This is a genomic window from Microbispora bryophytorum, from assembly GCF_006874465.1.
GTDB classification, from domain to species: Bacteria; Actinomycetota; Actinomycetes; order Streptosporangiales; family Streptosporangiaceae; genus Microbispora; species Microbispora bryophytorum.
Genome location: NZ_VIRL01000009.1, coordinates 110,563 through 225,905, shown reverse-complemented (window position 1 = coordinate 225,905; position 115,343 = coordinate 110,563). Strand labels below are relative to the sequence as shown.

The 115,343-nt window shown below is 71.1% G+C and carries 94 protein-coding genes, 3 tRNA genes and 3 pseudogenes (1 of these 100 running past the window's edge); 62 read left to right on the top strand and 38 right to left on the bottom strand.

Annotated features, from left to right (window positions below):
• Positions 1–504: the 5' portion of a LysR family transcriptional regulator gene (locus tag FLX07_RS18685; protein ID WP_142572081.1), read on the bottom strand. Its footprint begins 432 nt before the window's first position; the window shows 504 of its 936 coding nt (coding positions 1–504); its start codon is at positions 502–504; its stop codon lies off the left edge, out of view.
• Positions 505–638: 134 nt separating this feature from the next.
• On the opposite strand from FLX07_RS18685, the pseudogene FLX07_RS18680 reads away from it, so the two are divergent.
• A pseudogene (locus FLX07_RS18680) lies at positions 639–1,853 on the top strand (MFS transporter); the annotation flags it as partial.
• A gap of 3 nt (positions 1,854–1,856) precedes the next feature.
• On the opposite strand, the gene FLX07_RS18675 reads toward FLX07_RS18680, so the two are convergent.
• Positions 1,857–2,315 carry a DUF2306 domain-containing protein gene (locus tag FLX07_RS18675; protein WP_244311161.1) on the bottom strand — a complete coding sequence of 153 codons (459 nt, stop codon included), beginning with the start codon at positions 2,313–2,315 and terminating at the stop codon, positions 1,857–1,859.
• A 13-nt stretch (positions 2,316–2,328) separates the two neighbouring features.
• Here FLX07_RS18675 and FLX07_RS37830 point away from each other — a divergent pair, with 13 nt between their 5' ends.
• Together FLX07_RS37830 and FLX07_RS18670 are read left to right on the top strand one after the other, a co-directional pair.
• Positions 2,329–2,607 (top strand): hypothetical protein, encoded by a 279-nt coding sequence (locus FLX07_RS37830; protein WP_229689836.1) that lies wholly within the window; start codon positions 2,329–2,331, stop codon positions 2,605–2,607.
• A 110-nt stretch (positions 2,608–2,717) separates the two neighbouring features.
• On the top strand, positions 2,718–3,701 hold the full coding sequence (locus FLX07_RS18670) for an NAD(P)-dependent alcohol dehydrogenase (protein WP_142572079.1): 984 nt from the start codon (positions 2,718–2,720) through the stop codon (positions 3,699–3,701).
• 100 nt (positions 3,702–3,801) lie between these two features.
• Here FLX07_RS18670 and FLX07_RS18665 read toward each other — a convergent pair whose 3' ends face one another.
• Positions 3,802–4,440, bottom strand: a complete 639-nt coding sequence (locus tag FLX07_RS18665) for a hemerythrin domain-containing protein (RefSeq protein WP_208762268.1) — start codon at positions 4,438–4,440, stop codon at positions 3,802–3,804.
• A gap of 50 nt (positions 4,441–4,490) precedes the next feature.
• On the opposite strand from FLX07_RS18665, the gene FLX07_RS18660 reads away from it, so the two are divergent.
• A complete protein-coding gene (locus FLX07_RS18660; RefSeq protein ID WP_142572078.1) occupies positions 4,491–5,105 on the top strand; it encodes a TetR/AcrR family transcriptional regulator in 615 nt (204 codons plus the stop codon).
• 124 nt (positions 5,106–5,229) lie between these two features.
• On the opposite strand, the gene glgB is transcribed toward FLX07_RS18660, so the two are convergent.
• The 4 genes from glgB to FLX07_RS18640 form a co-directional block, all read right to left on the bottom strand.
• Positions 5,230–7,467, bottom strand: coding sequence for a 1,4-alpha-glucan branching protein GlgB (glgB, locus tag FLX07_RS18655; protein ID WP_142572077.1), 2,238 nt, complete (start codon positions 7,465–7,467; stop codon positions 5,230–5,232).
• Positions 7,468–7,514: 47 nt separating this feature from the next.
• Positions 7,515–8,864: a maltokinase N-terminal cap-like domain-containing protein gene (locus FLX07_RS37060; RefSeq protein WP_142572076.1), complete on the bottom strand. Its 1,350-nt coding sequence runs from the start codon at positions 8,862–8,864 to the stop codon at positions 7,515–7,517.
• On the bottom strand, positions 8,861–10,633 hold the full coding sequence (treS, locus tag FLX07_RS37055; protein ID WP_229689834.1) for a maltose alpha-D-glucosyltransferase: 1,773 nt from the start codon (positions 10,631–10,633) through the stop codon (positions 8,861–8,863). The genes FLX07_RS37060 and treS overlap by 4 nt, the downstream gene beginning before the upstream one ends.
• 100 nt (positions 10,634–10,733) lie before the next feature.
• Complete coding sequence (locus FLX07_RS18640; protein ID WP_142572075.1) at positions 10,734–12,782, bottom strand: alpha-1,4-glucan--maltose-1-phosphate maltosyltransferase; 2,049 nt, start codon at positions 12,780–12,782, stop codon at positions 10,734–10,736.
• Positions 12,783–13,159: 377 nt separating this feature from the next.
• Between FLX07_RS18640 and glgP the strand changes: the two genes are divergently transcribed.
• The 3 genes from glgP to FLX07_RS18625 all read left to right on the top strand — a co-directional run bounded on the left by glgP (position 13,160) and on the right by FLX07_RS18625 (position 17,677).
• Positions 13,160–15,757, top strand: a complete 2,598-nt coding sequence (gene glgP / locus FLX07_RS18635) for an alpha-glucan family phosphorylase (RefSeq protein ID WP_142572074.1) — start codon at positions 13,160–13,162, stop codon at positions 15,755–15,757.
• A gap of 65 nt (positions 15,758–15,822) precedes the next feature.
• Complete coding sequence (locus FLX07_RS18630) at positions 15,823–16,881, top strand: glycosyltransferase family 4 protein (RefSeq protein ID WP_142572073.1); 1,059 nt, start codon at positions 15,823–15,825, stop codon at positions 16,879–16,881.
• Between the two features lie 22 nt (positions 16,882–16,903).
• On the top strand, positions 16,904–17,677 hold the full coding sequence (locus FLX07_RS18625) for an enoyl-CoA hydratase/isomerase family protein (RefSeq protein ID WP_142572072.1): 774 nt from the start codon (positions 16,904–16,906) through the stop codon (positions 17,675–17,677).
• A 244-nt stretch (positions 17,678–17,921) separates the two neighbouring features.
• Here the strand turns inward: FLX07_RS18625 and FLX07_RS18620 are convergent, their stop codons facing one another.
• Positions 17,922–18,791 carry an alpha/beta fold hydrolase gene (locus FLX07_RS18620; protein ID WP_142572071.1) on the bottom strand — a complete coding sequence of 290 codons (870 nt, stop codon included), beginning with the start codon at positions 18,789–18,791 and terminating at the stop codon, positions 17,922–17,924.
• Between the two features lie 3 nt (positions 18,792–18,794).
• The gene (locus tag FLX07_RS18615; protein WP_142572070.1) at positions 18,795–21,494 is read right to left on the bottom strand and encodes a helix-turn-helix transcriptional regulator; all 2,700 of its coding nucleotides are present in this window, start codon (positions 21,492–21,494) and stop codon (positions 18,795–18,797) included.
• Between the two features lie 109 nt (positions 21,495–21,603).
• Between FLX07_RS18615 and FLX07_RS18610 the strand changes: the two genes are divergently transcribed.
• The 8 genes from FLX07_RS18610 (at position 21,604) to FLX07_RS18575 (ending at position 31,968) form a co-directional block, all read left to right on the top strand.
• Entirely contained in the window at positions 21,604–21,972 is a 369-nt protein-coding gene (locus tag FLX07_RS18610; protein ID WP_223853551.1) for a hypothetical protein, read from the top strand.
• 12 nt (positions 21,973–21,984) lie between these two features.
• The gene (locus FLX07_RS18605; protein WP_229689820.1) at positions 21,985–23,205 is read left to right on the top strand and encodes a DUF6395 domain-containing protein; all 1,221 of its coding nucleotides are present in this window, start codon (positions 21,985–21,987) and stop codon (positions 23,203–23,205) included.
• Positions 23,202–24,044, top strand: coding sequence for a M55 family metallopeptidase (locus FLX07_RS18600; protein ID WP_142572068.1), 843 nt, complete (start codon positions 23,202–23,204; stop codon positions 24,042–24,044). The genes FLX07_RS18605 and FLX07_RS18600 overlap by 4 nt, the downstream gene beginning before the upstream one ends.
• Positions 24,045–24,094: 50 nt before the next feature.
• Entirely contained in the window at positions 24,095–25,690 is a 1,596-nt protein-coding gene (locus FLX07_RS18595; RefSeq protein ID WP_308424424.1) for a flavin monoamine oxidase family protein, read from the top strand.
• Complete coding sequence (locus FLX07_RS18590) at positions 25,691–26,206, top strand: YbaK/EbsC family protein (protein WP_142572067.1); 516 nt, start codon at positions 25,691–25,693, stop codon at positions 26,204–26,206. It abuts the gene before it with no gap.
• A 106-nt stretch (positions 26,207–26,312) separates the two neighbouring features.
• Entirely contained in the window at positions 26,313–28,718 is a 2,406-nt protein-coding gene (locus FLX07_RS37050) for a serine/threonine-protein kinase (RefSeq protein ID WP_208762267.1), read from the top strand.
• 11 nt (positions 28,719–28,729) lie between these two features.
• Positions 28,730–30,697 (top strand): protein kinase domain-containing protein, encoded by a 1,968-nt coding sequence (locus FLX07_RS18580; RefSeq protein ID WP_142572066.1) that lies wholly within the window; start codon positions 28,730–28,732, stop codon positions 30,695–30,697.
• Between the two features lie 35 nt (positions 30,698–30,732).
• Positions 30,733–31,968, top strand: coding sequence for a serine/threonine-protein kinase (locus FLX07_RS18575; RefSeq protein ID WP_142572065.1), 1,236 nt, complete (start codon positions 30,733–30,735; stop codon positions 31,966–31,968).
• A 19-nt stretch (positions 31,969–31,987) separates the two neighbouring features.
• On the opposite strand, the gene FLX07_RS18570 is transcribed toward FLX07_RS18575, so the two are convergent.
• Positions 31,988–32,890 carry a hypothetical protein gene (locus FLX07_RS18570; protein WP_142572064.1) on the bottom strand — a complete coding sequence of 301 codons (903 nt, stop codon included), beginning with the start codon at positions 32,888–32,890 and terminating at the stop codon, positions 31,988–31,990.
• A 431-nt stretch (positions 32,891–33,321) separates the two neighbouring features.
• Here FLX07_RS18570 and FLX07_RS18565 point away from each other — a divergent pair, with 431 nt between their 5' ends.
• Together FLX07_RS18565 and FLX07_RS18560 are read left to right on the top strand one after the other, a co-directional pair.
• The gene (locus FLX07_RS18565; RefSeq protein ID WP_142572063.1) at positions 33,322–34,101 is read left to right on the top strand and encodes an electron transfer flavoprotein subunit beta/FixA family protein; all 780 of its coding nucleotides are present in this window, start codon (positions 33,322–33,324) and stop codon (positions 34,099–34,101) included.
• A gap of 11 nt (positions 34,102–34,112) precedes the next feature.
• Positions 34,113–35,066, top strand: coding sequence for an electron transfer flavoprotein subunit alpha/FixB family protein (locus FLX07_RS18560; RefSeq protein WP_142572062.1), 954 nt, complete (start codon positions 34,113–34,115; stop codon positions 35,064–35,066).
• A 149-nt stretch (positions 35,067–35,215) separates the two neighbouring features.
• Here FLX07_RS18560 and FLX07_RS18555 read toward each other — a convergent pair whose 3' ends face one another.
• On the bottom strand, positions 35,216–36,439 hold the full coding sequence (locus tag FLX07_RS18555) for an MFS transporter (RefSeq protein ID WP_142572061.1): 1,224 nt from the start codon (positions 36,437–36,439) through the stop codon (positions 35,216–35,218).
• Between the two features lie 139 nt (positions 36,440–36,578).
• A complete protein-coding gene (locus FLX07_RS18550; protein WP_142572060.1) occupies positions 36,579–37,070 on the bottom strand; it encodes a TetR/AcrR family transcriptional regulator in 492 nt (163 codons plus the stop codon).
• 102 nt (positions 37,071–37,172) lie between these two features.
• Between FLX07_RS18550 and FLX07_RS18545 the strand changes: the two genes are divergently transcribed.
• Entirely contained in the window at positions 37,173–38,327 is a 1,155-nt protein-coding gene (locus tag FLX07_RS18545; protein ID WP_142572059.1) for a cysteine desulfurase family protein, read from the top strand.
• A gap of 69 nt (positions 38,328–38,396) precedes the next feature.
• Here FLX07_RS18545 and FLX07_RS18540 read toward each other — a convergent pair whose 3' ends face one another.
• The 3 genes from FLX07_RS18540 to FLX07_RS18530 form a co-directional block, all read right to left on the bottom strand.
• Entirely contained in the window at positions 38,397–38,951 is a 555-nt protein-coding gene (locus FLX07_RS18540) for a hemerythrin domain-containing protein (RefSeq protein WP_142572058.1), read from the bottom strand.
• On the bottom strand, positions 38,948–39,868 hold the full coding sequence (locus FLX07_RS18535; protein ID WP_142572057.1) for a Rieske (2Fe-2S) protein: 921 nt from the start codon (positions 39,866–39,868) through the stop codon (positions 38,948–38,950). The genes FLX07_RS18540 and FLX07_RS18535 overlap by 4 nt, the downstream gene beginning before the upstream one ends.
• Before the next feature lie 134 nt (positions 39,869–40,002).
• Positions 40,003–41,043, bottom strand: coding sequence for a DUF695 domain-containing protein (locus FLX07_RS18530; protein ID WP_142572056.1), 1,041 nt, complete (start codon positions 41,041–41,043; stop codon positions 40,003–40,005).
• A gap of 76 nt (positions 41,044–41,119) precedes the next feature.
• Here FLX07_RS18530 and mnmA point away from each other — a divergent pair, with 76 nt between their 5' ends.
• A complete protein-coding gene (gene mnmA / locus FLX07_RS18525) occupies positions 41,120–42,205 on the top strand; it encodes a tRNA 2-thiouridine(34) synthase MnmA (protein ID WP_142572055.1) in 1,086 nt (361 codons plus the stop codon).
• 110 nt (positions 42,206–42,315) lie between these two features.
• Here mnmA and FLX07_RS18520 read toward each other — a convergent pair whose 3' ends face one another.
• The gene (locus tag FLX07_RS18520) at positions 42,316–42,948 is read right to left on the bottom strand and encodes an MBL fold metallo-hydrolase (RefSeq protein ID WP_142572054.1); all 633 of its coding nucleotides are present in this window, start codon (positions 42,946–42,948) and stop codon (positions 42,316–42,318) included.
• Positions 42,949–42,961: 13 nt separating this feature from the next.
• Between FLX07_RS18520 and FLX07_RS18515 the strand changes: the two genes are divergently transcribed.
• Both FLX07_RS18515 and ligA read left to right on the top strand, forming a co-directional pair.
• Positions 42,962–43,972: a methionine synthase gene (locus tag FLX07_RS18515; protein WP_142572053.1), complete on the top strand. Its 1,011-nt coding sequence runs from the start codon at positions 42,962–42,964 to the stop codon at positions 43,970–43,972.
• A gap of 643 nt (positions 43,973–44,615) precedes the next feature.
• Complete coding sequence (gene ligA / locus FLX07_RS18510) at positions 44,616–46,787, top strand: NAD-dependent DNA ligase LigA (RefSeq protein ID WP_142572124.1); 2,172 nt, start codon at positions 44,616–44,618, stop codon at positions 46,785–46,787.
• A gap of 90 nt (positions 46,788–46,877) precedes the next feature.
• On the opposite strand, the gene FLX07_RS18505 is transcribed toward ligA, so the two are convergent.
• Positions 46,878–48,194: an ATP-binding protein gene (locus FLX07_RS18505; RefSeq protein ID WP_208762266.1), complete on the bottom strand. Its 1,317-nt coding sequence runs from the start codon at positions 48,192–48,194 to the stop codon at positions 46,878–46,880.
• A 277-nt stretch (positions 48,195–48,471) separates the two neighbouring features.
• Here FLX07_RS18505 and FLX07_RS18500 point away from each other — a divergent pair, with 277 nt between their 5' ends.
• Positions 48,472–49,359, top strand: coding sequence for a PhzF family phenazine biosynthesis protein (locus FLX07_RS18500; protein WP_142572051.1), 888 nt, complete (start codon positions 48,472–48,474; stop codon positions 49,357–49,359).
• A 7-nt stretch (positions 49,360–49,366) separates the two neighbouring features.
• On the opposite strand, the gene FLX07_RS18495 is transcribed toward FLX07_RS18500, so the two are convergent.
• Together FLX07_RS18495 and FLX07_RS18490 are read right to left on the bottom strand one after the other, a co-directional pair.
• On the bottom strand, positions 49,367–50,467 hold the full coding sequence (locus FLX07_RS18495) for a hypothetical protein (RefSeq protein WP_142572050.1): 1,101 nt from the start codon (positions 50,465–50,467) through the stop codon (positions 49,367–49,369).
• Positions 50,468–50,607: 140 nt separating this feature from the next.
• The gene (locus tag FLX07_RS18490; protein WP_142572049.1) at positions 50,608–52,041 is read right to left on the bottom strand and encodes a glycoside hydrolase family 6 protein; all 1,434 of its coding nucleotides are present in this window, start codon (positions 52,039–52,041) and stop codon (positions 50,608–50,610) included.
• 360 nt (positions 52,042–52,401) lie between these two features.
• Here FLX07_RS18490 and FLX07_RS18485 point away from each other — a divergent pair, with 360 nt between their 5' ends.
• The 7 genes from FLX07_RS18485 to FLX07_RS18455 all read left to right on the top strand — a co-directional run bounded on the left by FLX07_RS18485 (position 52,402) and on the right by FLX07_RS18455 (position 61,857).
• Positions 52,402–54,471 (top strand): putative bifunctional diguanylate cyclase/phosphodiesterase, encoded by a 2,070-nt coding sequence (locus tag FLX07_RS18485; RefSeq protein ID WP_142572123.1) that lies wholly within the window; start codon positions 52,402–52,404, stop codon positions 54,469–54,471.
• Positions 54,472–54,595: 124 nt separating this feature from the next.
• The gene (gene gatC, locus FLX07_RS18480; RefSeq protein ID WP_142572048.1) at positions 54,596–54,895 is read left to right on the top strand and encodes an Asp-tRNA(Asn)/Glu-tRNA(Gln) amidotransferase subunit GatC; all 300 of its coding nucleotides are present in this window, start codon (positions 54,596–54,598) and stop codon (positions 54,893–54,895) included.
• Positions 54,892–56,382 (top strand): Asp-tRNA(Asn)/Glu-tRNA(Gln) amidotransferase subunit GatA, encoded by a 1,491-nt coding sequence (gene gatA, locus FLX07_RS18475; protein ID WP_142572047.1) that lies wholly within the window; start codon positions 54,892–54,894, stop codon positions 56,380–56,382. Before gatC ends, gatA begins: the two co-directional genes overlap by 4 nt.
• Positions 56,383–56,407: 25 nt before the next feature.
• Positions 56,408–57,586: an AAA family ATPase gene (locus tag FLX07_RS18470; RefSeq protein WP_142572046.1), complete on the top strand. Its 1,179-nt coding sequence runs from the start codon at positions 56,408–56,410 to the stop codon at positions 57,584–57,586.
• Positions 57,583–58,173, top strand: coding sequence for a DUF4276 family protein (locus FLX07_RS18465; RefSeq protein WP_142572045.1), 591 nt, complete (start codon positions 57,583–57,585; stop codon positions 58,171–58,173). The genes FLX07_RS18470 and FLX07_RS18465 overlap by 4 nt, the downstream gene beginning before the upstream one ends.
• Positions 58,170–59,678, top strand: a complete 1,509-nt coding sequence (gene gatB, locus FLX07_RS18460) for an Asp-tRNA(Asn)/Glu-tRNA(Gln) amidotransferase subunit GatB (RefSeq protein WP_268239513.1) — start codon at positions 58,170–58,172, stop codon at positions 59,676–59,678. The genes FLX07_RS18465 and gatB overlap by 4 nt, the downstream gene beginning before the upstream one ends.
• 193 nt (positions 59,679–59,871) lie before the next feature.
• Positions 59,872–61,857 (top strand): VanW family protein, encoded by a 1,986-nt coding sequence (locus FLX07_RS18455; protein WP_142572044.1) that lies wholly within the window; start codon positions 59,872–59,874, stop codon positions 61,855–61,857.
• Between the two features lie 110 nt (positions 61,858–61,967).
• Here the strand turns inward: FLX07_RS18455 and FLX07_RS18450 are convergent, their stop codons facing one another.
• Complete coding sequence (locus FLX07_RS18450; RefSeq protein WP_142572043.1) at positions 61,968–63,149, bottom strand: PQQ-dependent sugar dehydrogenase; 1,182 nt, start codon at positions 63,147–63,149, stop codon at positions 61,968–61,970.
• A gap of 65 nt (positions 63,150–63,214) precedes the next feature.
• On the opposite strand from FLX07_RS18450, the gene FLX07_RS18445 reads away from it, so the two are divergent.
• From FLX07_RS18445 to ilvC, 5 genes are all read left to right on the top strand, one after another.
• Entirely contained in the window at positions 63,215–64,135 is a 921-nt protein-coding gene (locus FLX07_RS18445; protein WP_142572042.1) for a 2-hydroxyacid dehydrogenase, read from the top strand.
• A 300-nt stretch (positions 64,136–64,435) separates the two neighbouring features.
• The gene (locus FLX07_RS18440) at positions 64,436–67,075 is read left to right on the top strand and encodes a putative bifunctional diguanylate cyclase/phosphodiesterase (RefSeq protein WP_229689821.1); all 2,640 of its coding nucleotides are present in this window, start codon (positions 64,436–64,438) and stop codon (positions 67,073–67,075) included.
• Positions 67,076–67,601: 526 nt separating this feature from the next.
• Complete coding sequence (locus FLX07_RS18435) at positions 67,602–69,407, top strand: acetolactate synthase large subunit (RefSeq protein WP_142572040.1); 1,806 nt, start codon at positions 67,602–67,604, stop codon at positions 69,405–69,407.
• A 132-nt stretch (positions 69,408–69,539) separates the two neighbouring features.
• Complete coding sequence (gene ilvN / locus FLX07_RS18430) at positions 69,540–70,064, top strand: acetolactate synthase small subunit (protein WP_030506098.1); 525 nt, start codon at positions 69,540–69,542, stop codon at positions 70,062–70,064.
• A gap of 57 nt (positions 70,065–70,121) precedes the next feature.
• Positions 70,122–71,114 carry a ketol-acid reductoisomerase gene (gene ilvC / locus FLX07_RS18425; protein WP_142572121.1) on the top strand — a complete coding sequence of 331 codons (993 nt, stop codon included), beginning with the start codon at positions 70,122–70,124 and terminating at the stop codon, positions 71,112–71,114.
• 200 nt (positions 71,115–71,314) lie between these two features.
• On the opposite strand, the gene FLX07_RS18420 is transcribed toward ilvC, so the two are convergent.
• The 4 genes from FLX07_RS18420 to FLX07_RS18405 form a co-directional block, all read right to left on the bottom strand.
• A complete protein-coding gene (locus tag FLX07_RS18420) occupies positions 71,315–71,848 on the bottom strand; it encodes a DUF1707 and FHA domain-containing protein (RefSeq protein ID WP_142572039.1) in 534 nt (177 codons plus the stop codon).
• A gap of 79 nt (positions 71,849–71,927) precedes the next feature.
• Positions 71,928–72,839 (bottom strand): CAP domain-containing protein, encoded by a 912-nt coding sequence (locus tag FLX07_RS18415; RefSeq protein WP_167748298.1) that lies wholly within the window; start codon positions 72,837–72,839, stop codon positions 71,928–71,930.
• A 391-nt stretch (positions 72,840–73,230) separates the two neighbouring features.
• Positions 73,231–74,676, bottom strand: coding sequence for an MFS transporter (locus FLX07_RS18410; protein WP_142572037.1), 1,446 nt, complete (start codon positions 74,674–74,676; stop codon positions 73,231–73,233).
• 124 nt (positions 74,677–74,800) lie between these two features.
• Positions 74,801–75,763, bottom strand: a complete 963-nt coding sequence (locus FLX07_RS18405) for a hypothetical protein (RefSeq protein ID WP_142572036.1) — start codon at positions 75,761–75,763, stop codon at positions 74,801–74,803.
• Between the two features lie 360 nt (positions 75,764–76,123).
• On the opposite strand from FLX07_RS18405, the gene serA reads away from it, so the two are divergent.
• The 3 genes from serA (at position 76,124) to FLX07_RS18390 (ending at position 80,665) form a co-directional block, all read left to right on the top strand.
• A complete protein-coding gene (gene serA / locus FLX07_RS18400; protein WP_142572035.1) occupies positions 76,124–77,713 on the top strand; it encodes a phosphoglycerate dehydrogenase in 1,590 nt (529 codons plus the stop codon).
• A 670-nt stretch (positions 77,714–78,383) separates the two neighbouring features.
• Positions 78,384–79,430 carry a 3-isopropylmalate dehydrogenase gene (locus FLX07_RS18395; RefSeq protein WP_142572034.1) on the top strand — a complete coding sequence of 349 codons (1,047 nt, stop codon included), beginning with the start codon at positions 78,384–78,386 and terminating at the stop codon, positions 79,428–79,430.
• A gap of 143 nt (positions 79,431–79,573) precedes the next feature.
• Positions 79,574–80,665 carry a branched-chain amino acid aminotransferase gene (locus tag FLX07_RS18390; protein ID WP_142572033.1) on the top strand — a complete coding sequence of 364 codons (1,092 nt, stop codon included), beginning with the start codon at positions 79,574–79,576 and terminating at the stop codon, positions 80,663–80,665.
• Between the two features lie 21 nt (positions 80,666–80,686).
• Here FLX07_RS18390 and FLX07_RS18385 read toward each other — a convergent pair whose 3' ends face one another.
• On the bottom strand, positions 80,687–81,331 hold the full coding sequence (locus tag FLX07_RS18385) for a hypothetical protein (RefSeq protein ID WP_142572032.1): 645 nt from the start codon (positions 81,329–81,331) through the stop codon (positions 80,687–80,689).
• 501 nt (positions 81,332–81,832) lie between these two features.
• Here FLX07_RS18385 and cimA point away from each other — a divergent pair.
• From cimA to FLX07_RS18365, 4 genes are all read left to right on the top strand, one after another.
• Positions 81,833–83,407 carry a citramalate synthase gene (cimA, locus tag FLX07_RS18380; protein ID WP_142572031.1) on the top strand — a complete coding sequence of 525 codons (1,575 nt, stop codon included), beginning with the start codon at positions 81,833–81,835 and terminating at the stop codon, positions 83,405–83,407.
• 389 nt (positions 83,408–83,796) lie between these two features.
• Positions 83,797–84,180, top strand: coding sequence for a group I truncated hemoglobin (locus tag FLX07_RS18375; RefSeq protein ID WP_142572030.1), 384 nt, complete (start codon positions 83,797–83,799; stop codon positions 84,178–84,180).
• Complete coding sequence (locus FLX07_RS18370) at positions 84,181–85,302, top strand: globin domain-containing protein (RefSeq protein WP_208762265.1); 1,122 nt, start codon at positions 84,181–84,183, stop codon at positions 85,300–85,302. It abuts the gene before it with no gap.
• On the top strand, positions 85,299–85,961 hold the full coding sequence (locus FLX07_RS18365; protein ID WP_142572029.1) for a DivIVA domain-containing protein: 663 nt from the start codon (positions 85,299–85,301) through the stop codon (positions 85,959–85,961). The genes FLX07_RS18370 and FLX07_RS18365 overlap by 4 nt, the downstream gene beginning before the upstream one ends.
• A 33-nt stretch (positions 85,962–85,994) precedes the next feature.
• On the opposite strand, the gene FLX07_RS18360 is transcribed toward FLX07_RS18365, so the two are convergent.
• Both FLX07_RS18360 and FLX07_RS18355 read right to left on the bottom strand, forming a co-directional pair.
• The gene (locus tag FLX07_RS18360) at positions 85,995–87,665 is read right to left on the bottom strand and encodes a heparinase II/III family protein (protein ID WP_142572028.1); all 1,671 of its coding nucleotides are present in this window, start codon (positions 87,663–87,665) and stop codon (positions 85,995–85,997) included.
• A 131-nt stretch (positions 87,666–87,796) separates the two neighbouring features.
• The gene (locus FLX07_RS18355; RefSeq protein ID WP_268239515.1) at positions 87,797–88,273 is read right to left on the bottom strand and encodes a nuclear transport factor 2 family protein; all 477 of its coding nucleotides are present in this window, start codon (positions 88,271–88,273) and stop codon (positions 87,797–87,799) included.
• Here FLX07_RS18355 and FLX07_RS18350 point away from each other — a divergent pair.
• Both FLX07_RS18350 and FLX07_RS18345 read left to right on the top strand, forming a co-directional pair.
• Positions 88,164–88,517, top strand: a complete 354-nt coding sequence (locus tag FLX07_RS18350; RefSeq protein ID WP_341874013.1) for an SbtR family transcriptional regulator — start codon at positions 88,164–88,166, stop codon at positions 88,515–88,517. The genes FLX07_RS18355 and FLX07_RS18350 overlap by 110 nt on opposite strands.
• A 75-nt stretch (positions 88,518–88,592) precedes the next feature.
• Positions 88,593–89,192 carry an HD domain-containing protein gene (locus tag FLX07_RS18345; protein ID WP_142572025.1) on the top strand — a complete coding sequence of 200 codons (600 nt, stop codon included), beginning with the start codon at positions 88,593–88,595 and terminating at the stop codon, positions 89,190–89,192.
• A gap of 157 nt (positions 89,193–89,349) precedes the next feature.
• Here the strand turns inward: FLX07_RS18345 and FLX07_RS18340 are convergent, their stop codons facing one another.
• Positions 89,350–89,766: an antibiotic biosynthesis monooxygenase family protein gene (locus FLX07_RS18340; RefSeq protein WP_208762276.1), complete on the bottom strand. Its 417-nt coding sequence runs from the start codon at positions 89,764–89,766 to the stop codon at positions 89,350–89,352.
• Between the two features lie 84 nt (positions 89,767–89,850).
• On the opposite strand from FLX07_RS18340, the gene FLX07_RS18335 reads away from it, so the two are divergent.
• Both FLX07_RS18335 and gltX read left to right on the top strand, forming a co-directional pair.
• Positions 89,851–90,621, top strand: coding sequence for a fumarylacetoacetate hydrolase family protein (locus tag FLX07_RS18335; RefSeq protein WP_142572024.1), 771 nt, complete (start codon positions 89,851–89,853; stop codon positions 90,619–90,621).
• A complete protein-coding gene (gltX, locus tag FLX07_RS18330) occupies positions 90,614–91,978 on the top strand; it encodes a glutamate--tRNA ligase (protein ID WP_142572023.1) in 1,365 nt (454 codons plus the stop codon). The genes FLX07_RS18335 and gltX overlap by 8 nt, the downstream gene beginning before the upstream one ends.
• A 179-nt stretch (positions 91,979–92,157) precedes the next feature.
• Here gltX and FLX07_RS18325 read toward each other — a convergent pair whose 3' ends face one another.
• Entirely contained in the window at positions 92,158–94,152 is a 1,995-nt protein-coding gene (locus FLX07_RS18325) for a M3 family metallopeptidase (RefSeq protein WP_142572022.1), read from the bottom strand.
• Positions 94,153–94,403: 251 nt separating this feature from the next.
• Between FLX07_RS18325 and FLX07_RS18320 the strand changes: the two genes are divergently transcribed.
• From FLX07_RS18320 to FLX07_RS37825, 5 genes and pseudogenes are all read left to right on the top strand, one after another.
• Positions 94,404–94,475, top strand: a tRNA-Gln gene (locus FLX07_RS18320).
• Between the two features lie 44 nt (positions 94,476–94,519).
• A tRNA-Glu gene (locus tag FLX07_RS18315) sits at positions 94,520–94,592 on the top strand.
• A gap of 13 nt (positions 94,593–94,605) precedes the next feature.
• Positions 94,606–94,678, top strand: a tRNA-Glu gene (locus FLX07_RS18310).
• Positions 94,679–94,872: 194 nt separating this feature from the next.
• Positions 94,873–95,310: a MerR family transcriptional regulator gene (locus tag FLX07_RS18305; RefSeq protein ID WP_142572021.1), complete on the top strand. Its 438-nt coding sequence runs from the start codon at positions 94,873–94,875 to the stop codon at positions 95,308–95,310.
• Positions 95,307–96,047: pseudogene (locus FLX07_RS37825) on the top strand (NAD-dependent epimerase/dehydratase family protein); the annotation flags it as partial. The gene FLX07_RS18305 and the pseudogene FLX07_RS37825, both read left to right, overlap by 4 nt.
• Positions 96,048–96,191: 144 nt before the next feature.
• Here FLX07_RS37825 and FLX07_RS18295 read toward each other — a convergent pair.
• The 4 genes and pseudogenes from FLX07_RS18295 to FLX07_RS18280 all read right to left on the bottom strand — a co-directional run.
• Positions 96,192–96,611 (bottom strand): annotated as a pseudogene (locus FLX07_RS18295) (RNA-guided endonuclease InsQ/TnpB family protein); the annotation flags it as partial.
• 187 nt (positions 96,612–96,798) lie between these two features.
• On the bottom strand, positions 96,799–97,521 hold the full coding sequence (locus FLX07_RS18290; RefSeq protein WP_373292586.1) for an MgtC/SapB family protein: 723 nt from the start codon (positions 97,519–97,521) through the stop codon (positions 96,799–96,801).
• A 156-nt stretch (positions 97,522–97,677) separates the two neighbouring features.
• Positions 97,678–99,381, bottom strand: coding sequence for a hypothetical protein (locus FLX07_RS18285; protein ID WP_142572020.1), 1,704 nt, complete (start codon positions 99,379–99,381; stop codon positions 97,678–97,680).
• 134 nt (positions 99,382–99,515) lie between these two features.
• The gene (locus tag FLX07_RS18280; RefSeq protein WP_142572019.1) at positions 99,516–100,232 is read right to left on the bottom strand and encodes an IclR family transcriptional regulator; all 717 of its coding nucleotides are present in this window, start codon (positions 100,230–100,232) and stop codon (positions 99,516–99,518) included.
• Between the two features lie 140 nt (positions 100,233–100,372).
• On the opposite strand from FLX07_RS18280, the gene leuC reads away from it, so the two are divergent.
• The 7 genes from leuC to FLX07_RS18245 all read left to right on the top strand — a co-directional run bounded on the left by leuC (position 100,373) and on the right by FLX07_RS18245 (position 106,941).
• A complete protein-coding gene (leuC, locus tag FLX07_RS18275) occupies positions 100,373–101,758 on the top strand; it encodes a 3-isopropylmalate dehydratase large subunit (RefSeq protein WP_142572018.1) in 1,386 nt (461 codons plus the stop codon).
• A 32-nt stretch (positions 101,759–101,790) separates the two neighbouring features.
• Positions 101,791–102,378: a 3-isopropylmalate dehydratase small subunit gene (leuD, locus tag FLX07_RS18270; protein WP_142572017.1), complete on the top strand. Its 588-nt coding sequence runs from the start codon at positions 101,791–101,793 to the stop codon at positions 102,376–102,378.
• On the top strand, positions 102,357–102,617 hold the full coding sequence (locus tag FLX07_RS18265) for an SCO5555 family protein (protein ID WP_142572016.1): 261 nt from the start codon (positions 102,357–102,359) through the stop codon (positions 102,615–102,617). The genes leuD and FLX07_RS18265 overlap by 22 nt, the downstream gene beginning before the upstream one ends.
• Before the next feature lie 53 nt (positions 102,618–102,670).
• Positions 102,671–102,967 carry an HU family DNA-binding protein gene (locus FLX07_RS18260; RefSeq protein ID WP_142572015.1) on the top strand — a complete coding sequence of 99 codons (297 nt, stop codon included), beginning with the start codon at positions 102,671–102,673 and terminating at the stop codon, positions 102,965–102,967.
• A gap of 165 nt (positions 102,968–103,132) precedes the next feature.
• The gene (locus FLX07_RS18255) at positions 103,133–105,220 is read left to right on the top strand and encodes a SpoIIE family protein phosphatase (protein ID WP_167748296.1); all 2,088 of its coding nucleotides are present in this window, start codon (positions 103,133–103,135) and stop codon (positions 105,218–105,220) included.
• A gap of 138 nt (positions 105,221–105,358) precedes the next feature.
• Positions 105,359–105,730 (top strand): YciI family protein, encoded by a 372-nt coding sequence (locus tag FLX07_RS18250; protein WP_142572013.1) that lies wholly within the window; start codon positions 105,359–105,361, stop codon positions 105,728–105,730.
• Positions 105,727–106,941, top strand: coding sequence for an RNA polymerase sigma factor (locus FLX07_RS18245; RefSeq protein ID WP_142572012.1), 1,215 nt, complete (start codon positions 105,727–105,729; stop codon positions 106,939–106,941). Before FLX07_RS18250 ends, FLX07_RS18245 begins: the two co-directional genes overlap by 4 nt.
• A gap of 16 nt (positions 106,942–106,957) precedes the next feature.
• Here the strand turns inward: FLX07_RS18245 and FLX07_RS18240 are convergent, their stop codons facing one another.
• On the bottom strand, positions 106,958–107,140 hold the full coding sequence (locus FLX07_RS18240) for a hypothetical protein (RefSeq protein ID WP_142572011.1): 183 nt from the start codon (positions 107,138–107,140) through the stop codon (positions 106,958–106,960).
• Positions 107,141–107,426: 286 nt separating this feature from the next.
• On the bottom strand, positions 107,427–108,041 hold the full coding sequence (locus tag FLX07_RS18235; protein ID WP_142572010.1) for a TetR/AcrR family transcriptional regulator: 615 nt from the start codon (positions 108,039–108,041) through the stop codon (positions 107,427–107,429).
• 110 nt (positions 108,042–108,151) lie between these two features.
• Between FLX07_RS18235 and FLX07_RS18230 the strand changes: the two genes are divergently transcribed.
• Positions 108,152–108,943, top strand: a complete 792-nt coding sequence (locus FLX07_RS18230) for an SDR family NAD(P)-dependent oxidoreductase (protein WP_142572009.1) — start codon at positions 108,152–108,154, stop codon at positions 108,941–108,943.
• 84 nt (positions 108,944–109,027) lie between these two features.
• Here FLX07_RS18230 and FLX07_RS18225 read toward each other — a convergent pair whose 3' ends face one another.
• Positions 109,028–109,228, bottom strand: coding sequence for a hypothetical protein (locus tag FLX07_RS18225; protein WP_142572008.1), 201 nt, complete (start codon positions 109,226–109,228; stop codon positions 109,028–109,030).
• 71 nt (positions 109,229–109,299) lie between these two features.
• Between FLX07_RS18225 and FLX07_RS18220 the strand changes: the two genes are divergently transcribed.
• Positions 109,300–110,196 carry an MFS transporter gene (locus FLX07_RS18220; RefSeq protein WP_142572007.1) on the top strand — a complete coding sequence of 299 codons (897 nt, stop codon included), beginning with the start codon at positions 109,300–109,302 and terminating at the stop codon, positions 110,194–110,196.
• Here the strand turns inward: FLX07_RS18220 and FLX07_RS18215 are convergent.
• Positions 110,193–110,954, bottom strand: a complete 762-nt coding sequence (locus tag FLX07_RS18215) for a TetR/AcrR family transcriptional regulator (RefSeq protein ID WP_142572006.1) — start codon at positions 110,952–110,954, stop codon at positions 110,193–110,195. The two genes, FLX07_RS18220 and FLX07_RS18215, sit on opposite strands and share 4 nt — an antisense overlap.
• Positions 110,955–111,155: 201 nt before the next feature.
• Between FLX07_RS18215 and FLX07_RS18210 the strand changes: the two genes are divergently transcribed.
• Positions 111,156–112,619: an MFS transporter gene (locus FLX07_RS18210; protein ID WP_142572005.1), complete on the top strand. Its 1,464-nt coding sequence runs from the start codon at positions 111,156–111,158 to the stop codon at positions 112,617–112,619.
• A 117-nt stretch (positions 112,620–112,736) separates the two neighbouring features.
• On the opposite strand, the gene cofC is transcribed toward FLX07_RS18210, so the two are convergent.
• A complete protein-coding gene (gene cofC / locus FLX07_RS18205; protein WP_142572004.1) occupies positions 112,737–113,387 on the bottom strand; it encodes a 2-phospho-L-lactate guanylyltransferase in 651 nt (216 codons plus the stop codon).
• A gap of 77 nt (positions 113,388–113,464) precedes the next feature.
• Between cofC and FLX07_RS18200 the strand changes: the two genes are divergently transcribed.
• Positions 113,465–114,274: a lysophospholipid acyltransferase family protein gene (locus FLX07_RS18200; protein WP_229689824.1), complete on the top strand. Its 810-nt coding sequence runs from the start codon at positions 113,465–113,467 to the stop codon at positions 114,272–114,274.
• Positions 114,275–114,327: 53 nt separating this feature from the next.
• Positions 114,328–115,335: an NAD(P)H-dependent glycerol-3-phosphate dehydrogenase gene (locus FLX07_RS18195; RefSeq protein ID WP_142572003.1), complete on the top strand. Its 1,008-nt coding sequence runs from the start codon at positions 114,328–114,330 to the stop codon at positions 115,333–115,335.
• Positions 115,336–115,343 lie beyond the last annotated feature (8 nt).

Sequence of the window (115,343 nt, the reverse complement as noted above, 5' to 3'; positions counted from 1 at the left end):
GGTGAGGAGCTGGAGCGGCTCGTCGAGCACCCGGACGGCCTCGATGTCCTCGGGCAGGGGCCGGCCGGGCATGGCGACGGCGCGGAAGGACGCGTCGATCGCGCCGGACCGGATGGCGGCGACGGCCTTCTCGATATCGAACAGCATCACCACGTCGAGGTCGATGTCGGGGTGCGCGCGGTGGAAGCCGCGCATCAGGCCCGAGGCCGCGCTGCGCGAGGCGATCATGTCGACGCGCAGCGGGCGGCGGCCGGCGCGCACGGACGCGACCGCGCGCTCCGCGCCGCGTAGCAGCTCACGGGCGTGGGGCAGGAACGCCTGCCCGTCGATGGTGAGCTCGGCGCCGCGCGGCGTGCGGGTGAACAGCCGCACGCCGAGGTCGCGCTCCAGCGCGGCGATGCGCTTGGAGACGGCCTGCTGGGTGACCGCCAGATCGGCGGCGGCCTCCTGGAACTGCCCCGCGTCGGCGGCGGCGACGAAGGTCCGGACGGTCTCGATGTCCATGCGGACACCCTATGGATACAACCATCGGTTGTGGCGCGGTGGCTTTGCCGTTGTTTGATCCCCGGCCATGGTGCTCGATTTGATGCTTCCGGTCGCGAATCGGTTGTGCGGGTGAGTGACGGGGGGCGTCGGACATGCGGAACGGGCACTGGTTGGGGCGGCGGTTCGGGTGGCTCTGGGCAGCGTACGGGACCAGCGCGCTCGGCACGTGGCTCGCCTTCGGCGCGTTCCCGCTGATCGCGGTCCAGGTGCTGCACGCCGGGCCGGCGGAGGTCGCGGCGCTGGCCTCGGTGGGGGCCGCGGTGGGCGCGGCCGTGGCGGTGCCGCTGGGCCCGTGGGTGGAGTTCCGCCGCAAGCGGCCGGTGCTGATCGGGACGGACCTGGTGCGGTTCGCGGCGCTGCTGACGATCCCCGCCGCGTTCGCGCTCGGCGTGCTCTCTCTCGTCCAGCTCCTGCTGGTCTCGGTCGTCGTCGCGGCGGCCGACATCACCTTCCGCGCGGCCTCCGGCGCGTACCTGAAGTCGCTGGTGCCGGCCGAGCACCTGCTGGTCGCCAACGCCCGATTCGAGTCCACGGCCTGGACGACCACGATCGTCGGACCGCCGCTGGGCGGCGCCGCGATCGGGCTCCTCGGTCCGGTCGCGACGGTGGTGGCCGACGCGGTCAGCTACCTGCTGTCGGCCGTGGGCATCCGCGCGACGGGCGGCCGGGAGCCGCGGCCCGAGCGCGGGGAGGCCGCGCGCCCGCGGGCCGGGGACCTGTTCGACGGCTGGCGGTACATCCTCGCCGACGCGACGCTGCGTCCGCTGTTCTTCAACACCGCCGTGTTCAACGGCCTGGTGATGGCCGCCGACGCGCTGCTGGCCGTCCTGATGCTCGGCCGGCTCGGGTTCGAACCGTGGCAGTACGGCCTCGCCTTCGCCGCGCCCTCCATCGGCGGGCTGCTGGGCTCGCGGCTGGCCCGGCCGCTCGTCACCCGGTTCGGGCAGCACCGGGTCCTGGTCGTTTCCGGGGCGCTGCGCGCGCTCTGGCTCGTCGGCCTGGCCTTCGTGGGGCCGGGCACCGGAGGGCTGCTGCTGGTGATGGGCGTCGAGCTCGGGCTCATCTTCTGCTGCGGGGTCTTCAACCCCGTCTGCGCGACCTACCGCCTCGAACGCACCGCGACCGGCCGGATCGCCCGCACACTGTCCGCCTGGACGGTGACGACCAAGGCCTCGACCGCGCTCCTGACGGCCGTCTGGGGCGTGCTGGGCGGCCTGCTCGGCCCGCGTACGGCCATCGGCCTGGCCGGCGTGCTCCTGCTGGCGACCCCGCTGCTGCTTCCCCGGCGTGCCGCGGCGAGTATGAGCCGCTTACCTCGCCCCCCGGGACAGAGCCGGAAGCGTGGGGCCTCTACGGACGGCCCACTCCGCGACGACGAGGTTGATCACCCACCCGGCGCCCATCAGCAGCGCCCGGGGGAGCGGGCCGGGCTCGCCGGCCAGCGCCATCCAGGGACCGACGGTCAGCAACTGGGTGCCCGCGCCCATGCCGATCGCGTAGCCCCGCGTCATCCACGCGCGGTGACGGGCGACGTCCCGGCGCCGGATCGCCGCGAAGCCGAGGACGAGAGACACGATCATGAGGGTGCCGAACACCAGCCGCAGGCCCACGAGGAGGGCGCTGTCGTTCTGCAACGGGGGATAGAACAGCGTCATCCACAGACCTGAGAACGCGCTGACGAGCCCGGACGGAACCACGAGCCGCCCGGCGGCGCGATGCCAGGCGGGCCTGCGGCGGCGTAGTCCGTGGGCGAACTGGAGGGCCCCCAGGACGCTGAAGAGGGTGACGGAGACGATGTGCGCGACGACGGGCGCGGGCGTCGCGAAATACCTGGCGCTGTCCTGGGTGATCGGCCCGCCGCCGGCCAGTTGCCCCAGCCGGGTGGAGCCGGCGATCGCCGGGACGGCGCTGAGCGCGATCAGCGCGGTGGGCACGAGCCACCCCGCCCTGCGGTTGCGGCCCGACGCGCCGCTCCGCGCGAGCGTGGGCCGTTGTGTCGATTCGGTCATGCGCCGATCGTGGCCCCCGAGGGGGCGGCGGTTCATCGGCGGAACGGCCTGATCCGCCCCGCCCGATCGGCTGCCGATCGGGCGTACTTTCGGCTGATACGCCCTGCGCGCGGCGCTTCTTACGCTGGCACTCCCCACCGCCGAGGTGACGAGGAGAATCCCATGAAGGCCTACGTCCTGCGCTCGTACGGTCCGCCCGACGTCCTGGAGCTCACCGACGTCGGCACCCCCGTGCCCGGCCCCGGCGAGGTGCTGGTCCGGGTGCGCGCCACCTCCGTCCAGCCGTACGACTGGCACCACATGCGAGGCGAGCCGTACGCCGCGCGGCTGATGGGCGGCACGCTCGGCCCGCGCGGGCCGCGAATCGGCATCCTGGGCGCCGACGTGGCGGGACAGGTCGAGGCGGTCGGCGCGGGCGTCACGGGGTTCCGCCCGGGCGACGAGGTGTTCGCGCTGCTCACCCAGGGCGGCTTCGCCGAGTACGTGTGCGTGCCGGAGAGCGCGCTGGCCCGCAAGCCGGAGAACCTGTCGTTCGAGCAGGCGGCCGCGGTGCCGCTGGCGGCCGTCACCGCGCTGATGGCGCTCGACCAGGGAGGGGTCCAGGCGGGCCACGCCGTTCTCGTGAACGGGGCCTCGGGTGGTGTGGGGACGTTCGCCGTGCAGCTCGCCAAGGCGTTCGGCGCCGAGGTCACCGGTGTGTGCAGCGGGCGGAACGCCGACCTGGTGCGGTCGATCGGCGCGGACGAGGTCGTCGACTACACGAAGGAGGACTTCACCCGGCGCGGGCCGCGCCATGACCTGCTGCTCGACATCGCGGGCACCCGCTCGCTGCGGGCCTGCGCGCGGGTGCTGAAGCCCCGGGGGACGCACGTCGTCGTCGGCGGGCCGGCCGGACGGTGGCTGCAACCCGTCGGCCACACTCTCGCGACGCTCGCGGTGTCGCCGTTCGTGTCCCAGCGCGTGGTCATGACCCAGGTGGTCGGCGCCGGGAACATCCGGGGCGACCTGATGCGGCTGACCGAACTCATCGAGGACGGCAAGGTCACCCCGGTGGTCCACCGCAGTTATTCGTTCGGCGAGATCCCGGCGGCCATCGCGTACGTGGAGCAGGGGCACGCCCCCGGAAAGGTCGTCGTCACGGTATGAGCCGCCCGTCGGGCTCTCCACCGGCCGCAGCCAGACGACGCCGAGCGGCGGCACGCACCCGATACTGCCGCCGCGTCATCACACAGGGGAGAGGCGCCCGTCACTTCCCGGGGGCGAGGGCGGCGAAGGTCTCCTTCGCCTGAAGGCGCATCTGCGGCACGAACTGCTGGAGCGGCCCGGGCAGCCGGGACAACAGGATCTCGACCTCCTCCGCGGTGCCGACCTGGTCAAGGAAGCCGACCATGAGGTGGGCGCCGACGGGCGGGGTGGTGGCGATCACCTGCTCGGAGAACGCGTCCCACGTCTCGGGGGACATCTCGCGCAGCGCAGGGAACAGGAGGGGCTCCTCATGGGCGAGGTGGCGATCAACGATGTCACGCACCGCGCTCGCGGCCTTCGCCAGGGCGTCCCGGCCGGCGCCGTCCTCGACCGGCATGGAACCGAGGGCGTCGAGGGCCGCGTCGAGCTCCTCGTGCTCGGTGCTGAGCGCGGCCAGTCCCCCGGCGCGCTCCGAGGAGGCGGCGATGACCAGGGGCCACAGCTCCCGGTCTTCGCTCTCGTGGTGGTGGTGCAGGTTGGCCACCAGGAAGTCGCGCAGCTCGGTGAGGGCCGCGCCGGGGACCGAGGGCCGCTCGGCGGCGTCGGCCAGCAGTGCCGAGGCGGCGCGGTGGGTGTCGTGGGCGAGGCGGGTTTCGATGACCGCTACGGGCTCAGTAGTTGAATTTTGCACGAGCGGCACACTATTGATTAGAGGAAGCTTCAGTCAACAGACACTTCTACTATTGCGGGGTGAACAGGTATCACTCTCCGCGTCGCGCCGACGCCGCCGCCGACACCCGCCGTGCCATCATCGGCGCCGCCCGGGACCTCTTCACCGCGCACGGGTACACCGCCGTGACGGTGTCGCAGATCGCCAAAGCGGCGCAGGTGGCGGTGCAGACGGTGTACAGCAGCGCGGGCGGCAAGGCAGCCATCCTGGCGGAGATCCTGGCCCCGGCGGTGCACGACCGGCGCGTTACCGACACCCTCAAGGCGGCGGTCGCGGCGACGGATCCCCGTGAGATCGTCGACATCACCGCGGCCGGCACCCGCGCCACCCACGAACGGCACTGGGACGTCCTGTTCGGGCTGCTCCACGGCGGTCTGGGAGAGGCGTCCGGCGTCGAGGTGACCGAGAAGGCCAACGGCGAATATCTCAACGCGCTCGCCGTGGTGGCCGACCGGCTGGTGAAGCTGGACGCTCTCCGTCCTGAACTGGACCGCGCCTCGGCCCTCGACGTCCTCTGGTTCTACCTGGGGCAGCGCTCCTGGTTCCTTCTCGTCGGCGAACGCGGCTGGGACTTCGAACGCGCGGAGAGATGGCTCGCCGCCTCGGCCAAGGAGGCGCTGCTGAAAGAGCCGTGAGCCTCACCTTCGGCCGCGCGAACGGCCGCTCGGCCCGCGCGGGCCGAGCGGGCCGCGAATCGGCGGTGGTCGGCACGGTCTGACCGGCCTTTCCCGGGCCCGCCTCGTCCACTTCGGCCGTGCGTCAGAGCTCGGCGACCAGGCCCTCGGGTTCGGGCTCGGTGCCCGCCGCGGCCTCCGGCTTCTCCGCCGTCTCGTCCATCTCGGGGCTCACGGCCGTGGGGCTCTCCACCGGCCGCAGCCAGACGACGCCGAGCGGCGGCACGCGCAGCCGGGCCGAGCAGGGCAGCCCGTGCCGCGGCTCCTCGACCGACTCGACCGCGCCCATGTTGCCGACGCCGCTCCCGGCGTACTCGTACGCGTCGGTGTTGAGGATCTCCTCCCAGCGCCCGGGGGTGGGCAGGCCGAGGTGGTAGTCGTCGTGCGGGGCGCCGGAGAAGTTGGCGACGCAGGCCAGCACCGAGCCGTCCGCGCCGTAGCGCAGGAACGACAGCACGTTGCCCGGGGCGTCGTCGGCGTCGATCCAGCGGAAGCCCTCGTGGGTGTTGTCGCGCGAGTACAGCGCGGGCGAGTCACGGTAGACGCGGTTCAGGTCCTTCACCAGGCGGCGTACGCCCTGGTGGTAGTCGAAGTCCAGCACCCACCAGTCGAGGCCGTTCGCCTCCGACCACTCGGCCCCCTGGCCGAACTCGCCGCCCATGAACAGCAGCTGCTTGCCGGGGTGGGCCCACATGAAGCCGTACAGCGCGCGCAGGTTGGCGAAGCGCTGCCACTCGTCGCCCGGCATCTTGCCCAGCAGCGACCCCTTGAGGTGGACGACCTCGTCGTGCGACAGCGGCAGCACGAAGTTCTCCGAGAAGGCGTACATCAGGGAGAACGTCACCTGGTGGTGGTGATACTGCCGGTAGACCGGCTCACGGGACATGTAGCTGAGCGAGTCGTGCATCCAGCCCATGTTCCATTTGAAGCCGAAGCCGAGCCCGCCGAGGTGGACGGGCCGCGACACGCCGGGCCAGGCGGTCGACTCCTCCGCGATCGTCACGATGCCCGGCTCCTCGCGGTAGACGACGGAGTTCATCTCCTTGAGGAACTCGATCGCGTCGAGGTTCTCCCTGCCGCCGTGCACGTTGGTGGTCCACTCGCCCTCACGCCGTGAGTAGTCGAGGTAGAGCATCGAGGCCACGGCGTCCACCCGCAGGCCGTCGACGTGGAACTCCTTGAGCCAGTAGAGCGCGTTGGCCACGAGGAAGTTGCGCACCTCGTTGCGGCCGAAGTCGAAGACGTAGGTGCCCCAGTCGGGGTGGGTGCCGCGGGCGGGGTCGGCGTGCTCGTAGAGCGGCGTGCCGTCGAAGCGGGCCAGCGCCCACTCGTCCATCGGGAAGTGCGCCGGCACCCAGTCCACGACGACGCCGACGCCGGCGCGGTGCAGCTCGTCAACGAGGTGGCGGAAGTCGTCGGGGGAGCCGAATCGCGAGGTCGGGGCGTAGTAGGAGGTCACCTGGTAGCCCCACGAGCCGCCGAAGGGGTGCTCGGCGACCGGCATGAACTCCACGTGGGTGAACCCCATGTCCGTGACATAGCCGACCAGCTCGCGGGCGAGGTCGCGGTAGGACAGGCCGGGCCGCCACGAGCCCAGGTGCACCTCGTAGGTGCTCATCGGCTCGGCGAGGGCGTCGCGGGACGGCCGGGCGGCCATCCACTCCTCGTCGCGCCACTCGTACGCGGACCTCTCGACGATGCTGGCGGTCGCCGGGGGCACCTCGGTGCGGCGGGCCATCGGGTCGGCCTTCTCCCGCCAGATCCCGTCGAGGCCGAGGATCTGGAACTTGTACCGCGTGCCCTCGCCGATCTCCGGGAGGAACAGCTCCCACACGCCCGTCCGGCCGAGCGAGCGCATGGGGTGGGCGGCCCCGTTCCAGTGGTTGAAGTCGCCGATCACCCGCACGCCCTGCGCGTTCGGCGCCCAGACCGAGAAGGCCGTCCCGTCCACGTCCTCGTGACGTGTCACCCGCGCCCCGAGCACCTCCCACAGCCGCTCGTGCCGGCCCTCACCGATCAGGTGGAGGTCCAGCTCGCCCAGGGTCGGCCAGTGCCGGTACGGATCGTCCGTCTCGTACGACGGCGCGTCGGGATAGGTGATGCGCAGGCGATAGTCGGGGACCTTGTCGACGCCGGGCAGCGTCACCTCGAACACCCCGAACGCGAGATGGCTCATCTCGTGCGCCGACCCGTCGGCCAGCACCTCGACCTTCTCGGCGAAAGGGCGCAGGGCCCTGATCGTCACGCCGTCGGGCCCGGGATGGGCCCCCAATATGGAGTGGGGGTCGTGGTGAGCGCCCCCCGCCAGCCGGTCCAAGTCCATGTCGCCCAACCTGCCCTAGATGTACCCCTCCGAACACCCCGATCTTGTCAGCGAAAAGCCGCGAGCGGGATGGGCAGCCACGAGGGGCGGTTGCGTGCCTCGTAGACGACCTCGTACACGGCCTTGCTCAGTTCGAGCGCGCGCAGCAGCACGGCGTCGTCGCCGCGGATGCGCCCGCCGCCCTCCGAGTAGCCGGCCAGGAACGCGGCCCGGTTGCGCTCCGCCCACTCCCCGGCCCGGTTCTCCAGGTTCTCGGCGTCGGGGCGGCCGGCCAGCAGGTGCCGTGCGGCGTATTCGAACGAGCGCAGCATGCCCGCCACGTCGCGCAGCGGCGAGTCGGGCGCCCGCCGCTCGGCCAGCGGCTGGCCCGGCTCGCCCTCGAAGTCGAGCACCACCCAGTCGGTCATGGTCCGCATGACCTGGCCGAGGTGGTAGTCGCCGTGCACCCGTTGCACCGGGATGTCGTGACCGAGATCGGCCAGCCGGTCGAACGCCTCGGCGGCCACGGCGGCGTGCTCGCCGAGGTCCGGCACCTCGCTGACCGCCCTGTCCAGGCGGCGGCGGAACCGCTCGGTCATCCGTTTGATCTCGGGCGGCTCGATCGTCCCCGTGGGGAAGGCCCGCGCGAGCTCGCGGTGCACCTGTGCGGTGGCCAGCCCGAGCCGCCGCGCCTCGGCGGCGAAGTCGCCTCCGGCGTCCTGCGCCGGCATGCCCTCGGGGCACGCGTAGAGGTCGCGCACGCTCGTCAGCGCCATCGACCAGCCCTCGTTGGCGTTCTGCAGGTACTCCTGCATGATCGCCAAGGTGGTCGGCTCGCCCTGGAGCTCGGTCTCGATCCAGCCGTACGGCTTGGCCACATGGGCCGAGCCCGCGTCCGCGAGCGCCGTGATGATCTCCAGCTCGGGGTTGACCCCCGGGTTCAGCTGGCGGAACAGCTTGAATATGTACGCGTCGCCGTACACCAGCGAGGTGTTCGACTGCTCGGCGGTCAGCACGAGGCTGCGTTGCGAGGTGTCGATCTGCGCCCCGTGCGCGAGGTGGAAGCCCAGGCCGTCGAACCGGCGGCCGGCGGCCATCCCCTCCAGCAGGTGCCCCGTCAGGGTGGAGTCGTGCAGCGCGTCGTACACCTCGACCTCACGGCCGGCCCGGCGGCAGGTGCCGATCCGGACGTGACCGAGCCGGTCGGGCAGGTGCTCGCGCAGCCCGACCGGGATCTGGTAACGCGTGCGGCGCTCCCCCTGCCGCACGCACACGATCAGATGGAGCAGCGCCGGCTCACCGGAGGCGATCTCGATCTCGGAGTCGATGGACAGGTCGTCGATGGCGCGCCCCTTGCCGGCGAACCACCGTTGTCCGGTGATCCAGCCGGCCAGGAGTCCCTGAAGTGAAGTCGTCACTCCTCCTTCGTGCCGGCCGTCCGTTGCGTGTCCGGCCGTTGGGTGTCGGTCCGTTGGGTGTCGGTCCGTTGCGTGTCGGTCCGTTGCGTGTCCGGCCGATGCGTGACGGGCAGTGTGAACCAATAGAACCCATGCCCAGGGAGCGTCAAAAGATACGGAAGCTCACCGATCGGCGGGAAAGGAACTCCGCCCATGCACTCGACCGGCGTGGACCCCTCGAACCTGCGCAGGTCGAGCTCGACCGGCTGGGGGAAGCGCGACAGGTTGTTGACGCACAGGACCCGGTCGTCGCCCAGCTCGCGCACGAACGCGAGCACACTCGGGTTGGACGAGTTCAGCTCGGTGAACTCACCGAGGCCGAACACCGGGTGACGCTTGCGGATCTCGATCATCCGCTTGGTGAAGTGGAGCAGCGAGCTGGCGCTCTTCTGCTGCGCCTCGACGTTGATCGCCTGGTAGCCGTAGATCGGGTCCATGATCACCGGCAGGTAGAGCCGGCCGGGGTCGCAGCTGGAGAAGCCCGCGTTGCGGTCGGGCGTCCACTGCATCGGCGTGCGGACGCCGTCCCGGTCACCGAGCCAGATATTGTCGCCCATGCCGATCTCGTCGCCGTAGTACATCACCGGTGAGCCCGGCAGGCTGAGCAGCAGCGCGGTGAACAGCTCGATCTGGTTGCGGTCGTTGTCCAGGAGCGTCGCCAGCCGGCGGCGGATGCCGACGTTGGCCCGCATGCGCGGGTCCTTGGCGTACTCGGAGTACATGTAGTCGCGCTCTTCGTCGGTCACCATCTCGAGCGTGAGCTCGTCGTGGTTGCGCAGGAAGATGCCCCACTGGCAGTTCTCGGGGATCTTCGGCGTCTGGGCCAGGATCTCCGAGATCGGGTAGCGCGACTCCCGCCGCACCGCCATGAAGATGCGCGGCATCAGTGGGAAGTGGAAGGCCATGTGGCACTCGTCGCCGCCGGTGACCGGGTCGCCGAAGTACTCCACCACGTCGGCCGGCCACTGGTTGGCCTCGGCCAGCAGCACCCGGTCGGGGTAGATCCGGTCGACATCGGCCCGCACCCGCTGCAGGTACGCGTGGGTCGCCGGCAGGTTCTCGCAGTTGGTGTCCTCCTGCTCGAACAGGTAGGGGATCGCGTCGAGCCGGAACCCGTCGATGCCGAGGTCGAGCCAGAAGCGGATGACCTCCATCATCGCGTCCTGCACCGCCGGGTTTTCGAAGTTGAGGTCCGGCTGGTGGTGGAAGAACCGGTGCCAGTAGTACTGCCCGCGGACCGGGTCGTAGGTCCAGTTGGACGCCTCGGTGTCGATGAAGATGATCCGGGCGTCCTTGTACTGCTCGTCGGTGTCGCTCCAGACGTAGAAGTCGCCGTACGGGCCCTCGGGGTCGTGGCGGGACGCCTGGAACCACGGGTGCTGGTCGCTGGTGTGGTTCATGACCAGGTCGGCGATGACACGGATGCCCCGCTTGTGCGCCTCGTCGACCAGCCTGATGAAGTCCCCCAGATCACCGAAATCCGGAAGGATCTTCATGTAGTCGGAGATGTCGTACCCGCCGTCCTTGAGGGGGGACTCGTACAGCGGGAGCAGCCAGAGGCAGTCGATGCCGAGCCACTGGAGGTAGTCCAGCTTGCCGATGAGGCCGCGGATGTCGCCGGTGCCGTCCCCGTTCGAGTCGGCGAAGCCCCGGATCAGCACCTCGTAGAAGACGGCCCGCTTGTACCAGTACTTGTCCCGTGGTTCCTCTTCGGTGAAGGTGTTCGGGATGGGCTGGGTATGGCTGGGCTGCGTGTGGCTGGGCTGGGCATGGCTGGGCTGAGGTGTCGTCGAGCTCACCTTTTGACTCCCCGGATGTGCCGAGCTGCGCTCACGGGCGGTGCGCTGACCCGTGGCGGAGCGTGAGGATGTGTGCGGGATGGACGTGCGGGTCGAGGCGCACGTAGTTCGCCTGCCCCCAGCGGTACGACTCGCCCGACAGTTGGTCGTCCACGACGAACTCGGCATGCCAGTCGAGACCGAGGGCGGGCATGTCGAGCCGAACCGTCGCCTCATGTGTGTTGTGTGGGTCCAGATTGACGACGGCCAGCACGACATCGCCTAGTCCGTGCCGTCGTGAGGCCGTGTCATAGGCGCCGGGCAGCCGCTTGGAGAAGCAGATCACGTTCGGCTGGTCGACGTTGTGAAACCGTAGGTTACGCAATTCCTGGAGCGCCGGGTGTGCTCTTCTCAACAAATTGAGCTGGGTAATGAACGGGGCAAGGCTGCGGCCCTCACGCTCCGCGCCGGCCCAGTCGCGCGGTCTGTACTGGTACTTCTCGCTGTCGAGATACTCCTCGCTGCCTGGGCGAACGGGGACGTTCTCGGCCAGCTCATACCCAGAGTAGACCCCCCAGGTGGGTGCCATCAGCGCGGCCAGGACCGCCCGGATCTTGAACGCCGGCACGCCCCCGTGCTGGAGGTACTCGTGCAGGATGTCGGGCGTGTTGACGAACAGGTTGGGCCGCAGGTAGTGCGAGGTCTCGTGGGACAGCTCCCGCAGATACTCCTCCACCTCGGGCTTGGAGTTGCGCCAGGTGAAGTACGTGTACGACTGGTGGAACCCCACCTTGGCGAGCGCGCGCAGCATGGGCGGGCGGGTGAACGCCTCGGCGAGGAACAGCACGTCGGGGTCGGTCGCCCCGATGTCGGACAGCAGCCGCTCCCAGAACCGGACCGGCTTGGTGTGCGGGTTGTCCACCCGGAAGATCCGCACGCCGTGGTCCATCCAGTGCCGGACCACCCGCTTGATCTCCACGTAGATCCCCTCGGGGTCCTTGTCGAAGTTCAGGGGGTAGATGTCCTGGTATTTCTTCGGCGGGTTCTCTGCGTACGCGATCGAGCCGTCGGCCCGGATGTTGAACCACTCCGGGTGTTCCTTGACCCAGGGGTGGTCGGGGGAGCACTGCAGCGCGAGGTCGAGGGCGACCTCCATGCCCAGCTCGCGCGCCTTGACGACGAACTCGTCGAAGTCCTCGATCGTGCCCAGGTCGGGGTGGATCGCGTCGTGCCCGCCCTCCTGCGCGCCGATGGCCCAGGGCGACCCGGGGTCGTACTGGTCGGGGGTCAGGGTGTTGTTGCGGCCCTTGCGGAACTGCGTACCGATCGGGTGGATCGGTGGCAGGTAGACCACGTCGAAGCCCATCTGGGCGATCGCCGGGAGCCGCTTGGCCGACGTCCTGAACGTCCCCGGCTTGGGCGCGACGCCCTCCTGCCCCACCATGGCGCCCTCGGAGCGGGGGAAGAACTCGTACCAGGAGCCGAACAGCGCCCGCCGCCGGTCCACCCGTACGCGGTTGCGGCCCGACCGGGTGAGCAGGTCGCGCAGCGGGTGCGCGGCGATCAGCGCGGCCGTCTCGGGCAGCTGGGTCACCGCGAAGCGCGCCCTGGGGTCCACCGCCTCGTCCCGCAGGCGGGCCGCGAGGGCCAGCAGCGCGGCCCGGTGCCCGCAGGAGCCGCCCGCCTCCGCCGCCGCGCAGTCCGCCGCCCGCACGCCCTTGGCCGCCCGCTCGAACAGCCGGGCGCCCTCCTCGCACATCAGCTCGGCGTCCAGATCGCGCGGGATCTTGATGCCCGCGTCGTGTATCCAGGTGGCGATCGGATCACTCCAGGCCTCCACGCGGAACTGCCAGAGGCCCTCGGCGGGCAGCGTCACCTCCACGCTCCACCGGTCGGTGCCGGGCGCGACCTCGCGCATGGGCAGCATCCGGCCCGGCGTGCCGCCCGGGTCGATCAGCACCACGCCGGCGGCGACCGCGTCGTGCCCTTCGCGGAACACCGTCGCGCCGATCTCGAAGGTCTCTCCCGCGGCGGCCTTTGCGGGCCACTGGCCGCAGTCGACGACGGGCTGGATGTCCTGGATGGGAATGCGTCCGATCATCGTCACTTCGTACTCGGGGGCGGCACACCGGGTGCCGCCGGGGTTTGCGGGGCGGGAACTGCTGTGGTCGGGCGGGCGGCACGAGAGGCCGGATCCGCTGGCGGCGGGCCTTCCTCGTCCCTAGAGGGGTTGCCCTAATAGTCCAGTCTTACCCCTGCCGGACGAAAGACCGCCGCCGTGTTTGGGACGGCGTCTCCGGGAGATCGATCATTGCGTGCCGGTCACCGCTGTCCGGCGCTGACATCACCAGGTCAAGGGTACTTTGGTGAGGTTTGAACCAGTCTGATGGTGGTGAGAGCGTTCGAGAACTGGCATCGCAGTACGACAAGTCTGATTCGGTCGCGCGTCGTGGCGCTGAGTAATTAGGGTCTGGCCCCGTGAGAGCTATCCGCAGGTTCACTGTCCGAACCGTTCTTCCCTCACAGCTCGCACCCCTGAGCGAGTTGGTCGAGAATCTCCGATGGTCGTGGCACCCCGAGACCATGGACCTGTTCGCCGAGGTGGATCCCGAGGTCTGGGACCGTGTCGATCACGACCCCGTCGCGCTGCTCGGCGCGGTCGACGCCGACAGGCTGCGCGAGCTCGCCCAGGACCGGCGCTTCCTGCGCCGCCTGGCCGACGCCGCCGACGACCTGCGTGAGTACATGACCGCCCCCAGGTGGTACCAGTCGCTGGAGGGCGCGCCGAAGGCGATCGGCTACTTCTCGCCCGAGTACGGCATCTCCGCCGCGCTGCCGCAGTATTCCGGCGGCCTCGGCATCCTGGCCGGCGACCACCTGAAGGCCGCCAGCGACCTCGGCGTGCCGATCCTCGGCGTCGGCCTGCTCTACCGGCATGGCTACTTCACCCAGTCGCTGTCCGCCGAGGGCTGGCAGCTTGAGCACTACCCCTCCCTCGACCCCGGCGGCCTGCCGCTCACCCTGCTCAAGGAGGAGGACGGCGCCCCGGCCCGCATCAAGATCGGTTTGCCGGAGGGGCGCACCCTGCACGCCCAGATCTGGGTGGCCCAGGTCGGCCGGGTGCCGCTGCTCCTGCTCGACTCCGACGTCGCGGAGAACGACACGGTCGCCAGGGACGTGACCGACCGCCTGTACGGCGGAGGCGGCGACCACCGCCTGATGCAGGAACTGCTGCTCGGCATCGGCGGCGTGCGGGCCATCCGCGCCTACTGCCGGATCACCGGCCACCCCGACCCCGAGGTGTTCCACACCAACGAGGGCCACGCCGGCTTCCTCGGCCTTGAGCGCATCCGCGAGCTCACCGAGGCCCGGCTGTCGTTCGAGGAGGCCCTGGAGGCCGTACGCGCCGGGACCGTGTTCACCACGCACACGCCGGTCCCCGCGGGCATCGACCGGTTCCCGGCCGAGATGATCGCCCGGCAGTTCGGCGGGTCCAACGCCTGGCCGACGGTGTCGGTGGACCGCATCCTCGAACTCGGCGCCGAGCCGGACGGCCCCGAGGCCGACAGGTCGGTCTTCAACATGGCCGTCATGGGCATGCGGCTGGCCCAGCGGGTCAACGGCGTGTCCGAGCTGCACGGCCACGTCAGCCGGGAGATGTTCCAGGGCCTGTGGCCGGGCTTCGACGTGGAAGAGGTGCCGATCGGCTCGATCACCAACGGCGTCCACGCCCCCACGTGGGTCGGCCGGGAGATGATGGAGCTCGCTGGCAGGGAACTGCCCTCACTGATCGACAAGGCCCAGGGCTGGGAGAGCGTGCACAAGCTCTCCGAGGCCGACATCTGGGGCATCCGCGCCAAGTTGCGCGCCCGCCTGGTCGAGGAGGCGCGGCGGCGGCTGCGCAAGTCGTGGCGGCAGCGCGGCGCCAGCGAGGCCGAGCTGGGCTGGGTGGACGAGGCGCTCGACCCGGACGTGCTGACGATCGGCTTCGCCCGCCGGGTGCCCTCCTACAAGCGGCTGACCCTCATGCTCTGCCACCCCGACCGGCTCCGCAGGCTGCTGCTCGACCCGGACAAGCCGGTGCAGATCGTCATCGCGGGTAAGGCGCACCCGGCCGACGAGGGCGGCAAGAAGCTCATCCAGCAGATCGTCCGCTTCGCCGACTCCGAGGACGTGCGGCACCGCATCGTCTTCCTGCCCGACTACGACATGGCGCTCGGGCAGCTCATGGTGACGGGCTCCGACGTGTGGATGAACAATCCGCTGCGCCCGCTGGAGGCGTGCGGCACGTCCGGCATGAAGGCGGCGCTCAACGGCGGTCTCAACCTGTCCATCCGCGACGGATGGTGGGACGAGTGGTACGACGGCAACAACGGCTGGGCGATCCCCAGCGCCGACGGAGTGGACGACCCCGATCGCCGCGACGAGCTGGAGGCCACGGCGCTGTACGACCTCATCGAGCGTGAGGTCGCCGACCGTTTCTACGACCGGGCCGCCGACGGCCTGCCGCGGCGCTGGCTGGAGATGGTCAAGCACACGCTGAGCTCGCTCGGGCCGAAGGTGCTCGCCGGGCGCATGCTGAACGACTACGTCACCGACCTGTACACCCCGGCGGCGGCCTCCGCCCGGTCGCTCGCGGCCGACGGATACGGCGACGCCCGGCTGTTCGCCGCCTGGAAGCTGCGTGTGGTCAAGGCGTGGCCGGGCGTACGGGTCGAGCACGTCGAGGCGACCGGCGTGGGGGACACCCCCGAGCTGGGGGCCCGGCTGGAGCTGCGGGCCACGATCGCCCTGGGCGAGCTGGCGCCCGAGGACGTCCAGGTCCAGGCCGCCTACGGCCGCGTGGGCGCGCACGACGAGCTGCTGTCCCCCGGCTACGTCACGCTGAAGGTCGACTCGGCGGGCGACGACGGCCGGGCGTACTACACCGGCGTCGTGCCGCTGGACCGCACCGGCGCGTTCGGCTACAGCGTGCGCGTGGTCCCGTTCCACCCGCTGATGGCGTCGGCGGCGGAGCTCGGCCTCATCGCCGTCCCGGAGGAGCCGGTCGGCATGACCAACGGCACCCTGCGCTAGGACTGCCCGGCCCGGTCACCCCTCTCGCCCGCTTCCCTCGCAGGTGAGAGGGGTAGACCAGCACCATGGCACAGGCCCTGCACATCGCGATGGTCGCCCCGCCGTGGTACGACGTGCCGCCCCGCACGTACGGCGGCATCGAGGCGGTGACCGCCGCCCTGGTCCACGGTCTGCGGGCGCGAGGGCACCGGGTCACCGTCATCGGAGCCGGGCGCGAGGTGGATCTGCGGACCTACGACGAGCCGCCCTCCGCGCGGATCGGCGAGCCGTTCCCCGAGGTGGTGCACGCGGCCGAGGCGGCCCGCCTCCTGCGCGGCCTGGACGTGGACGTCGTCCACGACCACTCGCTGGCCGGGCCGCTCACCGCCGCGGGGCGGCTCGTGCCGACGGTCGTCACCTGTCACAACGATGTGAGCGGGGAGCTCGGGGACTACTACCGGAGCCTCGGCGCGGACGTGTCCCTGGTGGCCATCTCCGCGTCCCAGCGCGCCGCCGCGCCCGGCCTGAACTGGGTGGGGCGGGTGCACAACGCGGTGGACGTCGCGGCGTGGCCGTTCCTGGAGCGCAAGGACGACTGGGTGCTGTGGCTGGGACGGCTCAGCCCGGACAAGGGCGCCCACCTCGCGATCGAGGCGGCGCGGGCGGCGGGGCGCCGCATCCTGCTGGTCGGCAGGCGAGCCGAGCGGGCGGAGCACGCCTACTTCCGCGAGCGGGTGGAGCCGCTGCTCGGGCCCGACGCCGAATACCTGGGGGAGGCCGACGGCCCGCTCAAGAACGAGCTGTTCTCCCGGGCCCGGTGCCTGGTGCTCCCGCTGCTGTGGGACGAGCCCTTCGGCATGGTCATGATCGAGGCGATGGCCTGCGGCACGCCGGTGGTGGCGCTGCGGCGGGGCGCGGTGCCCGAGATCGTGGCGGACGGGGTGACCGGCTACGTCCGCGACACGCCCGACGAGCTTCCCGCCGCGATCGAGGCGGTCTCCGCGCTCGACCCGCACGCGGTGCGCGAACGCGTGGCCCGGCACTTCGACGTGCCCGTGATGGTCGAGGGATACGAGCGGGTCTACCACGGCATCGTGGCCGCGACGCCGGCCGCCTCCCGGCGGCCTCTCCCGCTCGGTCGCTGATCTCGCCCTTATCGTGGGGGCCATGGGTGAATTCGTCAGGGTGGAGATCTCCGAGCACATCGCCACGATCCGGCTCGACCGGCCGAAGATGAACGCGCTGAACCGGCAGGTCCAGGAGGAGATCGCGGAGGCCGCGCGACTCGTGGACACCGATCCGGGCACGCACGCGGTCATCGTCTACGGCGGCGAACGCGTCTTCGCGGCCGGCGCCGACGTCAAGGAGATGGCCGTCATGTCCTACGCCGACATGGCCGTGCACTCGCGCACCCTGCAGGACTGCTTCACCGCCGTCGCCCGGATCGGCAAGCCGGTGATCGCGGCGATCACGGGGTACGCCCTGGGCGGCGGCTGCGAGCTCGCGCTGTGCGCCGACTTCCGGGTGGCGGGAAAGAGCGCCAAGCTCGGCCAGCCGGAGATCACCCTCGGGATCATCCCCGGCGCGGGCGGGACCCAGCGCCTGCCCCGGCTCGTCGGGCCCGCGAAAGCCAAGGAGCTGATCTTCACCGGGCGGCACGTGGACGCCGCCGAGGCCCTCGCCATCGGCCTGGTCGACCGCGTGGTGCCCGACGGCGAGGTCTACACCGCGGCGCTCGAACTCGCCGCGACCTTCGCCAAGGGGCCGGTCGCCGCGGTCCGGGCGGCCAAGTTCGCGATCGACCACGGCCTCGAGACCGACCTCGACACCGGCCTGGAGATCGAGCGGCTCCAGTTCTCCGGCCTGTTCGCCACCCAGGATGCCCGGGAGGGCATGACGGCCTTCGCCGAGAAGCGCCGCCCCGATTTCACGGGCCACTAACCCCCCCACCCCCACCCCCCGTGATCTTGTAGTTTGTCGCAGCCGTCCCCGCTGACCTGCGGCGGCCATCTCCGTGATCTTGGAGTGACTTGCCGGACATCCTCGCTGACCTGGGTGGACCACATTCGCGATCATGCAGAGTGCAAGGGCGCCTGTCGTGCCGGAGGTGCGCGGTGGGCAGGTCGTGCCGGAGGCGCGCCATGGGTCGTGCCGGAGGCGCCATGGGCGGGGTCGTGCCGGAGGGTCAGGACGTGTGGGCGAGGATGGCGCCGGCGAGTTCCTCGTGCACCTCGGGCGGCAGGGTGTGACCCATGCCCGCGACCGTCATCAGGCGGGCGCCGGGAATCCCCTCGGCGGTGAGGGCGCCGTGGCCCGGCTTGGCCGGCTCGTGCGTGCCCTCGACGACCAGGGTGGGCGCCGTGATCCGGTGCAGGACGCCCACCGGCTCGAAATCCGGCTTCGCCGCCGCGGCCAGCCGGTGGTTGGCCGCCGCGTCGAGGTCCCGCGCCCGGTCGTACAGGCGTTCGGCGAGCCTGCGCGAGGCGTCCTCGTCGAACGGCAGGCCGGTGCCGTGCAGCACGCGGTCCTCCGCGATCATGCGCTCGATCCGCTCGCGCCGGTCGCGCGGCGGCGGCGCGGCGATCAGCTCGCGGTAGAACGCGACGAATTCCGGCGTCGGCTCGGGCAGGCTGCCCTCGGGCTGCGGCTCGCCCATCAGCGCCCGCATGAGCACCGCGCCCTCACCGCCGCCGAGCGGCGACGAGCCGATGACGGTGAGCGTCCGCACGCGCTCCGGCCCCTCCACCGCGATCAGCTGCCCGAGCAGCCCGCCCGCCGAGTGGCAGACCAGATGCGCGCTGTCCAGCCCGTGCGCGTCCATCACCCGCAGCACGTCGTCCTTGATGTCGTCCCATGTGTACGGATCCTTCTCGAAGTCGACGACGTCGGACATCCCGGTGTCGCGATGGTCGTAGCGGATGACGCGCCGGCCGCCGGCGGCGAGCCGGCCCACGAACTCGTCGGGCCACAGGATCCCCTGCGACATCGAACCCATCACCAGCACGATCGGCGCGTCGGCCGCGGCCCCGAACTCTTCACTCCAGATGTTTGGCATGGACTAAAGCATGCTGTGCTGGGCCACCGGCGCCTTCCGTAGAACTACTAGCCGCGCCAGCTCAGTACGTGAGGTGATGCCGAGCTTCGGATAGATCTTGTACAGGTGGTATTCGACCGTGCGAGGGCTGAGGAACAGCCGGGCGGCGATCTCCTTGCTGGTCGCGCCGTCCGCCACCAGGGTGGCGATGCGCAGCTCCTGCGGGGTGAGCGCGTCCAGCGCCATGCCCCGCACGTCCGGCACCACCTCGGGAGCCGGCGGCGCGTCCTTCCCGGCGTGGACGCTCTCGCCCGCCGCGCGCAGCTCGCCGTACGCGCGCCGTGCCCAGGGCGCTGCGCCCGCGCGCTGGAATGTCTCGAACGCCGCGCGCAGGTGCGCCCTGGCCTCTCCCGGCCGGTGCGTACGGCGCAGCCGCTCGCCCAGCAGCAGCCCCGTTCTGGCCGCCTCGAACGGGTTGACGTGCAGTCGTGAGGCCTCGCCGAGCGCCTCGACCGCCTGGTCGTCCGGCAGGACCAGGCCGCGGCACCTGGCGAGCAGCGCCCTGGACTCGGCCGTCCCCGCGTGGGCCGACCAACGCTCGTACGCCTGCAGGGCCGCCAGGGCGGCGTCGCCGTCGCCCGCGCCGGCGGCGGCCTCGATCCGATCGGGCGTGCTCCGCCAGACCACGGTCGGATGACCGGCTCCCGGGCCGGCGGCGACGATCGCGGTGAACCTGTCGTGCGCGGCGGCGAACCGGCCGAGGCAGAGGTCGAGCATGGCCAGGGCGTACGCCGCGAGCCCGGCGCGCAGGCCAACCCGGTGTGGGACGGCGATGGCCAGCGCCTCCCCGGCATACCGGGCGCAGGCCTCCTCCTCGCCGCGCAGGGCCGCCACGGCCGCGAGGTTGGCCAGGTGCGCGGCCACGGTGTTGGCGTATCCGGCCTCGCGAGCCAGCTCCAGGCCCTCCTCCGAGACGGCCCGGCTCTCGGCGAGGCGCCCGGCGAGCCGTTCCGCGGTGGCGACGAACTCCAGCACCACGGGGAGCTGTCCGGTCATCCCGGAGACCCTGGCCACGCGGCCGGCCCGCTCGGCCAGCTCGGAGGACAGGTCCACCTCGCCCAGGTGGCTGGCCGCCGCCGTCGCCCACAGGAACTCGGCCGCCTCGCGCAGCTCACCCGTACGGCCGAGCGCCCGCCTGAGCAGGTCGTGCCCGCCGCTGCCCGCGAGCGTCGCGCCGATGCCGGCTACCACGTCACGCAGGAACCCTTCGGGGAAGGCCGCCGCCCGCCGCCCGATCTCGATCATGGCCGCCGTGTCGCCCACGTACGACGCCGCCTCCGAGGCGTCGGCCAGCATGTCCAGGGTGCCGCCCGCCGCCAGGATCCGTACGGCCTCGGCGGCGTTGCCCGAGTTCAGCTCGAACCGTCCGCGTAGCCGGGCGATCTCCATGGTCAGCGCGGGGTCCGCCCCGGCGAGCTCGCGCGCCTCGGCCAGCAGGGACTCCGCCTGGCCGGGACGGCCGCCGAGCCATGCGGCCACGGCGGCGTCCTTGAGCCGCCCGGCGCGGACGAGCGGTTCTGGGGTGAGTTCGGCGGCCCTGGTCAGGGCGGTGGCGGCGGCGCCGTACCCGCCTCGGTCGCGGGCCCGTTCGGCGGCCAGCGCGAGCGCGGCGGCGACCGGTTCGTCCTGGCCGAGCGCGGCCCCGGCCAGATGCCAGGCCCGCCGGTCCCCGCCGGACACCTCGGCAAGCACCGCGTGCGCCTCGCGGCGTGCGGCGGGGGAGGCCGCCTCGTACACCGCCGACCGGATCAGCGGATGGCGGAACCGCACGTGCGTCCCGGACACGCCCGCGAGCCCGGCGGACTCGATCTCGGGCAGCGTCGCATCGCCCGCGCCCAGCCGCTCGGCGGCCCGCAGCACCAGGCCGAGATCGCTCTCGACCGCCGCGAGCAGGGCGGTCAGCCGCGCCCCCGGGGACAGCGCGGCCACCCGGTCGCCGAAGAGTCGGCTCCCGCCGGGAAGGGGGTCGGGCAACGGTTCCCGCCCGGCCCGCTGGGCGGCGGTGAGCAGCCGTGCCGTCTCGTGCAGTGCCAGCGGATTGCCCCCGGTCAGCGCCACGAGGTCGCGCCTGACCGGCGGGGCGAGCGCGAAACCGGCGTCGAGCAGTTCGGCGGCCGCCGGTTCGGCCAGCCCGGCGATCTCCAGCGAGGGCAGGCCCTTCACCGGCGCGTCGCCGCGTACGGCCAGCGGCATCGCGATCGGCTCGGTGCGCAGCCGCCTGGCGGCGAACAGCAGGGCGTCGGCCGACGGCCGGTCCACCCACTGGAGGTCGTCGACCACGCAGATCAGCCCGTTCGGCGCGGCGGCCTCGGCCAGCAGCGCCAGCACCCCGGCCGCCAGCAGGAACCGGTCGCCGGAACCGGCGGGGGCCAGCCCGAGCGCACCGCGCACGGCCTCGGCCTGCGGTTCCGGCAGCGCGTCGAGCAGCCCGGCCACCGGCAGCAGCAACTGGTGCAGGGCGGCGAACGCCAGGTCGGCCTCCGCCTCGACCCCCGTGGTCCGCAGCACGCGCATGGGACCGCTGCGGGAGGCCGCCAGGTCGAGTAGCGCCGTCTTGCCGGCACCGGCCTCGCCGCGCAGCACGAGCGCGCCGCCGTGACCTTTCCCGGCCCGATCGATCAGGTCGTCGATCGCGGCCGTTTCCGCCGATCTGCCGTAGAGCACAACCGCAGACTGTATTGGGTGACGGAGAACGGAGGATTCCCAGCCACTTCTGAGCGACTCCACATTTTGCATCAAGAAACGATCCAAAATGCCGCTATCGTGGCGGCTCATGATGCGGTTGCGAGTGCTGGGCCCGTCACGGCTGCGCCGGGCGCTGCTGTCCCGGCTCGACTCTCGGTACGTCACCAAGCCCGGCCACCGGCAGGACCTGAAGGACGCCCTCTGGGAGGTGCAGATGCTGCGCCGGGAGGTCGTGGCGCTGCGCGACGAGGTCGACCGGCTGCGGCGGATCGCCGCGGCGCCCGTGAAGCCGGCCGCGGCGCCCAGGGCGGCCGCCGACCCCAAGGCGGCCGAGGCGCACCGGCTGGCGACCGAGACCGCCGAGGCGGTGGACACGCTGCTGCAGAGCGAGATGCGCATCTGGCAGGCGATCGACGACCTGTCGGCGCGGGTGGGCGCTCCCGGACGGGCGGGGTAGCCGGTCGTGCGGGTGCGGTGGACGCGTGACGCGGAGGTCTGGCGGCTGGTCTTCCTGCTCGACGCGGAGGACGAGACCACGGGAGCCTGCACCGACGGCCATCCGGTCGAGTTGCGGACCAACTCCTGTCACGTGCGCACCGGGGCCGCCGGCACGTCCCCGCATCCCGACCTGCTCGCCGTCGCCGCGTGGACCGTCGTCGCGCCGTGGACCAGGCGGCGGGTGACCTTCGACCGGCCGATCTCCCCGGGGCTCGCCGAGGCGCTGCGTACGGGATGGGGCGTGGACGCCGGGCCGGTCGGGGCGGATCCGCGGACCGGCGCCCGGCTCGCGATCTCCTACAGCGGGGGCGCGGACTCGATGGCGGTGGCCACGATGTTCCCCGACGCGCCGTTCGTGCACTTCCAGCGGGTGAGCCATCCCCGGGTGCCCAACCGGTGGACGCACTACCGCTCCGAGGTGCTGGCACAGCTCGTCCACAAGGCCGGGCGGGAGGCGCACGTCGTCCAGTCGGACCTCGAGTTCGTGCTGAGCCGGCCCCGGCCCGGGTTTCCCGAGCACCACGCGGTGACGGCGGGCGCGCTGCTGCTGGCCGACGACCTCGACCTCGGCGGCGTCGCCTTCGGCCACGAACTGGGGTCGCGCTGGCTGGGCGGTGAGCGGTACACGCACCGCTACAGCCCGGACAACCCCATGTGGGCGGCCGACGGCCCGTGGGGCCGTCTGTACGCCGCGGCCGGGCTCGCGATGGTCCTTCCGGCCGGCGGCCTGAGCGAGCCCGTGACCATGCGGATGGCGATGGAGTCCGACCTCGCGCATCTGGTCCGCTGGTGCCTGCGCGGCAACATGGACGGCCCCTGCGCCGTGTGCTCCAAGTGCCTGCGCAAGGAGTTGATCCTCGCGGCCGTGGAACGGCGGCCGCTCGACACGCCGGTCACCGTCGCGATGGCCGCCGCGCGCAAGTGGCAGGAGCCGCCGCCGTACGGTGGCCAGGAGACCATCGAATACGGATGCGCGCACGTCCCGGGCATCGAGAAGACCCCCTTCGCCAGGGCGGCCGAGTTCCTCGGGGCGACCCCGGAGTCCGTACGGTGGCTGGAGCACTGCTATCCGCCCGCGCTCCGGGAGATCCCGGAGCCCTGGCGCGCCACCGTGGAGGCGTACGCCGGTGAGCACATCGGGCTGATGACGCAGGACGAGGCGCGCCGGGTGGAGACATGGGGGGAGCGATGAGGATCTACCTGTCGATGGACATGGAGGGGGTCACCGGGCTGACCGATCCCGAGGAGATGCACCTCGGAGGCCGGGGGTACGAGCGCGGCTGCGAGCTGATGACCGGGGACGCCAACGCGGTGATCCAGGGCGCCTTCGACGCGGGCGCCGCGTCCGTGCTGGTGAACGACGCCCACGGGTCCACCAAGAACCTCAGGATCGACCTGCTGGACGAGCGGGCGACGCTGATCAGGGGTCCGGGCAAGCCGCACCGCATGGGGCAGGGACTCGTCCCCGGCATGGCCGCCGCCTGCTTCGCGGGATACCACGCACGCGCGGGAGTGCCGCACGGGGTGCTCAACCACACGTGGATGGGCAAGGAGATCCACAACGTCTACCTGAACGGCGAGGTCTGCGGCGAGACCCGGCTCGTGGCGGGCTTCGCGGGCTCGATGGGCGTGCCGGTCGTGCTCGTCACCGGCGATGAGGCGGTGTGCGAGGAGGCCGGGGAGCTGCTCGGCGACGTCGAGACCGTGGCCGTGAAGAAGGGCATCGACAGGTTCTCCGCCGAGCTGCTGCCCCCGGCGGTCGCCTGGCGGCGCATCCGCGAGGCCGCGGCGCGCGCCCTGGGCCGGCTGCCGGAGTTCCGGCCTTACGTGGTCGAGCCGCCGTACACGCTGGGCGTGGAGTGGAACTCCACCGCCATCGCCTCGGCCTGCTCGATCGTGCCCGGCGTGCGGCTCGCCGGGCCCCGGCACACCGAGTTCACCACGGACGACTACCACGAGATCATGGCGTTGTTCGGTATCTTCTCCATGATCGGCGGTCAGGTGGCCTGCGGCAGCGGCCGGTACGGCTGACGCCGGATCCCCCCCCGATCCGGTTTCCCCCCAGAAGAAAGAGCAGCAGAGTGGGCAGCGACGGCGTGACCCGTGACCGTACGGGTGCGCTGACGCGGCGCGCCTTCCTGGTGGGCGTCGGCGCGGCCGGAGGCGCCGGAGCGATGTACGCGGCGATGGGCGCGCTCGGGCTCGCCCCCGAAGACCAGCAGAAGGACTACACGCCGCCGAGCCGCTCCGACTTCGCGCTCAGCGGCAGGGGCGCCGGATCCGTGGTGATCCTCGGCGCGGGGATCGCCGGCCTGGCCACCGCCTACGAACTCGGCAAGGCGGGGTACGACTGCACGATCCTGGAGGCCAGGGACCGCGTCGGCGGGCGCAGCCTCACATTGCGCGGCGGCGACCGGCTGCCCGAGCTGCCCGGCCCTCACCAGGAGGGTGCGACGCAGCAGGCGCGGTTCGGGGAGGGCGTCTACTTCAACGCGGGCCCGGCCCGCATCGCCCAGTGGATGGTCACCCTGGACTACTGCCGTGAGCTGGGCGTTCCCATCGAGCTGTTCGTCAACGAGAACTCCGGCGCGTACGTCTTCAACCAGGGGATGAAGGCCCCGGTGCGGGCCCGGGTCGCGCGCGCCGACACCTACGGCTACATCAGCGAGTTACTGGCCAAGGCCACGAGGACCGGCGCGCTGGACCGGCGGCTGACGGCGGCGGACAAGGACCGCCTGCTCCACTTCCTGTCGGAGTTCGGCGACATCGGCAGGAGCTACGTCTACTCGGGGTCGGAGCGCAGGGGCTTCGCGACCTACCCCGGCACCGGCGCGGGGGTGCCGCTCGGCGGCCCGCCGGCCCTGTCGGAGGTGCTCGGCTACGGGCTCGGCCGGTCGATCGCGTTCCCGTTCGGCTTCGAGCAGGCCATGCCGATGTTCCAGCCGGTCGGCGGCATGGACGCCATCGCGGTCGCGCTGGCCGGCGCCGTCGGCCGCGACCGCATCCACACCTCGGCCGAGGTGAAGAGGATCACGGACCTGCCCGACGGCGTGGAGGTCGAGCACACGGGTGGGCGCACCCGCGCGGACTACTGCGTCGCGGCCCTGCCGCCGCACGTGCTCGCGCGGATCCCCGGCAACCTGGACGCCCGGGTCGTCGCGGCCCTGCGGACGCCCACCCCGGTGTCGGCCGGGAAGATCGGGCTGGAGTACGGCCGCCGCTGGTGGGAGACCGACGAACGCATCTACGGCGGCATCACCGAGACCGACCTGGACATCGCCCACATCTGGTACCCCTCGTACGGTTTCCACGGCACGCGTGGGCTGGTGGTCGGCTACTACAACCTCGACGAGGACGCCGAGGCGTACGCCCGTCTCACCCACGCGGAGCGGCAGCGGCGGGCGCTCACCCAGGGCAAGAAGATCCACGGCGAGAAGTACCGGTCGGAGCTGCTGTCGAGCGTCTCGATCGCCTGGCAGCGGCAGCCGCACATCGAAGGCGCGTGGGTCGCCTGGCCCTCCTACGAGGGCGCCTTCGCGCTCCTGCAGCGGCCGGCCGGCCGGGTGTACTTCGCGGGCGACTGGCTCACGCATCTCATCGCCTGGCAGGCGGGGGCGCTGGAGTCGGCCCGTAAGGTGGTCACCCAACTGCACCAGCGTGCCGTCAAGGAGGGCTGAATGCCGCTCGAATGGAGTCCCGCGTCCGACCGGCCGGACCTGCTCGCCGATCCCGTCGCCAAGGCCGTGGCCGGTCTCGACGTGAAGGTGGAGGTCGCCGAGATCGATCCCGAGCTGTCCGACACCGCCGCGTTCTGCGAGCGGTACGGCGTGGCGATGGAGGACTCGGCCAACTGCGTCGTCGTCGCCGCCAAACGGGGCGGGGAGACGAGGTACGCCGCGGTCATGGTGCTCGCCACCGCACGGGCCGACGTCAACGGAATCGTGCGCCGCCATCTGGACGCGCGGAAGGCGTCCTTCGCGCCGCAGGCGGAGGCCGTCGAACTGACCGGAATGGAGTACGGCGGCATCACTCCGATCGGTCTTCCCGAGGGCTGGCCGGTGCTCGTTGACGAAAACGTGACCCGGCGGCCATTCGTGGTGATCGGCAGCGGCGTACGCCGCTCCAAGCTGGCGCTTTCCGGCGAGGCGCTGGTCGCGGCGACGCGGGGGGAGGTCCTCGCGCTCACCATTTGACCGCTTGCCCGGAAACCGTTCGCGTCTTTCCTCCGTTGTGCTGAGCGGAGATGTGGCGCGATGGTTCACTCATGGGCGTTCTTTTAGTCGGTATGGTGCTTAGGCAATGAATCAGGACGACCGACTGGGGCCGTACCGGCTGCTGAGGCGGCTCGGTGAGGGCGGCATGGGCGTGGTTCACCTCGCCCACGATCCGCAGGGCAGGCAGGTGGCCGTCAAGGTCCTGCGCTCGGAGGTGGCGGGCGACGACGTCGCGCGCAGGCGTCTGTCGCGCGAGGTCGAGACCATGCGGCGGGTGCGCGGGCCGAACATCGCGGAGGTCGTCGACGCCGACGTCACGGGGCGCAGGCCGTACATCGTCACCCGCTACGTGCCGGGGCGGCCGCTCGACGAGATCGTCAAGAACGACGGCCCGCTGCCCCTCGACGCCCTGCTCAAGGTCGCCGTCGGGGTGGCCGAGGCCCTCACCGCCGTGCACGCCGCCGGCGTGATCCATCGCGACCTGAAGCCGGGCAACGTGCTGATGCTGGACGGCCAGCCGGTACTGATCGACTTCGGCATCGCCCAGGCGGTCGACGCCACGAGGCTCACCCAGACCGGCATGTTCATCGGCACCCCCGGCTACCTCGCCCCGGAGATCATCGAGGGCCACGAGGCCGGGCCGCAGGTGGACGTGCACGCTTGGGCCGGCACCGTGCTGTACGCCGCCACCGGCCAGCCGCCGTTCGGCAAGGGCACCCTGGAGATGATCTTCTTCAACATCACCTCCGGCCGGGCCAACGTCGAGGCCGCCCCCACGCCGATCCAGCCGATGCTGCGCGCCGCGTTCAACCGCGACCCGGCCAGGCGGCCGACCGCGGCCGAGCTCGTACGGCAGTTCGCGCGGCTCCTGCCCCAGTCGCCGGGCGGCAGGCGCCGCGTGCCCGACGAGATCACGACGGTGCCCAACGTCGACGACACCGGGAGTCAGCAGGCATCCGGCTTCGGCCCTCAGGGCGGGCCGCGCACCGGCGGCTCACCGGTGGGCGGCCCGCCTGCCCCGGGCCGGCCGGTCGCCGGTGCGCCGTCCACCGGTTCGCCGTCCACCGGTGCGCCGTCCACCGGGCCGCTGGTGCCGCCGGTTACGCCGTCCCAGCCGGGAGGCCGCGCCGGGGAGCCGGACGGCCGCGCCGAGGAGTTCGTCTCACTGCTGCGGGAGACGCCTGCGACGGGCCAGGGCGGCGACCCCTTCCCGACCGTGCGCGTGACCGGAGAGGACCTGCACCGGGCGGGCCTCGGCCCGGCCGCGCCCGCGAACAACCCGGCGAACAACCCGGCGAACAGTCCGGCGAAGGGCCCAGGGAACGGCCCGAACGGCCCGGCGGGCCCAGGGAACGGCCCGGCGGCACGCCCGGCCGAGGGCGACATCCCCACCAGGATGGCTCCGCCCCGCACCCCGCCGTCCGGTCCATCAGGTCCGTCCGGTCAGTCCGGCCCGTCCGCGTTCCCGGGCTCGCCCGCACCCGGGCCGGCTCCCGCGACCGGTGGGTCGCCGGCCCCGCCACGCGGCCGGTCCGACGAGTGGCCCACGCCGATGCTGCGCCAGGAAGGCGACATCCCCACCCGGCGGGTGACCTCCGAGGAGGTGCGTCAGGCCGTCAGCGGCGATCCCACGGGACCACGCGGGGCGTCCCCGGGGTCCCCCCAGCACGGGTCCCCACAGCACGGGTCCCCACAGCACGGGGCCTACGAGCAGGGAGACGTGGCGGCGCGCGACCATGCGCTCTTCGGGCACGCGCCCGAGCTCTACGAGCGGACTCCGCACGTCCACCAGCCGAACCCCGTGCCGTTCATGCCGACGGTGCGGGTGCCGCCGCCGACCGCGCCGCCCATGCCGTTCCCGCCCGGGGGGCTGTTCCAGCGCTCCAAGGCGTACGACGCGGCGAGCGCGCTGCTGCTCGTCGTGATGACGTCGCTCGCGGTCGTGGCGCCGCTGCTGGTGTGCCTGGTGGCCGTGCCGGCCGTGGTGCTGCTGCGCGCGGCGGACCTGGCCCAGCCGCACCTCAACTCCCGGCGTCCCACGGGGGCCGCGGCGGGCGACGTGCTGCGGGTGCTGAGCCGTCCGGCGGAGCTCGCGAAGTCGATCGGCGTCACGATCGCGCTCGTGCCGTACGCGCTGATCCTGGGGCTGCCGGTGACACTGCTGCTCACCGTCCTGTTCGGCGACACTTCCGCGCTCCGGCTCGCGGCGCTGAGCTGGGGGATCGCGACGGCGTTGTGGACGATCTGCGCGGGGCCCGGAGTCGTGGGCCCGGGCAGGCAGATGCGGCGGACGCTGGCCTCGCTGGTGCCGGGCGAGGGAGCGGCGAAGGGGCTCGCCTGGGGGATCGGCGCTTTCGCGGTGCTGACGACGGTGCTCGCGCTCTCCAGTCTTCTGGGTAAACAGACAGCAGGGCACTTCTGGGGCCCAATCGACGTTGTGTCAGTACTGGAACGACTGAAAGACCTGCGTAACCAGGCGGGGAACGGGTGACGGGGGACGAGATGTCGGCTACTGAGGCTCCAGAGAGGATCGGGCCCTACCGGCTGCTCCGGCAGCTCGGCGAGGGCGGCATGGGGGTGGTCCATCTCGGTTTGGACGCGGAGGGGCGCGAGGTCGCGGTCAAGGTTCTGCACCCGCACGTCGCCACCGATCTCAAGGCGCGCGATCGGCTCACCCGCGAGGTCGAGACCATGCGGCGGGTGCGCAGCAAGCGCGTCGCCGAGATCCTCGACGCCGACCTGACCGGCGCCGCGCCCTACATCGTGACGCGGTACGCCCCGGGGCGGACCTTAGAGCAGACGGTGCTGGAGGACGGGCCGCTCACCGACGACGGCGTGATCCGGCTCGCGGCGGGCATGTGCGAGGCCCTGGTCGCCATCCACGCGGCCGACGTCATCCACCGCGACCTCAAGCCGGCCAACGTGATGCTCGTGGACGGCGAGCCGCTCGTGATCGACTTCGGCATCGCCCACCTGGTCAACGCCACCCGGCTGACCCAGACGGGCATGTTCGTCGGCACCCCCGGCTACCTCGCCCCGGAGATCATCCGGGACACCGAGATCACCCAGGCCGCCGACGTGCACGCGCTGGCGGCCACGGTCTTCTTCGCGGCCACCGGGAAGGCGCCGTTCGGCTCGGGCACGTTCGAGTCGATCTGTTACAACATCCTCGAAGGCAAGGCGCAGGTGGAGCTGGCGCCGGCCTGGCTGCGGGGCTGGCTCCGCGCCGCGCTGGCGCCCGAGGCCACGACGCGTCCCACGGCCGGGTCGCTGCTCCGGCTCACCCGTTCGCTCGATCCCTCGGTCACCGTGCTCCAGGAGACCGCTCACGAGCCGCCCCGCGACGGCGGCACCCGGATCCTGGACGGCACGCGCGTGCTCGACGACACGGTGTGGGGGAACGCGGGCGGCCCCGTGACCGGGGCCGGGCCGCTGAACGGCGCCAACGGGAGCCGGACCGGCATGCTGCCGACCGGCGACGACAGCTACTCCGACCTGCTGCCGCCGGTGAACTACGTGGAACCGGAGCGCCCCCGCCGCGAGCCCCGGGCGCCCAGGCAGCGCCGCCCCGTGTCCGCGACGCCTCCGGCACATCCACAGGCCCCGCTCTACGGGCAGGCGGGCCCGCCCCCGCCGACGTACCAGCCGGCCGTGTCTCAACCGCCGATGTCTCAACCGCCGATGTCTCAGCCACCCGTGTACCAGCCGTACACCGACCAGCGGGTGGCGGGCTACCCCGAGCCCCGGGTCGCGCCGCCGGCTCCCGCCGCGCCGTACGAGCCCAAGCCGAGGCGGGCCCCCTACCGGGCCCCGCACCCGGTGCTCGCCGCCCTGCTGCTGGCCACGCTCGTGGCGCTGGCCTGCCTGCTGCCGGTCGTGGTGAGCCTGTTCGCCGTCGTGGCGGCGCTGTGCCTGCGGGTGGGGCAGTACCTGCTCGGCGACCTCGCCGACCGCCGGGCCGCGCGCGGCAGCAGCGGGGCCGACCCGCTCCTCGCGGTGCTCGGCACGCCGTGGGCGCTGATCAAGGCCGGGCTGGCGACGGTGGTGCAGGTGCCGCTGGCCGTGATGTTCGCGATGTGCGTGTGGGGCGGGTTCCACTACCTCGGCGGGGTCAGGCCCGATCCCGCCGCGGCGTACGCCGCGGCAGCCTTCGTGGCCGGGCTGTTCCTCCTCCCGGGCGGGAAGGCCCCGCGCAAGGCGGTGTCGCGGACGCTGAGCACGGTGATCCGGAGCCCCGGAGCGGGAATGATCGTGACGATCACGGTCGGCACGGTCGCGCTGTTCGCGATCATGACGGCGCTGTCCGCGGACGCCTCGTGGGTCCCCTGGCGGCCGCCGTCGGTGGCGGTGGACCACATCGTCGCGGAACTCAAACAGAAGGGTCAGGACACGGTCGTCAACCTGATCGGCGGCGTGATCGGGGACATCATGGACAGGATCGGCCTGGGCTTCCTGACCTTCTGGACCTGACCGCCCCGGTCCCACGGTGAACCGGGAGGCACCTATTGGGAACGCCGGAACAGCTTGGTCCCTACCGTCTGGTCTCCGCTCTCGGCTCCGGGGGGTTCGGCGAGGTCCACCTCGCGCTCGATCCCGCCGGGCGCACGGTGGCGGTGAAGGTCCTGCATCCCCACGTCGCCTCCGACGGGTTCGCCATCACCCGCCTCGTCCGCGAGGTGGAGACCATGCGCCGGGTTCGCGGGGCTCACGTCGCCGAGGTGCTGGACGCCTCCCTGTCGGGGGATCGGCCCTACATCGTCACGCGGTACGTCCAGGGCAGGCCGCTGAGCGCGGTCGTGGCCGACGGCGGGCCGGTCGCGGGGGCCGACCTGCTACGGCTCGCCCTGGGGCTGGCGGAGGCGCTGGAGTCGGTCCACGCGGCCGAGGTCGTCCACCGCGACCTCAAGCCGGCCAATGTGATCGTCTCCGAGCGCGAGCCGTACGTGATCGACTTCGGCATCGCCTGCGCGCTGGAGTCGGCCTCGGTCACCGCCTCGGGCGCGGTCGTCGGCACGCCGGGCTACCTGGCCCCCGAGGTGCTGGAAGGCCGGGAGGCCGGGCCGGAGGCCGACGTGTTCGCCTGGGGGGCGACGCTGGCCTACGCCGCGTCGGGGCGGCAGCCGTACGGGACCGGGCCGGCCGCGGCGATCGCCTACCGGGTCGTCCACCGTGAGCCCGACCTGTCGGGCGTGCCGTCCTGGCTCGTCCCGATCGTGGAGCGGTGTCTGAGCGCCGATCCGGCGGACCGCCCGGCGACGGCCGAGCTGGCCGGGCTCCTCAAGGAGGCCGCGCCGGTGCTGGACGGCATCGAGCCGTCGCGGCCCGCGCTGTCGGAGGCGCCCACCCAGCAGTGGCGGGCCGGCGATCGGCGGCAGAGCCGGCCCTCGCGCAGGACCCGGCGGGGAGAGGTGGACGACCCGCGTGCCGCGCACCGGGAGAAGCTGCACCGCCGCTGGGTGGTCGGCTCGGCGGTGGTCGTCGGCCTGTTCGCCGCCGCGGCGCGCGCCAACCTGCCCGAGGTGTCGCTTCTCCTGCTGGTGCTCTACGGCATCGCCCTGCTCGTGGACGCGGGGTTCGGGCTGCTGGGGAAGTCGAGGCGGCGGCTCGTGGTGGACCTCGCGGGCGGCGTCGGGGCCGTCGCGGTGTGGGCGCTGCTCAGCTCGCTGTTCAGCACGGCGACGCTCCTCATGGCTGTCGGCACCGTCCTGTTCCTGCTCGTCATGCTCGTGTTCGCGAGCTGATCTTCGGCGGGAAGGCGATCTAGGAGAACCAGTCGGCGCCGAGCTCCTGGACGGTCCTGCTGCCCTGAGGCACCAGCAGCGCCTCGCTCAGCACCTGGTTGACGTGCTTGGGGTCGTTGACCATGCCGAACAGGAAGAACGAGCCGCCGTCCGCGGTGCGGAAGCCGAAGATCGAACCGTGGCCGGCGAACGCGACGTACGCCCCCTTGTGCACGGCGGGGAACGCCTTGCGGCTGTAGCTGTCCTTGGCCAGGCGGTAGCCGGAGGCGCCCTCCTTCTTCTCGTTGTTCCAGAAGTTCTGGTACTCGTGGGCCACGGCGCCCGCCGCGAGGGTGTCCATGCCGGTGATGTAGCCGTCGGCGTCGAACCGCGGCTTCGGCATTCGCCGGCCCCGGTGCATCGGGGCCGCGACGGCCAGCTTGAACGACTGCCCGGGGGCGCGGATGAACGCGAGTACGTGCGGGCGGGCATGGCCTTCGGTGTCCTTGTAGGTCGCCTGCGCGATGAACCATTCGCCGATCGGCCGCTGCCGCTCCGGCCGGAGCAGGTAGATGGTCGGGGTGCCGGTCACCTTGATGGGCTGGTGCCCCGGCCTCGACCCGAAGATCTCATGGTTGCGTTCGATCACGCCCTCGTGCAGCGCCGCCTCGACGAACAGCGCGTCGAGCAGGCCGTTCTGATTCCACCACTTGCGCTTTCGCAGCGTCGCGTTATATCTGCCCACCCACTCCCGCAGGGCCTGCCTCGCCTGGGCGATGGTCGGCCCCATCTCGGCCGCGGGGGAAGTGGGCGCGGCGCTCGACGTCGGCCGTGGCGATGCGACCGGGCTCGGCGCGTCGGCGCGGTGGGCGACCCTGTCGATGACCACACCACAGCCGGACAGGCTCACGACTAGAACCCCGATCAGCCACGTCCCACGCACCGGCGAAATCCCCCAAGATCGACCGTAGAAATGCCAACATATCGGGATATTGGAGCAGGGTGAGTGCCATACGGCTCCAGCCCGCCAGCTGTCACGGAGTGGTCGCCGTGGGCGGCGACGGCCGTAGCGGATTCCGGCCACGGGGGCCTCCGCGATGCTTCCGGAACATAGTTCGGTAGGGTGGCAGTGGGCGCGGCCGGGTTGTGGGTGATTCCTCAACCGAAGGACGCGGCCGTTAAAAACCTGGAGGTTTGCACCTAAGCTACCGATGGGTAACATACCCCGGGAGGTCAGGGTCAGCTCGACACCCTGGCCACCCGCGCAGGCGCGCCCGTCAGCACCTGGCAGTCTGCATCACGTGCGCGTACCCCGCGCCACGTACCGAAAACCGCGGCGTCAGCCGTACGGAAAGGGGAGGTCGGCTACCGGCCATGAACATCGTCGTCTGCGTGAAGCAGGTCCCCGACACGGCGACCGAGCGCAAGCTGAGGTCCGATGACAAGACGCTCGACCGCGACGCCGCCGACGGCGTCGTGAACGAGCTCGACGAATACGCGGTCGAGGAGGCGCTGCGGCTCAAAGAGGCCCATGGAGGCGAGGTCACCGTCCTCAGCATGGGTCCCGCCAAGGCGACCGAGACCATCCGCAAGGCCCTGGCGATGGGCGCCGACAAGGCGGTGCACCTGCACGACGACGCGCTGCACGGCTCGGACGCCCTCGGCACCTCCCACGCCATCTCCCAGGCCCTGAAGAAGATCGGTTTCGACCTGGTGATCCTGGGTTCGGAGTCGACCGACGCCCGCACGGGCATGCTCGCCGCGATGCTGGCCGAGCGGCTCGGCGCCCCGCAGCTCACGCTCGCCTCCAAGGTCGAGGTCGAGGGCACGGCCATCCGGGTCGAGCGGATCACCGACTACGGCTACGACAAGGTCGAGGCGTCGCTGCCCGCCGTCGTGTCGGTGGTCGAGAAGATCAACGAGCCGCGCTACCCGTCGTTCAAGGGCATCATGTCCGCCAAGAAGAAGCCGGTCGAGACGCTCGGCGTCGCCGACGCGGACATCGCGGCCGACCAGGTGGGCCTGGCGAACGCCTGGAGCGAGGTCGTCGACTTCGCCACCGCCCCGCCGCGTGCCGCGGGCACCGTGATCAAGGATGAGGGCGACGGCGGAGCCAAGGCCGCCGAGTTCCTCACGTCGAAGAAGTTCATCTGAGGGGCCCCGTGATGAGTGAGATTCTGGTTCTCGTCGAGCACGCCGACGGCGATGTCAAGAAGGTCACCCTCGAACTGCTGACCCTGGCGCGGTCGCTGGGCACGCCGGCCGCGGTGTGGGCCGGTCCCGGCTACTCCGAGGCCGTGAAGGCCAGGCTCGCCGAGTACGGCGCCGAGAAGATCTACGTGGCGGCGGCCGACGAGATCGGCGACTACGTGGTGGCGCCCAAGGCCGAGGTGCTGGCGCAGCTGGTGGCCGAGCGGTCCCCTGCCGCGGTATTCGTCGCCGCGACCGGCGAGGGCAAGGAGATCGCCGGCCGTCTGGCGGTCAAGACGGACTCCGGTGTGATCTCGGACGCGGTGGGCGTCGGCGAGGGCTTCGTCGCCGAGCAGTCGATCTTCGGCGGCGGCGTCAACGTCCACAGCCGCGTGACCAGGGGCACGCCGATCATCACGGTCCGCCCGAACAGCACCACCCCCGTCGCCGCCGCCGCGGCCGGCGCCGAGGAGAAGGTGGAGGTCGCGCTGTCGGACGCCGCCCGCGCGGCCAGGATCGTCGAGCGGGTCGTGCAGGAGAAGGGCGCCCGTCCGGAGCTGACCGAGGCCGCGATCGTGGTCTCCGGCGGCCGGGGCGTGGGCTCGGGTGAGAACTTCTCGATCATCGAGAAGCTCGCCGACGCACTCGGCGCGGCCGTGGGCGCCTCGCGGGCCGCGACCGACGCCGGCTGGTATCCGCACCAGTTCCAGGTCGGGCAGACGGGCAAGACCGTGTCCCCGCAGCTCTACATCGCGGCGGGCATCTCCGGTGCCATCCAGCACCGGGCCGGCATGCAGACCTCCAAGACCATCGTCGTGATCAACAAGGACGCCGAGGCGCCCCTGTTCGAGATCGCCGACTTCGGTGTCGTGGGCGACCTGTTCCAGGTCGTCCCGCAGCTCACGGAGGAGATCGACAAGCGCAGGTGACGGGTCCGGCCCGTGCCGTGTGTCCACACGGCACGGGCCGGACGCCGGCGCCCCGCACATCGGAGGCGGACCTGATCCGGGATCAGGTCCGCCTCTGGCATGCCGGAGGCGGCGACCAGGGCCCGTCGCCAGCGCCGGCCCGGCAGGCGTCAGGCCGCCGTGCGGAGGCGGGCCTCCTCCTCTGCCGGCCGGACCGGCAGCGGGATGATCTCCGCACGGGACGCGGGCAGCAGCCGGGCGGCCACGGTGATGACGACGCCCAGCACGACCGCCACGCCCATCGCGAGCCGCAGCGAGGCCGCGGCGGACAGGAAGCCGATGACCACGGGCCCGAGCAGCAGGCCCGCGTAGCCCATCGTGCTCGCCTGCGCGATCGCCGGGCCGGGCTCGCGCGTCGCGGTTCCGGCCAGCGACAGTGCCATCGGCGAAATCGTCGCCACCGACAGCCCGATGAAGAACAGCCCGGCCACGGCGGCCACGGTCACCGGCGCGGCGATGACCACGAGGAACGCGAGCGCGGTGGCGGCCCCGGAGAACATGATCAGCCCGCGGGCGCCGTAGCGGCCGCGCAGCCGGTCGCCCGCCAGCCGGGCGAGCAGCATGCCCGCCTCGAACACCGGGTAGCCGAGCGCGGCGACCGCCTCGGAGGCGTGCAGCGTGCCGATCAGATACAGGCCGTTCCAGTCGGCGACGACGCCCTCCACCATGAACGCGGCGAAGGTGACCGCGCCGAGCAGGTAGACGACCCCGGGCAGCCTGCGCCGGGCACGCGCCGACGCCCGGCCCGCCTCGTCCGTCTCATCCGTCTCGGGCGCGGGGTCGGGCAGGTGCAGACGGCTGAGGGCCAGCGCCGCCGGCACCGACACCAGGGCGACGACCAGGATGTGGGCGGTGAGGGACAGGCCCAGGGCGATGGCCCCCGTGCCGAGCAGGCCCGCCGAGATCGCGCCGACGCACCATCCCGCGTGCAGGCCGCTCATGATCGGCCGGCCGTACGCGCGCTCGACGGCCGAGCCCTGGGCGTTCATGCCGACGTCGACCGCGCCGAACGCCATGCCGAACAGCGCGGCGGACACGGCCAGCACCGGGAAGGACGGCGCGAACGCGACGAGGACCAGTGACGCCGCGCACAGGGGAGCGGCCGCGCGCAGGACGCCGCGGCTGCCGATCCTCGCCAGGACCACGCGCATGAGCTGCATGGTGAGCAGCGCGCCGATCCCCCAGCTGAGCAGGGTGAGCCCGACCGACGACTCCGGTAGCCGGAGTCGCTCGGCCAGGGCCGGGAGGCGCACGGTGAAGGTTCCACACATCAGGCCGGCCAGGACGAAGGTGAGGACTGCCCCCCGATGGGCCTTCCTCAAAGCGCGGGTCATCACAGCTTCCTTTCCAGGTGAGTCAAGTGGGTTTCCAGGCCCGGATTTACGGGCAGACACGAGCAGGTCGCCCTTCCACGGCAGAGCCGGAAGGAAGGGCGACCACCAGGTGTAGGTCAGGGGTTCACGCAGCGGTGCGCTACAACAGGGCGAGCAGCCTGGCGCGGATCGCGGCGTAGTCGATGATCGCCGCACAGTGGGTGGCGACCTCCCAGACGCCCTCACAGGCCAGCCGTACGACTTGGGAGGTCAGGGGGTCGGGCTCGTCGTCCAGACCCTGCCGCATCCAGCGGTCCATCGCCCCGCGCAGCGGCGCGAGCAGCTCGGGATCGCCGGCCGCACCCGTGACCACGGCCCATCGTCGCAGCCGGCCGGTCTCCACGGCCTCGAACGTCGCGGCGACGTACGCCCGGGTGTAGGTGCTCTCCGCCTGTGCCTCGATGAGCGCGTCGAAGTCGGCGATCAGGCGCTCGATCATGCCTTTGACGAGCGCTTCCTTGTTCGCGAAGTGATAGAGGAGACCGCCCTTGCTGACGCCGGCGCGCTCGGCCACCGCAGCCAGGGTCAGGGCCTGGGTGCCCTGATCCTGCAGCAGGCCCTCGGCCGCGTCCAGCAGTTCGTCCCTCCTCATGCCCCCTACTGTACCGTCTGGACGGTTAAGTTGCGACATGTGCCGCCGCCCTTTGCTCACCCGGATACGCTTGGTGGGCTGAATACCTGTCAGGGAGGGGCCGTGGGAGCTGCATATCTGGACCATGCCTCGACCACGCCGATGCTTCCCGAGGCGATCGAGGCGATGACCGCCCAGCTCAGGGAGGTCGGCAACCCCTCGTCCCTGCATGCGGCGGGCCGCCGTGCCCGCCGGGTCGTCGAGGAGTCGCGCGAGACGATCGCCTGCGCGCTCGGCGCCCGTCCGAGCGAGGTCGTGTTCACGGCCGGCGGCACCGAGGCCGACAACCTCGCCATCAAAGGCCTGTTCTGGGCGAGGAGGCGGCCCAGGATCCTGATCAGCGCGGTCGAGCACCACGCCGCCCTCGACCCCGCCCACTGGCTCGGCGACCACCACGGCGCCCGGGTCGAGCTGCTGGACGTGGACGAGCGGGGCCGGGTGCATCCGGAGACGCTACGCGAGGCCATCGCCCGCGACCCGGACGACGTGGCGCTGGTGAGCGTCATGTGGGCCAACAACGAGGTGGGCACCGTGCAGCCGGTGCGCGTGCTGGCCGCCATCGCGCACGAATACGGCATCCCCTTCCACACCGACGCGGTGCAGGCGGTCGGCCAGCTCCCGGTCTCGTTCGCCGAGTCCGGCGTGGACGCGATGACCGTGTCCGGCCACAAGGTCGGCGGTCCCGTGGGCGTCGGTGCGCTGCTGCTGGCCCGAGGCGTCGATCCGGTGCCCGTCCTGCACGGGGGCGGGCAGGAGCGCGACATCCGCTCCGGCACCCTCGACGCGCCGGCCATCGCCGGGTTCGCGGCGGCGGTCGAGACGGCCGTGGCCCGGCAGCCCGCCACGGCCGGGCGGTTGTCGGCGTTGCGCGACGACCTGATCGAGCGCGTACGGCTGGCCGTGCCCGACGTCGTGCTGAACGGCGACCCGGTGAACCGGCTGCCCGGCAACGCCCACTTCTCGTTCCCGGGGTGCGAGGGGGACGCCCTGCTCATGCTCCTCGACGCCAAGGGCGTGGAGTGCTCCACGGGCTCGGCCTGCTCGGCCGGGGTCGCCCAGCCGTCCCACGTGCTGCTCGCCATGGGCCAGGACGGCGCCCGCGCCCGCGGCTCGCTGCGTTTCTCCCTCGGTCACACCTCCGTGGAAGAGGACGTCGACCGGGTCGCGGAGGTCATCGGGCATGTCGTCGAGCGCGCTCGTCGTGCTGGTCTGTCGTAACTTGCCCCGGTTGTCCCTCTAGAGCGCGGGCATGGGCCCCGCCGGATCCGGTGACGGCCGTCGCCGCGCCTACCGGGCCGTACGGCGCAGCAGCGCGCGCTGCAGGCGATGGACCGTCCGGAGGCGCCGCGACGAGCGCAGCCGCCCGAGGCGGGCCTGGAGCCGGTCGCCCAGCTCGATCAGCTGCTCCTCATCCGCGAAGCGCTCGATCTCGGGGAACATCTGCCGCTCCTCGTCGAGATGGGCGTGCGACTCCAGCGCGTCATGCATCACCCTCAGCTCCCGGTCGAACCGGCCGGTCCGGGGGTCGGCGCGCACCAGCGCCGCGAGCTGGTCGCTGAGCTGGCGGTGCTCGGACCAGGCGGCGCCGACGGCCGGGGTGACGTCCCGCATCGCGGGATAAAAGATCTCCTCCTCGATCAGCTCGTGCATCCGCAGCTCGTCGAACAGCTCGTCGGCGAGCGCGCGCCGTCGTCCGGGCTCCGAGCGCGGCGTCTCCAGCAGGCGCCGTATGAGCCCCCGCAGCACCTCGTGGTGCTCCACGAGCACCCGCGTCGCCCTCTTGCGCTCCTGTCGGGGCGGCGCCTCCCGCACCTCCGTGAGCGCCTGTGGCCTTCTCCTCATGGCCGCACCTCCTGCTGGTGGACCAGCGCGCTGCCGGGAGGCGAGCTCGTCGGCTTCGGCGCCCGGCGCACCTCGATCCACCCGTCGCGTACGCGGGTCTGGAAGCACGGCACGGGGGCGGTGGCCGGGCCGTTCAGACTCTCGCCGCTGCGCAGCTCGAACTGCGAACCGTGCCAGGGGCAGGTGATGGACCCGTCGCGGAGCCAGCCCTGGGACAACGGGCCGCCCAGGTGCGGGCAGGCGTTCTCCAGCGCGTGGATACGGCCGTCCGCGCGGACCAGGACGACGTCCACGTCGCCCGCCCGCACCCGGTGGAGCCGGTCGCCGGTCAGGTCGCGCTCGGCCAGCACAGGGGTGAAGTGGCGGGGATCGAGCTGCCCGCCGGTCTGGTCGACCCCGATCCGGTGGCGGTGGACGAGCGTGCCGCCCAGAAAGCCGCCGGCCATGATCACGGGATAGCCGAGCAGGGCGGCGAGCCGCCCCCGCAGGTGGTGTCCCCGGCCCCGCTGCCACCACGACCAGCCGTACAGGGCGACGGCGAGCGTGTTGAGCGTGCCGTGGACCATGCCGACGCGCCGGGCGTTGTCGTGCGTGTGCTGCCAGTCGTGCAGGCCGGTCACCGCCGCGGCCAGTGCCCCGGCGAGGCCGACTCCCACGGCTGCGCGCGCCGCGCGCTTCTGCCCCGTGAGGTCCAGGACCAGCGCCGTCGTCCAGGAGCCGATCGGGAGGTCGGTGAGCACCGGGTGGAGAGGGTGCCCCAGCCAGACGCCGTGCAGGAAACCGCGGGCGCGGCCTCCGGTGACCCCGAGGAGGTTCTCGGCGAAGGCGAGGCCCTGTTCGAGCCGGTGACCCGGCCGGTCGAGGCGGGCATCGCCTTCGATCGCGTTCAGCAACCGGTCCAGTGCGCGCTGAGCCATGTCCGATCCCAATCCCATCGCCGGATCGGCCCCGCAGCCTGCGGGAGCGGGCGGAACGCGGGCCCCCGCCCGCGCGTTGCGTCTATCGCGACGTGCCCGTGCTCAAATGTGATGAAACGCGCTGAATGGGCGATTCAGGTCAGGAAGGCGGCGACCGCGCTCCATGAGGGGTCCTCGGCCACGTCGACGCGGGCCTGCCCCTCCTTCCACTCGGCCGCGGCCTCCTCGACCACGGGCGGCACGGCCGCCGCGGGGTCGGCGTAGACGTGCAGCACCCGGCTGCGGTCGGCGGTCAGGTGGGCCGTCAGCACGGCGGAGCCGAGCGCGGCCAGGCGCTCCGTCAGCCGCTCCTCGAAGTCGCGCAGCGCGTCCAGGGAGGCCCCGGCGGGCAGCCCGTCGCCGTCGGCCTCCCGGTAGGGCAGCGTGACGGCGATGTGCTGGTCGAACAGCGGGAAGTCGACCGGCCGGAGGGGATAGCGGGCGGCGGCGGTCAGCCGGCCGCCGGTGGCGGTGGTGCCTTCGAGGAGCGCCCACTGCTCCTCCGCGAAACCCTCCGCCACGTCGGCGACGACGGCGGGCAGATGGATCGCGGGGAGGGCGTCGATCGGCTCGAACTCCGCGGCCACGATCTCGCCCACCCAGCGGGCCACCTCGTCCTCGCCCAGCAGCCAGTCGAGCGCGAGGAAGGCCGCCTCCGTCCGCGTGTCGTCGTCGACGTCGGGGAAGATCGGGTGGAATGCGGTGACGTCCACGCGCGGCGCGCCGGGCGGCACGCGCAGCGCCACCACCAGCCGGTCGAGCCCGAACTCGCGACCGCCGACGTCGACCGTCAGATCCGCGGCCTGCGGGTTCGCCTGCCGCGACGGATGGAACTCCCACATCGCGTCCGCCGGCGGCGCCGCCAGGGCCCACCGGTGGGCGAACGGCCGCAGCTCCGGGTCGTTCGACGCGCTGACGACCAGGGCGTTCACGGCCATGCGGCCGGGAGCGATCTCCCAGACGAGGGACGGATGAAGGGCGGTGACGGCGGGGCCGATCAGCTCGAACAGGGCCTCGGGGTCCTCCGCCTCGACGCCCGCGTCGATCTGGGGCCGTGACTGATCCCACCAGGTCCAGAATGCCGCGATGGCCTCGGCGGGGTCGGCGGACTCGCTCTTGCGCCCGAACACTCGCATGACCCCGCATCCTGGCAGCCCGCCCGCCCCGATGCCAACGCGGGCGCGGCTCCGCGGGCGGTAACCTCGAACTGTTATGGGTCCCACACGAAAGCTCCGCGTCCTCGCCGCCATGTCCGGCGGGGTCGACTCCGCGGTGGCCGCCGCCCGGATCGCCGAGGCGGGGCACGACGTCACCGGCGTCCATCTGGCGCTGTCGTCCAATCCGCAGTCCTACCGCACCGGCGCGCGCGGGTGCTGCACCCTGGAGGACGCCCGCGACGCGCGCCGGGCGGCCGACGTCATCGGCATCCCCTTCTACGTGTGGGACATGGCGGAACGGTTCCATCGTGACGTGGTCGAGGACTTCGTCAGCGAGTACGCCGCCGGGCGCACCCCCAATCCCTGCCTGCGCTGCAACGAGAAGATCAAGTTCGAGGCGGTGCTCGACCGGGCGCTCGCGCTCGGCTTCGACGCCGTCGCCACCGGCCACCACGCACGGCTGGAGGACGGCGTGCTGCGGCGCAGCGTCGACGAGGCCAAGGACCAGTCGTACGTGCTGGGCGTGCTCACCCGCGCGCAGCTCGCGCACGCGATCTTCCCGCTGGGTGGTTCGACCAAGGCGCAGGTGCGCGAGGAGGCGGCGCGGCGCGGGCTGACCGTCGCCGACAAGCCCGACAGCCACGACATCTGCTTCATCGCCGACGGCGACACCCGGGCGTTCCTCGCCGACCGGCTCGGCGCGTCCGAGGGGCCGATCGTCGACGCGCTCACCGGCCGGGTGGTCGGCAGCCACCAGGGGGCGTACGGCTTCACGGTCGGGCAGCGCAAGGGCCTGCACATCGACCGGCCTGCCGCCGACGGCAGGCCGCGCTACGTGCTGTCGATCGAGCCGGTGTCCAACACGGTCACGGTCGGTCCCCGCACCTCCCTGGAGGTCCGGAGCATCGTGAGCGAGCGGCCGGTGTGGAACGGCCCGCTGACGGAGCCGTACGAGCCGATCACGTGCACGGTCCAGTTGCGCGCCCACGGCGAGGTGTACGGCTGCCGCGCCCAGGTCTCCGGCGGCGAGCTGCACATCGAGCTCGACCGCCCGGCGACCGGCGTCGCGGCGGGTCAGGGCGCCGTCCTCTACGACGGGGACGTCGTCATCGGCTCCGCCACGATCGCGTCGGCCGTCTGAGATCAGGCTCTGAGATTCCGGCCGTCTGAGATTCCGGCCGTCTGAGATTCCGGCCGTCTGAGATTCCAGCCGGCCGGGATCCCGGCCGCCCGAGATCCCGGCCGTCGACATCAGGAGATGTCGACGGACTCCCCGGCCGGGATGCGGCGGAAGTCGGCCTTCTGCTTGTCGGCCTCCATGCCGAGCCAGTTGTCGATCAGCGTCGCGCCGATCTCGTTGACCAGCCCGTCGTGGGTCGAGTAGGCCCGGGCGGGCCGGACGTAGCGCAGATACATGATCATCTCGGCTCCTTTGAGCCACGGCGCGTTGGTCGGCACGAGCAGCGTGGGCACGTCGCGCCCGGGCGGCGTGAGGGCGTCGCCGGGGTAGAACACCTCGTCGTCCACGAAGAAGCCGACGTTCTGCACGGGCGGGACGTCGGGGAGGTTGAGCGCGTGCCACTCGCCGACCGCCTGCACGTGGAAGCCCGCCGTGTCGAAGGCGTCCCCGTGGTTGACGACCTGGACCTTCGCCGGGATCTGGCCGAGCTGGTCGGCGACCGCCTGGCAGGTGAAGATTTCCAGGTCCGGGCTCGCGTTCTTGAGCAGACTCGCGTCCACGTGGTCGAAGTGCTCATGGGTGACGAGCACCGCGTCCGCGGCGTCGAGGAGTCCCTCGCCGCTGAACGAGCCCGGGTCGATGACGAGCGTCCGGCCGTCCTTCTCCAGCCGCCAGCACGCGTGTCCGAGTTTGGTGAGTTTCATAAACCCTAAGCTAATGAACGTGAGCGACTATCCATGGCCTCGGGCCACGGCCACCGGGGTGGGGTCCTACCCGGGCGAGGACCATCTGGAGGCGGTCAGGACGGCCTTCGGCGAACTGCCCATGCCCTACCTGCCCGAGCTGCCCGGCCGGGGCGTCGGCGCGGACATGATCGGCCGTACGGCGTCTCTCCTGGTCGAGCTGCCGGTGGAGGTGCAGCCGTCCGGCTGGCGGCTCGCCGACCGGCCGGGACGGGACTTCAGGCGGGCCAGGGACCACCTCACCCGTGACCTCGACGGCCTGGAGGAGGTCTCCCAGGGTTACCAGGGGCCGTTCAAGATCCAGGCATGCGGGCCGTGGACGCTCGCCGGAGCGATCGAGCTCAGGTACGGCGACAAGGTGCTCGCCGACACGGGAGCCGTACGCGACCTGACCGAGTCGCTGGCCGAGGGGCTCGCGCGGCACGTGGAGGAGGTCCGGCGCCGGATTCCCGGAGCCGACCTCGTCGTCCAGATCGACGAGCCGGGGCTGCCCGGGGTGCTGGCGGGCACGGTGCCGACCGCGTCCGGCTTCGGGCGGCTGGCCGCCGTCGACTCCCCGATCGCGGCCGAACGGTTGAGGACCGTGCTGTCCGCGCTCGCACCCGCCTTCCCGGTCGTCCACTGCTGCGCGCCGGGCGTGCCGTACGAGGTGATCCGTACGGCGGGCGCGCGGGGCGCGTCGGTGGACGCGGCGCTGCTGCGCCGCCGTGACGAGGACGCCATCGGGGAGACGATCGAGAAGGGGCTCGCGCTGTTCCTCGGCGTCGTGCCGGGGACCGACACCCGGCTGGCGGACGTCGGGGTGGTGGCCAAACCGGCGGTCGAGCTGTGGCGGCGCCTCGGCTTCCCGCCCGCCCGGCTCGCCGAGCAGGTCGTGCTCACCCCCTCCTGCGGCCTGGCCGGGGCCTCGCCCGCGTACGCCAAGGCGGCGCTGGCCCGGTGCAGGGAGGCGGCCCGGGTGCTGAGCGAGGACCCCGGCGAGTAAGGCCGCCGTGGTCCGCGGCCGACCGGCCGATGCGAGCACGGCGAGGGCACGGTGGACGAGGGCACGGTGGACGAGGGCACGGTGGGCGAGGGCGCTGGGAACGGGTCTGGACCCAGGGAGGCTGACCCTCGGGCCGGTTCCCCTCCATCCGCGGCGACCGGCCCGAGTCGCCCGGGCAAAAAGGAATGAAAGTGGGCGACAAGCGGTCTACCGTGATTCTCGATCGCTCCTGAAGCGAGGGGCCGTGCTGGTCTGGAGCGGCCTTCCCGCCGAGTGATCCGGCGGGGGCCGCCCACGTCCTCGGCGCGGCCCCCGCCCCGTCCTTCGCTAACTGTCAGTGGCCGGAGATACGGTTGCCCTGGGTGTCTGACGAGGGGAGACGGGCGACGTGACCGACAGGGCTGACGAGACTGACGGGCTCGACCGCACCGGGCTCGATGACGCTGGGCCTGACGACACCGGGCTGGATGACACCGGGCTGGATGACACCGGGCTGGATGACACGGTGCTCGCCGATGAGGCGAACGGCCACGCGGAGGCCGTGAGCGAGGTCGAAAGCGTGACGGGCGCCGCCGAGACCACCGGGAGCGGCAGCGCAGAAGCACAAAGCGCCAGCGGGGGAGCACAGAGCGCGAGCGGGGAAGTGCAGAGCGCGCCGGGCGAGGCGCGGGAGCGGCACGCCGAGCTTTCGGAACTGCTCGGTGACGCCAACTGGCGTTACTACGTGCTCGACTCACCCACCGTGAGCGACGCCGAGTACGACGGCTGGATGCGGGAGATCCTCGCGCTGGAGGAGGCGCATCCCGACCTGCGTACGCCGGACTCGCCCACCCAGAAGGTGGGGGCGCCGATCTCCACCGAGTTCACCCCCGTCGCCCATCTCCAGCGCCTGGAGAGCCTCGACAACGCCTTCAACGACGCCGACCTCGCCGGCTGGCAGGCCAGGGCCGAGCGGCTGATCGAGGCCGACCCCGGGCCCTACCTGTGCGAGCTGAAGATCGACGGCCTGGCCGTGGCGCTCGTGTACGAGAAGGGCCGCCTGGTGCGGGGCGCGACCCGGGGCGACGGGCGCACCGGCGACGACATCACCCCCAACATCCGCACGCTCGGCGACGTGCCGCATCGGCTCGACGGGGACGACGTGCCCGACCTGCTGGAGGTCCGCGGGGAGGTCTTCCTGCCGGTCGAGGGCTTCAAGAAGCTCAACGAGCAGCTCATGGACGCGGGCAAGACGCCCTTCATGAACCCACGCAACTCGGCCGCCGGCTCGCTGCGGCAGAAGGATCCTCGCGTCACCGCGCAGCGGCCACTGCGGATGATCGTCCACGGCGTCGGCAAGTGGGAGGGCGGCGCCCCGCTGCCCGCCACCCAGTCGGCCGTCTACGAGCGGCTGCGTGACTTCGGACTCCCGGTCAGCGACCGCTACAAGGTGGTCGAGAGCCTCGACGAGATCCGCGAGTTCGTCACCTACTACAACGACCACCGCCACGACCCGGAGTACGAGATCGACGGCGTCGTGGTCAAGATCGACCGGATTCCGGTGCAACGGCAGCTCGGTTCGACCAGCCGGGCCCCCCGCTGGGCCATCGCGTTCAAGTACCCGCCGGAGGAGGTCACCACCAAGCTCCTCGACATCCAGGTCGGCGTGGGCCGGACGGGCCGGGTCACGCCGTTCGGCGTGATGAAGCCCGTGGTGGTGGCGGGGTCCACGGTGGAGCGCGCGACGCTGCACAACGCCTCGGAGGTCGTGCGCAAAGGGGTGCTGATCGGCGACACCGTGGTGCTGCGCAAGGCGGGCGACGTCATCCCCGAGATCGTCGGTCCGGTGGTGGACCTGCGGCAGGGCGGCGAGCGGGAGTTCGTCATGCCCACGCACTGCCCGGAGTGCGGCACCGAGCTGGCCTACGAGCGGGAGGGCGACGCCGACCTGCGCTGCCCGAACGCCCGGTCCTGCCCCGCGCAACTGCGTGAGCGGATCTACTTCGCGGCCGGGCGCAACGCGTTCGACATCGACGGGCTGGGCTATGTCGCGGCGACCGCGCTGACCCAGCCGCTGCCGCCGCAGGAGCCGCCGGTCCGCACGGAGGCCGACCTGTTCGACCTGACCATCGAGAAGCTGCTGCCGATCAGGTCGGTGGTCCGCGACCCCGAGACCGGCCAGCCGAAGACCGATCCGGAGACCGGTGAGCCGAAGGTCGTCTCGTTCTTCGCCAACATCTCGGGTGAGCCGAGCAAGAACGCCGAGCTGATCCTCCAGCAGTTGAAGGAGAAGAAGGACCAGCCGCTGTGGCGGGTGCTCGTGGCGCTGACGATCCGGCACATCGGGCCGCCCACGGCCCGCGCGCTCGCCGCGGAGTTCCGCTCGATCGACGCCATCGCCGAGGCGTCGGAGGAGGAACTGGCGGCCGTGGAGGGCATCGGCCCGAGGGTCGCCACGACGATCAAGGAGTGGTTCGCGGTCGACTGGCACCAGGAGATCATCGAGAGGTGGCGGGCCGCCGGTGTCCGGATGGCCGACGAGTCACCCGCTGACGAGGGGCCGCGTCCGTTGGAAGGGCTCACCTTCGTCGTCACCGGGACGCTGGCCGACTTCAGCCGCGACGAGGCCAGCGAGGCCATCGGATCCAGGGGAGGCAAGGTCACCTCGTCGGTGTCGAAGAAGACGAGCTTCCTGGTGGTGGGAGACAACCCCGGTTCGAAGTACGACAAGGCGGTCAAGGCCGGCGTCCCGATTCTCAACGAGGAAGGCTTCCACACGTTGCTGAGCGAGGGCCCCGACGCCGCCCTCGCCGTCGCCGTTACCCCCGAGGAGTGACCCCGGCCGCTCAGCCGGCTGGTTCACCCCCACGGCGCGCATGATCGCGGCGGCTCCGGTCCCGTAGAAGCGGGGAATACGCCGATGCCGTCAGAGCCAGGCGGCCAGCAGATCTTCGGGACCCCAGTGCGCGGCGAGCGGCAGGCCGTCGTCGACACCGGAGCGGGAAACGGCCACCAGCGGAGTGCCGGTGCCGGCGCCCGGAACGGCGAGCATGTCGCGCACCAGGCTTTCGTACTCATGGCGGCCGAACGACCCGTTCTCCAGCCATTTGATCGAGCCGAGGAAGTGGACGTGCCGCGCGACCGGCTCGCGGTCCGCCCCGACGAGATCGATCTCGGGATTGTTCTGCCGGTTCCACCATCCGCCGATGGCATCGGTCTCGGGCCATCGATCGTCAGGAAGAAGCCGCAACAGTGCCTGACGAACGACAGGCTCGACGGCGCGGCCACGCCAGGAGGTCCAGGAGCGTTCGATGGTGGCCAGGACACGTTCGCCCCGGCCGCGCTCGACCAGCGGAATGCCGCGGTCGAGGAAGGCGAGCCAGAAGCGCAGATACGGATCGGCGATGCGATAGCGCTTGTTCTTCGTGTCCGGCTTGGTCGACAGCGGGGTGTCGACGGCCAGCACCCGCTTGCCGATAAGGGTGGACAGCAGCGGCGAAAGAGTGCCGGAGGCCAGGGGGGAGGCGCCACCCGCCTCGGTGGCGATGGCGGAGAACGTGCGCTCCCCGATCCCCACCGCCGACAGGACCGCACGCGAGTGGGAGGTCTCGGGGAACTCCCCGAGCAATGACAGCTCACCGGCCATCAGCAGCGCGGACAGCGGATTGCTCAACGACTCCCGCAGGTAGTCGACGCGGCTCATGCCCGGCTGCCACGCCTGGACCACCTCGGGAAAACCCCCGGTGATCAGAAAGGCGTCGATGGCGTCGGCGGCGTCCAGCCCGGTCATGACGGCCACATCCGCGGGGTGGAGCGGCTGGACGGTCATCTTCGCGGCGCGGCCGAAGAAGGGGCGGCCATAGGACTGCAACGCCTCCATCACCGACAGGTCACTGCCGACCAGGATGAGCAGCACCGGCTTGGCGGACAGATGCCGATCCCAGACCGTCTGCAACGCCCCTTCGAACTCGCGGTCCTGTTCCACCAACCACGGCACCTCGTCGATGACCGCGATGCTCGGCGTCTGGTCGGGCACGGCCACCGCCAGAGCACGGAGTGCCTGGTTCCAGTCTCCGGCCTGCACCCCGGCGATCAATTCGGCACCCGGCAGCGCGGACTGCGCGAGCATGCCGATGAAGTCGGCACGCTCGGCCACCGGGCTACGGCCCCTGGTGGCCTGGAAGACCACGTACGGCACGCCGGCGCGGTCGCAGAACTCCTGAACCAGTCGCGATTTTCCCACCCGTCGCCGGCCGGTCATGATCATGGCGCGCCCGCGAGTGCCGCCCGATCCCTCCGTCACCTGCCGCAACTGCCGATCAAGTAGCGAGAGATCGGCGGCCCTCCCCTTGAATTCCACAGATCGCCTCGATCATACGTAGAACCAATCTAACGTAGGTGCGATCTTACATTGATGGAGGAGCCTGCAGAGGAAGCGCGGGCCGCCGACAACCCCTGAACCTCGCGACGCGCTCTCGCGCCCGGGGAACAGAGGCATCTGCTCTCCTGTTCCTTCGAACGTGGCGACTTCTGCTGATCCGATAGCCCCCGTCCTGCACTACGCGGCCTTCACCACCGATCCCGCCGGCGGCAACATGGCCGGGGTGGTGCTCGACGCCGCCGGGCTGGACGAGGCGGCCATGCTCGCCGTCGCCGAGGAGGTGGGTCATCCGGAGACGGCATTCCTGAGCGCGGCTCCTGAGCACCCTGCCGAGACCGGCCGGACGTTCACCGTGCGATATTTCAGTCCGAAGATGGAGGTGCCGTTCTGCGGGCACGCCACCGTGGCCTCGGCGGTCGCCCTCGCCGAACGGATCGGTCCGGGTGGCCTGGTCTTCGAGACGCAGGCCGGAACGGTACCGGTCGAGGTGACGGCGGACGACGATGGCGTGCTGTGGGCGACCCTGACCAGCGTCGAGCCGTACGTGGAGCCGGTCGGCGACCTCGACGTGGCGCAGGCGCTCGACGCGCTGAATTGGCGGCTCGACGAGCTTGATCCCGGACTGCCCCCGCGGATCGCCTTCGCGGGATCGCGCCACCTGGTCCTGGCCGCCGCCACCCGTGAGCGCCTGGCCGATCTGGACTACGACTTCTCAGGGCTGGCGCAGTACATGACCGACCGGGATCTGATCACCCTGCAACTGGTGTGGCGAGAGTCGGCGGACGTCTTCCAGGTGCGTGATCCGTTCCCCGTGGGCGGGATCGTGGAGGACCCGGCCACCGGGGCCGCCGCAGCCGCGTTAGGGGCGTATCTGCGGGACCTCGGCGAGGCCGGTCCCGCTGCGGTGCTGACCCTGCACCAGGGTGTCGACATGGGACGGCCCGGTCTGCTGCGAGTGGAACTGCGGGACGGGGATACCCGGGTCCGGGTGTCCGGCGCGGCGGTCCGTGCTCCTGCCGGGGGATGACGCGGTCCTACCGGCCAAGCCAGGAGTCGAGCCGATCCAGCAACGCGGGTTCGGCCTTCAATTCGGCGGCGGTGCCGGTGAACACGGCCTGGCAGGGGGTCCGCCAGATCCGCGTCTCGGCGACGGCACCCGTTGTGTCGGCCGCCCACACGACGTCGAGACGGCTGACCGGCGTCGCGGCCCTCGGCCTGCCGCAGTCGACGCGGTTGACGAAGTCGGTGGTGCCCCGGTCGTCGGTCACGCTCTGTATGGTGGCCGCGCTGTTGAGAAGTGCCCGGACGGGTTCGAGACCGTCTCGGACGACCCGGTGGGCGCGCAGCCGCAGATCGTCTCCGTCCGCGCGATAGCGGCAGGCGGTGACCACGGCGAGCGGGCTGGGCAGGAACCGGTCCGTACGGCCCCGGTTGCGGGCCATGCCGTCCTCCGGGAACTCCGGGTCCGGCCGATTGTCGATCTCCGCCACGGCCACCTTGCCCGGGCACGTGGGCGCCGGGACCGCGTCGGAGTCCCTCGCGATCTGGTCCCGGTAGAAGGAGAGGAAGCGGTCCACGGGTTGTCCGCGCAGAAACCGGGTCCGGCCCGCGCTGTGGACCAGACCGCAGTTGCGGTCGAGCACGAGCAGCACGGGCGGGCGGTCGCGGTAGCGCACCGCGAACGACAACTGTTCGCCGTACCCGACGTCCACACAGACCTCGCCGAGGTGCAGATCATCGGGTGGCGTCCGGCCCTCGGTGGCCATCTCGGCCCGCGCCTCCGCCTCCGCCTCATCTCGTGCGGGCAGCGCGTTGAGGATGGCGATCATCTCGGCCACATGGGTGCTGAGGCTACGGTCTCGCCCCGGCCGTGGTGACGGCAGCGGCCCGGGACCATACCTCAACGGCGTGATCAGCTCGCACAGCGTCACCAAGACGGCGCCCTCGCTGGGCACCAGAGGCCCCGGCCGATCGGCGGTCCCTCGCACATCCATCACTGCGGTCGGGCAGCCGTCCGCCTCCAGGAACCACGCGGCCGGCATCTCGACGGGATACGAGGCGGTTGCGGCGAGAAGCAGAACAATCACGACACCGCCGGCCAGGCCGCGCCCGATCCGTTCCCGCCACAAGATCATGAACCGACTGTACGCCAGCCCTCTCCGGCGGAGCCCGAACCCGAGCAGATGCCGGGACCCGCGGCGAAGGGCGCACCGTATGGCAAAGGGCGTGCCGTACGGCAAAGGCCGTACGGCACGCCTGAACTGTGCGGTGGGGATCAGGAGGTGGTGCAGACCAGCGGAGACGGGGTGGAGGGGGTCCCGCTGGAGTTGCCGAGGAAGCCGAACGAGGTGCTGGAGCCGGGGGCGAGGCTGCCGTTCCAGCTCACGTTCGAGGCGGAGATGCTGCCGCTGCTGCCGGTGAGGTTGGCGTTCCACGACTGGGTGATGGACTGCCCGCTGGGCATCGTCCAGTTCACGGTCCAGTTGTTGATCGCCGAGGTGCCCGCGCCGGTCACGGTGATCTCACCCTGGAAGCCGCCCTGCCACGAGCTGACGACCTTGTAGACCGCCGTGCAGCCGCGGTCGCCGGTGAACGTCGGCGAGGCCGAGGGGGACGGCGAGGGGGACGGCGAGGGGGACGCCGACGGCGAGGCCGAGGGGGACGGCGAAGGCGACCGGGACGGAGAGGGAGACGGCGACGGCGAAGGAGACCGGGTCGGAGACGGGGACGGGGACGGGGACGGCGAGGGGGTGTACGGCGCGGCGATCGCCAGGTCGTAGGCCCGCTGCGGCACGAACTGGCCCGCGGGGGCGATGCAGCCGTCGGACTCGCCCGGAGGCTTGACCCACAGGAAGGCGGCGATCGCCGAGTCACCGGTGTTGGTGGTGCTCCAGGCGCCGGTGGCGCGGCCGGCCGGGTCGCACCACTCGCTGCCCACCGGGCCGTTGCCGTTGCGGCTGGTGTCGATCACGGCCTTCAGCCAGGACAGGCCGGTGGCCGCGATGACGTTCTTGGCGTAGGAGATCGTGGCGGTGGTGAACCGGTAGTTGGAGACGTTGAGCGCGATGCCGTCCGCGCTGTTGGCGATGTCGGCGCCCCGCAGCCGGTTGGCCATGTCGGAGGCGCCCACCCAGGCCTCGTTGCCCGCGTCGAAGAAGACCTTGACGTTCGAGGAGGTGGCCTTGAACTTCTTCCCGGCGTACGCCATGGAGGCCTGGACCTCGGCCTGCTGGGAGGAGTTCATGCAGTTCGGCATGATCGACAGGGCGTCGGGCTCCAGGACGATGTAGGCGGGCCGCCCGCCGAGACCGGCGGCGACCTGGTCGATCCACGCGCGGTAGGAGGAGTGGTCGGGCGCACCGCCGGCGCTCGCTCCGCCGCAGTCGCGGTTCGGCATCTCGTACACGACCATGATCGGGATCTTGCCGGCGGAGGCGGCGGCTCCGACGTACGCGTCGACCTGGCTGCGCACGGTCGAGGGGTTGTAGCTGGCGAACCAGCGGCCCTGCGGGACGGCGGCGATGCGGTCCCTGATCACCGAGGCCTTGCTGTCACCGGGGTTGGCCGCCACCCACTTGGCGGCGTTCGTCGTCGGATCCACGTAGAAGGCGGAGTCGGCGGCCTGCGCGGCGGAGGAGGTGAGTACGGTCGCTCCCACCGCGGCCGTGGCGACCGCTGTGAGCACAGCCGCCGTCAATCTGCGAGACATGGAATACTCCGTCCGATAATGTGGGAGCGCTCCCACAGGTGTCTCGGATGGTAAGGAGCCGACGGCAGTCCAAGAAGGGCCACCTAGGGTTCGTTGGGACGATCAACCTAATAGGTGCAGGCGGGCGGGGGATCGGACCTGTGGAGCAATTGAAACTTTCACCGCAGGTCGGGTCAGACCGTGATATCTCCAGAAATCATGGTGACGGAGTGTGCCCAAGCGGTTTCGCGAAGTGGCCCAGAGGCCGTACCCTCCCATAGTGACCTCTTGGGGGGTTTCTTACCGATGACGCTTTCACGCGGTCTTATGCCGTTCGCCGGGGTGCCACGCGTTCTCCTGCCCGTCGTCGACCTGGGCGAAATGTCCGCGCCCGTCGACACCCGGGACACCGGACCGCGCCCCGGCTCGCCCCTGTGGGCCTACCTCACGGCGGTCACCGCCGTCGGTGTCACCGCGTTGGTGATCACGCAGGTACGGCTCGGCTTCGGCGAGCTGGGCGAGGCGGCCCGCACTCCGCTGTTCTGGATGCTGACCGTCCTGGTGGTGCTGGGCGAGCTGCGCCCGGTCACGTTCAGCTCCTCGACGCTGGTCGGGGGCACGCCGACCTCCACGATGTTCACCTTCGCCGTGCTGATGTACCAGGGCCTGCCGACGGCGGTGCTGATGCAGGCGGTCGCCGTGGTGGTCAGCGGCCTGGTGCATCGCAGGGCCTGGCACCGGGTGCTGTTCAACCTCGCCCAGGTGACCCTGGCCTGCACGGCGGCCGCGGCCGCCTTCGCCGCGTTCGGCGTGCATCCGGCGCCCCGCGTGCCCTGGACACCCGACGGCGCGGACATCCCGGCGATCGTGCTGGCCGCGGCGGCGTACTTCGCGGTCCGCGCGATCCTGGTCTGCCAGGCGGTGGCGCTGCACGAGCGCCGGCCGCTCGCCAGGGTGATGAAGGCGTCGGTCGGCCCGCAGTCCCTCGTCTACGGCGCGCTGCTCGGGCTCGCGCCGCTCGTCGTGGTCGTGATGGCGCACTCCACGGCCCTGGTGCCGCTGTTCGTCGCGCCGCTGACCGCGGTCTACTTCACCGCGACGCTCTCCCTGCGCCGCGACCACCAGGCCACCCACGACGGGCTCACCGGCCTGCCGAACCGCAAGATGCTCATCCTGCGCACCGAGGAGGCCCTGACCGAGGCGCGCGAGCGCGAGCGGGTGGGGCTGCTCCTGCTCGACCTTGACCGCTTCAAAGAGGTCAACGACACGCTCGGCCACCCGGTCGGCGACCGGCTGCTGCAGATCGTGGCCCACCGGCTCACCCACAGCGTGCGGCCCGGTGACGTGGTGGCCCGCCTCGGCGGGGACGAGTTCGCGGTGCTGCTGCCGTCGATCAGGGACGCCCAGGCGGCCAAGGAGGTCGCCTCGCGGCTGCGGGTCGCCGTGACCGAGCCGGTACGCCTCGAAGGCATGACCTTCGACCTCGACGCGTCGATCGGCATCGCGCTCTATCCCGACCACGCGCCGGACTTCGAGCTGCTCATGCAACGCTCCGACGTGGCGATGTATCTGGCCAAGGAGGGCCGCACCGGCGTCGAGTTCTACCTGCCGTGCAAGGACCGCAACTCGCCGGAGCGGCTGAGCCTTCTCGGCGACCTGCGCCGGGCGATCGACGCCGACGAGCTGGAGCTTCACTATCAGCCCAAGGTGAGCCTGGAGGACGGCAGGGTCGAGAGCATCGAGGCGCTGCTGCGCTGGTGGCACCCGGTGCGCGGGCCGATCTCGCCCACCGAGTTCATCCCGCTCGCCGAGCAGTCGTACCTGATGCGCGAGCTCACCCAGCACGTCATCGGCCACGCGCTGCGGCAGGCGGCCCGGTGGTGGCACGCGGGCGTCGAGGTGCCGGTCTCGGTCAACGTGTCGGCCCGCGACCTGCTGGATTCGAGCCTGCCCGAGCAACTGGAGTCCGGGCTGGAGAAGCTGGACCTGCCTCCCGAGGCCATCCGCCTGGAGGTCACCGAGCGCATCCTCATGACCGACCAGGCCTACAGCGCCGAGACGATCCGCACCCTGGCCGGTCTCGGCATCCAGCTGGCCCTCGACGATTTCGGCACCGGCTACTCCTCGCTCGTCCGGCTCCAGCGGCTCCCGGTCTCCGAGGTCAAGATCGACGCGTCGTTCGTCCGGCGGCTCGGGGACTCGCCGGACGACGAGCGGATCGTCCGCTCGATCATCGACCTCGTACGGTCCCTCGGGCTGAGGTCGGTCGCCGAGGGGGTCGAGTCGCCGGAGGTCGCGACGCTGCTGCGCGAGATGGGGTGCCAGGCGGGCCAGGGATGGTGGCTGGCAAAGCCCATGCCCGCGAGCGAGGCGACCACCTGGTTACGCGGCCGGCTCGGCGCGGCCTTCCGGGACCGCGAGAGCGGCGGTGCCCGTCTCGCGCCGCACTGACCCGTCACAAATGGCGGCGGCGCATTAAGACCATGTGACGCGGCCTCGTCGGGTCGGCCGCGCTCGGTGGCGAGCCCTAGGATGGGGAGGTCCAATCTCCATCATGAAACGGGTTCGACGACTCATGTCCGCCATAACCCGCGATCAGGTCGCTCACCTCGCCCGGCTGTCCCGGCTGGCACTGGCCGACGACGAGCTCGACCACTTCGCCGCCCAGCTCGACCAGATCGTCGGCGCCGTCGCCCGCGTCGCGGAGGTGGCGGCCGACGACATTCCGCCGTCCTCGCACGCGCTTCCGCTGACCAACGTGTTCCGGCCCGACGACGTGCGGCCCGGCCTCACGCCCGAGGCCGCGCTGTCCGGCGCGCCCGCGGTGGAGGACGACCGCTTCCGCGTGCCGCGGATCCTCGGGGAGGAAGAATGAGCTTGATTCGCAAGACCGCCGCCGAGCTCGGCGCGCTGGTCGCCTCCCGAGAGGTCAGCGCCGTCGAGGTCGCCCAGGCCCACCTCGACCGGATCGCCGAGGTCGACGGCCGGGTCAACGCCTTCCTGCACGTGGACGCGGAGTCCGCGCTGACGCAGGCCCGCGCGGTCGACGAGCGCATCGCCGCCGGTGAGACGCTCGGCCCGCTCGCCGGGGTGCCGATCGCGCACAAGGACGTGTTCACCACGACCGGCATGCCGACGACCGCCGGCTCGAAGATCCTCGAAGGCTGGCTCCCGCCGTACGACGCGACCGTGACCCGCCGCCTGCGCGAGGCCGGTCTGGTGATCCTCGGCAAGACGAACCTGGACGAGTTCGCCATGGGGTCGTCCACGGAGAACTCGGCGTACGGCGCGACGCACAACCCCTGGGACCTTTCCCGGATTCCCGGTGGTTCCTCCGGCGGCTCGTCGGCCGCGGTGTCCGCCTACGAGGCGCCGCTGTCCACCGGCACCGACACCGGCGGCTCGATCCGCCAGCCCGCCGCGGTGACCGGCATCGTCGGCATGAAGCCGACCTACGGCGGCTCGTCCCGCTACGGGCTGATCGCGTTCGCGTCCTCGCTCGACACGCCCGGCCCGTTCGCCCGCAACGTGCTCGACGCGGCGCTGCTGCACGAGGCGTTCTCCGGGCACGACCCGCTCGACTCGACCTCGATCGACGCGCCGGTCCCGGCGGTCGTCGAGGCCGCGCGGCACGCCGACGTGGCCGGCATGCGGGTCGGCGTGGTCAAGGAGTTCGGCGGGGAGGGCTACCAGCCCGGCGTGCTCGCCCGGTTCAACGAGGCCGTCGAACTGCTGGAGTCGCTCGGGGCCAAGGTCGTCGAGGTCTCCTGCCCGACCTTCTCCTACGCGCTGCCCGCGTACTATCTGATCGCGCCGTCGGAGTGCTCGTCCAACCTGGCCCGCTTCGACGCCATGCGGTACGGCCTGCGCGTCGGCGACGACGGCACCCGCAGCGCCGAGGAGGTCATGGCCCTGACCCGGGCGGCCGGTTTCGGCCCCGAGGTCAAGCGGCGCATCATGCTCGGCACGTACGCCCTGTCGTCCGGCTACTACGACGCCTACTACGGGCAGGCCCAGAAGGTCCGCACGCTGATCATGCGTGACTTCGAGGCGGCCTTCCAGCAGGTGGACGTGCTGGTCTCGCCGACCACGCCGACCACCGCGTTCCCGATCGGGGAGCGGGCCGACGATCCGATGGCGATGTACCTCGCCGACCTGTGCACGATCCCGACCAACCTGGCCGGCAACGCGGCGATCTCGGTGCCGTGCGGCCTCGCCGACGAGGACGGCCTGCCGGTCGGCCTGCAGGTCATGGCCCCGACCCTGGCCGACGACCGCTGTTACCGGGTCGGCGCCGCCGTGGAGAAGGCCTTCGAGAGCCGGTGGGGCGGCCCGCTGCTGTCCCGCGCGCCCGCGCTCTAGTCGCCGAGGGGAGGGGAACGGCGGCATGATCACCCGCATCGAGATCGACGGCTTCAAGTCCTTCCTGGACTTCCAGCTCGACATCCCGCCGTTCCTCGCCCTCGTCGGCCCCAACTCCAGCGGCAAGTCCAACCTCTTCGACGCCCTGGATTACCTGAGCCTTGCCGGCTGGGAATTCAAGGATCCGCTCCTGGCATCCCGCCGTGGACGGCCGCACGAGTTGTTTCACCGGGTCAGCAAAGGGCAACCGGTGGCTCGGTTCGATATCCGGGCTCGCGTTCTGGGACAGTTCGGACACGGCCTCTTCGTAGAAGTATTCGAGAGCGGCGCTGAACTAGACGACGAGGGCGTACCGGAAGCGCGCGGGATTCTTGCGACCCCCGGAGGTGCTTCTGCCGGGCTGCCGGGCTGGGTGAACAACCAGCTGACCAAGGGGCGAGAAGCGAGGGACCAGGCGTTGCAGGCCCTCGCGGGGGAGAAGGCCGACGCTCCGCGCTACATGAGGTTGTTGAACAGGGAACTCGGCGGTTGGCGTCTGCACCGGCCCGACCCGGATCGCCTCCGCTCCTGGTCGTCGGCGGCAGATCATGGACCGCTGCGGGCGGACGGGAGCAACCTCGCCACTGTCCTCGGACGACTCAAGGCGGAGGGGGCGATCGAGGAACTCCTCGTCGACATGGTGGCGCTGATCCCGGACATCGCCGGGATCGAGCCGATTCTGGACGACCGGCGTCAGGAGTGGACGTTCGACGTGCTTGTGGACGGCCAGGGCGCCGTACCCAGCACTCTGCTGTCCGATGGCACGCTCAGGGTCATCGCGTTGCTGGCCGCGCTGCACGATCCGGACCATGCCGGAGTGCTGCTCATCGAGGAGATCGAGAACGGGCTGCATCCCAGCCGGTTGGCGGAGCTGCTGCGCAGGATCCAGGGCAGGGTCACCGATCTCGACGATCCGGAGTGCGTCAACCGGCCGTTGCGCCAGGTGATCCTCACCACGCACTCGCCGGTGGTCGTCTCCGAGCTGTACCGCCTCCGGCCGGACGCGCTGGTCTTCCTCGACACCGCCGTACGCGTCGACCCCGAAAGGGACAGGATCTCCAGGGTCACGGTGGCCAAGCCGGTGCGGGCGGAGGGCGAGCCCGGCACGTTCGTCTCTCCCCGCCAGGTGCGCAAGTATCTGAGCGCCGTGGGCGAGGTCCCATGAGCAGGCCGCTGGTGCCCGGACTGATCGCCGAGGGCGAGACCGACGAGGTCTTCCTCGGCGTGGTGATCTCGCGGCAGCTTCGGGAGCTCACCGCGCAGTCCTCTCGCTGCGCCGTCGACGTGGAGAGCACCGAGATCGGCGCCTGCCGGTCGATCTACGAGCACGGCAGGACGACCGGCGCGCTGCGCGAGCTGGCGAGCGACTGCCACCTGCTCTTCGTCCACAACGATCACAGGGAGCGGGACAAGGCGAACCGGGTCGTGCGCGACTCGGGACTGCCCACACCGGTGATCGCGCTGGTGCCGGTTCAGGAGACCGAGGCCTGGCTCCTCGCGGACGCCGGCGTGTGGCGCCGGTTGAGCGGGAGCGACCAGGGACGGCTGCCCGCCCGACCGCGGGATGTCGAGAAGATCGCAGATCCCAAGCGGGTCCTCGCCGAGGTGGCGCCGCGCCGCGGGAAACCCGTTCGTGACTACTTCGAATACATCGCTCGTAACATCGACCTCGACGTCCTCGCCCAGGTGCCCGCGTACGCGGACTGGGTCTCCGACGCGAGGAACGCATTGAAGGGACTTGGTTACCTGTGAGCAGCACTGAGACGCTCATGCCGTACGACGAGGCGCTGGAGCGCTTCGAGCCGGTGCTGGGGCTGGAGACGCACGTCGAGCTTGGCACCGCCTCGAAGATGTTCTGCGGCTGCCCGACGGCCTTCGGCGCGCCGCCGAACACGCACGTCTGCCCGGTGTGCCTGGCGCTGCCCGGCTCGCTGCCGACGGCCAACGAGAAGGCGATCGAGTCGACGATCCGGATCGGCCTCGCGCTCAACTGCACCATCGCGACGTGGTGCCGGATGGCCCGGAAGAACTACTTCTATCCGGACATGCCGAAGAACTACCAGATCAGCCAGTACGACGAGCCGCTGTGCACGGACGGCTACCTGGACGTTGAGGTGGACGGGAAGACCGTCCGCGTGGAGATCGAGCGGGTGCACCTGGAGGAGGACACCGGCAAGTCCACCCACGTGGGGGGCGCGACCGGGCGGATCCACGGCGCCGACTACTCGATCGTCGACTACAACCGGGCCGGCATCCCGCTCGTCGAGATCGTGACCAAGCCGATCGAGGGCACCGACCGGCTCGCCCCGGAGGTCGCCCGCGCGTACGTCACCGAGCTGCGCGAGGTGATGCGCTCGCTCGGCGTGTCCGACGTGCGGATGGAGCAGGGCTCGCTGCGCTGCGACGTCAACGTCTCGCTGATGCCGCGCGGCACCACCGAGTGGGGCACCCGTACGGAGACCAAGAACGTCAACTCGCTGCGCAGCGTCGAGCGGGCGGTCCGAGGGGAGATCGAGCGTCAGGCGGCGATCCTCGCCGGGGGCGGCCGGATCGTGCAGGAGACCCGCCACTTCCACGAGGACACCGGGCAGACGACCTCGGGACGGTCGAAGGAGGAGGCGCAGGACTACCGCTACTTCCCCGAGCCCGACCTGCTGCCGATCGCGCCCGACCCGGCCTGGGTCGAGTCGCTGAAGGCGGCGCTGCCCGAGCTTCCGTCGGCGCGGCGCACGCGGCTCCAGCAGGAGTGGGGCGTGTCCGACCTGGACATGGCGGCCATGCACAACGCCGACGCGATCGACCTGGTCGAGGCGACGGTGGCCGCGGGCGCTCCCGCCGCCGACGCGCGCAAGTGGTGGATGGGCGAGCTGGCCCGGCGGGCCAACGAGTCGGCCACGGTGCTCGCCGACCTGCCCATCACCCCGGCTCAGGTCGCCCGGGTGGCCGAGCTGGTCGCCTCCGGCGCGCTGAACGACAAGCTGGCCCGCCAGGTGCTGGAGGGCGTGCTCGCCGGCGAGGGCGGCCCGGACGAGGTCGTGGACAAGCGCGGCCTGCAGGTGGTCAGCGACGAGGGCGAGCTGTCGGCGATCATCGACCAGGTGCTGGCGGACAACGCCGACGCCGCGGAGAAGGTGCGCGGCGGGAAGATCGCCGCCGTGGGCGCGCTGGTCGGCGGCGTCATGAAGGCCAGCCGGGGCAAGGCGGACGCGGGCCGGGCCCGTGAGCTGATCCTGGAGAAGCTCGGCGTCCAGGGCTGAGGAAGCCCTGACGAACGCCGCCTCGCCGTGCGAATCCGCCGAGGCGGCGTCTGGGCCGCCCGCGGCAGGGCGTGAGAACGGCCGGTCACGATTCCGTGTGGCCGGCCGTCGGCGTTGCGTCAGGACGTATCCAGCAGAGGGTGTTTTAGGGTTAACTGATCGTTGTTGACCTTGAGCTGGAGGAGACCGAGGCGTGCGCAACGCCGGAGCGTCCGTCGACCCGCCCACGGATCCGTCCGGGGCGGCGTCCGCTCCTCCACACAAACCGTCCGCTCCTCCGCACAAACACCCGGTGCGCGGCGTCACCTCGCTGCCCCGCGGGGTATCGGCCCTCCCCCCGGGAGTCTCGGCCGACATCTTCGCCGAACCTTCCGCTCCCGCCGCTCCGGCGGCCAAGCCGTCCGGTAACGGAAACCTCCCGCCGCCGGCTCCGCCGGTCGAACCGTGGCGTGTCCCGGAGCGCCTGATACGCGAGGAACCCGCCGTCGGCCCGTCGCCGGACCTCGAACGGCTCGACCCCGTTTCCCAGAGCCGTACGCTCCGGCGTGCGCTGATCGGCCTGGCGGCGTTGCTCCTGATGCTCTATCTCGTGCCGGCCGTCTCCATGATGGGGAAGGTCCTTCCCGGCACCACGGTGCTCGGCGTGGACATCGGCGGACAGAGCAGGACCGAGGCCGTCGCCACGTTGGGTGAACGGCTGTACGCCCAGGTCAGAACGCCCATGATCGTACGGCAGGGCACGCGCCGGCTGACCGTGGACCCGCAGCAGGCCGGTCTGATGCTCGACGCCGAGGCCACGGTCTACGCCGCGCCGGGGGGCTTCCCCAGCCCGCCGGAGGTGTGGAGCGGGCTGACCGGCACCCGCGAGGTGAAGCCGGTCGTGTCCGTGGACCGCCGCAAACTCGACGAGGCGGTGGCCAGGGTCATCGCCGCGCCACTGGAGCGCCCGGGGCGCGAGGGCGACGTCACGTTCGACGGGGTCACCCCGGTCCCGGCGTATCCGCGGGTGGGCCGCCTCATCGACAGGAGAGCGACGGCCGACCAGATCGTCAGGGGGTACCTCGACCCGGAGGCGGTCGTGGTGGTGCCCACGGTGCGGGATCTGCCGCACATCACCCGTGCCGAGGTGCGGCGCGCCCTGCGCTGGGCGAGACGCGCGGTGGCCGCGCCGCTCACGCTGACCAACGGGACCGCGGCCGTCAGCCTGTCGCCGGCCACGCTGGCGCGGCACCTGACGTTCGCGCCTGACGGAGCGGTCCTGCGGCCGCGCTTCGACGCCGAGGCGGCGATCGCCGGCGTCGAGCCCACGCTGGTCGGCTCCGCGCGGGTCGCCCGCGACGCCGATCTCACGATCGAGGACGGCCGGCCGGTCCTGGTGCCCGGCAGGCCGGGCGACCGGGTGGACACCGACCGCCTCGCCGCGGACGTGCTGACCGCTCTCGACGGCGGCGGCCGTACGGTGGCCGTGCCGGTCGTGAACGGGCCGCCGCGGATCACCGACGACGCGGTGCAGCGGATGGGGGTCCGGGAGGAGGCCGGCCGTTTCACCACCTCCTACGCCTGCTGTCCCCAGAGCGCGGGCAACATCCGCAGGGCCGCCGCGCTCCTCGACGGCCACCTGGTGAGACCGGGGGAGACGTTCTCGTTCAACGAGGTCGTGGGCCCGCGCACCGCGGCGGCGGGCTTCGACGGCATCGGCCCCACCATGATCCACGGCCGGGCCGGTACGGAGGCGGCGGGGATGACCCAGGTCGCGACCACCCTGATGAACGCCGTGATCCGGGCCGGGCTCCGGGTCTCCGAGCACACGCCGCCCGAGGTCCACGCCGCACACCTGCCGGTCGGCGTCGAGGCCGCCGTGTCCTTCCCCGGTCCCGACCTGCGCTGGAGGAACGACTCGCCGTACGGAGTGCTCGTCCACGCGTCCGCCACCGGCACCTCGCTGACCGTGACGCTGTGGAGCACCAAGCGGTACGACGTGGGCCTGGAGGGGCCGGTCGTCGGGCAGCAGGTCTCCCTGCCCGCTGTGACCGGTTACGGGCCCGGCTGCGTGGCGACGCACGGGCAGCCCGGTTTCACCGCCGTGGTGACGTGGGTGCTGCGGGAGGACGGCGAGGCGGTCTCCCGGCAGACCTTCCGCACCTCCTACCGCGCCCAGGCCGAGGTCGTCTGCCGCTGATCAGAGACGCCGATCAGCGGCCCTGATCAGTGGCGCTGATCGGATGGCGCTGATCGGATGGCGCTGATCGGATGGCGCTGATCAGGAGGGCGCTGATCGGAAGGCGCTGATCAGGAGGGCCGCACCACCAGGATCCGGTCGTCGCCGTCCCGGGGGGATCCGCGCCCGTCCTGGTTGCTGGTGCTCACCCACAGCGTGCCGCCGGGCGCGGCGGCCACCGCGCGCAGCCTGCCGTACTCGCCCGTGAAGAGCGCGGTGGGACGGCCGACGCGCCCCGAAGCGTCCACCGGCACGCGCCAGAGGCGCTCGCCGCGCAGCGCCCCGGCCCACAGCGCCCCCCGGGCGTACGCGAGGCCGGACGGCGACGCCTCGGCGGTCGACCAGGTGAGCAGCGGGTCGGTGTATCCGGGCCGGCCGCTCACCCCCTCGACCTCCGGCCAGCCGTAGTTGTGGCCCTTCTCGATGAGGTTGATCTCGTCATAGGTGTTCTGGCCGAACTCGGTGGCGTACATGTGCCCCCGGTCGTCCCAGGCCAGGCCCTGCACGTTGCGGTGCCCGTAGGTCCACACCAGGGTGCCGAAGGGGTTGCCCGGGGCGGGCCGGCCGTCCACCGTCATGCGCAGGATCTTGCCGCCCAGCGAGCTCCTGTCCTGGGCCATGCCGCGTTCGCCGGTCTCCCCGGTCGAGGCGTACAGGTAGCCGTCGGGGCCGAAGGCGAGGCGGCCCCCGTTGTGGATGGCCCCCTTCGGGATGCCGCTGACGATCACCCGGCGGTCGGAGAGCCGTTCGTCGTAGCGGTAGCGGACGATCCGGTTGTCGTTCTGGGCGGTGAAGTAGACGAAGACGAAGTGGTCGGCGGCGTAGCGGGGCGAGACGGCCACGCCCAGCAGGCCGCCCTCGCCGCTCGCGGACACTCCCTCGATCACGCCGGCCTCGTGGACCTGGCCGCGTGGTGTGACCCGCAGTAGCCGCGCGGACTCGCGCTCGGTCACCAGCGCGTCGCCGCCGGGCAGGAACGCGATCGCCCACGGCACCGCCAGACCGGTGACCAGTGTGCGCGGCGCCGCCGGTGTGACATTCGTCTCACCGGCGCCGGTAGAAGCGCCCGTGGAGGCGCCCGAAGCGCCCGGAGCGGCACCCGTGGTGACACCCCCGGTGGCGCCCGTGTCGCTCGCGGCGGGCAGCGGCGGGGGAGTCCTGCCCCCGCCCTCCTCACCCGCCCCGCACGCCACCGTCGCCGTCATAAGGGCCGCACCCAGAAGCGCCGCGCCCACGCCGTGCCTGTTCGCCATTCCCGATGACCTCCTCACGTACCCATACTCGCTGGCGGGGGCGATGGTTCCCTAGGTTGTTCATCGTGAAGATCTGGGTCGCATCACAGGACATCGCCGCCGCACTCACGGAACTTCCCGAGGGGCTCCCCGCCCTCGACTGCGCCGTGTACGACGGGAGGACGCCGCCGCCCGGCCCGCCCGAGGAGGTGGAGATCTGGGTGCCTCCGCTGGTCCCGGTGCCGGACACCCCCGGCCTTCTGGGCCGCATGACCGGCCTCCGCCTGCTGCAGACCGTGACGGCGGGGGTCGAGCCCTACCTGCCGCACGTGCCGCCGAAGGCGGTCCTGTGCAACGCGCGGGGGGTCCACGACGCGGGCACGGCCGAGTGGGCGGTGGGCGCGATGATCGCCATGCTGCGGGAGTTCCCCGGATTCGCTGCCGCCCAGGCCAGACGCGAGTGGGCCTACCGCCACACCGGCGTCCTCGCCGACTCCACCGTGCTGATCGTCGGGTACGGCTCGATCGGCGAGGCGCTCGAGCGGCGTCTGGCCGGATTCGAGGTGGACATCGTCCGGGTGGCGCGCACGGCCAGGGACAACGTCCACGGCCAGGACGAGCTGCCCGCGCTGCTGCCCGCCGCGGACGTGGTCGTGCTGCTGGTGCCCGCCACGGCGGGGACGGCCGGTCTCGTGGACGCCGAGTTCCTCGCCCGGATGAAGGACGGCGCGCTGCTGGTGAACGCCGCACGCGGCTCGGTCGTGGACGCCGACGCGCTGCTGGCCGAGTTGCGGACGGGCAGGCTGCTGGCGGCGCTCGACGTCACCCCTGTCGAACCGCTGCCGTCCGATCACCCGCTCTGGACCGCGCCGGGGGTCTTCATCACCCCGCACATCGCCGGCAGCACGCCCGCGTCCATCCGGCGTACGCGGCGGCTGGTGCGGGAACAGGTGATTCGGCATCTGACGGGCCGTCCACTCGATAACATGATCACCGGCCATTACTGACCGCTCCATTAAGGATTCCGGAACGTGGCTGCCCCGTGACCTGGGGTGCGTACGGTGGAGCTCAGCGTGCGCGGCTGGTTATCAGATCGGTGACGACTCGCTCGTTGTCCCCCTCTCGATCAGCGGCAGTGCGCACACTGGCCATGTGACAGGGAGAGTAAAGCCGAGTCGAGAACGGGAGGGGCAGCCATGACACACCCCACCGAACCCGGCGACGCTTATGCGATTCCGGCCTCCGCCGAAACCCCGGAGGCCATGACGCCCGGCGGTGAAGCGGCGACGGGTGCAGAGGCGACGCGCGTGAAAGCCAGGCGTGACCCCCGGGTCCCACTCACCACCGCGGCCGGTCTCGGCGCGGTGGCGGTCGTCGTGGCCCTGGTCACCGGAGGCTCGGCGCCGGTCGTGACCGCGATCGCGGGGGTCGTCACCGGGCTGCTCGCCGCGATCTCACTGATCATGGCCGCCTCCCGCGTCGTCCCCGCCCACCGCAGGCAGTCCGGCGCCTGGCGGTGGATGGCCGCCGGGTCGCTGACCTGGCTCCTCGGCGTCGGCGTGCGTCCCGTGGCCGACGGCACGCCGTTCGTGCTCACGTTCGCCGACCTGCTCATGCTCGTCGGATCGGTGCTGCTCGCCATCGGCTGCGGCATGTCGGTGAAACCACCCGCGTTCACGCGCGGGGTGATACGCCAGGCGGCCGACGCCTACCTGGGCGCGGCGTCGGTCTTCGCCGTGGCCTGGGTCGCCGTGCTCGGCCCGGCGTTCAGGAAGGCGGAGGACACCGGAGCCTTCTTCGTCGCGCTCGCGCTGCCCGTGGTCTGCCTGCTCGCGACCTGCGCGGTGACACCGGCCGTGGCGGCCTCCCGGTCGGGCAACCGGGTGGTCGGGCTCACCGGCGTGGGGGTGCTCACCGCGATAACGGTGGCCGAGATGGCAACGGCCCTCGCCCGTCTCGACGGCGACACTCCGCCGCTCGCGGCAGGGCTCGTGGTCCCGGCCATGCTGCTGGTCCTCGCCGTCGCCCCGTGGGTGCAGGAGGACCGGCCGGCCAGACCGCTGGCCGCCGCGCTGACGGCCGCCACGCCGCTCGTGCTGGTCGCCGCGGCCACGCTCGTCGCCACCCTGTACGCGATCGGCGGCAGCCGCGACGCCGCCCTGGTGGTCGTGGCCGCCTCGGTCGTCCTCGTCCTGCTCGGCCGGCTGTTCGTGCTCCTGGTCGAGACCGCGGGCATGCGCCGGCTCGTCGACGTCGGCGAGCAGCAACTGCGCAGGCTGGCCGAGAACACCGGCGACGTCGTGCTCGTGTGCGACCCCGCCGGGGTCATCCAGGAGGCGGGCCCCGGTCTGGAGACGACGTACGGCTACTGCCCCGAGGACTTCGCCTTCCGGTCGATCTTCGACTACATCCACCCCGAGGACCTGCCGGCCGTACAGGCCCTGCTCGACCGCATGACGGACGAGGACGGCGACGGGCCCGAGCAGGAGGGCGGCACCCGCATCTCCTGCAGGTTCCGGGCCTCCGACGGCACCTGGCGTCCCACCGAGTCCGTCGCCGCCCGGCACGTACGCGACGACGACCTCGTCCTGGTCACGATCCGCGACCTCAGCGACCAGGTGGCCCTGCGCAACCAGGTCACCCACCTGACCTTCCACGACGGGGTCACCGGGCTGCCCAACCGGGCCTACTTCGAGGAACGCGCCCGGGACGTGCTCAGCCGGCGCGGCGCCGGCGGGACCGCGGTGATCTTCCTGGACCTCGACGGCTTCACCTCCGTCAACGACTCCGTGGGCCACGCCAGCGGCGACCACCTCCTCGGTCAGGCCGCCCGCCGCCTGCGCTCGGCCGTACGGGCCGACGACACGCTCGCCCGGTGGGGCGGAGACGAGTTCGCGGTGCTGCTGGAGGGCGGCGGGTCCGGCGGCGCCGACGCGCAGACCGCCATCGACCTGGCCGAGCGGCTCGTCCGCGCGGTCTCGAATGAGCCGTTCCGGGTCGCGGATCGGGACGTCGCGCTGACGGCCAGCGTCGGTGTGGCGTTCGCCGAGGAGGACCTGCCGCCCGGAGATCTGCTGCGCAACGCCGACGTGGCGATGTCGCGGGCCAAGGAGCTCGGCGGGCGCCGGATGGAGGTCTTCGCCACCCACATGCACGCCGACGTCCTGCGCCGCCTGGAGATCGCCTCCGACCTGCAGCGGGCGCTGCTGGAGAACCAGTTCGCGATCGAGTATCAGCCCGTGGTCGACCTGGCGACGTCGCGGGTGACCGCCGTCGAGGCGCTGGTGCGCTGGTGGAGGGGCAGCACGTTCGTGCCGCCGGAGCAGTTCCTCGGGCCCGCCGAGGACACCGGGATCATCGTGCCGCTCAGCGAGTGGATCCTGCGCGAGGCGTGCCGCGAGGTGGCGGCCTGGCGCGCGTCGTCCTGGGACATCGGGCTGGCGCTGAACCTGTCCACCCGGCAGATCATGGCCCCGCGCTTCGTGGAGACCGTGGCGGAGGCGCTGAGCGAGAGCGGGCTGCCCGCCAGCGCGCTGACCCTTGAGGTCATCGAGGAGATGCTGGTCGAGGACGCGGGGGAGACGATCAGCAGGCTGTCGGAGCTGAGGACCCTCGGCGTACGGCTGGCCATCGACGACTTCGGCACCGGCTACGCGTCGCTCGCGTTCCTGCGCCAGCTGCCGGTCGACATGATCAAGATCGATCCGTCGTTCGTCTCCGGGCTCGGCCGCGACGACACGCTGACCCTGCTGACGAAGACGATCGTGCAACTCGGCAACGACCTCGGCCTGATCGTCGTCGCCGAGGGCATCGAGCGTCCCGAGCAACTCGACCTGCTGCGCAAGATGGGCTGCACACGCGGCCAGGGCTATCTGGTGGCCCGTCCCATGACCGCACGCGGCGTCGACTCCCTGAGGCCCACCACCACCCTCCAGAACACCGCCTAACCCCCACCCCCCCCCCACCGCCGTGATCTTGTAGTTTGTCGCACGCGAGGCCGTTACCAGGCCGTTTGGCTTTGGTGATCTTGCAGTTTTATGACGTACACCCATCCCGACCTGGGTGTTTCCTGTTTGTGATCATGCAGGTGGGATGCATCGGGTCGAATGCCTCGCGGGCTGCAAGATCAGGTTGGCGCTCGTGCTGGTCGTCGTTCCTTCTTGGGCGTTCGTGCATGATCACGAAGGTGGATTCCGCAGCTCGTCCCCGTCGCCTGCGACAAACTGCAAGATCACGAAGGGGGTCCGCCCAGTTCGTCGGACCTTCGTGCGACAAACTCCAAGATCACGGCGGGTGGGGTGTCTTGGATGGCGAGACGGGTGTCCCAGATGATTTGACGTGGGGGCGCTCCATCGGACATCGTGTAGCCATGCATAGCGGTGGGATTCTCGTAGTACTTCGCAGGCGCGCAGCCTGACGAAGCCCTCGGTCCTGCGCGCGCCCCAGCTCCGCCCAGCGGATGGGGCATTTTTTATGCCAGGAGTCACGCCAAGCAGCCCAGCAGAAGCAAGCTCAGCCACAAGGAACGAGCCGATGACCGAGAAAATGACAGGTGCCCAGGCCCTCGTGCGGGCGCTGGAGCAGGTCGGGGTCGACACGGTGTTCGGGATCCCGGGCGGGGCCATTCTCCCCGCCTACGACCCCCTCTACGACTCGACCAAGGTCCGGCACGTGCTTGTACGGCACGAGCAGGGTGCGGGCCACGCGGCCGAGGGGTATGCGCAGGCGACCGGCAGGGTCGGGGTGTGCATGGCCACCAGCGGCCCGGGAGCGACCAACCTGGTCACCCCGATCGCCGACGCCTACATGGACTCGGTGCCGATCGTGGCGATCACCGGGCAGGTGGCTTCGCCGCTGATCGGGACCGACGCCTTCCAAGAGGCCGACATCTCCGGCATCACGATGCCGATCACCAAGCACAACTTCCTGGTCACCAGCGCCGATGACATCCCGCGGACCATCGCCGAGGCGTTCCACGTCGCCTCCACCGGGCGCCCGGGGCCGGTGCTGGTGGACATCTCCAAGGACGCCCTGCAGTCCACGACCACCTTCTCCTGGCCGCCGGTCATGCAGCTGCCCGGCTACCGGCCGGTGACCCGGCCGCACTCCAAGCAGATCCGCGAGGCCGCCCGGCTGATGACCGAGGCGAAGCGGCCGGTGTTCTACGTCGGCGGCGGCGTGCACAAGGCGCACGCCTCGACCGAGCTGCTGGAGCTGGCCGAGCTGACCGGCATCCCGGTGGTCACCACGCTGATGGCCCGGGGCACCTTCCCCGACAGCCACCCCCAGCACATGGGCATGCCCGGCATGCACGGCAGCGTCTCGGCCGTCGGCGCGCTGCAGCGCGCCGACCTGTTGATCGCGCTCGGCACCCGGTTCGACGATCGGGTCACCGGCCAGCTGTCCAGCTTCGCGCCGCACGCCAAGGTCATCCACGCCGACATCGACCCGGCGGAGATCTCCAAGAACCGCCACGCCGATGTGCCGATCGTGGGCGACTGCCGTGAGGTGATCGGGGACCTGATCACCGCCGTGCGGGCCGAGCAGGCCGATGGCCGCAAGGGCGACTACAGCGAGTGGTGGCGGCTGCTCAACGGCTACAAGGAGACCTACCCGCTGGGCTACGAGGAGTTCGCCGACGGCTCGCTCGCCCCGCAGTACGTCATGGAGCGGCTGAGCGCGCTGGTCGGGGCGGACGCGATCTACGCGGCGGGCGTCGGCCAGCACCAGATGTGGGCCGCCCAGTTCATCAAGTATGAGAACCCCGGCACCTTCCTCAACTCCGGCGGCGCGGGCACGATGGGGTACGCCGTGCCGGCCGCCATGGGCGCCAAGATGGGCCGCCCGGACAAGGTCGTGTGGGCGGTCGACGGCGACGGCTGCTTCCAGATGACCAACCAGGAGCTGGCGACCTGCGCGATCGAGGGTGTGCCGATCAAGGTGGCCGTCATCAACAACGGCAACCTCGGCATGGTCCGTCAGTGGCAGACGCTGTTCTACGACGAGCGGTATTCCAACACCGATCTGCAGCGGGTCAAGCGGATCCCCGACTTCGTGAAGCTCGCCGAGGCCTACGGTTGTGTCGGCCTGCGGTGTGAGCGCCCGGAGGACGTGGACGAGACGATCCGTAAGGCCATGGAGATCAACGACGTGCCGGTGGTGGTCGACTTCGTCGTGCACCAGGACGCGATGGTCTGGCCGATGGTCGCCGCCGGCACCAGCAACGACGACATCAACTACGCCCGCGACATGGCGCCGAACTGGGAGGGTGGAGAATGAGCCCCGCCACGGCCCGGCGCGACAACGACCAGCAGTGCGAGGAGCAGGCATGAGCGAGAGCAGCGCCTGGCGAGGCGCTGAATCGCGCGCCTTCGGCACGACCGAGCTCCGAGCCGAAGCCGAGGAGATGGCATGAGCCGCCACACGCTGTCCGTCCTGGTGGAGAACAAGCCGGGCGTGCTGGCCCGGGTCGCCGCCCTGTTCAGCCGCCGCGGGTTCAACATCGACTCGCTGGCGGTCGGGCCCACGGAGCACGACGACATCTCCCGGATGACCATCGTCGTCAACGTGGAGGACCTCCCGCTGGAGCAGGTCACCAAGCAGCTCAACAAGCTTGTCAACGTCATCAAGATCGTCGAGCTCGACAACAGCCAGTCGGTGCAGCGCGAGCTGATGTTGATTAAGGTGCGGACCGACTCCGAGAGCCGGTCGCACGTCCTCGAACTCGTCAACCTCTTCCGGGCGCGTTGTGTAGACGTGGCCCCGGACGCGGTCACGATCGAGGTCACCGGGACGACCGACAAGCTGGAGGCGTTCGTCCGGGTCCTTGAGCCGTACGGCATCAAGGAGCTCGTGCAATCGGGCATGGTGGCCATCGGCCGCGGCGCCCGTTCCATCACCGACCGCTCGCTTCGCGCCCTCGACCGCAGCGCATAGCTCCTATGGCAGGCACGTCGCGACGGACAACCCGTGAAAGGCAAGCAAGTGACTGAGATCTTCTACGACGACGACGCCGACCTGTCGATCATCCAGGGCCGCCATGTCGCGGTGCTGGGTTACGGCAGCCAGGGCCACGCGCACGCGCTGAGCCTGCGTGACTCGGGCGTGGACGTCCGGGTCGGCCTGCCCGAGGGCTCCAAGAGCCGGGAGAAGGCCGAGGCCGACGGGCTGCGCGTGCTGTCGCCGGGCGAGGCCGTCGAAGAGGCCGACCTCACGATGATCCTCGCGCCGGACCACATCCAGCGGCACCTGTACGCCGAGCACGTCGCGCCGAACCTCGTCGAGGGCGACGCGCTGTTCTTCGGCCACGGCCTCAACATCCGCTACGGCCTCATCGAGGCCCCGGAGGGTGTCGACGTCGCGATGGTGGCGCCGAAGGGCCCGGGCCACCTGGTCCGCCGCCAGTACTCCGCCGGCCGCGGCGTGCCCTGCCTGGTCGCCGTCGAGCGCGACGCCACCGGCAGCGCCTGGCCGCTCGTGCTGTCGTACGCCAAGGGCATCGGCGGCACCCGCGCCGGCGCGCTGAAGACGACCTTCACCGAGGAGACCGAGACCGACCTGTTCGGTGAGCAGGCCGTGCTGTGCGGCGGTGTCTCCGAGCTGATCAAGGCCGGGTTCGAGACGCTGATCGAGGCCGGCTACCAGCCGGAGGTCGCCTACTTCGAGTGCCTCCACGAGATGAAGCTGATCGTGGACCTGATGTACGAGGGCGGCGTCTCCAAGATGTACTGGTCGGTGTCCGACACCGCCGAGTACGGCGGCTACACCCGTGGCCCGCGCGTGGTCAACGAGGAGACCAAGAAGGAGATGCGCCGCATCCTGGACGAGATCCAGGACGGCCGCTTCGCCCGCGAGCTGGTCGAGGAGTTCGACTCCGGCCAGACCAACTTCAAGCGCTACCGCGAGGAGCTGGCGGGCCACGCCATCGAGCAGACGGGCGCCAAGCTCCGCCCGATGATGAGCTGGCTCAAGGGCGAGCAGGCCTGAGGCTCGCGCACGCTGGCGTGACCGCGGCGTCGCGCCCCACCGGCGAGGTGGGGGGCGGCGCCGCGTCGCGTTTCACGGCCCCTGTGCCAGCGGCCGGCTGCCGGGGTCCGGGTGATCTCGGCACCAGTCGATCTCGCACAGGGTGATCCCTGCACCGGGTGATCTCGGCACAGGGCGGGCTTGAGCCGCACATACGGCGATCAGGCCGGCATCGAGACCAGGAACACGGAGTCGCCGAAGGCCACCTCGTCGCCGGCCCGCACGGACGCGGGGCCGACCAGGCGCCAGCCGTTCAGCCGGGTGCCGTTCATCGAGCTGAGGTCGACGAGCAGCCAGGAGTCGTGCTCGCGCCGCAGCTCGGCGTGCACCCGTGAGACGGTCAGGTCGGCGAGGACGAGGTCGCAGGAGGAGCCGCGGCCGACCAGGTAGCGGGCCCTGCCGTCGGCGGGGAGGGCCAGCCGGGGCAGCCGGGGACGCCGCCAGGCGGACTCGATCCGGTTGCTCAGCTCCGACACGGAGGCGACGGCGTCGGTGATCCTTCTGCGCCAGCGCCCGCGGTCCGGGAGGTCTGCGACCAGCTCGTCCAACTCGTTGCGGCTGCGAGCACGGAGCGCCTGGTCCACCCGGCCGACGAAGGTCTCCATGGACAGGCGTCCTTCGGCGGCCCGGTCGCGGAGCTCGCTGAGCGCGCGTTCGCGGTCCCCGTCCGAGGCGCGAACCGGGGGAGAGCTCATGATTGGAGTATCCGCCGCAGTGGTCCGAGGTGTCCAGAAGACCGCCGTATTCGCCGTCACGTCCGGGGTGGGCGCGTTTCTACTGCCGGCCGAAGTCCTGGGTCCAGTACGGGCCGCCGGCGGCGACGTACCCGACCCCGATGTCGGTGTAGTTGCAGTTGAGGATGTTCTGCCGGTGTCCGGGGCTGTTCATCCAGCCCTGGACCACCGCCTGGGCCGTGCCGTAGCCCTTGGCGATGTTCTCCGCCGCCGCACGCCAGGTGTATCCGGTGGCCGTGATGCGGTCGGCGAAGGAGCGGCCGTCCTTCGAGGTGTGGTCGAAGTAGTTCTTGGCGGACATGTCGGCCGAGTGGGAGTACGCGGCGGAGCGCAGGCGCGCGTCGTGCTTCAGCGGGCCGCAGCCCGCCTTCTCCCGCTCGACGTTGGTGAGGCGCACCACCTCGTTCTCGATGACGGTGCCCACGGCCGAGCCACTCGTGGGAGAGGAGCTCGCGGAGGGACTCGCGGCGGGGGCGGTGCTCGGCACCGTGCTCGGCACCGTGCTCGGAACCGCGGTGGGCCTGGTGCTGGGGACGGCGGTGGGGCTCGGGGAAAAGGTGGCCGTGGGAACCGGGGTGGGGACGTCGCAGTCGAGGCGCACCGGCCTCGATCGCGACACGTGGCCGCGGTAGTCGGTGACGACGCTGTAGTACGCACCGTCCGCACAGGTCAGCGCGACGACGACGCGCGCGTTCCTGACCACCTTCGAGCCGCTCTTGACCACGCGGTCGGGGCCCGGCGTGCTGTTCACGATCCGGACCCGGAAACGGGCGTTGTCGATGCAACCGGCCCGCGAGCCCGCCGCGCGGATCTTGCCGTCCACGCTGACGTAGGGCTTCGCGGCGGCGACCCGGCAGCCCGCGTGCTGGGCCTCGGCCTGAGCGGGGCCGGCCGCCATGCCGACGGCCGCGACGCTCCCGAGGCACAGGACCGCTCCGAGCGCTCTGTTCACGATCATTCCTCCAGTGGGGGTTAGACGCTGGGGAAGTCGTCATTATGGTCGGATGCAGACCGACATGTGATGATAAACCGGTCCAATCCAGAAAGTATCTACCTTTTCTTAAACTTCCTTTATCCTGTGTTAGGCGTGAGATGTCCGATAATCCGCAGGTCAGCGGCCGGATCGGCGCCGGGATCGCCCTGAGGGGCGCTTAAGGTCGTGGCCGGCCTTCCGCGCCCCGCGTTTCAGCTCCTCGCGGGTAGCCGTCCCACCACGACAAGATCGCCGTCCCGGCACCCGGCGCCGCCGTCGATCGGCTCGCCGACGATGCCGGCGGCCGACTCCGGCGGCCGACTCCAACGCCAGTGCCGCGATCGCCGTCCCGACCCTGCGGGATGTGACGTCAGTCCTCGGCGCGGAGCGCTTCGCCGGGTTCCGACTGCCCGCCGTGCTGCCCGCCGTGCTGCCCGTCGCTCCCGGAGACGGCGGCCGCCGAGGCCGTGCTGCCGGACGCGACGGTGGCGAGACGGTCGGCGGTCAGGCTGTATTTGAAGGTCATCAGCACGCCCGCGAACGTGATCAGAGCGGGCACCACGGTCACGCCGATCATCACGGCGACGTGGGCGCTGCCCGGCTGGGTCACCGGATGCTCGGGATCGGAGGAGACGAACCCCCCCGCGCTCAGCACCCACCCGTACGCGGTCGCCCCGAGCGCCGTGACCGCGTTCTCCACCGCGGTCCACAGGCCGGTGAAGACCCCGCCCCTGCGCTCGCCGCTCACCGCGCCGTCGTGGGCGATGACGTCGGCGAGCATGGAGAACTGCAGCAGTTGCAGGCCCGCGTAGCCGACGCCCACGATCATCACGCACAGGTGCGCGTACAGCTCGCCGAGCGCGGGCGTCGCGAGGATCAGCAGCGCTCCGCCCGTGAACAGCGAGCCCGAAAGGATCATCGCGCCGCGCTTGTCGAGTTTGCGGGCCAGCCACACCCACAGGGGCATCGTGACCAGCATCGGCCCCACGAGCGCCGCGAAGAGCGTGGTGGTGGCGGAGGTGTCGTCGAGAGAGTACGCGGCGAAGTAGGGCGCCCCCGCGAGCATCACGCCGGCCCCGAGCGTCTGCGCGGAGCTGAGCCCGAGAAGCCACAGGAACTGCTTGCTCGTGCGGGCGGCGGCAAGCTGCTCCCGAAGCGTCCCCTCGGACTTCTGCGGGGCCGTGAAGGGCGCGCGGGCGGTGCCGAAGAACGAGGCCAGCATCGCGACGAGCAGGATCACGCCGAAGCTGATGCCCATGGTGCGATACCCGTCGGCCGTGTCGCCGGCGATCGCCGGAGCGAGGATGCCGCTCATCGCGATCCCGACCGCGATGAGGACCATGCGCCACTGCAGCAGTGAGGTCCGCTCGTGGTAGTCGGTCGTCATCTCCGCCGGCATGGCCTTGTACGGCACCTCGTACAGCGCGTATCCGGTGGTGGCCAGCAGGAACGTGAGGCCGACGTAGGCGGCGGCGGGCGCGCCGGTGAGCGGCGGCCCGGCGAACACCAGCGCGAACGACACCGGCAGCACCGCGGCCCCGGCGAGCAGCCACGGACGGCGTGGTCCCCAGCGCGAGACGGTGCGGTCCGACCAGCGGCCGACCATCGTGTTGGCGATCAGGTCCCAGGCCTTGGGCAGGAAGAGCACGACGCCCGCGAGCCCGGCGGGGACCGCGAGCACGTTGGTCATGTAGAAGAGCAGCAGCAGCCCGGGGATCGTGGCGAAGTTGGCCGTGCAGAACGAGCCGACGGCATACCCGAGGCGAACCCCGAGGGAGACCTTCGACGGGGAGGGCGTCGCCGCCGTGGAGACCATGGCGACATTCAAGCCGAGCAAGCGACCGTTCGGAAGGACTCTCCCGCAACTGTTCGGCCGCTGCCCGGTGTCTCGCCGATCTCCGCCGAGTGCGACGGGCGGAGATCGGCGACGGGGTTCCGGGTCAGTCGCGCACGTCGGGGCAGACGACGTGCGCGCCGATCTCGATCAGACGGCGTTCGGTGTGCGCGTCGGCGACCCGGGCCATGAGCACCGGGGCCTCGCTGGCCGCGAGCTGCGGCAGCCGGGCGCGCACCCGCCGGTGCAGTTCCTTCACGATGTCGTCGGCGGCGAGGGTGTGCACCTTGACGTGCAGCATGATCCCCCACAACCCGGCGGCGGTACGCGCCTCGGAGATCCAGATGTGGTGGACGTAGGGATACTCCGGCAGCAGTTCGGCGACCGCCACCCGCAGGGCCGGGAGGATCGGATGACGCGTCCTGCGATAGCCGGGATCCACGACCTGCATGGCCCCCGACAGGTGCTGGCGGGGGGCGGGGATCCACTGCGACGGAAGCGGGGAGGGCGCCGCCGCGGCCGGGGCGGGCACGACCGGTGCGGGCATGGGCGGTGCGGTCATGGGCGAGGTGGGCACGGGCGGTGCGGTCATGGGCGAGGTGGGCACGGGCGGCGGGGGAGCCTGCCGCGTGACCTGCGCGCGGGTCACGGTCGCCATCGCGCCCGTGGCGTACGCGGTCGGGGCGGCCGAGCCCATGGCCGACAGTGCGGGAGCGGGACCGGTGCGGGTCTCCTCCAGGTAGCGCCGGAGATCTTCGATCGGTACGGCGGCGGCAGCGGGGCCGGCCGCGTCGATCACGATCTCGCGCACGCCTGTGACGCGCTGGATGTCGAGCATGGTGTCGACGTCGCATGCTGACAGCGCGTGGCTGCCACGGTGCCGGGCATAGGTCGCCGGCCCCGTGTAGCCGAGCAGAACGCGTTCGCCGTTCTGCGTCGTGCCGAGCACCACGGAGCGGTCGGGGCGGACCGCCACCAGGATGCCCCACTCCGCGAGGGCCGCAAGGAGTTGCCGGGGGCTGCCATGCCGCGCGAGAACGTCGCCCAGGGAGGGGTTCCCGATGCTCATAGCCTGAACGATAGGGACTGGACCATGGCGAATCAGGCTAATCCCCAATATTAGGTGCGATCAATACCGAGATGGGTGGCAGTCCGTATGGATCAGGCGTAGACGGGGTACATCGACCGGCTGTGCCAGTAGGTGAGCACGTCTCATGAACCCCGCCGGTCCCAGCAGAACCGTCCGGACGGCCGGGCCGCGGCGGCGCCGAAGCCGCACCGAGCGAGAATCTGAGACCGGGTCGTCGTGCCGCCGCGATGCCGCCGAGACCTTGGGTATCTCGCATGCCGGGCGCTCGTGAGAGCTTTCACAAGGCCCGGATAGACTCACGTCGTCCGCGCTGTCGCACTTCACGAAGGACTCAGCCCAGTGAACAAGCCCGTCGTACTTGTCGCAGAAGAGCTCTCAGAAGCGGGTCTCGCCGTGCTCGGCGCGGATTTCGAGGTCCGGCACACCGACGGCGCCGACCGGTCGCAGCTGCTGCCTGCTCTCGCCGACGTGGACGCCCTGATCGTACGCAGCGCCACCCAGGTGGACGCGGAGGCCATCGCGGCGGCGTCCAGGCTGCGCGTCGTCGCCCGCGCCGGTGTGGGTCTGGACAACGTCGACGTCGAGGCCGCGACCAAGGCCGGCGTCATGGTCGTGAACGCCCCGACCTCCAACATCACCAGCGCCGCCGAGCACACGGTCGCGCTGATCCTCGCCAGCGCCCGCAACGTCGCCCAGGCGCACTCCGCGCTCAAGGACGGCGAGTGGAAGCGCTCGAAGTACACCGGCGTCGAGCTCGACGAGAAGGTCATCGGCATCCTCGGCCTCGGCAAGATCGGCCAGCTCGTCGCCCAGCGCCTGCAGCCCTTCGGCGTCGAGATCATCGCCTACGACCCCTACCTGCAGCCGGCCCGCGCGGCGGCGATGGGCGTGCGGCTGGCGTCCCTGGAGGAGGTGCTCCAGCAGGCCGACTTCATCACGGTCCACCTGCCGAAGTCGAAGGAGACCCTCGGCCTCATCGGCGACCGCGAGCTGCACATGGTCAAGCCGAGCGTCCGGCTGATCAACGTCGCCCGCGGCGGGATCATCGACGAGAACGCCCTCTACTCCGCCCTCAAGGAGGGCCGGGTCGCGGGCGCGGGCATCGACGTGTTCGCCAAGGAGCCCTGCACCGACAGCCCGCTGTTCGAGCTCGACCAGGTCGTGGTGACCCCGCACCTCGGCGCCTCCACCCACGAGGCGCAGGAGAAGGCCGGCACGCAGGTAGCCCGCAGCGTCAAGCTGGCCCTCGCCGGTGAGTTCGTGCCCGACGCGGTGAACGTCCAGGGCGGCGCGGTCGCCGAGGACGTCAAGCCGGGCCTGCCCCTCACCGAGAAGCTGGGCCGCATCTTCACCGCGCTCGCGGGCGAGGTGGCCACCCGCCTGGTCGTCGAGGTCCGCGGCGAGATCTCCGCCCAGGACGTCCGGGTCCTGGAGCTGGCCGCGCTCAAGGGCGTCTTCACCGGCGTAGTCGAGGACGCGGTGACCTACGTCAACGCGCCGCTGCTGGCCAAGGACCGCGGCGTCGGGGTCGAGCTGGTCACCAGCGCGGACAGCCCCGACTGGCGCAACGTCATCACGGTGCGCGGCGTGCTGGCCGACGGCCGCACGGTCTCGGTCTCCGGCACCCTGTCCGGCCCCCGGCAGATCACCAAGATCGTCGAGGTCAACGGTTACGCGATGGAGATCGAGCCGACCGAGCACCTGGCGTTCTTCACCTACGCCGACCGCCCCGGCATCGTCGGCATCGTCGGCCGGCTGCTCGGCGAGCACAGCGTGAACATCGCCTCCATGCAGGTCTCCCGGGACGTGAAGGGCGGCAAGGCGCTCATCGCGCTGACGGTCGACACCGCGATCCCGTCCGAGGTCGTCGAGCAGATCGCGGGGGAGATCGGCGCCGACAGCGGCCGTACGGTCGACCTGGAGGACTGACCCTCCGGCATCAGCCCATCGGACGGCCCGGCGCGCAGTGCGCCGGGCCGTTCGCGTGTCTCCGGCCCGGTGCGGTCCGTCATACGGTCCACGTGCCACGCGCCTCGTCTCACCAAGTGAGATACTAGGTCGTCCTACGAGATTGTGGGGTAGTCTTGCGATGACGAGGCGCCCCGCACTTCCACCTGCCGCGACGGGGCCTGATCAGGGCAGGCCGGCCCGTCGCGGAGCGCCGAGCCGCAGGCCTTTCGGTTCGCCCGTGACGCGTGACCCGCGTTCTACCGGCGGCCGGCGTTCGGATCCGCGACAGGCGGATTCGCTCAGCATTTCTCCGTCGAAGAGAGAATCGCCATGTACGAGATGTATCCCTGGGGCCGTTCCGAGGACGCTGAGGACGAGGCGGCGGCGGCCCTGCAGATCGCGCTCGACCGTCGCGACAACGGGGGCGCGCCGCAGCGCTGACCCGACCGGGATCGGCGGGACCGGCAGGACCGGGCCACCCTCCGGATGCGCCGATCGTGATCCCCGGGGCGCCGGCGGGGTGTCCACGGCACGGGACCTCACTGCCGGCGTTCCGTCGCGGCGGGACCCGCCTGACGGGCGGATACGTCCGTCTGACCGAATGCTGAGATCGTGTTTCGATCTCCGAGACAACCGGTAAGGTACACGCATGGAGTCGAGCAACATCCGCCTGGCAGTGATCCCCGGTGACGGTATCGGCACGGAGGTCGTCGCCGAAGGCCTCAAGGTCCTCAACGCCGCAGGCGTCAAGTCCGAGACCACCGAATACGATCTCGGTGCCAAGCGCTACCACGCGACCGGGCAGACGCTTCCCGACGAGGTGCTCGACGAGCTGCGCGGCTACGACGCGATCCTGCTGGGCGCCGTCGGCGACCCGAGCGTGCCGCCCGGCGTCCTGGAGCGCGAGCTGCTGCTGCGCCTGCGCTTCGAGCTCGACCACTACGTGAACCTCCGCCCGGTCAAGCTGTTCCCCGGCGTGACGACTCCGCTGGGAGAGGCCCGCCCCGAGGACATCGACATGATCGTCGTCCGTGAGGGCACCGAGGGCCCGTACGCGGGCGCCGGCGGCGTGATGCGCCGCGGCACGCCGCAGGAGATCGCCACCCAGGAGTCCCTGAACACGGCCTACGGCGTCGAGCGCGTCGTGCGCTACGCCTTCGAGAAGGCCCTGGCCCGGCCCCGCCGCAAGCTGACGCTGGTCCACAAGACCAACGTCCTGACGTACGCGGGCGACCTGTGGGCGCGCACCGTCGACCGGCTCAGCATGGAGTTCGCCGAGGTCGAGACCGACTACTGCCACGTCGACGCGGCCTCCATGTTCTTCATCACCCAGCCGCAGCGGTTCGACGTGATCGTCACCGACAACCTGTTCGGCGACATCCTGACCGACATCGGCGCGGCGGTCGCCGGCGGCATCGGCCTGGCGGCCAGCGGCAACGTCAACCCGGCCCGCACGGCGCCGTCCATGTTCGAGCCCGTCCACGGCAGCGCGCCCGACATCGCGGGCCAGGGCAAGGCCGACCCGACCGCGACGATCCTGTCGGTCGCCATGCTTCTCGACCACCTCGGCCACGCCCAGGCGTCGGCCCGCGTCGAGCAGGCCGTGGCCGACGACCTGATCGAGCGCCAGAGCGCGTGGACGGCGCGCTCCACCCGCGAGATCGGCGACGACATCGCCGCCCGAGTAGCCGGCTGATCCCGGCCGCTCATCCCGACATCATGCGCATGGCGGCCCGGTATGGGCCGCCATGCGCTTTTTCATACCTGCGAAATGCCCTAGTTTTCCCTTAGCCGACTCGTCGCACAATTACTACGACGACGTAGAGAGAAGGACCTCGCATGACCACCCACCTCAGGTTCGACGTGCAGCTCAATCCGCAGGCCCGCAGTGCGGCCGAACGCGAGCAGGTGCTGGCGAGCCCCGGCTTCGGTCAGGTCTTCACCGACCACATGATCTCCATCGACTGGAGCGAGGGGGAGGGCTGGAGCGAGGCGAAGCTTCAGCCGTACGGTCCGCTCGTCCTCGACCCCGCCACGTCGGTGTTCCACTACGCCCAGGAGTTGTTCGAGGGGCTCAAGGCGTACCGGCAGCCGAACGGCTCGATCGTGGCCTTCCGGCCGTACGCGAACGCGGCGCGGTTCAACCAGTCCGCGCTGCGGATGGCGATGCCGGAGCTTCCCGAGGAGACGTTCGTCGAGTCGCTCGAACTCCTTGTGCAGACCGACCGCGACTGGGTGCCGACCACCGAGGGCCACAGCCTCTATCTGCGGCCCTTCATGATCGCCACGCAGCCCGCCCTCGGGGTGAACCACCCCTCGCGGAACTACAAGTACATGGTGATCGCCTCGCCCGCGGCGTCGTACTTCACCGGCGGCCTCAAGCCGGTCTCGGTCTGGCTGTCCACGGAGTACACCCGCGCGGCGCCCGGCGGCACCGGGTTCGCCAAGTGCGGCGGAAACTACGCGGCGGCTTTCGTGGCCCAGCGGCAGGCCGTCGAGGAGGGCTGCGACCAGGTCGTCTGGCTCGACGCCTTCGAGCACCGGTGGGTCGAGGAGATGGGCGGGATGAACCTGTTCTTCGTCTTCGGCGACCGCCTCGTCACCCCGGCGCTCACCGGCACGCTGCTGCCGGGCATCACCCGTGACTCGATCCTCAGTCTGGCGGCCGAGCTGGGATACACGGCGGAGGAGGGCAAGATCTCCATCGAGGAGTGGCAGGCGGGCTGCGAGTCCGGCGAGCTCACCGAGGTCTTCGCCTGCGGCACCGCCGCCGTCGTCACGCCCGTCGGGTCGGTCAAGGGCGTCGACCGGAGCTGGACCGTCGGCGACGGCACTCCCGGGCCGGTCACGATGAAGATCCGTGAAGAGCTCGTGGGGATCCAGTACGGCAGCCGCCCCGACGCCCACCACTGGATCCACAAGATCTGCTGACGGTCCGGTCCCCGGGCTGGCTCAGCCGGTCGCGCCCGGGCAGGCCGTGCCGACGGGGAGGACGGACAGCGACACCAGCCCTCCGAGCAGGCCGGTTCCCCCGCCGGCCCTGCCTGCCCCGGCGTCGATCCCGGCGTCGATCCCGGCGTCGACCCTGCCGACGACCCTGAGCAGGGGCCGCGGGGCAGGGCACGGCGGCGGCTCCGCCGGAGCGGCGAGCGGGGGCGCCGCGGTCACCGTGACGGTGACGGTGGGCACCGGAGTGGGCCTGGCGCCGGGCGCCTTCGCCGGCGCGGGAGGCGCCGGGCTCTCGGTCACACGTGGGCCGACGACGGTCACGTGCTGGGTGACGTTGCAGACCCGGGCGCGCCGGCACAGCGCGTTCTGCACGTTCGAGGAGCCGCCGGCGGTGTTGGTGGACGTGTGCTGGTAGCCGCGGTTGCGCGTGGCGCCGGACACCGACAGCCTGGTCCCGGGCCGGTGCTGCGGATCCTTCCCCTGGGCGACGTTTCGCACCGCGCGGTCGGCGCGGCCGTGCCCGTTGTCGGCGGCGGCCCCGAGCGGGGCGACGCCGGTGATGAACGCGGTCGAAGCCGAAGCTCCGGCGAGAAGGAGACCGGCGATCCTGCCGGTGAGAAACGCCCCGCCGCCGCGCCGACAAGTCATTCGCCGCCCCCTGTTCGGATCAGACGCCTGGTCGCACCAGACGTCGCGTATAAAACGTGCCCTGGGCAATGCGATCCGCCGAGCGAATCGCTTCGCGAGCGTACTCATCGCGGGGGCGCCGATCGTGTGTCCCGCGCCCGCATGGCGGGTTATTACGCCATCATTGCCCGACGTCCATTGAGATCCCGGGTTCGGTTCCTCCTGATGAGCGCGAGACCCCGGCGACGGCCGGTGCGATGGAACGAGATCATGACCGCTCTGACCTGCGCTGACACTCTCTCGCATCTCGTACTATGAGATCGATGTGCCAGAGGGTGACCGGCTGTGGCAAACTGCTCAGCACCATGCACTACGGTCTGCTCATTATCGGCAGGCGCGCCGGCTGAAGGACATCGCCGGCGCGCAGACCTCTCACGTCCGTGAGGGGTCTTTTTGTTTGGGCCGGTGCATGGACCGGTCGGCGCGTGCGGCGAGATATGAACCCCGCAAGGAGACACAGAGATGGCCGACGATCGTTTCCACGTGTACGACACGACGCTCCGCGACGGCGCCCAGCAGGAGGGGCTGAACCTCACCGTCGCCGACAAGCTGGCCATCGCGCGCCACCTCGACGATCTCGGCGTCGGCTTCATCGAGGGTGGCTGGCCGGGGGCGAATCCCAAGGACACCGAGTTCTTCCGGCGGGCTCAGACCGAGCTCGACCTGAAGCACGCGCAGCTCGCCGCGTTCGGCGCGACCCGCCGGGCGGGCGTGAAGGCCGCCGACGACCCCCTGGTGGCCGCCCTGCGCGAATCCGGCGCGCCGATCGTGACGCTCGTGGCCAAGAGCCACTCCCGTCACGTGGAGCTGGCCCTCCGCACCACGCTGGAGGAGAACCTCGCGATGATCCGCGACACGGTCTCCCATCTGACGGCGGAGGGCCGGCGCGTCTTCCTCGACGCCGAGCACTTCTTCGACGGTTACCGCTCCGACCCCGCGTACGCGCTGGAGGTGCTGCGGACCGCCGCGGAGGCCGGGGCGTCGGTGATCGCCCTGTGCGACACCAACGGCGGCATGCTCCCCGACGAGCTGGCCGACGTGGTGCACGAGGCGGCCGGCACCGGGGCCCGCATCGGCATCCACTGCCACGACGACACCGGCTGCGCGGTCGCCAACACCCTGGCCGCGGTGAAGGCGGGCGCCACGCACGTGCAGGGCTGCGCCAACGGGTACGGCGAGCGCTCCGGCAACGCCAACCTGTTCACGGTGGTGGCCAACCTCCAGCTCAAGCGGGGATTCGACCTCGTGCCGCCCCAGTCGCTGGGCGAGATGACCCGCATCGCCCACGCGATCACCGAGGTAACCAACGTGACGCCGAACTCCCACCAGCCGTACGTCGGGACGTCGGCCTTCGCGCACAAGGCGGGCCTGCACGCGTCGGCGATCAAGGTCGACCCGAACCTCTACCAGCACATCGACCCCGCCGAGGTCGGCAACGACATGCGCATGCTGGTCTCCGACATGGCGGGCCGCGCCTCGGTCGAGCTGAAGGGCCGCGAGCTGGGCTACGAGCTCACCGGCGAGGAGTCCAGGCGGCTGGTCGAGCGGGTCAAGGACCTGGAGGCCAAGGGGCACACGTTCGAGGCGGCCGACGCGTCGTTCGAGCTGTTGCTGCGCGACACGGTCGACGGCGAGCGGCGGCGCTACTTCACGGTCGAGTCGTGGCGGGTGATCGTCGAGCGCCGTCCCGGCGGCGACGTGGTCAGCGAGGCGACCGTCAAGCTGCACGCGAAGGGCGAGCGGATCATCGCCACGGGCGAGGGGAACGGCCCGGTCAACGCGCTCGACAGGGCGGTGCGACTGGCGCTGGAGAAGCTCTATCCGGAGCTGGCGGCCGTCGAACTGATCGACTTCAAGGTCCGCATCCTGGAGGGCACGCACGGCACGGACGCGGTGACCCGGGTGCTGGTCACCTCCAGCGACGCGACCGGCGAGTGGGCCACGGTCGGCGTGGCCGAGAACGTCATCGAGGCCTCGTGGCAGGCGCTGGAGCAGGCGGTGACATACGGCCTGCTGCGGGCGGGACATAGCGCCTGACCAGCCCGTTAGCCCTTCCACCGGCATGGTGCGAGTGGTGTTCACGTTGCGCTGGTGAATGTAGCGGTTTTAGTGACATTTAGTCTAGTTGGTGCTTAGATAGGCGAAGCTCCTGAGGCGGTCTTCGCCACGATCGGCGGTCCCGACCGCGGTTCCAGCCTCAGCGTCCTGCTCAGGCTCTACGGAGGGTGAACGCAAGAAGCAGCTGCGCACTGAACTCCGCGCTGTCGCGGTGCCTGTCGTCGGCTTCTGATCGTCTGCCAAAGCGACCGGCGCCGTGAGAGCCGAGCGACCGTCTGTCACCATGACCAGCCACGTGACTGCGTCCGGTTCGAAAATTTTCGACGCATAGTCATCCCCTCGCTGGTGCACCCCGAATGGGAGGGTCTGTGATCACTTCGCCGTCTTACTACGACCAGATCGGCGGCGCGCCGGTAGTGCGCGACGTCGTCGAGCGCTTCTACGAGCGCGTGGTCGGCGACGACGATCTGAAGCCGTACTTCGTCGGTGTCGACATGCCCAGGCTGAAGCGGCACATGGTCGTGCTGCTGTGCTCGGTCCTGGGCGGTCCCGATCCGTACGAGGGCCGTGACCTGGGTGAGGCCCACACGGGCATGGGCATCACGTCGCGGCACTACGACAAGGTGGGCGAGCACCTCACCGGCGTGCTGCAGGACAGCGGCGTCGGTGAGGACATCCTGCGCGACGTCGGCCTCGTCCTCGCCAAGGTGAAGTCGTCCATCGTCGCCGAGCCCGCGGAAACGGCCGACTGAGTGGATACGCAAGCTCTCAAGGACAGCTGGCACCTCGTTTCCCGATCGGGCGACCAGGTGCCGCTGTACTTCTACTCGGTTCTCTTCCTGATGAACCCGGACGTGCGGGACATGTTCCCGGTGTCGATGGCGCGCCAGCGCGACAAGCTCGTGGGCGCGCTGGGAAGCGTCATCAGCAACGTCGACCGGCTGGACGAGGTCGTCCCGGTCCTGCAGCAGCTCGGCCGCGACCACCGCAAGTTCGCGGTGACCGCGACGCACTACCCCGCCGTCGGCCAGGCGCTGCTCGCCACGCTCGAGCACTTCCTGGGCGACCGCTGGACTCCTCAGCTCGCGCACGACTGGACGCAGGCGTACAACCTGGTCGCCCAGGTGATGGTCGAGGCCGCCAACGACGCGTCGAAGACCACCCCGCCCTGGTGGGAGGCCGAGATCGTCAGTCACGAGATGCGCACCCTCGGGATCGCCGTCATCCGCGCCCGGCTGAACTACCAGTACCCCTTCCGTCCGGGCCAGTCGGCGTCGATCTCCTACGCCATGCGCCCGCGCATCTGGCGGTTCTACTCGTTCGCCAACGCGCCCCGCCAGGACAACACCATCGACCTGCACGTACGCATGGTCGACGGCGGCGTGCTCAGCTCCGCGCTGGTCATGGGCGCGCGGCGGGGTGAGGTGCTGCGCGTGGGCGCGGCGGTGGGCGAACGGCTGACGCTCACCCCGGAGGTCCAGGGCGACCTGCTCATGATCGCGGGCGGCACCGGCCTCGCGCCGATGAAGGCGCTGGTGGAGCAGGTCGCCTACGAGGGCCCGACCCGCAGGGTGGACCTCGTCGTCGGCGCCCGGAACTCCAGAGAGCTGTACGACTACGAGACGCTGGCCAAGATGGCCGCCGAGCATCCCTGGCTCAACGTCGTGCCGGTCGTCTCCCACGACCCCTTCTACCAGGGCACCCGCGGCTACGCCGTGGACGTCGCGCTGCAGGGATGGCGTGGTCAGCACGTCTACGTCTGCGGCTCGGAGGAGATGGCGCAGGCCACCGTCGGACGGCTGCTGGATGCCGGCGTGCCCACCGACCAGATCCACTTCGACGAGTTCACGAGCGACAGAGGTCGGGAATCATGACGGCAGAGATGCCTTGGGGAAGCCCGGCGGCCGAGCGCCAGCCCCTCACCCCGGATCGGATACGCAAGCAGGAGTTCACGCGCACATCGCTCGGGCGCCGCGGCTACAGCGAGGACGAGGTGCGCACGTTCCTCTACCGCGTCGCGGAGGACATGGCGACCAGCGACAAGGAGAAGGCGGACCTGCGGGCGCACATCGACCGCATGAAGCAGTGGTACAAGGAACACGGCATGAACCCGGACCAGGCCGCCGCGTCCCAGACCCTGAACGTCGACGCCATCAACATCCTGTCCCGCGCCCAGCAGACCGCCGACGCCCAGATCGCCGAGGCGGAGGACTACGCGCGGCGCATCGTGGGCCAGGCCCGCCGGCAGTACGAGGAACTCCTGATGGAGGCGCAGCGGCAGGCCGAGGAGGCCGCCAACCGGGCGGTCGGCGCCTACCGCGCCTCGGGCGACGGGCTGCAGAGCGCCGAGGCCGAGGAACTGGAGCGCAGGATCGCCTACCTGCGTACGTTCGCGGACGTCACGCAGGTGCAGTTGCGGGCGGTCCTGGAGGGGCTGGCCCACGAGGTCGACAAGCTCAGCACCGTGCCGGCCCAGGCCAAGCAACTGGCAGGCGGCCCCCTGGCGGGCGGCTCTCCGTCGGTGTACGGATAACCGCCCGCCACCCCTCCTGTCGGGGGAGGAGGTCTACGACAGCGTGCCGGAGGAGCTCGCGCGAAGCGTGACCGAACCGGCCGGGGTGTGAACGGTCAGAGTGCGTCCCGAGCAGCTGACCTCCGGCCGGTCGGTCCCGGGCACCACCACGGTCAGCAACGACGTCGCGACGGGCGAGACGATCACCGGAGCCGGCTCCTTGCGCATGTAAGCCGGCGAGATCCAGCCCTGGTAGGGCGAGGTCTGCCCGCGCACCACCCGCTGGCCGCCGACGGGCTTGCACGACGGCATCGCGAGCTGGACGATCGACGCCTTCCACTCGGCGTCGCCCACCACGACCCGCCCGCCCGAGTTGGACACGACCTTCAGCGCGGGATCGAGGTGCCAGAGGTTCTGCAGCTTCCCGCCGCCGCTGTCGAGCACCGCCATCACGTCCTCGCGGTGGTTCACCAGCACCGACCGCTTGCGCGGCACGCCGTACGCCCTGTCGGTGAACGTGAACGCCTGCCGGTCCGTGCGCACGGACTTGGACACCAGCGCCGTGGGGGTGTGGCCGCGGAACTTCCTGCCCACGAGGATCGGCACGTTGTGGGCCTCCGGGCCCAGCGTCCACCGCCGATAGGGCGTGTTCTCGTAGGAGACGAAGCCCGCCTCGGTGAGGATCGAGCGGCCCTGGGCGTAGTAGGTCACGCCCATGTGGTCCTCGTGGCCGTGGAACTTCAGCGCCGGCCCGAACCGGATCGAGTAGTAGGCCGACTTGGGGTCGTTCCAGGCGGTGCGGCCGAAGACGTATCCGGCGTTGAAGACCTGCACGGTCGACTTGGCGTGGTCGAAGGCGGTCGGCTGGACGTCGGCCGGCCCGTCGCCGATCGGCACCATGTAGCCGTTCGGCTGGGTGGCGGCGCTGATGTGCCGCGGCAGGCTCTCCCAGCGGGTGGCCAGCGCCGAGGGGACCTTCATCCCGCAGTCCTTGATCGTGTCGACCGCCACCCTGAGCCGGTCGTGCACGTAGATGGCGTAACGCGGCGCCTGCTCGCGCAGCGCGCCCTGCCCGTCGATGTCGAGCTTCATCGACTTCACCATGCGGCTGACGGCGAGGTTCTTCCACTTCGGGTTCCCGTAGCGGCAGCCGATGCGCAGCAGGCCGATGTCCTGGTCGAGCCCGTGGTTATGGCCGAGCTCGTAGTTCTTGGGGTTCGACAGCAGCTTCGCGTGCAGGGCCAGGCTGTTGGTCAGCCAACCGGCCTTCACGTACCTGCTCAGGCACACCAGGGCCGGGGCGCGCAGCGCGATCGGGTGCTCGGCCCAGGCGTACGGGCTGGTCGTGCGCCCGCCGTACGGGTTGTCCGCGACCCAGTCCTTGGCGATCTCCTCGGCCCGGCCGAGGTAGGCCTCCTCGCCGGTCGCCTCGTAGTCGGCCACGAGCCGGCCCATCCACCGCAGCGACTGGAACACCATCTGCCAGGACCTGTTCTTGTACGGGTCCAGGCGCCAGTTGACGTCCTTGCCGACCGTGACCGCGGGCAGGTCGAGGAAGGACAGCTTGCCGCTCATGACGTCACCGGAGGTGGGGGTGGCGGGCAGCCAGTCCCCCTGGCACTCCGGCGTGCGGTGCGGGGCCCGCGCCTGGGCGGGCGCGGCCAGGGTGAGCGCGGTCAGCGGGACGACGGCCACCAGGGAGAGGGCTGAGAAGCGGCGGAACACGCCGGATTCCTTCCGAGATCGATTAGGAGCCGCTCATGCTGTCCGAATTCTGACGATCTGGTCAAGTCACTCTGGTTACAAGTGCACAACTGCTCACAAACACCGCTCAGCGCCGGGCCGGCCGGGAATCATCAGGTGCCGGCGGTCAACCCGGCGACGAGGTCGTCGACCACGCCGAAAGCGATCACGCTGTCGAGCGGATTGGAATAGTTGCGCGACCAGGTGATCAGTCCGTCGCGGACCCTGGCGACCATGACGACCTGGGAGGTGAACTGCTTGCCCGTCGCGGTGACCCGGCCCTGCAGCCGGTATTCGGCTATCACCGTCTCGGGGTCGGTCGTCCGGTGGATCTCGATGTCGTCCACGGACTCGAACCTCTGGAGCTGAGCACCTGCGTTGAGATGGGCGCGGAAGGTCTCCCGGTCCTGCTCTTCCTGCGCTCTGCCGGGCAGTTGGAACGGGAACTCGAAGACGGCGTCCTCGGCGAACAGATCGGCCATCTCCTCGCAGGGCCCGGAGGCGGTCAGGCGGAGAAGCCGGGCGACGTCGGGGTTCTTCCCCTTCCTCCGGCGGTTGATCGATGAGGCCCGCGCCAAGCAGGACCTCACGGACGCGCTCGCCGGGGCGGGTGTGAACCTGACCGACGCCACCCGGCAGACGGCCGTCCAACTGCGACAGATCTTCGCAGAGCTTCTGGCCTCTGCTCAGAAGGCAGGCGTGGTGCGTGCCGATGTAGACGGTGAAGATGTGCAAGCCATCGTCCTGGCCGCGGTAACCGGTGAACGCCACCGCGCCGACCACACCCGCCCCGGCCGCCTTGGCGACCTCGTACTGGACGGCCTGCGTCCGTAGCTCTGGCCTGAATCGTGTGGGAATTGGCCGTACGGCCGCTCGCGCCCGGCCGGCCCGCTCCGCCAGCCTGGGGCCATGCCGGTCCCGTTCTCAGAGACGTTCCCCGAGACACCAACCGCGGCGGCCGCGCTCGCCGTCGCCACCCGCTTCTGCCCGCCCGCGCTGCTCAACCACTCGATCAGGTCCTACCTGTGGGGTGCCGGGTACGCCCGGGCGCACGGGATCGGCTTCGACGACGAGCTGTACTACGTGTCCTCCCTGCTCCACGACATCGGGCTGACCGAGACCTTCGACAGCCACACGGTGCCGTTCGAGGAGGCGGGGGGACGTCTCGCCTGGGTCTTCGGCATGGCCGCCGGATGGTCGCCGGACAGATCCGCGCGAGCCGAGGAGATCATTGTCGTCCACATGCGCGACCCGGTCGCCGCGTCCGAGGACCCCGAGTCGCACCTGCTGCAGGTGGCCACGTCGTGGGATGTGTCGGGACGGCGGCCCGAGGAGTTCCCGGCGGACGCCCGGGCCGCCGTGCTGGAGCGCCATCCCCGGCTCGGGTTCGGCGCGGAGTTCCTCGCCGCCTTCGAGGAGCAGACGCGGCGCAAGCCGGGCTGCGCGGCGGCCTGCTCCGTCGAGGCCGGCATCGCCGCCCGGCTCGCCGCCCACCCGCTCGACGCCTGAACGGCGCTCTGGGACTGAACGCTGCTCACTGAACGGTGCTCTCGGACTGAAGGGCCCTGTCTGGCTGAACGGCCCTCTCCGGACTGAACGGCCCTGGATGTCTGAACGCCCCCGGCGGCGCGTGACCGGGGGCGTTCAGGGCGTCGACGGGCCCGGCTCAGTCGTCCTGTTTGGGGCCGGCGCTCTCCACGACCTCAAAGGTCCACAACTCGGAGTCGGTCGCGGCCGGGCCGCCGTGTCCGTGTCCGTGGCCCTGTCCCTGCCCCTGCCCCTGGTCCTGCCCCTGCCCCTGGTCCTGCCCGTGGCCCTGGCCCTGCGCGGCGGCCTCGGCGGCGGCCCGCGCGTGTCCCGCCTGGAACGCCCGGCTCTCCTGCCAGCGCCGGAAGTCCTCCTCGCTGCGCCAGCGGGTGTAGACGAGGTAGCGGTCGCCGCCCTCCACCGGCCGCAGCAGTTCGAACCACTCGAACCCGTCGGCCGACTCCACCATCCCTGCCCGGCTCGCGAACCGCTTCTCCAGTTCGCGCCGCATCTCCTCGGGCACCGTCAGCACGTTGATCTTCACGACCGAAGGCACATCGACTCCCCGTACGCTCGACTCCAGCGGATACCCGACCACCTTACGTACGTTCACCCGCCGTCCCCCTACTAGGCTCGTGACGTGCGTATCGCGAGGTTCTCGATGGGCGACCAGGTCGCCTTCGGCATGGTGGAAGAAGGCGGGCAGGTCATCGCCCGCATCGGTGGTCACCCCTTCCACGGGGTGGAGCTGACCGGCGAGCGGGTCCCGGTGGCCGAGGTCCGCCTGGTCGCCCCCATGCTGCCCAGCAAGATCATCGCTATCGGCAAGAACTACGCCGACCACGCCAGGGAGATGGGCGGCGAACCCCCGGCGGAGCCGGTCGTGTTCCTCAAGCCCAGCACGACCGTGATCGGGCCGTCGGAGACGATCGCGTACCCGGGGAAGCTGTCGGAGCGGGTCGACTACGAGGGCGAACTGGCCGTGGTGATTGGCCGGTTGTGCCGTGACGTCCCCGCCGAGCGGGCCGGTGAGGTCGTCTTCGGATACACCTGCGCCAACGACGTGACCGCACGCGACCTTCAGGCCAGGGACGGTCAGTGGACCAGGGCCAAGGGCTTCGACACGTTCTGCCCGCTTGGTCCCTGGATCGAGACCGAACTCGACCCGGCCGACCTGGCGATCACCACCACGCTCAACGGCGAGGTCAGGCAGAGCGCCCGCACCTCCCTCCTGCTGCACGACGTCCCCGCGCTCATCGCGTACGTGAGCGCGGTCATGACCCTGCTGCCCGGCGACGTCATCCTGACCGGCACGCCCGCCGGGGTGGGCCCGATGTCCGTGGGCGACGAGGTCGGCGTCTCCATCGAAGGAATCGGAACTCTCACTAACCGGGTGATCTCACGTGACTAGGGTGCGCTTCGCCCCTTCGCCCACCGGCATGTTCCACGTCGGCGGGGCCCGTTCGGCGCTGTTCAACTGGGCGATCGCCGAGCAGTCCGGCGGCACGTTCGTGCTGCGCATCGAGGACACGGACGCGGCTCGCAACCGGCCCGAGTGGACCGAGGGCATCATCTCGGCCCTCGCCTGGATCGGCATCAACGGCGACTCGCCGCACTTCGAGGGGCCCTACTTCCAGTCCGCCTACGAGCAGCAGCACCGCGACGCCGCGACCAAGCTGCTCAAGGACGGCAGGGCCTACCACTGCACCTGCACGCGCGACGACGTGAAGGCCAGGACCGGCTCGGAGCACCAGGGCTACGACGGCCACTGCCGCGACCGCGGCCTAACCGAGGGCGCCGTGCGGTTCCGCACACCCGACGAGGGCGTGACGGTCGTGGACGACAAGGTCCGCGGGCGGGTGGAGTTCCCCAACGCGGCGATGGAGGACTTCGTCATCGTCCGCGGGGACGGCTCTCCGCTGTTCATCCTCGCCAACGTCGTGGACGACATGGAGATGCGGATCAGCCAGGTCGTACGGGCCGAGGAGCACCTGTCGAACACGCCCAAGCAGCAGCTTCTGTGGAAGGCGCTCGGTGCGGAGCCGCCGGTCTGGGCACACGTGCCGGTGATCGTCAACGAGAAGCGGCAGAAGCTGTCCAAGCGCCGCGACAAGGTCGCCCTGGAGTCCTACCGCGACGAGGGCTACCTCGCCGAGGCGATGGTCAACTACCTCATGCTGCTCGGCTGGGGCCCCGGCGACGACCGCGAGATCATGCCGTGGTCGGAGATGAGGCCGCTGTTCCGGCTGGAGGACGTGAACCAGGCGCCGGCGTTCTTCGACGAGAAGAAGCTGCGGGCCTTCAACGGCGAGTACATCCGGGCGCTGCCCCGCGCGGTGTTCGCCGCCCGCTGTGAGCCGTGGCTCGACCCGTCCTGGGACCGCTCGGTGTTCGACCGCGTGGCCGACCTGGTGCAGACCCGGGTCGCCGTGCTGTCCGAGGTCACCGCCAACGTCGACTTCCTGTTCCTCGACGAGCCCGTCTTCGACCAGGCGTCCTGGGACAAGGCGATGAAGCCGGGGGCGGCCGAGATCCTGGCCGGGTACGCCGAGCGGCTGGAGACGGTCAGCTGGGACCCCGACTCGCTCAAGACCGCCCTGGAGGAGGTCGGCCTCGCGCACGGGCTCAAGCTCGGCAAGGCGCAGGCGCCCGTGCGGGTGGCGATCACCGGCCGGACCGTGGGCCTGCCGCTGTTCGAGTCGATCGAGGTGCTCGGCCGCGAGCGCTCGCTCGACCGGGTGCGCGCGGCCCTCGCCAAGCTGGCCTGAGCAGGCCGGGCGACAGCACGGCGCCGGCCTCCGGCCTTCCCGGAGACGCCGGCGAGCCTCTTGTGTCGCGGCGGAAGGCCCCTCAGGGCCGAGGAGACGCCCGAGCCCTCCCCGCCGCGGCATGAGCTTCCTCTGCCGCGGCGGAAGGGCCCTAAGGACCCTCAGGGCCGTCGTGGCCGTTACAGCAGCCCGCGGCGGTCCAGCAGCGGAGTGATCTCCGGGTCGCGGCCGCGGAAGTCGCGGAACGCCGTCATCGAGTCGACGCTGCCGCCCCGGGACAGCAGGGCCCGGCGGAAGGTGTCGCCGTTCTCCCGGCGCAGCCCGCCGTTCTCGTTGAACCACTCGACGGTGTCGGCGTCGAGGACCTCACTCCAGATGTAGGAGTAGTAGCCGGCGCTGTAGCCGCTCGCCCAGATGTGGGCGAAGTACGTGCTGCGGTATCGCGGGGGAACGGTCGGCAGGTCCACCCCGGCCTCCCGCAGCGCCCGCCTCTCGAACTCCTCCACGTCCTCACCGGCGTCCCCGTCGCCGTCGTAGGCCGTGTGCCACGCCCAGTCGAGCAGGGTGGCGGCCAGATACTCCAGCGTGGCGAAGCCCTGGTTGAACTTCTGCGTCTCCAGCATCCGGTCGACGAGGTCCTGCGGCATCGGCTCGCCCGTCTCGTGGTGCCTGGCGTACTCGGCCAGGATCTCCGGATGGGTCGCCCACATCTCGTTCACCTGCGAGGGGTATTCGACGAAGTCGCGCGGCACGGACGTTCCGGAGAAGCGGGGGTGGCGCACGTCGGAGAACAGCCCGTGCAGTGCGTGCCCGAACTCGTGGAACATGGTGTTGACCTCGTCGAACGTCATCAGGGTCGGCTCGCCCTTGACGATGTTGAGGTTGTTGACCACCACCGGCCTGGTGCCCTCCAGGCCCGACTGCTTCACCAGGCTGTTCATCCAGGCCCCGCCCCGCTTGGAGGCCCTGGCGTGGAAGTCGCCGAGGAACAGGCCCAGCGGCGAGCCGTCCTCGTCGCGCACCTCGAAGACCCGCACCTCCGGGTGGTAGCCGTACAGGTCGGGGCGCTCGTGGAAGGTGACGCCGTACAGGCGTGACGCCGCGTTGAAGACGCCCTTCTCCAGCACGGTGTTCAGCTCGAAGTACGGCCGCATGCGCCGGCTGTCGATGTCGTAGCGGGCCTTGCGCACCTTCTCCGAGTAGAACGCCCAGTCCCACGGCTGGATCGGGTGGCCGGCGATCTCCTCCAGGTCCGCCTGCTCCTTGCGCGCGTTGGCGACGGCGGGCGGCACGAGCCGGTCGAGCATCTCGGTGACCGCCCGAGTCGTGCCCGCCGTCTGGTCGGCCAGGACGTACTCCGCGTGGTTCTCGTAGCCCAGCAGCCGTGCGCGCTCCCGGCGCAGGACCGCGATCTCCTTGATCAGCTCGGCGTTCGCCGCGCCCCGCCCGGCCGAGGCCCGGTGGATGCGCTCACGCAGGGACCGGTTGGTCAGCTCGGCCAGGGTGGGCTGCCCGGTGGGCAGGACCAGCGTGATCAGATACCTGCCGTCCAGCCCGCGCTCTCTGGCCTGGTCGGCGAGCCCCTGGATCGCGTCCTGCGACAGCCCGTCGAGTTCGGCCACGTCCTCGACCACGACCGCCCGTTCGTTGGTGTCGGCGAGCAAGTTCTGCTGGAACGCCGTCCCCAGGGCCGACAGCCGCTCGTTGATCTCTCTGAGCCGGGCCTGGTCCTGCGGGCCCAGCGTGGCGCCCGCCCGGGTGAAGTCGGTGAGGTAGCGCTTCAGCAGCCACCGCTGTTCCTCGTCGGCCGCCTCGACCGCCTGGATGCGCGCGAAGAGCTCGGCGTCGAGGTGGATCGCGTCGGCGTGCTTGGCGAGCCTCGGCGTGACGTCCTTCTGGATCTCCTGGACGCCGGGCGTCGTGTCGGAGGACGCCTGGTTGAAGAACACCGCGGAGACCCGTTCGAGCAGAGCGCCGGATCTCTCCAGCGCCTCGACGGTGTTCTCGAAGGTCGCGGGCTCCGGGTTCCCGGTGATCGCCTCGACCTCCGCGATCTGCTCGGCCATGCCCTGCTCGAACGCCGGCGCGTAGTGCTCCTCCCTGATCTCCTGGAAGGGGGGCAGCCCGTAGGGCAGGGTGCTCGGGCTGAGGAAGGGGTTCGCGGCCGAGGTCATGGCTGGCGGCTCCTCACGTGGTGCGGGCGTTTTCCCCAGCCTCGCACAGGAGGACCCGGCCCTGTGCCCAGGAGGGCCGGCGCCCTCCGTACGGGGGGATCTACGCACTCCGAGCAGGGGGATCGGACCCTTCGCGCGGGGGATCGGATCACGAGATCGCGAGGCGCGCCGCAATCGTTTTGGTAGTGGGTCGCAAGCTGGGCTATTCTTTCGGAGTCGCAAGCGGGAGCCGCGAGGCCCCCGCAAGCAGATGGGGTATGGGGTAATTGGCAGCCCGACGGATTCTGGCTCCGTTAGTCTAGGTTCGAGTCCTGGTACCCCAGCTGGATCCCCCCAAGGGATTCTGCTGGAAACAAGCGCAGTGTAAGGTCCCGTCGTCTAGTGGCCTAGGACGCCGCCCTCTCAAGGCGGTAACGGCGGTTCGAATCCGCTCGGGACTACTTCACTGCACTCGGCTCCGTCGTCTAGTGGCCTAGGACGCCGCCCTCTCAAGGCGGTAGCGCCGGTTCGAATCCGGTCGGGGCTACATCATCGAGAACCCTCGGCACTTCCCCGTGCCGGGGGTTTCGCCGTTACGGGGACGCCGCGCTCTGCTCATGGCCCGCTGCGCGGGCGCGAATCCGGTGGGGGCTACATCATCGAGAATCCTCGGCACTTCCCCGTGCCGGGGGTTTCGCCGTTACGGGGACGCCGCGCTCTGCTCATGGCCCGCTGCCTGGCATGGCAACCATCACCATCCAGGACGTTTCCCGGCGCAGCGGGCTGAGTGAGCCCACGCTGCGCTACTACGAAGACGTGGGGCTGATCGGCCCGATCGACCGCGACGGGAACAGCGGGCATCGCCGTTATCGCGACGAGGACCTCCACGTGATCGAGGCACTGGCCTGCCTGCGCGCGGTCGGCGTCGGTATCGAGGACATGCGCGCCTACCTGGCCAACCGGGCGCGCGGTCGGGCGGCGGCGGCCGAGCAGCGCGATCTGCTGCTTCGTCACGCGGAGCGCATCGAGGCCGAGATCGCCGCCCAGCAGGCGCGGCTCGGCTACCTGCGCGAGAAAGCGGCGATGTGGGACGCCCGCGACCGTGGTGACGCCGTCGCGGAGGCCGAGGCGACACAGCGTGTCGTGGACGCGGTCGGCCGCTTGAGGGGGCTGCGATGAACCGGGTTCTGGTCACCGGCGGGTCCGGCTACGTGGGCACGCATCTGATCGCGGCGCTGCTGCGGGCCGGGCGGTCCGTGCGCGCGACCGTGCGCTCGACGGCCCGCGAGGCCGACCTGCGGGCGGCGGTGCGCCGCGGTGATGCCGATGACACCGGCCTGGAGATCGTCGCCGCGGACCTGACGGCCGACGACGGCTGGGCCGCCGCGGTGGCCGGGTGCGACGAGGTCCATCACGTCGCCTCGCCCTTCCCGTTCGTCCAGCCGGAGGATCCCGACGAGCTGATCGTCCCTGCCCGCGAGGGCACGCTGCGGGTGCTGCGCGCCGCGCGGGAGGCGGGCGCCCGGCGCGTCGTGCTCACCTCGTCCTTCGCCGCGATCGGATACACGCCGAAGCCGGGGGCCGAGTTCACCGAGGCCGACTGGACCGATCCTGACACCCCGGGACTGGCGCCCTACCCGCGTTCCAAGGCGATCGCCGAGCGGGCCGCGTGGGACCTGATGGAGCGCGACGGCGGCGACACCGAGCTCGTCGTGGTCAACCCGACGTTCATCCTCGGGCCCGCCCTGACGATCGACCTGGGCTCCTCGACGCAGCTGATCAAGGCGATGCTCGACGGGACGATGAACGTCGCGCCCCGGCAGCGCTTCGGCGTCGTCGACGTGCGCGACGTGGCCGACCTGCACATCCGCGCCATGGCCAGGCCAGAGGCCGCGGGCAAGCGCTTCCTGGCCGTTTCCGACGGCCCGGCGCTGAGCTTCCTGGAGGTGGCCGGGATCCTGCGCCGGCGGCTCGGCCCGCTCGCCGCGCGCGTTCCCACGCAGGAGGTGCCAGGGAACGAGCCGCCGCGACCGGTCATCCACAACGACCGCGCCCGCGACGAGCTCGGATGGAGTCCGCGCCCCGCCGAGACGACGATCGTGCAGACGGCGGAGAGCCTGCGCGACCTTGTACTCGGCGGACGCGCGGGACTTCTTCCGCGACTTGAACCGCGGGTACTTGGCGCGCTTGGCGAAGAAGTTCCCGAACGCCGTCTGAAGATGGCGGAGCGTCTGCTGGAGTGGGACGGAGGACACCTCCGTCAGGAAGGCAAGCTCCTCGGTCTTCTTCCACTCCGTGAGCGCGGCGGACGACTGCACGTAGGAGACACGGCGCTGCTCGCCGTACCAAGCCTGTGTGCGTTCCTCCAGCGCCTTGTTGTACACGAGGCGGACGCAGCCGAACGTGCGAGACAGCTCGGCCGCCTGCTCGTCCGTGGGGTAAAAGCGGTACTTGAACGCCCGCTTGACCTGCTGCGTCATGCCTCACGTTCTATCGGCTTCCGTGTGAGCGGCGGCTGTCGGCCGGTGGCCGTACACGCCGAATCGCCCTGGCGGCGATTCGGCTTTCCCTGCCCCGCTACGCGGGAGCTCCGTTTCCTCCCCGGCCTGAAGGCCGGGGTATCCACGAAGGAAGTCCGATGACACGCCTGGGACTGCTCAGAATGCTCTAGATGTGCTCGGTGTCGGCGTCGGCGCAGGAGACGGTGAGCACGCCCTCCATCTCGGCCAGCCTGCTCGTGAGGTCTCCGATGGAGCCGGGGCCGTGGATCAGCAGGGTGACCGTGACCGTGCCGGTGTCCCGGCTCTGACCCGGCTGGTCCAGCGACAGCTCGTCGACCGCGAAACGGCGGCTCGTGCACTCGGCCAGGGCCTGGCGCAGCACGCCCCGGCCGTCCGAGTACGACAGGCGCAGCCGCGACTGGGCGTGCTTGGACCGGGGGAGCCGGGCGGCCAGGGAAGTGAGCCCCAGCATCACGACGAAGTTCCCCACCGTGGCCACGACGGCCAGCAGCCACAGACCCGCTCCCGCGGCCATGCCGACTCCGGCGGTGAGCCACACGGCTGCGGCCGTGGTCAGCCCCTTGACCGCGTCGCGGCGTACGAAGATCAGCCCGCCCCCGATGAAGCCGATGCCGGAGACGATCTGGGCCGCCACGCGGGACGGATCGAGCACCACGGAGTCGCCGAGGATGTCGGAGAAGCCGTACTTGGACACGAGCATGAACAGCGCGGCGCCGAACCCCACCAGCGTGTGAGTGCGCAGCCCGGCGCTCTTCTGCCGGATCTCCCGCTCCAGCCCGATGGCCGCCGACAACACGAGCGCGATGGCGAGGTCAACGGCCGGCTGCCACCACGCCACAGGGCTCACCGCTAGTGAGATGGGGGTCACGCGACCACATTAAGTCCGCACGCCCGGGTTGGTCATCCTGTCGTGACGGACAGCGACGGCAGTGGACGACAGCGGCGAGAGCGACGGCAGTGACGGCGAGACGCCAGTGGCGGCGAGGCCGGGGCGGACGCAGCCGTCCGGGCCTCGCCGGCGCCGCTAACGTCCCGACCGCGCCTTGAACAGCGCCCGCTTGGCGGCCTTGACCACCTGCTTGTCGGGGTGGGTCTCGCCGATGAGGTCCAGCAGTTCCTCGGCGTGCGGGTGGTGGACCTTCCAGATCACGTCGAGCAGCCCGATGAGCGTCTGCGCCGGGCCGATGTCGTGCAGGCTGGACACGAACTCCGGCCGGCCGAGCCCGGCGGAGATCGTCCACATGTCGAGAATCAGCCAGTGGGTGTCCGCCTGGGTCGGCTCCGGGGCGTCCTCGACGTCCATCTGGGTCAGGTGCGTCGCGGCGTACGGCCGCAGCGAGGGCTCCTTCAGCGCCTCCTGCCAGGCGGGGATGGCGGCCTCGCCCAGGGAGCCCACCAGGCTGGCGGCCTGGACCCGCACGAGGGCGTCCGCCTCCTCCTCGGAGGCGGCTTCGAGCAGCTCGGAGGCGGCCCGCGCCGGGTCGCGCAGGGAGAGCCAGGCGGCGAACTCCTCGTCGGCCTCCTCCTCCGACATGTCGGCGCTGAACGACAGCAGGTCGAGCGCGGTCATGGCGTCGATCGCGGGCCGGGCGTCGATCTCGATGTCCTCGTCGTCAAGCAGGTGGACGAGGCCCTCCGTGCCGAGCGGCGTCAGGGTCACCGCCTCGCCTTCGACGGCGGCCATGCCGTAGCCGGTCAGCCAGGCGAGCGCGGAGGCGAGCGGGTCGCCGGCCGCGGCCCAGGCGTCGGCGCCCAGGTCGTCGTACTCCGCCGCGGCCTCGGCCAGCTCGTCGCGCAGCGAGGCCACCGCCCGCGTGCCGCCGGCCGCCAGCAGGCGGATCAGCACTGCGCGGGTCAGGCCGGACAGGGCCAGCGTGAGATCGTCGTCGTCCAGCTCCGGGTCGCCGTAGTCGAGTGAGTGGAGGCCGAGCATCCAGGCGTCCAGGACGTCGTCGTCGTCCTCGAAGGGCCAGGCGGCGGTGTCGGAGTCCACGCTGACCGTGTCGTCGCCGTCGGGGGCGAGGAACTCCAGGTCGATCGCGAGGTTCCACAGGTTCCAGATGTTGCCCGCGTCGGGCAGGCCGAGCGTGCGCACCGCCTCGTCCACCTCGGATTCGGTGAGCAGCGTCTCCTCGCCCACCTTGCGCCGGGTGCCGACCCACAGCGCCAGGTCGCGGGCCTGCGCGATGAGGGTCACCCGGCGGGCCGCATCGGCGAGCTCGGTGTCGGGACGCAGCCGGATCGTGGGCAGGGCGCCGATCTCGTCGGCGAACGGCTCGAAGTCGCCGAGGCCCTCGTCGGCCTCGTCCTCGTCGAGCTCGTCCTCCTCCTCGTCCCAGTCACGCTCGGCGATGGTGTCCTCCATCGTGTCGACGAAGTCGTCCTCGACCTCGTCCAGCTCCGCGAGCAGGGTCTCCAGGGACGCCGAGCCCGGCGAGAGCCGTCCGGTGGACGACAGGAACGTCAGGTAGGCCCGGATGGCGGGGACCATGCCGTCCGCGGCGGCGTCGGGGTCCTCGACCACCTGGGGTATGCGCTCCAGCAGGACCGTGCGCAGGTCGCCGCGCTTCCACAGCCCGACGTCGTCGCGGGCGATCAGGCGATGCCACAGGGCGACGGGGCCCACGAGGTCGGGGTCGCTGCCGGGTGCGTTGTCCGGCGCCCAGAGGATGAATTCTTGGAGCAGGGGACGCAGTTCAGCGGCGGCTGCCTCGATGCGGTCTGTCACCCCGCCAGCCTAGTGCCGCGACCGCCAGGATTTGCCCGGAAGGAGCGGTGTCGACCGTGGTGGATCGCACGGCGGAGGAGCTCGTGGCGGAGCCTATGAGTGATCTTCCCGGGCGCCGCGGAGATTCTGTCCGATCAGTTCGCGCGGCGCATGGCTTCGGTGATGCGCTCGGCGGCGGTGACGACGGGGGCGGCGTGCATCCGGCCGGGCGTACGGGTCAGCCGCTCTATGGGGCCGGACACGGAGACCGCGGCGATCACCTTGCCGCCGGCGCCGCGGATGGGCGCGGAGACGCTCGCCACGCCCTGCTCGCGCTCGCCGACGCTGTGCGCCCAGCCCCTCCTGCGTACGCTCGCGAGCGTGGCGGCGGTGAACTTGGCGCCCCGCAGGCCGCGGTGCAGCCGGTCGGGCTCCTCCCAGGCGAGCAGGATCTGCGCGGCGGAGCCCGCGGTCATGGGCAGCGCGGAGCCGACCGGCACCGTGTCGCGCAGTCCGCTGGCGCGCTCGGCGGCGGCCACGCAGACCCGCTCGTCGCCCTGGCGTCGATAGAGTTGGGCGCTCTCCCCGGTGAGATCGCGAAGCTGGGTGAGCACCGGCCCGGCGACGGCGAGCAGCCGGTCCTCGCCCGCGGCGGTGGACAACTCCGACAGACGGGGCCCGAGGACGAACCGGCCCTGCGTGTCGCGGGAGACGATGCGGTGGTGCTCCAGCGCGACGGCCAGCCGGTGGGCCGTGGGCCTGGCCAGGCCGGTGGCCTGGACGAGCTGCGCCAGGGAAGCGGGGCCCGCCTCCAGGGCGTTGAGTACGAGAACCGCCTTGTCGAGTACTCCGACCCCGCTAGAGTTGTCCATACCCCGATACTGCCGTCTCGCCATACGAGATGCAAACGCAATGTTGGGAATCAGCAGATACAGTGTCCATATCCCGATATTTCCGTCTCATGATAAGAGACACGACCGCGGGGGTCTGAACGCGAGGAGGCGTCACAACCATGGGTCGCACACTGGCTGAGAAAGTCTGGGAGCAACACGTCGTACGCCGGGCCGAAGGCGAACCCGACCTGCTCTACATCGACCTGCACCTCATCCACGAGGTGACCAGCCCGCAGGCGTTCGACGGCCTGCGCATGACCGGCCGCACCGTGCGCCGTCCCGACCTCACGATCGCCACCGAGGACCACAACGTCCCGACCGTGCTCGGGCCGATCTCCGACCCGGTGTCCCGCACGCAGGTCGAGACGCTGCGCAAGAACGCCGCGGAGTTCGGCATCCGCCTGCACCCGATGGGCGACGCCGGTCAGGGCGTGGTGCACATCATCGGCCCGCAGTTCGGGCTCACCCAGCCCGGCATGACGATCGTCTGCGGCGACTCGCACACCTCGACGCACGGGGCGTTCGGCGCCATCGCGTTCGGCATCGGCACCTCTGAGGTCGAGCACGTGCTGGCCACCCAGACGCTGCCCGCCTACCGGCCCAAGACGATGGCCATCGAGGTCAAGGGCGAGCTGCCGGCCGGCGTGACCGCCAAGGACCTGATCCTCGCGATCATCGCGAAGATCGGCACCGGCGGCGGCCAGGGCTACATCGTCGAGTATCGGGGCGAGGCCGTGCGCAAGCTCTCCATGGAGGGCCGCATGACCGTCTGCAACATGTCGATCGAGGCCGGCGCGCGGGCGGGCATGATCGCACCCGACGAGACCACGTTCGAGTACCTGCGCGGCCGTCCCCACGCGCCCTCCGGCGAGGTCTGGGACCAGGCCGTCGAGTACTGGAAGACGCTGCGCACCGACGACGACGCCGAGTTCGACAAGGTCGTGGAGATCGACGCCTCGACCCTCACGCCGTTCGTCACGTGGGGCACCAACCCGGGCCAGGGCGCGCCGCTCGGCTCCGCCGTGCCGTCGCCCGAGCAGTTCGCCGACCCGGTCGAGCGGTCCGCCGCCGAGCGGGCGCTGGAGTACATGGGCCTGGCCGCGGGCACGCCGCTGCGCGACATCCAGGTGGACACCGTCTTCGTCGGCTCCTGCACCAACGGCCGCATCGAGGACCTGCGGGCCGCCGCCGAGATCCTGCGCGACCGCAAGGTCGTCACCCGCACGCTGATCGTCCCGGGCTCCATGGGGGTCAAGAAGGCGGCCGAGGAGGAGGGCCTGCACGAGGTCTTCAAGGCGGCCGGGGCCGAGTGGCGCGAGGCCGGCTGCTCGATGTGCCTGGGCATGAACCCCGACACTCTGAAGCCGGGCGAGCGCAGCGCCTCGACCTCCAACCGCAACTTCGAGGGCCGCCAGGGCAAGGGCGGGCGCACCCACCTGGTTTCGCCGCAGGTGGCGGCCGCGACCGCGGTGACCGGCCGGCTGACCGCCCCCGCCGACCTGTAGCCCGCCCGCCTCAGTCCCAGGAAGAGATCATCATGGATGCCTTCACCACTCACACCGGCCGGGCCGTACCGCTGCGCCGCAGCAACGTGGACACCGACCAGATCATCCCGGCGGTCTGGCTGAAGCAGGTCAGCCGTACGGGCTTCGAGAAGGGCCTGTTCGCCGCCTGGCGCGAGGACCCGTCCTTCGTGCTGAACGACCCGGCGTACGAGGGCGCGTCGATCCTGGTGTCCGGGCCCGACTTCGGCACCGGCTCCTCGCGTGAGCACGCCGTGTGGGCCCTGCAGCAGTACGGCTTCCGCGTCGTGATCGCCTCGCGGTTCGGCGACATCTTCCGCAACAACTCCACGAAGATGGGCCTGCTGCCGGTCATCCTGCCCGAGGACGTGGTCGAGCGTCTGCAGGACGCGGTCGAGGCCGACCCGACGACGGAGATCACCGTCGACCTGGTGGAACGCCAGGTGCGCTCGGGCGACCTGGTCGCCTCGTTCGAGATCGACGACTACACCCGCTGGCGGCTGATGGAGGGCCTGGACGACATCGGGCTGACCCTGCGTCACGCGGACGCCGTCGAGGAGTACGAGAATGGGCGGCAGCCATGGCTGCCGACGACCGTCTGAACGATCCTCAGACCGCAGATGAGTTGCTGGCGCGGCGACTGCGTGATGCGCATCGCCGCGTCAGAGCGTTAGCCTTACCACAGGAGGAGCAGGCCCGCCTGGCGCGACGGCTGCTTGCTATCTGTGACGTGGCAAAGCGGGACATAGCCCATGCGGCCGCCCGGCTGGACGCCTTCATCGCCTATCTGGACGGCACATTCGACACGCCGAGCAGGCGAAACATGCCCCCCGGTGATTGAAGTCCCGCGACCTCGTCCCCTAATTTCAAGCGCGTAAGGGGGAGGAAACCGAAATGAACAAGAAAGAACTCGTCGACGCGATCACGGATCGTGTCGGCGACAAGAAGACGGCCACCGAAGCTGTCAACGCCGTCCTCGACGCCATCCAGGGTGCTGTCGCGGGCGGGGACAAGGTCTCGATCACCGGCTTCGGCGCCTTCGAGATGGTGCACAAGCCGGCTCGTACGGCCCGCAACCCTTCCACCGGGGATCCGATCAAGGTGGAGGAGAGCTGGGCGCCAAGGTTCCGGCCCGGCGCGGACTTCAAGGAGCAGGTCAACGCGGGTGGCAAGGCTGCCAAGAAGAAGTAGCCCGCCCCACCCCGCACCAGTCGACGGCGCTCGGAGCCCCCGGGCGCCGTTCGTCGTTTCCGGCCCGATGCCACGCCGGCAAAATCCGTGGTGAACGTTCTTGACCTGCGCAGACGTGTGTAATCTGCAGGTAAGCGAGTCGCGTGGGGGAGGCCTGCCGACCGTGTGCGTGGGGTTCGACCGGGGGAAGGTGCGGTGCACGTCGGCCAACAACGAGACAGCAGCCGAGTCCCGATCGAGGCCTTCGACCAGGCGCCGGCCGGAGTTCTGGTGACCCGCGGGGAGCACCATCGGCTGCTCTACACGAACGACGCCTTCCAGGCGATGTTCGGGGACCGGCCGGTCGGGGTTCCGCTCCGGGAGGGTCTGCGCGACGTCCTTGAGCAGGACACCCTCGCCGTGCTCGACGAGGTCTGGAAGACGGGGGAGACCGTGCGCCTCGACGAGGTCTCCGTGACCGTGGGCCGGAGCGGCGATCCACCCGAGCGCCTGTTCCGGATGAGCCTTGCCGGGATTCCCCTCCATGACGGCGAGAGCGGACTGCTGGCGGTGGTCCAGGAGGTCACGGCGCAGGTCGCCGCCGCTCGGCGGGTTCCCGTCATGGAGAAGGAGCTGCGCCGCCTTCGGCGCCGTTACCAGAGCATCGTGTGGGCGGGCGTGCACGGGGTGTGGGTGACCGGCCCGCACGGCGAGTCCAGAGAGAGTCACGGCTGGCAGCGGCTCACGGGACAGACGCAGGAGGAGAGTCTCGGCCACGGCTGGATGCGGGCCCTGCACCCTGAGGACCGCGCGCACGCCGAGGAGTGGTGGGACAAGGCCGCCGAACAGGCGGCCTCGCTCACCGAGGTGATCTACCGCGTCCGCACCCGCGACGGCGTCTACCGGCACATCCGGTTTCGGTGCGTGCCGGTGCGCGAGAACGGCGCGGTGGTGGAGTGGGTGGGCACCTCCACCGACGTCGAGCAGGAGTGGCAGGAGGAGCGCCGCCGCCGGCTGCTGGACCTCGCCGCGGCCGCGGCGAGCGACATCACCAACCTGGAGGAGATGTGCCAGGCGCTCGCCGACGTGGTCGTGCCCGAGCTCGCCGACACCTGCGATATCCACCTGCTTCCCGAGCCGAACGGCGGCCTTCCACACGCGCGCACCGTCGTCGCCGAGCGCCTCTGCTGCGCCGTACGTGAGGGATTGCCAAGGCTGCCGATGCTGCAGGAGCACTACTCCGCCGACGCGCTGCGGCAAGCGGTAGGGCAGCGCCGCCCCGCCCACATGTCCTTCCCCCGCGGACATCCTCCGTTCCTCTACCCAGAGGCGGTCAGGACGTGGATCGCCGAGATCGGGGCGCACAACACGGTCATCCTCCCGATCGTCGTCGAAGGCGAAGTCGCGGCCGTGGTCACGGCCTGCATCTGCGGGGACCGGCCGCCGATCAGTCCGGTCGACATCGATCTGATGGGGCAGATCCTCGACCACACGCACGACGCCATCAGCAACGCCCTGCGCTTCCGGCGCACCCAGCGGGTGGCGCTGGCCCTGCAGCACAGCCTGCTGGCCGAGCCGCCCCACGTCCCCGGCCTGGAGCTCGCCGCGCGCTATCAGGCGAGCCCGACCGCCGCCGAGATCGGCGGAGACTGGTACGACGCGTTCGTGGTGCCCTGCGGCGCCGTGAAGCTGGTGATCGGCGACGTGGCCGGGCACGACCTGGCCGCCGCCGTGTGCATGAGCCAGGTGCGCAACATGCTGCGGGCGCTCGCCGTCGACCGTGACGAGTCTCCCGGCGACGTCCTGCGGCGGCTGAACACCGCCATGGAGACCCTGAACGGCGAGAGCATCGCCACCTGCGTCCTGACCCGCCTGGAAAGGGACGGCGAGGGCGTGTGGCGGCTGAAGTACTCGGTGGCCGGGCACCCGCCGCCGTTGCTGGTGACCGGCGAGGGGGAGGGCCGCTTCCTCCAGGACGCGGACAACCCCCTTCTCGGCCTCCACCACGACCAGCCGTGGATCAGCTCTGTGCGGCCGTTGCCGCCGCACAGCACCCTGCTGCTCTACACCGACGGCCTCGTCGAACGGCGGGGAGAGGATCTCGGCGAGGGGCTCGAACGGTTGCGGCGGTGTGCGGAGCCGCTCGCACGGGAACCCCTGGGCCGGTTCTGCGACGAACTGCTCACCCGGATGCCGATGGCGGGGGAGGACGACGTCGCCATGATCGCGGTGCGGGTGCCGCCGGAGGGGCGCTATGAGGGAGTCGCCTCGTAACCGGCCTCGTAACCGGCCTCGTGGCCGGGGACCGCGGCCGGGAGTTTTTTGACGCGGGGACGTGTCAAGACGGCGTCGGCGGCTCCGACCAACCGGTGGAAGGGCCCGAGGGGGCTCGCGAACCACGAGGAGAACGAGATGAAGTTCCTGATCGGCATGCACATCAACCCGGCCGTGCTGGACGCGCTGACCGACGAGGAGAAGGCGGCGATCGGTGACGGCCACGGCGGGTTCATCGAGGCGCTGAAGCGGTCCGGAGAGCTGATCACCACGCTGGCCCTGGTCGACCCGTCGCAGGCCGCGGTGGTGTCCGTGCGCAACGGCCAGCCCGTGGTCACCGACGGCCCCTTCCTGGAGTCCAAGGAGTATCTGGGCGGCTTCTACCTGATCGACTGCGAGAGCAAGGAGCGGGCGATCGAGCTGGCGGCGCAGATCCCGGACACCGCGATCGAGGGTCTCGGCGTCGAGGTGCGGCAGGTCATGTTCGCCGACGGACAATTGGAGGCATGACAGCACCGGTCATCGAGGACCTGCTGCGTGAGCTCACGCCGCAGGTCCTCGGCGCGTTGGTACGGCGGCACGGCCAGTTCGAGGGGTGTGAGGACGCCGTGCAGGAGGCCGTTCTCGCCGCCGCCGTACAGTGGCCGGCCGAGGGTGTGCCGGACAACCCGCGCGGCTGGCTGTCGACCGTCGCGTCCCGGCGGCTCATCGACCAGATGCGCAGCGACCACGCGCGCCGTGAGCGGGAGTCGGCGACGGCCGCCGTCGAGGCGATGCCGCAGGACGTGCCGGACACCGACGACACGCTCGTCCTGCTTTTCCTGTGCTGCCATCCCACGCTGACCGCGGCCTCCCAGGTCGCCCTGACGCTGCGGGCGGTCGGCGGCCTGACCACCGCCGAGATCGCCCGCGCGTTCCTGGTGCCGGAGGCCACGATGGCGGCCAGGATCAGCCGGGCCAAGCAGCGCGTCAAAGCCGCCGGCAGCTCGTTCGGCCTGCCGGACGGCGGGGAGCTCCAGGAGCGGCTCCGGGTCGTCCTGCACGTGCTCTATCTGATCTTCAACGAGGGCTACACCGCCTCCTCGGGCAGCGAGCTGCACCGCGCCGATCTCGCGCACGAGGCGATCCGGCTGACCCGGATGGTGCACGCCCAACTGCCCGACGACGGCGAGGTGACGGGGCTGCTCGCGCTGATGTTGCTGACCCACGCTCGCCGGGAGACCCGTACGACCCCGGCCGGCGACCTGGTGCCGCTGGACGAGCAGGACCGCACGAAGTGGGACCGGGGGCTGATCGACGAGGGCGTCGAGCTGGTCAAGGCGTCGCTGGCCGGCCCGGTGCTGGGGCCTTATCAACTGCAGGCCGCCGTCGCCGCCACGCACGCCGACGCGGCCACGGCCGAGGAGACCGACTGGCCGCAGGTGCACGCCCTCTACCTGATCCTGGAGCGGCTCGCGCCCAACCCGATGGTCACCCTCAACCGGGCGATCGCACTCGCCGAGATCGACGGTCCGCGGGCCGGGCTGGCCCTGCTGTCCACCTTGGACGGTGACGAGCGGATGGCCGGGCATCACCGGTTGCTGTCCGTGCGCGCGCATCTGCTGGAGAAGGCCGGCGACACGGCCGGGGCCTACGAGCACTACCGGCGCGCCGCGAAGTCCACCGCCAGCATCGCCGAGCAGCGTTACCTGGAATCCCGGGCCGGCCGGTTGAGGATGTAGCCGCCGCCTCGGACCCTCAGATCCCCAGCAGGTGCCGGAGGATCAACAGCCCGATTTCCAGCCCCACCTGCAGGCCGATGCCGGCCTCGGCGGAACCCACCAGTGCGAGGGCGACAGGCATCAGGACGGGAAACAGGACGCGGGCCGTCCGGCGCAGGAGCTGCGGCAGCGTGAACGGAACAACAATCGTGATCGTCATGACGGACCTCCTGTCTCGTGCCGGGCGTCCGGCACGGATGAGGACCCGTCACCAGGCGTGACAGCGGGCGGCGACCGCCTCGACGACGCCGGAGCTTCGCGTCGCGCCGGGGGAGGTGACGGGGCGAGATGGTTGTGGACTACTGCCGGAAGTCATCCCGACCACCTCCTCATAGTCGTGCGGCGACACGTCAGAGCCTCTCCAGTAGAACCCCGGCCTCATGCTCGGGTCAAACCCGCCCAGGTCAGGAGGCCGGAAACGAGGAGAGCGCCCTGCGGGCGACCGGTCACGCGATGACCGGCGCGGTGGGGGAGCCGAAACCGCGCAGCAGGGCGTCCACGACCCGGGTCGCGAGGGCCTCGGCGTCCCCGCCCTCGGTTACGCCCTCAGCGGCGGCCTCGTGGATGAGGGCGTAGTAGACGCGGCGGGTCCAGCCGAGATCGGCGTCGGGACGCAGCACGCCCGCCTCGCGGGCCCGGCGGAGCAGCCGCTCGCAGTCGTCGCGGACCTCCGCGTGCACGCGGGCGGCCTCGGGGTGGGCGCGGTCGCCCGTACGGCTCATGGCGAACCACCAGTCCGTCTTCACCCGCAGGACGTTGGCGGTGACCTGGTAGAGCGCGACGAGGGGCGGGGTGCTGTCCGCGTGGGCGGACGCGACGGCCTCGGCGAACTGGCGGGCGGCCCAGCCGGTGAGCTCCTCCAGCAGGGCCTCGCGGGTGGCGAAACGGCGGTGGACGGTCGTGCGGGCGACCCCGGCCGCCTGGGCGACCTGCTCCATGGTCGCCGCCGGATTGGCGGCGAACACGCGCTCGGCCGCCTCAAGGATCGTCCGCACCGTCCGCTCGGAATCGGCCCGGAGCGGACGCTTCCCGAGCTGCGAGGACTGCTGGGCTGTCGGCACCCCTACATGCTACCGGGGGGATTCCGTTGACCCGCTACTTGCAACATGGCTGTAGCGAGTAATAAGTTCTTCGCATCATCGAAGTTGCGAATGGCACGGAGGGATCCGGCATGGACATGGGACTCACGGGACGTACGGCGCTGGTCACGGGCGCCAGCCGTGGCATCGGGCTGGCGACCGTCGCGGCGCTCGCCGCGGAGGGCGTCCGCGTGGTGGCGGCGGCGCGGAACGTCACCGCGGAGCTGAAGGAGACCGGCGCGATCGCCGTGCCGGTGGACCTCTCGACGCCCGAGGGCCCGGCGCACCTGGTCGAGCGCGCGGTCGCCGAGCTGGGGGAGGACCTCGACCTGCTGGTCAACAACGTGGGTGGCGGGGACCCCGGTGCGAACGGCGTCCGGGGATTCCTCGGCTTCGCGGACGACGAGTGGCTCTCGTGGTTCGGGCTCAACTTCTTCGCCGCCGTCCGCACGACCCGCGCCGCGCTGCCCGGCGTCCTGCGCCGCCGCGGCGTGATCGTGAACATCTCCTCGAACGGCGCCCGGACGCCGCACGTGGGTCCGATGCCGTACACCACGGCGAAGGCGGCGCTCAACGCGTTCGGCAAGGCCCTGGCGGAGGAGTTCGGGCCACAGGGGGTGCGGGTGAACACGGTCTCACCCGGCGCGGTCCGCACCGCGATGTGGGAGGCGCCCGGCGGCTACGGCGCCGAGTTGGCGGCGGCGCTGGGAGTGCCGCTCGAGCAGTTGCTGGCCGGGCTGCCGGCCAGGGCGGGCATGACCACGGGACGGCTGATCGAACCGGCGGAGGTGGCGGCCCTCGTGACCTACCTGGCCTCACCGCACGCGGCGAGCGTCAACGGCGCGAACCTGATGATCGACGGAGGAGCGAACAAAACGGTCTGACGCGCCGCGGCGCCGGCGACTCAGAGTGTCGGAAACCCAGGGCGTCGGAAACTCAGGGCGTCGGAGATTCAGCGTGTCGGAGCTTCAGGGCGTCGGGAACGTGGAGAGCGTCACGTAGGTGACGTGGCCGTCCGCCATGACGAGGGCGACCCGCTGGCCGGGGCGCAGGTGCCGCAGCGGCCCGGCGCCGAACGCCTCGCCGTCGAACGGGATCCGGGTGCCGTCGTCGAGGAAGACCCAGCCCGAGCGGGTCGCGGGGTCGAAGCTCTGCACCGTCGCCTGCACGCCGCCAGCCTACCGCCGCGGGCGGATAATCCTTTGACCACTGGATCTTCCGGCTGCCAGCATGGCCCGCCATGACCGAGGCGGCACCGAGGAGCCTGTGGCGCGTCCGCGACTTCCGGCGATACGCCGGTGCGGACGCGATCAGCAAGCTCGGCAGCGAGGTCTCCCTGATTGCCCTGCCGCTCACGGCGGCGCTCACCCTCCACGCGAGCCCCTTCCAGGTGGGGCTGCTCACCGCCGCCGAGATGGTGGCGTTCCTGCTGGTCGGCCTGCCCGCCGGAGCCTGGGTGGACCGCATGCGGCGCCGTCCCGTGCTGGTCGCCGCCGACGCGGTCCGCATGCTGGCGCTGCTGTCGATCCCGGCCGCGGCCGTGCCCGGCGTGCTCGGCCTGCCCCAGATGTACGCCGTGGCCCTGGTGAACGGGCTGTGCACGGTCTTCTTCGACGTCGCCCACCAGAGCTACCTTCCGTCCATCGTCGGCCGGGAGGACCTCGCCCGCGGGCACGGCACGCTCGCGGCGAACCAGTCGCTCGCCCAGCTCGCCGGCCCGGGGATCGGCGGCTGGCTGGTGCAGGCGCTCACCGCCCCGGTCGCGGTGGTCGCCGACGCCCTCAGCTACGCGGGGTCCGCGCTGCTGCTCCTCGGCGTACGCGCGGACGAGAAGCCCGGCGGAAGGGACGTCCGGGGCGGGGGCCGGCTGTGGCCGGAGATCGCCGAAGGGCTCTCGTTCGTCGCCGGGCAGCCGGTCCTGCGCCGGGTCGCCGCCGTGGGGGCGCTGATGATGCTGTCGTTCGGCCTGTGGTCGGCCACGGTGCCGCTCTACCTCGTCCGCGAGGTCGGCACCAGCCCCGGCACGTACGGGACGCTGCTGTCGGCCGGCGCGGTGGGCGGGGTGGCCGGCGCCTGGCTCGCCCCGCGGATCGCGGCCCGCCTGGGAACGGGCCGGGCCATCCGCCGGGTCCCCTAGGCCTCCTCGGCCGCCTTGCCCTCCGTGCTCTCCTCATCGGGGTCCGGCTCGCCGATGTAGGAGGCGAGGCCGCGAAGGATGATCTCCACGCCGAGGTCGAAACGGTAGTCGTTCGACTCGTCCATCATGATGTCGGCGAGTTTCACCAGGTTCGGGAACCGGTCGGGCGGCAGCGAGGCGAAGTAGCCGTTGACCTCGTCGCGCAGCTTGTGCCACGAGCCGTGGGCCTCGCGGTAGCGCTGCTGCCAGAGGCTCTCCTCCAGCGCGAACCCGTTGATGTACGTGGACAGCATGTCGCCGGACATGGCCAGGACCTCCCGCGGCAGTCCGGCGGCGGCGAAGACGGCCAGCAGCCGCTCGACGTAGGGGAGCAGCTCGGGTGTGAACGGAACGTGAATCATCGTGATCTTCGCCATGTCGCGATGGCTCAGCAGCCGCTCACGCGCCTGACGGGCGAAGTCCATGACCTGCTCCTGCCAGCGCTCGGGGTCGGGGTCCGGAACCTCGTAGCCCTCGAACGTGCGGTTGTACATGAGCTGCAGCAGCTCGTCCTTGTCGCGTACGTGCACGTAAAGCGCCGACACGGCGACGCCGAGTTCGGCGGCCACCTGCCGCATGCTCAGCCGGTCGTACCCCTCGCGGTCGAGGACCGTGTAGGCGGCGTCGACGATCCGCTCGCGGGTGAGCGGCACCCTGGTCGGCGTACGTCGCCTGGGCGGACGCTCCCACGGCGGTGTGGGCATGTCCGGCTGTGTCATGAAGGACCTCCCGCTGTTCCGCCCATGTTAGTGAACACCGCTCCGTGTTCAGGAACACCGCTCTACTAACGAGATATATCTTGTACGTCCGGCAAACGAGATATATCGTGTTGAACGTCGAACTTTGCACTGAACACCGATCGGTGATAGAACAGCGCTCACTTCAATATGAACACTGTTCAGTCATCAGAAGGAGGGGTGATGTCCGAATCCATCACGGCGGCGGTGCCGTCGGCGCCGGCGACCGAGGCGCCGTACCGCTGGCGCTGGGCCGCTCTCTTTGTGATCCTCGCCGGGGAGGTCATGGACCTTCTCGACGCGATGGTCACCAACATCGCGGCACCCGAGATGCGCGCCGACCTCGGCGGCTCCGAGGCCGTCATCCAATGGCTGGGCGCCGCCTACACGCTCTCGATGGCCGTGGGCCTGATCACCGGCGGCCGGCTCGGGGACATCTTCGGCCGCAGGCGCATGTTCCTGATCGGCGCCGCCGGGTTCACCGTGGGTTCCCTGCTGTGTGCCGTCGCCCAGTCGCCCGAGATGCTGATAGGCGCCCGGGTGATCCAGGGCCTGTTCGGCTCGGTCATGTTGCCCCAGGGCCTCGGCATGATCAAGGAGATGTTCCCGCCCGCGGAGATGGGCAGGGCGTTCGGCATGTTCGGACCGGTCATGGGTCTGTCGGCCGTCGGCGGTCCGATCCTCGCGGGCTGGCTCGTGACGGCCGACTTCTGGGGCACGAGCTGGCGGATGATCTTCTTCATCAACCTGCCGCTCGGCGTGGCCGCGCTCGTCGCCGGGCTGCGCTTCCTGCCCGAGTCGAGGTCGCCGCGGCCGCCGCGACTCGACCTGGCCGGGGTCGCGCTCGCGTCCGTGGGCGCCTTCCTGGTGATCTATCCGCTGGTGCAGGGCCGCGAGCACGACTGGCCCGCGTGGGCGTTCGTCATGCTCGCCGCCTCGGTCGTCGTCTTCGCCGTCTTCGGCTGGTTCCAGGCCCGCCGCAGCCGCGCGGGCGGCGACCCGCTGATCGTGCCGAGCCTGTTCCGCAAGCGCGCGTTCACCGGCGGCCTGTTCACCGGCATGGTGTTCTTCTCCGGCATGGCCGGGTTCATGCTGGCCTTCAACCTCTACTGCCAGATGGGCCTCGGCTACTCGGCGCTCAAGGCGGGGCTCGCGATGGTTCCCTGGTCGGGCGGCATGATCCTCGGATTCGGGCTCGCGCAGGGGCTGCAGAAGTTCGGGCGCAAGCTGCTCCAGGGCGGCACCCTGGTCATGACGCTGGGCGTGCTCGGCGTCCTGCTCACGCTGAACCTCGCCGGCATGCACGTCAGCCCCTGGCAGCTCACCCCGGCGCTGGTCGTCAGCGGAGTCGGCATGGGCCTGCTGATGTCGCCCTTCTTCGACATCGTGCTCGCCGGCGTGGAGGAGCACGAGACGGGCTCGGCGTCCGGCACGCTGACGGCGGTGCAGCAGCTGGGCAACGCGTTCGGCGTGGCCCTGCTCGGCACGGTCTTCTTCGACCTGCTCGGCGACGTGCCCACCGCCGGGAGCTTCGACCATGCCATGAAGATCACGCTGTGGGTGGTCGCCGGAATGCTCCTGCTCACCTTCGCGGTGGCCTTCCTCCTGCCCAAGCAGGCCCGCGAGAACGCGGAAGCGGCCCACTGACGCGACCGCACTGGTGACCACGCCGGAGCGGGGGCTCGGCGTGGTCGCCTTCCGCGTGTCCGGCCGCCTTCGCCCACGTCCGCCCGCCCCGATCGGCGGGGCGGTCGCGACCGCCCGCTACGGCCGGGGGGTCGTGCCTCCGAGGATCAGGGCGGCGACCTCGGCGGTCGCGGGGCCGACGCCCAGGACCAGAGCCTCGCGCAGGTCCTCCACGGTGTCCACGTCCCTGCGCACGGACGCGATCCCCGGCGGGGTCAGTTCCTTGGCCCCCCGGGACAGGTGCCTGACCCGCGACTCGCCGCCGAACCCCGGCCGGAAGGGCACGCCCGGCCGCACACCGTAGAAGGTCGTTCCCACCTCGGTGGCGTCGGGGACGAACGCCTGGTCGAACTCCGGCGCCGCCGCGAGCACCGTCTCCAGCTCCGCCGGCCGCAGGGCGGGCAGGTCGGCCTGCAGGGCGCCGACGGCGTCGCCGGGCGCGAGCCGTACGGCCTCCTGCGCCCCAGTCCGCAGAGCGGTGTTCAGCCCCCGGTCGGGATCGGCCACCACGTGGGCCCCGAGCGCGGCCAGCCGCCGCGCGGGCAGCGGGTCGGCCGTCACGACCACCACGCGGGCCACCAGCGGGCACCGCAGCGCCGCCGCCACGGTGTCGGAGGCCACCGCGACCGCCAGATCGGCCCGGTGCGGTCCGGCCGCCGCCGCGAGTCGCGTCTTGGCCCGGATCAGGGTCTTCACCGGGACCACTATTGACCATCGCACGAGGTGCATGCCTGTAGCATCCCGCCTCGACATCGCCCTTGGCCAACCGGGAGACTTGTGCCGGATCCCGGTGATTTGGAGACCCTGTGAGCCACCCCAGCGGACCATCGTCCGACCCGACCGCCTCCCCGGGCGCGCACCCGGCGACACCCGCGGCGCCCGCCCCCGCCACGGTGAACCGGCGTGCCGGCCGTCCGCCGCGCTTCTGGGAGGGGCTCGCGGTCGTCGTCGTCAAGCCGATCTCACGGCTGTTCGTGAAGCGGAGGTGGCGCGGTGGGAAGCACATCCCCCGCAGCGGCGGGCTGATCATCGCGGCCAACCACCTGTCGTGGTCCGACCCCGTGCTGCTCGCGCACTACCTGTACAACAACGGGCGCTGGCCGACGATCCTGGCCAAGGCGGGGATCTTCCGGATCCCCCTGCTGGGCCACGCCGTCACCCAGCTCCAGGCGATTCCCGTCGAGCGCAACAGCACCGACGCCACCAAGTCGCTCAAGACCGCGGAGGAGCGGCTGCGGAAGGGCGCCTGCATCCTGTTCTATCCCGAGGGCACGATCAGCCGCGATCCCGAGCTGTGGCCGATGGCCGGCAAGACCGGCGTCGCCCGGCTGGCCCTCGCGACCGGCGTGCCGGTCATCCCCATCGCCCACTGGGGCGCCCAGGAGCTGCTGCCGTACGGGGCGAAGAAGCCCCGGCTGCTGCCCCGCAAGACCTTCCACGTGCTGGCCGGGCCGCCGGTCGACCTGTCCAAGTACGCCGGGCAGCCCATGCGCGGCTCGGTCCTGCGCAACGCGACCGCGGACATCACGGCCGCCGTCACCGGACTGCTCGCCGAGATTCGGGACGAAAAAGCGCCGGAGACCCCTTATGACCCCAAGAACGCGGGCAACGGCTGAGCGGAGCGTACGGTTAGGGAGGAGTGCGCGGAGCAAGAGGAGTGGTGCGGCCAGTGAGCAGGGCGGCTGTTTTCGGAACGGGCTCGTGGGGCACCACGTTCGCGATGATCCTCGCCGAGGCCGGCACGTCCACGACTCTGTGGGGCAGGCGGGCGGAGGTCGTCGACGCGATCAACGAGACCCGGGAGAACCCCGAGTATCTGCCGGGGACACGGCTGCCCGACACGATCCGCGCCACGACGGACCCCGCCGAGGCCATGGACGGCGCCGACTTCGTGGTCCTCGCGGTGCCGTCGCAGACGCTGCGCGCCAACCTCCAGGTGTGGAAGCCCCACATCCCGCCGGAGGCCGTGCTGGTCAGCCTGATGAAGGGCGTCGAGCTCGGCACCTGCAGGCGGATGAGCGAGGTCGTCTGTGAGGTGGCCGAGGTGCCGGAGCGCCGGGTGGCCGTGATCTCCGGGCCCAACCTGGTCCCCGAGCTGGCCCAGCGGCAGCCCGCCGCGGCCGTCATCGCCTGCTCCGACGAGGAGGTGGCGGCCCGGCTCCAGGAGGCGTGTCACCTGCCGTGGTTCCGGACCTACACGAATCCGGACGTGGTGGGCGTCGAGCTCGGCGGCGCGGTCAAGAACGTCATCGCGCTGGCCGTCGGCGTCGCGGCCGGTATGGGCCTGGGCGACAACGTGCGGGCGACGCTCATGACGCGGGGACTGGCCGAGATCGCCCGGCTGGGCGCGGTGCTCGGGGCGGACCAGCACACCTTCGCCGGCCTCGCCGGAATGGGCGACCTCGTCGCCACCTGCACCTCGCCGCTGTCGCGCAACCGCACCTTCGGCGAGAACCTGGGCCGCGGCATGACGATGGCCGAGGTCGTCGCCGCCACGAAGCAGACGGCCGAGGGGGTGAAGTCGTGCGAGTCGGTGCTCGAACTGGCCAGGAAGCACGACGTGGAGATGCCCATTACCGAGGTGGTCGTCGGCGTCGTCCACGACGGCATGACCCCCGGTGAGGCCGCTGTTCTACTGATGTCGCGCACCCCCAAACCGGAGCGCTACGGCGTCTGATCTGCGAT

Bases quoted from the DNA above. Each gene is read 5' to 3' on its own strand.
- FLX07_RS18670 (WP_142572079.1), top strand. From the start codon at position 2,718: ATGAAGGCCTACGTCCTGCGCTCGTACGGTCCGCCCGACGTCCTGGAG.
- glgB (WP_142572077.1), bottom strand. From the start codon at position 7,467: ATGGACTTGGACCGGCTGGCGGGGGGCGCTCACCACGACCCCCACTCC.
- FLX07_RS18640 (WP_142572075.1), bottom strand. From the start codon at position 12,782: ATGATCGGACGCATTCCCATCCAGGACATCCAGCCCGTCGTCGACTGC.
- FLX07_RS18630 (WP_142572073.1), top strand. From the start codon at position 15,823: ATGGCACAGGCCCTGCACATCGCGATGGTCGCCCCGCCGTGGTACGAC.
- FLX07_RS18625 (WP_142572072.1), top strand. From the start codon at position 16,904: ATGGGTGAATTCGTCAGGGTGGAGATCTCCGAGCACATCGCCACGATC.
- FLX07_RS18620 (WP_142572071.1), bottom strand. From the start codon at position 18,791: ATGCCAAACATCTGGAGTGAAGAGTTCGGGGCCGCGGCCGACGCGCCG.
- FLX07_RS18610 (WP_223853551.1), top strand. From the start codon at position 21,604: ATGATGCGGTTGCGAGTGCTGGGCCCGTCACGGCTGCGCCGGGCGCTG.
- FLX07_RS18600 (WP_142572068.1), top strand. From the start codon at position 23,202: ATGAGGATCTACCTGTCGATGGACATGGAGGGGGTCACCGGGCTGACC.
- FLX07_RS18590 (WP_142572067.1), top strand. From the start codon at position 25,691: ATGCCGCTCGAATGGAGTCCCGCGTCCGACCGGCCGGACCTGCTCGCC.
- FLX07_RS37050 (WP_208762267.1), top strand. From the start codon at position 26,313: ATGAATCAGGACGACCGACTGGGGCCGTACCGGCTGCTGAGGCGGCTC.
- FLX07_RS18580 (WP_142572066.1), top strand. From the start codon at position 28,730: ATGTCGGCTACTGAGGCTCCAGAGAGGATCGGGCCCTACCGGCTGCTC.
- FLX07_RS18565 (WP_142572063.1), top strand. From the start codon at position 33,322: ATGAACATCGTCGTCTGCGTGAAGCAGGTCCCCGACACGGCGACCGAG.
- FLX07_RS18560 (WP_142572062.1), top strand. From the start codon at position 34,113: ATGAGTGAGATTCTGGTTCTCGTCGAGCACGCCGACGGCGATGTCAAG.
- FLX07_RS18555 (WP_142572061.1), bottom strand. From the start codon at position 36,439: ATGACCCGCGCTTTGAGGAAGGCCCATCGGGGGGCAGTCCTCACCTTC.
- FLX07_RS18550 (WP_142572060.1), bottom strand. From the start codon at position 37,070: ATGAGGAGGGACGAACTGCTGGACGCGGCCGAGGGCCTGCTGCAGGAT.
- FLX07_RS18540 (WP_142572058.1), bottom strand. From the start codon at position 38,951: ATGAGGAGAAGGCCACAGGCGCTCACGGAGGTGCGGGAGGCGCCGCCC.
- FLX07_RS18535 (WP_142572057.1), bottom strand. From the start codon at position 39,868: ATGGCTCAGCGCGCACTGGACCGGTTGCTGAACGCGATCGAAGGCGAT.
- FLX07_RS18530 (WP_142572056.1), bottom strand. From the start codon at position 41,043: ATGCGAGTGTTCGGGCGCAAGAGCGAGTCCGCCGACCCCGCCGAGGCC.
- mnmA (WP_142572055.1), top strand. From the start codon at position 41,120: ATGGGTCCCACACGAAAGCTCCGCGTCCTCGCCGCCATGTCCGGCGGG.
- FLX07_RS18520 (WP_142572054.1), bottom strand. From the start codon at position 42,948: ATGAAACTCACCAAACTCGGACACGCGTGCTGGCGGCTGGAGAAGGAC.
- FLX07_RS18515 (WP_142572053.1), top strand. From the start codon at position 42,962: ATGAACGTGAGCGACTATCCATGGCCTCGGGCCACGGCCACCGGGGTG.
- FLX07_RS18495 (WP_142572050.1), bottom strand. From the start codon at position 50,467: ATGATCTTGTGGCGGGAACGGATCGGGCGCGGCCTGGCCGGCGGTGTC.
- FLX07_RS18490 (WP_142572049.1), bottom strand. From the start codon at position 52,041: ATGTCTCGCAGATTGACGGCGGCTGTGCTCACAGCGGTCGCCACGGCC.
- FLX07_RS18485 (WP_142572123.1), top strand. From the start codon at position 52,402: ATGTCCGCGCCCGTCGACACCCGGGACACCGGACCGCGCCCCGGCTCG.
- gatC (WP_142572048.1), top strand. From the start codon at position 54,596: ATGTCCGCCATAACCCGCGATCAGGTCGCTCACCTCGCCCGGCTGTCC.
- gatA (WP_142572047.1), top strand. From the start codon at position 54,892: ATGAGCTTGATTCGCAAGACCGCCGCCGAGCTCGGCGCGCTGGTCGCC.
- FLX07_RS18470 (WP_142572046.1), top strand. From the start codon at position 56,408: ATGATCACCCGCATCGAGATCGACGGCTTCAAGTCCTTCCTGGACTTC.
- FLX07_RS18465 (WP_142572045.1), top strand. From the start codon at position 57,583: ATGAGCAGGCCGCTGGTGCCCGGACTGATCGCCGAGGGCGAGACCGAC.
- FLX07_RS18450 (WP_142572043.1), bottom strand. From the start codon at position 63,149: ATGGCGAACAGGCACGGCGTGGGCGCGGCGCTTCTGGGTGCGGCCCTT.
- FLX07_RS18435 (WP_142572040.1), top strand. From the start codon at position 67,602: ATGCCAGGAGTCACGCCAAGCAGCCCAGCAGAAGCAAGCTCAGCCACA.
- ilvN (WP_030506098.1), top strand. From the start codon at position 69,540: ATGAGCCGCCACACGCTGTCCGTCCTGGTGGAGAACAAGCCGGGCGTG.
- FLX07_RS18420 (WP_142572039.1), bottom strand. From the start codon at position 71,848: ATGAGCTCTCCCCCGGTTCGCGCCTCGGACGGGGACCGCGAACGCGCG.
- FLX07_RS18410 (WP_142572037.1), bottom strand. From the start codon at position 74,676: ATGGTCTCCACGGCGGCGACGCCCTCCCCGTCGAAGGTCTCCCTCGGG.
- FLX07_RS18405 (WP_142572036.1), bottom strand. From the start codon at position 75,763: ATGAGCATCGGGAACCCCTCCCTGGGCGACGTTCTCGCGCGGCATGGC.
- FLX07_RS18395 (WP_142572034.1), top strand. From the start codon at position 78,384: ATGGAGTCGAGCAACATCCGCCTGGCAGTGATCCCCGGTGACGGTATC.
- FLX07_RS18390 (WP_142572033.1), top strand. From the start codon at position 79,574: ATGACCACCCACCTCAGGTTCGACGTGCAGCTCAATCCGCAGGCCCGC.
- FLX07_RS18385 (WP_142572032.1), bottom strand. From the start codon at position 81,331: ATGACTTGTCGGCGCGGCGGCGGGGCGTTTCTCACCGGCAGGATCGCC.
- cimA (WP_142572031.1), top strand. From the start codon at position 81,833: ATGGCCGACGATCGTTTCCACGTGTACGACACGACGCTCCGCGACGGC.
- FLX07_RS18365 (WP_142572029.1), top strand. From the start codon at position 85,299: ATGACGGCAGAGATGCCTTGGGGAAGCCCGGCGGCCGAGCGCCAGCCC.
- FLX07_RS18345 (WP_142572025.1), top strand. From the start codon at position 88,593: ATGCCGGTCCCGTTCTCAGAGACGTTCCCCGAGACACCAACCGCGGCG.
- FLX07_RS18325 (WP_142572022.1), bottom strand. From the start codon at position 94,152: ATGACCTCGGCCGCGAACCCCTTCCTCAGCCCGAGCACCCTGCCCTAC.
- FLX07_RS18305 (WP_142572021.1), top strand. From the start codon at position 94,873: ATGGCAACCATCACCATCCAGGACGTTTCCCGGCGCAGCGGGCTGAGT.
- FLX07_RS18280 (WP_142572019.1), bottom strand. From the start codon at position 100,232: ATGGACAACTCTAGCGGGGTCGGAGTACTCGACAAGGCGGTTCTCGTA.
- leuC (WP_142572018.1), top strand. From the start codon at position 100,373: ATGGGTCGCACACTGGCTGAGAAAGTCTGGGAGCAACACGTCGTACGC.
- leuD (WP_142572017.1), top strand. From the start codon at position 101,791: ATGGATGCCTTCACCACTCACACCGGCCGGGCCGTACCGCTGCGCCGC.
- FLX07_RS18265 (WP_142572016.1), top strand. From the start codon at position 102,357: ATGGCTGCCGACGACCGTCTGAACGATCCTCAGACCGCAGATGAGTTG.
- FLX07_RS18260 (WP_142572015.1), top strand. From the start codon at position 102,671: ATGAACAAGAAAGAACTCGTCGACGCGATCACGGATCGTGTCGGCGAC.
- FLX07_RS18250 (WP_142572013.1), top strand. From the start codon at position 105,359: ATGAAGTTCCTGATCGGCATGCACATCAACCCGGCCGTGCTGGACGCG.
- FLX07_RS18245 (WP_142572012.1), top strand. From the start codon at position 105,727: ATGACAGCACCGGTCATCGAGGACCTGCTGCGTGAGCTCACGCCGCAG.
- FLX07_RS18240 (WP_142572011.1), bottom strand. From the start codon at position 107,140: ATGACGATCACGATTGTTGTTCCGTTCACGCTGCCGCAGCTCCTGCGC.
- FLX07_RS18230 (WP_142572009.1), top strand. From the start codon at position 108,152: ATGGACATGGGACTCACGGGACGTACGGCGCTGGTCACGGGCGCCAGC.
- FLX07_RS18220 (WP_142572007.1), top strand. From the start codon at position 109,300: ATGACCGAGGCGGCACCGAGGAGCCTGTGGCGCGTCCGCGACTTCCGG.
- FLX07_RS18215 (WP_142572006.1), bottom strand. From the start codon at position 110,954: ATGACACAGCCGGACATGCCCACACCGCCGTGGGAGCGTCCGCCCAGG.
- FLX07_RS18210 (WP_142572005.1), top strand. From the start codon at position 111,156: ATGTCCGAATCCATCACGGCGGCGGTGCCGTCGGCGCCGGCGACCGAG.
- cofC (WP_142572004.1), bottom strand. From the start codon at position 113,387: ATGCACCTCGTGCGATGGTCAATAGTGGTCCCGGTGAAGACCCTGATC.